The organism is Rhodococcus sp. MTM3W5.2, assembly GCF_001984015.1.
Taxonomy (GTDB): Bacteria; Actinomycetota; Actinomycetes; order Mycobacteriales; family Mycobacteriaceae; genus Rhodococcus_G; species Rhodococcus_G oryzae.
Map to the genome: position 1 here is coordinate 1,890,369 of NZ_CP019572.1, position 112,844 is coordinate 2,003,212.

Annotated in this window: 104 protein-coding genes, 1 tRNA gene, 1 other RNA gene, 15 pseudogenes and 1 riboswitch (2 of these 122 cut by a window edge); of the genes and pseudogenes, 72 read left to right on the forward strand and 49 right to left on the reverse strand. The window is 69.3% G+C overall.

What is annotated here, in order from left to right; all coding sequences use genetic code 11:
* Positions 1-646: the start of an acyl-CoA dehydrogenase family protein gene (locus BTZ20_RS08665; RefSeq protein ID WP_077041076.1), read on the reverse strand. The gene continues 767 nt to the left of window position 1, outside the view; only the first 646 of its 1,413 coding nucleotides appear in the window; the start codon lies at positions 644-646; the stop codon falls past the left edge of the window.
* A gap of 157 nt (positions 647-803) precedes the next feature.
* Here BTZ20_RS08665 and BTZ20_RS08670 point away from each other — a divergent pair, with 157 nt between their 5' ends.
* From BTZ20_RS08670 to BTZ20_RS08695, 6 genes are all read left to right on the forward strand, one after another.
* On the forward strand, positions 804-1,688 hold the full coding sequence (locus BTZ20_RS08670; protein WP_077041077.1) for an amidohydrolase family protein: 885 nt from the start codon (positions 804-806) through the stop codon (positions 1,686-1,688).
* Between the two features lie 269 nt (positions 1,689-1,957).
* Positions 1,958-2,902, forward strand: coding sequence for a sensor histidine kinase (locus tag BTZ20_RS08675; protein WP_317616083.1), 945 nt, complete (start codon positions 1,958-1,960; stop codon positions 2,900-2,902).
* Positions 2,899-3,531: a response regulator gene (locus BTZ20_RS08680; RefSeq protein WP_077041078.1), complete on the forward strand. Its 633-nt coding sequence runs from the start codon at positions 2,899-2,901 to the stop codon at positions 3,529-3,531. The genes BTZ20_RS08675 and BTZ20_RS08680 overlap by 4 nt, the downstream gene beginning before the upstream one ends.
* A gap of 77 nt (positions 3,532-3,608) precedes the next feature.
* Positions 3,609-4,286, forward strand: coding sequence for a response regulator transcription factor (locus BTZ20_RS08685; protein ID WP_077041079.1), 678 nt, complete (start codon positions 3,609-3,611; stop codon positions 4,284-4,286).
* Positions 4,283-5,272 carry a sensor histidine kinase gene (locus BTZ20_RS08690; protein WP_077041080.1) on the forward strand — a complete coding sequence of 330 codons (990 nt, stop codon included), beginning with the start codon at positions 4,283-4,285 and terminating at the stop codon, positions 5,270-5,272. Before BTZ20_RS08685 ends, BTZ20_RS08690 begins: the two co-directional genes overlap by 4 nt.
* Positions 5,273-5,443: 171 nt before the next feature.
* On the forward strand, positions 5,444-6,898 hold the full coding sequence (locus tag BTZ20_RS08695; RefSeq protein ID WP_317616084.1) for a DUF4153 domain-containing protein: 1,455 nt from the start codon (positions 5,444-5,446) through the stop codon (positions 6,896-6,898).
* Here BTZ20_RS08695 and BTZ20_RS08700 read toward each other — a convergent pair.
* The 3 genes and pseudogenes from BTZ20_RS08700 to BTZ20_RS08710 form a co-directional block, all read right to left on the reverse strand.
* On the reverse strand, positions 6,873-7,634 hold the full coding sequence (locus BTZ20_RS08700; protein WP_077041081.1) for a class I SAM-dependent methyltransferase: 762 nt from the start codon (positions 7,632-7,634) through the stop codon (positions 6,873-6,875). The two genes, BTZ20_RS08695 and BTZ20_RS08700, sit on opposite strands and share 26 nt — an antisense overlap.
* A 19-nt stretch (positions 7,635-7,653) precedes the next feature.
* A complete protein-coding gene (locus BTZ20_RS08705) occupies positions 7,654-7,980 on the reverse strand; it encodes a hypothetical protein (protein WP_077041082.1) in 327 nt (108 codons plus the stop codon).
* A gap of 16 nt (positions 7,981-7,996) precedes the next feature.
* A pseudogene (locus tag BTZ20_RS08710) lies at positions 7,997-9,540 on the reverse strand (multicopper oxidase family protein).
* 145 nt (positions 9,541-9,685) lie between these two features.
* On the opposite strand from BTZ20_RS08710, the gene BTZ20_RS08715 reads away from it, so the two are divergent.
* Positions 9,686-10,054 carry a DUF1304 domain-containing protein gene (locus BTZ20_RS08715; RefSeq protein ID WP_077041083.1) on the forward strand — a complete coding sequence of 123 codons (369 nt, stop codon included), beginning with the start codon at positions 9,686-9,688 and terminating at the stop codon, positions 10,052-10,054.
* On the opposite strand, the gene BTZ20_RS08720 is transcribed toward BTZ20_RS08715, so the two are convergent.
* The gene (locus BTZ20_RS08720; RefSeq protein WP_083742593.1) at positions 10,035-11,999 is read right to left on the reverse strand and encodes an HNH endonuclease signature motif containing protein; all 1,965 of its coding nucleotides are present in this window, start codon (positions 11,997-11,999) and stop codon (positions 10,035-10,037) included. The genes BTZ20_RS08715 and BTZ20_RS08720 overlap by 20 nt on opposite strands.
* A 61-nt stretch (positions 12,000-12,060) precedes the next feature.
* A complete protein-coding gene (locus tag BTZ20_RS08725) occupies positions 12,061-12,855 on the reverse strand; it encodes an LLM class flavin-dependent oxidoreductase (RefSeq protein ID WP_077041085.1) in 795 nt (264 codons plus the stop codon).
* 374 nt (positions 12,856-13,229) lie between these two features.
* Here BTZ20_RS08725 and BTZ20_RS08730 point away from each other — a divergent pair, with 374 nt between their 5' ends.
* On the forward strand, positions 13,230-13,556 hold the full coding sequence (locus BTZ20_RS08730; protein ID WP_223263684.1) for a hypothetical protein: 327 nt from the start codon (positions 13,230-13,232) through the stop codon (positions 13,554-13,556).
* Position 13,557: 1 nt separating this feature from the next.
* Here the strand turns inward: BTZ20_RS08730 and hisN are convergent, their stop codons facing one another.
* Positions 13,558-14,403: a histidinol-phosphatase gene (gene hisN / locus BTZ20_RS08735; protein ID WP_077041087.1), complete on the reverse strand. Its 846-nt coding sequence runs from the start codon at positions 14,401-14,403 to the stop codon at positions 13,558-13,560.
* Between the two features lie 52 nt (positions 14,404-14,455).
* On the opposite strand from hisN, the gene BTZ20_RS08740 reads away from it, so the two are divergent.
* The 7 genes from BTZ20_RS08740 (at position 14,456) to smpB (ending at position 20,226) form a co-directional block, all read left to right on the forward strand.
* On the forward strand, positions 14,456-15,484 hold the full coding sequence (locus BTZ20_RS08740; RefSeq protein ID WP_223263776.1) for a metallophosphoesterase family protein: 1,029 nt from the start codon (positions 14,456-14,458) through the stop codon (positions 15,482-15,484).
* 49 nt (positions 15,485-15,533) lie between these two features.
* The gene (prfB, locus tag BTZ20_RS08745; RefSeq protein ID WP_077041089.1) at positions 15,534-16,637 is read left to right on the forward strand and encodes a peptide chain release factor 2; all 1,104 of its coding nucleotides are present in this window, start codon (positions 15,534-15,536) and stop codon (positions 16,635-16,637) included.
* 3 nt (positions 16,638-16,640) lie between these two features.
* On the forward strand, positions 16,641-17,531 hold the full coding sequence (locus BTZ20_RS08750) for a mechanosensitive ion channel family protein (RefSeq protein ID WP_223263685.1): 891 nt from the start codon (positions 16,641-16,643) through the stop codon (positions 17,529-17,531).
* On the forward strand, positions 17,528-17,968 hold the full coding sequence (locus tag BTZ20_RS08755; protein WP_077041090.1) for a hypothetical protein: 441 nt from the start codon (positions 17,528-17,530) through the stop codon (positions 17,966-17,968). Before BTZ20_RS08750 ends, BTZ20_RS08755 begins: the two co-directional genes overlap by 4 nt.
* Before the next feature lie 65 nt (positions 17,969-18,033).
* On the forward strand, positions 18,034-18,723 hold the full coding sequence (gene ftsE / locus BTZ20_RS08760; protein ID WP_077041091.1) for a cell division ATP-binding protein FtsE: 690 nt from the start codon (positions 18,034-18,036) through the stop codon (positions 18,721-18,723).
* Positions 18,724-18,776: 53 nt separating this feature from the next.
* On the forward strand, positions 18,777-19,682 hold the full coding sequence (gene ftsX, locus BTZ20_RS08765; protein ID WP_077041092.1) for a permease-like cell division protein FtsX: 906 nt from the start codon (positions 18,777-18,779) through the stop codon (positions 19,680-19,682).
* Positions 19,683-19,749: 67 nt separating this feature from the next.
* Positions 19,750-20,226, forward strand: a complete 477-nt coding sequence (gene smpB / locus BTZ20_RS08770) for an SsrA-binding protein SmpB (protein WP_077041093.1) — start codon at positions 19,750-19,752, stop codon at positions 20,224-20,226.
* Here smpB and BTZ20_RS08775 read toward each other — a convergent pair.
* Positions 20,223-22,198 (reverse strand): annotated as a pseudogene (locus BTZ20_RS08775) (elongation factor G). The gene smpB and the pseudogene BTZ20_RS08775 overlap by 4 nt on opposite strands.
* On the opposite strand from BTZ20_RS08775, the gene BTZ20_RS27885 reads away from it, so the two are divergent.
* On the forward strand, positions 22,125-22,307 hold the full coding sequence (locus tag BTZ20_RS27885; protein ID WP_223263894.1) for a hypothetical protein: 183 nt from the start codon (positions 22,125-22,127) through the stop codon (positions 22,305-22,307). The pseudogene BTZ20_RS08775 and the gene BTZ20_RS27885 sit on opposite strands and share 74 nt — an antisense overlap.
* A 51-nt stretch (positions 22,308-22,358) precedes the next feature.
* Here BTZ20_RS27885 and BTZ20_RS08780 read toward each other — a convergent pair whose 3' ends face one another.
* Entirely contained in the window at positions 22,359-24,446 is a 2,088-nt protein-coding gene (locus tag BTZ20_RS08780; protein ID WP_077041094.1) for a membrane dipeptidase, read from the reverse strand.
* A 160-nt stretch (positions 24,447-24,606) separates the two neighbouring features.
* Here BTZ20_RS08780 and ssrA point away from each other — a divergent pair.
* Positions 24,607-24,977: a transfer-messenger RNA gene (gene ssrA, locus BTZ20_RS08785) on the forward strand.
* 250 nt (positions 24,978-25,227) lie between these two features.
* Here the strand turns inward: ssrA and BTZ20_RS26685 are convergent.
* The 3 genes and pseudogenes from BTZ20_RS26685 to BTZ20_RS08800 form a co-directional block, all read right to left on the reverse strand.
* On the reverse strand, positions 25,228-25,665 hold the full coding sequence (locus tag BTZ20_RS26685) for an alpha/beta hydrolase family protein (protein WP_077041095.1): 438 nt from the start codon (positions 25,663-25,665) through the stop codon (positions 25,228-25,230).
* Positions 25,626-26,462: a lipase family protein gene (locus BTZ20_RS26235; RefSeq protein WP_077041096.1), complete on the reverse strand. Its 837-nt coding sequence runs from the start codon at positions 26,460-26,462 to the stop codon at positions 25,626-25,628. The genes BTZ20_RS26685 and BTZ20_RS26235 overlap by 40 nt, the downstream gene beginning before the upstream one ends.
* 181 nt (positions 26,463-26,643) lie before the next feature.
* Positions 26,644-27,845 (reverse strand): annotated as a pseudogene (locus BTZ20_RS08800) (lipase family protein).
* 201 nt (positions 27,846-28,046) lie between these two features.
* Between BTZ20_RS08800 and BTZ20_RS08805 the strand changes: the two are divergent.
* The 6 genes and pseudogenes from BTZ20_RS08805 to BTZ20_RS08835 form a co-directional block, all read left to right on the forward strand.
* The gene (locus BTZ20_RS08805) at positions 28,047-28,682 is read left to right on the forward strand and encodes an LON peptidase substrate-binding domain-containing protein (RefSeq protein WP_145982258.1); all 636 of its coding nucleotides are present in this window, start codon (positions 28,047-28,049) and stop codon (positions 28,680-28,682) included.
* A gap of 9 nt (positions 28,683-28,691) precedes the next feature.
* Positions 28,692-29,435, forward strand: coding sequence for a fluoride efflux transporter CrcB (crcB, locus tag BTZ20_RS27890; protein WP_223263686.1), 744 nt, complete (start codon positions 28,692-28,694; stop codon positions 29,433-29,435).
* On the forward strand, positions 29,432-29,800 hold the full coding sequence (gene crcB / locus BTZ20_RS08820) for a fluoride efflux transporter CrcB (RefSeq protein ID WP_077041097.1): 369 nt from the start codon (positions 29,432-29,434) through the stop codon (positions 29,798-29,800). The genes crcB (BTZ20_RS27890) and crcB (BTZ20_RS08820) overlap by 4 nt, the downstream gene beginning before the upstream one ends.
* 98 nt (positions 29,801-29,898) lie before the next feature.
* A riboswitch (M-box (ykoK) riboswitch) is annotated at positions 29,899-30,069 on the forward strand.
* 352 nt (positions 30,070-30,421) lie between these two features.
* A complete protein-coding gene (mgtE, locus tag BTZ20_RS08825; RefSeq protein WP_077041098.1) occupies positions 30,422-31,798 on the forward strand; it encodes a magnesium transporter in 1,377 nt (458 codons plus the stop codon).
* Positions 31,799-31,911: 113 nt separating this feature from the next.
* On the forward strand, positions 31,912-33,555 hold the full coding sequence (gene pgm, locus BTZ20_RS08830) for a phosphoglucomutase (alpha-D-glucose-1,6-bisphosphate-dependent) (RefSeq protein WP_077043585.1): 1,644 nt from the start codon (positions 31,912-31,914) through the stop codon (positions 33,553-33,555).
* 34 nt (positions 33,556-33,589) lie between these two features.
* A pseudogene (locus tag BTZ20_RS08835) lies at positions 33,590-34,786 on the forward strand (MFS transporter); the annotation flags it as partial.
* Here the strand turns inward: BTZ20_RS08835 and BTZ20_RS27895 are convergent.
* Positions 34,772-35,515, reverse strand: coding sequence for a VIT1/CCC1 transporter family protein (locus tag BTZ20_RS27895; RefSeq protein ID WP_077041100.1), 744 nt, complete (start codon positions 35,513-35,515; stop codon positions 34,772-34,774). The pseudogene BTZ20_RS08835 and the gene BTZ20_RS27895 sit on opposite strands and share 15 nt — an antisense overlap.
* 36 nt (positions 35,516-35,551) lie before the next feature.
* Here BTZ20_RS27895 and BTZ20_RS08845 point away from each other — a divergent pair, with 36 nt between their 5' ends.
* From BTZ20_RS08845 to BTZ20_RS08860, 4 genes are all read left to right on the forward strand, one after another.
* Positions 35,552-36,040 (forward strand): MauE/DoxX family redox-associated membrane protein, encoded by a 489-nt coding sequence (locus tag BTZ20_RS08845; RefSeq protein ID WP_077043586.1) that lies wholly within the window; start codon positions 35,552-35,554, stop codon positions 36,038-36,040.
* A gap of 36 nt (positions 36,041-36,076) precedes the next feature.
* Positions 36,077-36,817, forward strand: coding sequence for a DsbA family protein (locus BTZ20_RS08850; RefSeq protein ID WP_077041101.1), 741 nt, complete (start codon positions 36,077-36,079; stop codon positions 36,815-36,817).
* 156 nt (positions 36,818-36,973) lie between these two features.
* Positions 36,974-37,046, forward strand: a tRNA-Ala gene (locus BTZ20_RS08855).
* Between the two features lie 158 nt (positions 37,047-37,204).
* On the forward strand, positions 37,205-38,035 hold the full coding sequence (locus BTZ20_RS08860) for a CPBP family intramembrane glutamic endopeptidase (protein ID WP_077041102.1): 831 nt from the start codon (positions 37,205-37,207) through the stop codon (positions 38,033-38,035).
* A gap of 63 nt (positions 38,036-38,098) precedes the next feature.
* Here BTZ20_RS08860 and murJ read toward each other — a convergent pair whose 3' ends face one another.
* Entirely contained in the window at positions 38,099-39,685 is a 1,587-nt protein-coding gene (gene murJ, locus BTZ20_RS08865) for a murein biosynthesis integral membrane protein MurJ (protein WP_223263687.1), read from the reverse strand.
* A gap of 205 nt (positions 39,686-39,890) precedes the next feature.
* On the opposite strand from murJ, the gene BTZ20_RS08870 reads away from it, so the two are divergent.
* Together BTZ20_RS08870 and BTZ20_RS08875 are read left to right on the forward strand one after the other, a co-directional pair.
* A complete protein-coding gene (locus BTZ20_RS08870) occupies positions 39,891-40,976 on the forward strand; it encodes an N-acetylmuramoyl-L-alanine amidase (RefSeq protein WP_077041104.1) in 1,086 nt (361 codons plus the stop codon).
* 117 nt (positions 40,977-41,093) lie between these two features.
* Positions 41,094-42,125: a CobW family GTP-binding protein gene (locus BTZ20_RS08875; protein ID WP_077041105.1), complete on the forward strand. Its 1,032-nt coding sequence runs from the start codon at positions 41,094-41,096 to the stop codon at positions 42,123-42,125.
* 3 nt (positions 42,126-42,128) lie between these two features.
* On the opposite strand, the pseudogene BTZ20_RS08880 reads toward BTZ20_RS08875, so the two are convergent.
* The 4 genes and pseudogenes from BTZ20_RS08880 to glp form a co-directional block, all read right to left on the reverse strand.
* Positions 42,129-43,672, reverse strand: a pseudogene (locus tag BTZ20_RS08880) (DEAD/DEAH box helicase).
* Between the two features lie 263 nt (positions 43,673-43,935).
* On the reverse strand, positions 43,936-44,349 hold the full coding sequence (locus BTZ20_RS08885; protein WP_077043588.1) for a molybdenum cofactor biosynthesis protein MoaE: 414 nt from the start codon (positions 44,347-44,349) through the stop codon (positions 43,936-43,938).
* A complete protein-coding gene (gene moaCB / locus BTZ20_RS08890; RefSeq protein WP_077043587.1) occupies positions 44,342-45,295 on the reverse strand; it encodes a bifunctional molybdenum cofactor biosynthesis protein MoaC/MoaB in 954 nt (317 codons plus the stop codon). The genes BTZ20_RS08885 and moaCB overlap by 8 nt, the downstream gene beginning before the upstream one ends.
* A gap of 71 nt (positions 45,296-45,366) precedes the next feature.
* Positions 45,367-46,551, reverse strand: coding sequence for a gephyrin-like molybdotransferase Glp (gene glp / locus BTZ20_RS08895; protein WP_077041106.1), 1,185 nt, complete (start codon positions 46,549-46,551; stop codon positions 45,367-45,369).
* 100 nt (positions 46,552-46,651) lie between these two features.
* Here glp and moaA point away from each other — a divergent pair, with 100 nt between their 5' ends.
* Both moaA and BTZ20_RS08905 read left to right on the forward strand, forming a co-directional pair.
* Entirely contained in the window at positions 46,652-47,725 is a 1,074-nt protein-coding gene (moaA, locus tag BTZ20_RS08900) for a GTP 3',8-cyclase MoaA (RefSeq protein WP_077041107.1), read from the forward strand.
* Positions 47,718-47,972 carry a MoaD/ThiS family protein gene (locus BTZ20_RS08905; protein WP_077041108.1) on the forward strand — a complete coding sequence of 85 codons (255 nt, stop codon included), beginning with the start codon at positions 47,718-47,720 and terminating at the stop codon, positions 47,970-47,972. Before moaA ends, BTZ20_RS08905 begins: the two co-directional genes overlap by 8 nt.
* A gap of 14 nt (positions 47,973-47,986) precedes the next feature.
* Here BTZ20_RS08905 and BTZ20_RS08910 read toward each other — a convergent pair whose 3' ends face one another.
* Both BTZ20_RS08910 and nadE read right to left on the reverse strand, forming a co-directional pair.
* Entirely contained in the window at positions 47,987-48,769 is a 783-nt protein-coding gene (locus BTZ20_RS08910) for an SDR family oxidoreductase (RefSeq protein WP_077041109.1), read from the reverse strand.
* A gap of 4 nt (positions 48,770-48,773) precedes the next feature.
* On the reverse strand, positions 48,774-49,613 hold the full coding sequence (gene nadE, locus BTZ20_RS08915) for an ammonia-dependent NAD(+) synthetase (protein WP_077041110.1): 840 nt from the start codon (positions 49,611-49,613) through the stop codon (positions 48,774-48,776).
* Between the two features lie 89 nt (positions 49,614-49,702).
* Between nadE and BTZ20_RS08920 the strand changes: the two genes are divergently transcribed.
* Positions 49,703-50,257, forward strand: a complete 555-nt coding sequence (locus BTZ20_RS08920) for a nucleosidase (RefSeq protein ID WP_077043589.1) — start codon at positions 49,703-49,705, stop codon at positions 50,255-50,257.
* A 10-nt stretch (positions 50,258-50,267) separates the two neighbouring features.
* On the opposite strand, the pseudogene BTZ20_RS08925 reads toward BTZ20_RS08920, so the two are convergent.
* Both BTZ20_RS08925 and BTZ20_RS08930 read right to left on the reverse strand, forming a co-directional pair.
* Positions 50,268-51,046 (reverse strand): annotated as a pseudogene (locus BTZ20_RS08925) (META domain-containing protein).
* A gap of 9 nt (positions 51,047-51,055) precedes the next feature.
* Positions 51,056-51,645 (reverse strand): annotated as a pseudogene (locus BTZ20_RS08930) (TetR/AcrR family transcriptional regulator).
* Between the two features lie 122 nt (positions 51,646-51,767).
* Between BTZ20_RS08930 and BTZ20_RS08935 the strand changes: the two are divergent.
* The gene (locus BTZ20_RS08935) at positions 51,768-52,331 is read left to right on the forward strand and encodes an NAD(P)H-dependent oxidoreductase (protein WP_077041111.1); all 564 of its coding nucleotides are present in this window, start codon (positions 51,768-51,770) and stop codon (positions 52,329-52,331) included.
* A gap of 61 nt (positions 52,332-52,392) precedes the next feature.
* Here BTZ20_RS08935 and BTZ20_RS08940 read toward each other — a convergent pair whose 3' ends face one another.
* Both BTZ20_RS08940 and BTZ20_RS08945 read right to left on the reverse strand, forming a co-directional pair.
* On the reverse strand, positions 52,393-52,680 hold the full coding sequence (locus BTZ20_RS08940; protein ID WP_077041112.1) for a hypothetical protein: 288 nt from the start codon (positions 52,678-52,680) through the stop codon (positions 52,393-52,395).
* Positions 52,681-52,718: 38 nt separating this feature from the next.
* Complete coding sequence (locus BTZ20_RS08945) at positions 52,719-53,540, reverse strand: siderophore-interacting protein (protein ID WP_077041113.1); 822 nt, start codon at positions 53,538-53,540, stop codon at positions 52,719-52,721.
* A gap of 328 nt (positions 53,541-53,868) precedes the next feature.
* On the opposite strand from BTZ20_RS08945, the gene nrdH reads away from it, so the two are divergent.
* The 5 genes from nrdH to BTZ20_RS08970 all read left to right on the forward strand — a co-directional run bounded on the left by nrdH (position 53,869) and on the right by BTZ20_RS08970 (position 58,244).
* Complete coding sequence (gene nrdH, locus BTZ20_RS08950) at positions 53,869-54,102, forward strand: glutaredoxin-like protein NrdH (RefSeq protein ID WP_077041114.1); 234 nt, start codon at positions 53,869-53,871, stop codon at positions 54,100-54,102.
* Positions 54,103-54,125: 23 nt separating this feature from the next.
* Positions 54,126-54,584, forward strand: a complete 459-nt coding sequence (nrdI, locus tag BTZ20_RS08955) for a class Ib ribonucleoside-diphosphate reductase assembly flavoprotein NrdI (RefSeq protein ID WP_077041115.1) — start codon at positions 54,126-54,128, stop codon at positions 54,582-54,584.
* Complete coding sequence (gene nrdE / locus BTZ20_RS08960) at positions 54,542-56,728, forward strand: class 1b ribonucleoside-diphosphate reductase subunit alpha (RefSeq protein ID WP_077041116.1); 2,187 nt, start codon at positions 54,542-54,544, stop codon at positions 56,726-56,728. The genes nrdI and nrdE overlap by 43 nt, the downstream gene beginning before the upstream one ends.
* A gap of 34 nt (positions 56,729-56,762) precedes the next feature.
* Complete coding sequence (nrdF, locus tag BTZ20_RS08965) at positions 56,763-57,737, forward strand: class 1b ribonucleoside-diphosphate reductase subunit beta (protein ID WP_145982259.1); 975 nt, start codon at positions 56,763-56,765, stop codon at positions 57,735-57,737.
* Positions 57,738-57,860: 123 nt separating this feature from the next.
* Complete coding sequence (locus tag BTZ20_RS08970) at positions 57,861-58,244, forward strand: VOC family protein (RefSeq protein ID WP_077041117.1); 384 nt, start codon at positions 57,861-57,863, stop codon at positions 58,242-58,244.
* On the opposite strand, the gene BTZ20_RS08975 is transcribed toward BTZ20_RS08970, so the two are convergent.
* The 5 genes from BTZ20_RS08975 to BTZ20_RS08990 are packed head-to-tail and all read right to left on the reverse strand — an operon-like array spanning position 58,216 to position 61,901.
* Positions 58,216-58,707, reverse strand: a complete 492-nt coding sequence (locus BTZ20_RS08975) for an NUDIX hydrolase (protein ID WP_077041118.1) — start codon at positions 58,705-58,707, stop codon at positions 58,216-58,218. The two genes, BTZ20_RS08970 and BTZ20_RS08975, sit on opposite strands and share 29 nt — an antisense overlap.
* Before the next feature lie 2 nt (positions 58,708-58,709).
* Complete coding sequence (locus BTZ20_RS27900) at positions 58,710-59,363, reverse strand: HtaA domain-containing protein (RefSeq protein WP_223263689.1); 654 nt, start codon at positions 59,361-59,363, stop codon at positions 58,710-58,712.
* A complete protein-coding gene (locus tag BTZ20_RS27905; RefSeq protein WP_223263690.1) occupies positions 59,315-59,803 on the reverse strand; it encodes a hypothetical protein in 489 nt (162 codons plus the stop codon). Before BTZ20_RS27905 ends, BTZ20_RS27900 begins: the two co-directional genes overlap by 49 nt.
* Entirely contained in the window at positions 59,787-60,863 is a 1,077-nt protein-coding gene (locus BTZ20_RS08985) for an ABC transporter substrate-binding protein (RefSeq protein ID WP_077041119.1), read from the reverse strand. Before BTZ20_RS08985 ends, BTZ20_RS27905 begins: the two co-directional genes overlap by 17 nt.
* Positions 60,864-60,899: 36 nt before the next feature.
* Positions 60,900-61,901, reverse strand: coding sequence for an ABC transporter substrate-binding protein (locus BTZ20_RS08990; RefSeq protein WP_077041120.1), 1,002 nt, complete (start codon positions 61,899-61,901; stop codon positions 60,900-60,902).
* A gap of 102 nt (positions 61,902-62,003) precedes the next feature.
* On the opposite strand from BTZ20_RS08990, the gene BTZ20_RS08995 reads away from it, so the two are divergent.
* The 4 genes and pseudogenes from BTZ20_RS08995 to BTZ20_RS09010 all read left to right on the forward strand — a co-directional run bounded on the left by BTZ20_RS08995 (position 62,004) and on the right by BTZ20_RS09010 (position 66,819).
* A complete protein-coding gene (locus tag BTZ20_RS08995; protein ID WP_077041121.1) occupies positions 62,004-62,837 on the forward strand; it encodes a DUF427 domain-containing protein in 834 nt (277 codons plus the stop codon).
* 171 nt (positions 62,838-63,008) lie between these two features.
* On the forward strand, positions 63,009-64,742 hold the full coding sequence (gene ctaD, locus BTZ20_RS09000) for a cytochrome c oxidase subunit I (protein ID WP_077041122.1): 1,734 nt from the start codon (positions 63,009-63,011) through the stop codon (positions 64,740-64,742).
* Positions 64,743-64,850: 108 nt separating this feature from the next.
* Positions 64,851-66,070 (forward strand): annotated as a pseudogene (gene serB, locus BTZ20_RS09005) (phosphoserine phosphatase SerB).
* Positions 66,070-66,819, forward strand: coding sequence for an aminoacyl-tRNA hydrolase (locus BTZ20_RS09010; RefSeq protein ID WP_077041123.1), 750 nt, complete (start codon positions 66,070-66,072; stop codon positions 66,817-66,819). The pseudogene serB and the gene BTZ20_RS09010 overlap by 1 nt, the downstream one beginning before the upstream one ends.
* A gap of 13 nt (positions 66,820-66,832) precedes the next feature.
* Here the strand turns inward: BTZ20_RS09010 and BTZ20_RS09015 are convergent, their stop codons facing one another.
* The 3 genes from BTZ20_RS09015 to BTZ20_RS09025 are packed head-to-tail and all read right to left on the reverse strand — an operon-like array spanning position 66,833 to position 69,462.
* Entirely contained in the window at positions 66,833-67,825 is a 993-nt protein-coding gene (locus BTZ20_RS09015) for an ABC transporter substrate-binding protein (protein ID WP_411269142.1), read from the reverse strand.
* A 60-nt stretch (positions 67,826-67,885) separates the two neighbouring features.
* Positions 67,886-68,614, reverse strand: a complete 729-nt coding sequence (locus BTZ20_RS09020; protein ID WP_077041125.1) for an ABC transporter ATP-binding protein — start codon at positions 68,612-68,614, stop codon at positions 67,886-67,888.
* 26 nt (positions 68,615-68,640) lie between these two features.
* Positions 68,641-69,462, reverse strand: a complete 822-nt coding sequence (locus BTZ20_RS09025) for an ABC transporter permease (protein WP_077043591.1) — start codon at positions 69,460-69,462, stop codon at positions 68,641-68,643.
* Positions 69,463-69,649: 187 nt separating this feature from the next.
* On the opposite strand from BTZ20_RS09025, the gene BTZ20_RS09030 reads away from it, so the two are divergent.
* From BTZ20_RS09030 to BTZ20_RS09065, 8 genes and pseudogenes are all read left to right on the forward strand, one after another.
* The gene (locus tag BTZ20_RS09030) at positions 69,650-70,462 is read left to right on the forward strand and encodes a MerR family transcriptional regulator (protein ID WP_077041126.1); all 813 of its coding nucleotides are present in this window, start codon (positions 69,650-69,652) and stop codon (positions 70,460-70,462) included.
* Positions 70,463-70,494: 32 nt separating this feature from the next.
* Entirely contained in the window at positions 70,495-71,001 is a 507-nt protein-coding gene (locus BTZ20_RS09035; protein WP_223263691.1) for a hypothetical protein, read from the forward strand.
* Positions 71,002-71,094: 93 nt separating this feature from the next.
* The gene (locus tag BTZ20_RS09040) at positions 71,095-71,757 is read left to right on the forward strand and encodes a YczE/YyaS/YitT family protein (protein ID WP_077041127.1); all 663 of its coding nucleotides are present in this window, start codon (positions 71,095-71,097) and stop codon (positions 71,755-71,757) included.
* Between the two features lie 71 nt (positions 71,758-71,828).
* Entirely contained in the window at positions 71,829-72,659 is an 831-nt protein-coding gene (locus tag BTZ20_RS09045) for an ABC transporter ATP-binding protein (protein ID WP_027499165.1), read from the forward strand.
* 72 nt (positions 72,660-72,731) lie between these two features.
* Positions 72,732-73,544 carry an NUDIX hydrolase gene (locus BTZ20_RS09050; protein WP_077041128.1) on the forward strand — a complete coding sequence of 271 codons (813 nt, stop codon included), beginning with the start codon at positions 72,732-72,734 and terminating at the stop codon, positions 73,542-73,544.
* A gap of 10 nt (positions 73,545-73,554) precedes the next feature.
* Positions 73,555-74,334 carry an enoyl-CoA hydratase/isomerase family protein gene (locus BTZ20_RS09055; protein ID WP_077041129.1) on the forward strand — a complete coding sequence of 260 codons (780 nt, stop codon included), beginning with the start codon at positions 73,555-73,557 and terminating at the stop codon, positions 74,332-74,334.
* A gap of 66 nt (positions 74,335-74,400) precedes the next feature.
* Positions 74,401-75,381 carry a class I SAM-dependent methyltransferase gene (locus tag BTZ20_RS09060; RefSeq protein WP_027499168.1) on the forward strand — a complete coding sequence of 327 codons (981 nt, stop codon included), beginning with the start codon at positions 74,401-74,403 and terminating at the stop codon, positions 75,379-75,381.
* Positions 75,381-76,538 (forward strand): annotated as a pseudogene (locus tag BTZ20_RS09065) (THUMP-like domain-containing protein). Before BTZ20_RS09060 ends, BTZ20_RS09065 begins: the two are co-directional and overlap by 1 nt.
* Here BTZ20_RS09065 and BTZ20_RS09070 read toward each other — a convergent pair.
* Positions 76,535-77,832 (reverse strand): annotated as a pseudogene (locus tag BTZ20_RS09070) (PQQ-binding-like beta-propeller repeat protein). The pseudogenes BTZ20_RS09065 and BTZ20_RS09070 sit on opposite strands and share 4 nt — an antisense overlap.
* Before the next feature lie 352 nt (positions 77,833-78,184).
* Here BTZ20_RS09070 and BTZ20_RS09075 point away from each other — a divergent pair.
* Together BTZ20_RS09075 and BTZ20_RS09080 are read left to right on the forward strand one after the other, a co-directional pair.
* Positions 78,185-78,436 carry a hypothetical protein gene (locus BTZ20_RS09075; protein ID WP_077041130.1) on the forward strand — a complete coding sequence of 84 codons (252 nt, stop codon included), beginning with the start codon at positions 78,185-78,187 and terminating at the stop codon, positions 78,434-78,436.
* A gap of 16 nt (positions 78,437-78,452) precedes the next feature.
* Entirely contained in the window at positions 78,453-79,196 is a 744-nt protein-coding gene (locus BTZ20_RS09080; RefSeq protein ID WP_077041131.1) for an acyltransferase, read from the forward strand.
* Positions 79,197-79,265: 69 nt separating this feature from the next.
* On the opposite strand, the gene BTZ20_RS09085 is transcribed toward BTZ20_RS09080, so the two are convergent.
* Genes BTZ20_RS09085 through BTZ20_RS09095 form a run of 3 tightly spaced genes read right to left on the reverse strand, consistent with a single transcriptional unit; the run spans position 79,266 to position 82,878 of the window.
* Positions 79,266-80,510 carry a glycosyltransferase family 4 protein gene (locus BTZ20_RS09085; RefSeq protein ID WP_077041132.1) on the reverse strand — a complete coding sequence of 415 codons (1,245 nt, stop codon included), beginning with the start codon at positions 80,508-80,510 and terminating at the stop codon, positions 79,266-79,268.
* On the reverse strand, positions 80,507-82,036 hold the full coding sequence (locus BTZ20_RS09090; RefSeq protein ID WP_077041133.1) for a glycoside hydrolase family 57 protein: 1,530 nt from the start codon (positions 82,034-82,036) through the stop codon (positions 80,507-80,509). Before BTZ20_RS09090 ends, BTZ20_RS09085 begins: the two co-directional genes overlap by 4 nt.
* A gap of 32 nt (positions 82,037-82,068) precedes the next feature.
* Entirely contained in the window at positions 82,069-82,878 is an 810-nt protein-coding gene (locus BTZ20_RS09095; protein ID WP_411269143.1) for a class I SAM-dependent methyltransferase, read from the reverse strand.
* A gap of 274 nt (positions 82,879-83,152) precedes the next feature.
* Between BTZ20_RS09095 and BTZ20_RS09100 the strand changes: the two are divergent.
* Together BTZ20_RS09100 and BTZ20_RS09105 are read left to right on the forward strand one after the other, a co-directional pair.
* Positions 83,153-83,952 (forward strand): annotated as a pseudogene (locus BTZ20_RS09100) (electron transfer flavoprotein subunit beta/FixA family protein).
* Between the two features lie 44 nt (positions 83,953-83,996).
* Entirely contained in the window at positions 83,997-84,953 is a 957-nt protein-coding gene (locus BTZ20_RS09105; protein WP_077041135.1) for an electron transfer flavoprotein subunit alpha/FixB family protein, read from the forward strand.
* A gap of 105 nt (positions 84,954-85,058) precedes the next feature.
* Here the strand turns inward: BTZ20_RS09105 and BTZ20_RS09110 are convergent, their stop codons facing one another.
* Positions 85,059-85,967 (reverse strand): TIGR03564 family F420-dependent LLM class oxidoreductase, encoded by a 909-nt coding sequence (locus BTZ20_RS09110; RefSeq protein WP_077041136.1) that lies wholly within the window; start codon positions 85,965-85,967, stop codon positions 85,059-85,061.
* Between the two features lie 125 nt (positions 85,968-86,092).
* On the opposite strand from BTZ20_RS09110, the gene BTZ20_RS09115 reads away from it, so the two are divergent.
* The 8 genes from BTZ20_RS09115 to BTZ20_RS09150 all read left to right on the forward strand — a co-directional run bounded on the left by BTZ20_RS09115 (position 86,093) and on the right by BTZ20_RS09150 (position 94,644).
* On the forward strand, positions 86,093-86,683 hold the full coding sequence (locus BTZ20_RS09115; protein ID WP_077041137.1) for a TetR/AcrR family transcriptional regulator: 591 nt from the start codon (positions 86,093-86,095) through the stop codon (positions 86,681-86,683).
* Positions 86,684-86,789: 106 nt separating this feature from the next.
* Positions 86,790-87,605, forward strand: coding sequence for a GNAT family N-acetyltransferase (locus BTZ20_RS09120; protein WP_077041138.1), 816 nt, complete (start codon positions 86,790-86,792; stop codon positions 87,603-87,605).
* Positions 87,602-88,465, forward strand: coding sequence for a lysophospholipid acyltransferase family protein (locus BTZ20_RS09125; protein WP_077041139.1), 864 nt, complete (start codon positions 87,602-87,604; stop codon positions 88,463-88,465). Before BTZ20_RS09120 ends, BTZ20_RS09125 begins: the two co-directional genes overlap by 4 nt.
* A 64-nt stretch (positions 88,466-88,529) precedes the next feature.
* The gene (locus BTZ20_RS09130; protein ID WP_077041140.1) at positions 88,530-89,789 is read left to right on the forward strand and encodes a cysteine desulfurase family protein; all 1,260 of its coding nucleotides are present in this window, start codon (positions 88,530-88,532) and stop codon (positions 89,787-89,789) included.
* A complete protein-coding gene (mnmA, locus tag BTZ20_RS09135) occupies positions 89,789-90,877 on the forward strand; it encodes a tRNA 2-thiouridine(34) synthase MnmA (RefSeq protein WP_077041141.1) in 1,089 nt (362 codons plus the stop codon). The genes BTZ20_RS09130 and mnmA overlap by 1 nt, the downstream gene beginning before the upstream one ends.
* Positions 90,874-91,896 carry a methionine synthase gene (locus BTZ20_RS09140; RefSeq protein WP_077041142.1) on the forward strand — a complete coding sequence of 341 codons (1,023 nt, stop codon included), beginning with the start codon at positions 90,874-90,876 and terminating at the stop codon, positions 91,894-91,896. Before mnmA ends, BTZ20_RS09140 begins: the two co-directional genes overlap by 4 nt.
* Before the next feature lie 69 nt (positions 91,897-91,965).
* On the forward strand, positions 91,966-94,068 hold the full coding sequence (ligA, locus tag BTZ20_RS09145; RefSeq protein ID WP_077041143.1) for an NAD-dependent DNA ligase LigA: 2,103 nt from the start codon (positions 91,966-91,968) through the stop codon (positions 94,066-94,068).
* A 21-nt stretch (positions 94,069-94,089) separates the two neighbouring features.
* The gene (locus BTZ20_RS09150) at positions 94,090-94,644 is read left to right on the forward strand and encodes a dihydrofolate reductase family protein (RefSeq protein WP_077041144.1); all 555 of its coding nucleotides are present in this window, start codon (positions 94,090-94,092) and stop codon (positions 94,642-94,644) included.
* 3 nt (positions 94,645-94,647) lie between these two features.
* Here BTZ20_RS09150 and BTZ20_RS09155 read toward each other — a convergent pair whose 3' ends face one another.
* Entirely contained in the window at positions 94,648-95,907 is a 1,260-nt protein-coding gene (locus BTZ20_RS09155; RefSeq protein WP_077041145.1) for a hypothetical protein, read from the reverse strand.
* 139 nt (positions 95,908-96,046) lie between these two features.
* Between BTZ20_RS09155 and BTZ20_RS29000 the strand changes: the two genes are divergently transcribed.
* Together BTZ20_RS29000 and BTZ20_RS09160 are read left to right on the forward strand one after the other, a co-directional pair.
* Entirely contained in the window at positions 96,047-96,139 is a 93-nt protein-coding gene (locus tag BTZ20_RS29000) for a MerR family DNA-binding transcriptional regulator (protein ID WP_262982561.1), read from the forward strand.
* Positions 96,139-96,987 (forward strand): MerR family transcriptional regulator, encoded by an 849-nt coding sequence (locus BTZ20_RS09160; RefSeq protein WP_262982562.1) that lies wholly within the window; start codon positions 96,139-96,141, stop codon positions 96,985-96,987. The genes BTZ20_RS29000 and BTZ20_RS09160 overlap by 1 nt, the downstream gene beginning before the upstream one ends.
* Before the next feature lie 22 nt (positions 96,988-97,009).
* On the opposite strand, the gene BTZ20_RS09165 is transcribed toward BTZ20_RS09160, so the two are convergent.
* From BTZ20_RS09165 to BTZ20_RS09175, 3 genes are all read right to left on the reverse strand, one after another.
* A complete protein-coding gene (locus BTZ20_RS09165) occupies positions 97,010-98,422 on the reverse strand; it encodes an acyl-CoA synthetase (RefSeq protein WP_077041146.1) in 1,413 nt (470 codons plus the stop codon).
* A 28-nt stretch (positions 98,423-98,450) separates the two neighbouring features.
* A complete protein-coding gene (locus BTZ20_RS09170; protein ID WP_262982563.1) occupies positions 98,451-99,098 on the reverse strand; it encodes an enoyl-CoA hydratase/isomerase family protein in 648 nt (215 codons plus the stop codon).
* Between the two features lie 139 nt (positions 99,099-99,237).
* Positions 99,238-100,626: an SLC13 family permease gene (locus tag BTZ20_RS09175; protein ID WP_077041147.1), complete on the reverse strand. Its 1,389-nt coding sequence runs from the start codon at positions 100,624-100,626 to the stop codon at positions 99,238-99,240.
* 136 nt (positions 100,627-100,762) lie between these two features.
* Here BTZ20_RS09175 and BTZ20_RS09180 point away from each other — a divergent pair, with 136 nt between their 5' ends.
* Positions 100,763-101,536: an IclR family transcriptional regulator gene (locus tag BTZ20_RS09180; RefSeq protein ID WP_077041148.1), complete on the forward strand. Its 774-nt coding sequence runs from the start codon at positions 100,763-100,765 to the stop codon at positions 101,534-101,536.
* Positions 101,537-101,548: 12 nt separating this feature from the next.
* Here BTZ20_RS09180 and soxR read toward each other — a convergent pair whose 3' ends face one another.
* The gene (soxR, locus tag BTZ20_RS09185; RefSeq protein ID WP_077041149.1) at positions 101,549-102,022 is read right to left on the reverse strand and encodes a redox-sensitive transcriptional activator SoxR; all 474 of its coding nucleotides are present in this window, start codon (positions 102,020-102,022) and stop codon (positions 101,549-101,551) included.
* An 87-nt stretch (positions 102,023-102,109) separates the two neighbouring features.
* On the opposite strand from soxR, the gene BTZ20_RS09190 reads away from it, so the two are divergent.
* From BTZ20_RS09190 to BTZ20_RS09200, 3 genes and pseudogenes are all read left to right on the forward strand, one after another.
* Positions 102,110-102,811, forward strand: coding sequence for an SDR family NAD(P)-dependent oxidoreductase (locus tag BTZ20_RS09190; protein ID WP_077041150.1), 702 nt, complete (start codon positions 102,110-102,112; stop codon positions 102,809-102,811).
* Between the two features lie 5 nt (positions 102,812-102,816).
* Positions 102,817-103,865, forward strand: a pseudogene (locus tag BTZ20_RS09195) (S-adenosylmethionine:tRNA ribosyltransferase-isomerase).
* Positions 103,866-103,970: 105 nt separating this feature from the next.
* Positions 103,971-104,459 (forward strand): GNAT family N-acetyltransferase, encoded by a 489-nt coding sequence (locus BTZ20_RS09200; protein WP_077041151.1) that lies wholly within the window; start codon positions 103,971-103,973, stop codon positions 104,457-104,459.
* A 15-nt stretch (positions 104,460-104,474) separates the two neighbouring features.
* Here BTZ20_RS09200 and BTZ20_RS09205 read toward each other — a convergent pair.
* Both BTZ20_RS09205 and BTZ20_RS27910 read right to left on the reverse strand, forming a co-directional pair.
* Positions 104,475-105,123 (reverse strand): annotated as a pseudogene (locus tag BTZ20_RS09205) (amino acid-binding protein).
* Positions 105,124-105,369: 246 nt separating this feature from the next.
* Positions 105,370-105,531, reverse strand: a complete 162-nt coding sequence (locus tag BTZ20_RS27910; protein WP_223263895.1) for a hypothetical protein — start codon at positions 105,529-105,531, stop codon at positions 105,370-105,372.
* On the opposite strand from BTZ20_RS27910, the pseudogene gatC reads away from it, so the two are divergent.
* Positions 105,460-105,716 (forward strand): annotated as a pseudogene (gatC, locus tag BTZ20_RS09210) (Asp-tRNA(Asn)/Glu-tRNA(Gln) amidotransferase subunit GatC). The gene BTZ20_RS27910 and the pseudogene gatC overlap by 72 nt on opposite strands.
* Positions 105,713-107,188, forward strand: coding sequence for an Asp-tRNA(Asn)/Glu-tRNA(Gln) amidotransferase subunit GatA (gene gatA / locus BTZ20_RS09215; RefSeq protein ID WP_077041152.1), 1,476 nt, complete (start codon positions 105,713-105,715; stop codon positions 107,186-107,188). The pseudogene gatC and the gene gatA overlap by 4 nt, the downstream one beginning before the upstream one ends.
* A gap of 90 nt (positions 107,189-107,278) precedes the next feature.
* Here the strand turns inward: gatA and BTZ20_RS27915 are convergent, their stop codons facing one another.
* Genes BTZ20_RS27915 through BTZ20_RS09225 form a run of 3 tightly spaced genes read right to left on the reverse strand, consistent with a single transcriptional unit; the run spans position 107,279 to position 109,334 of the window.
* Positions 107,279-107,461 (reverse strand): hypothetical protein, encoded by a 183-nt coding sequence (locus tag BTZ20_RS27915; RefSeq protein WP_223263693.1) that lies wholly within the window; start codon positions 107,459-107,461, stop codon positions 107,279-107,281.
* On the reverse strand, positions 107,458-108,417 hold the full coding sequence (locus BTZ20_RS09220) for an NAD(P)/FAD-dependent oxidoreductase (protein WP_223263694.1): 960 nt from the start codon (positions 108,415-108,417) through the stop codon (positions 107,458-107,460). The genes BTZ20_RS27915 and BTZ20_RS09220 overlap by 4 nt, the downstream gene beginning before the upstream one ends.
* A 47-nt stretch (positions 108,418-108,464) precedes the next feature.
* The gene (locus tag BTZ20_RS09225) at positions 108,465-109,334 is read right to left on the reverse strand and encodes an SDR family NAD(P)-dependent oxidoreductase (protein WP_077041153.1); all 870 of its coding nucleotides are present in this window, start codon (positions 109,332-109,334) and stop codon (positions 108,465-108,467) included.
* Between the two features lie 112 nt (positions 109,335-109,446).
* Here BTZ20_RS09225 and BTZ20_RS09230 point away from each other — a divergent pair, with 112 nt between their 5' ends.
* Together BTZ20_RS09230 and BTZ20_RS09235 are read left to right on the forward strand one after the other, a co-directional pair.
* Positions 109,447-110,043 (forward strand): TetR/AcrR family transcriptional regulator, encoded by a 597-nt coding sequence (locus BTZ20_RS09230; protein WP_077041154.1) that lies wholly within the window; start codon positions 109,447-109,449, stop codon positions 110,041-110,043.
* Positions 110,044-110,485: 442 nt separating this feature from the next.
* Positions 110,486-111,196 carry a histidine phosphatase family protein gene (locus BTZ20_RS09235; protein ID WP_223263695.1) on the forward strand — a complete coding sequence of 237 codons (711 nt, stop codon included), beginning with the start codon at positions 110,486-110,488 and terminating at the stop codon, positions 111,194-111,196.
* Between the two features lie 123 nt (positions 111,197-111,319).
* Here the strand turns inward: BTZ20_RS09235 and BTZ20_RS09240 are convergent.
* A pseudogene (locus BTZ20_RS09240) lies at positions 111,320-112,730 on the reverse strand (alpha/beta-hydrolase family protein).
* A protein-coding gene (locus BTZ20_RS09245) for a hypothetical protein (RefSeq protein WP_077041156.1) crosses the window boundary here: on the reverse strand, positions 112,727-112,844 show its 3' end. The gene runs 536 nt beyond the window's last position; 118 of the gene's 654 nt are visible here — the last part of the coding sequence; its start codon lies off the right edge, out of view — the gene reads right to left on this strand; its stop codon occupies positions 112,727-112,729. The pseudogene BTZ20_RS09240 and the gene BTZ20_RS09245 overlap by 4 nt, the downstream one beginning before the upstream one ends.

Sequence of the window (112,844 nt, forward strand, 5' to 3'; positions counted from 1 at the left end):
GGTAGGTCTGCTGCTGGCTGTCGGTGCCCCACTGGGTCAGGGCGACCGCGACGCCGCTCGGCGCGAGGATCGGCAACGCCAGGCCCATGTCGCCGTGTGCGAGCGCCTCGGCGACGAGGGAGTTGGTGACCGCGCCGCGCTCGCTGGCGGCGCCGTCGAGCTCCTCGGGCACGTTGATGAGGGTGATGCCGAGCTCCGCGGCGCGCCCGACCAGGTCGGCGGGCGAGGCGGCGGCCGCGTCCGCGTCGTGCGCGGCGGGGCGCAGGATCTCGCCCGCGAAATCGCGGACCGTCTCGACGATCATCTTCTGCTCGTCGTTCGGGGTGATGTCGAAGTAGTCGGCGTTCTTGGCCTCGGCAGTGGGCAGGCGCTTCGGCTGGCCGCCGCCCGAGACCTTCGTGAACGTCCTGGTCGCCGCTCCGAGCGTCTTGAAGCCGGTCTTGGTGCCCTCGTAGGTGACCCGGTCGATGGTCTGGCGGAGGTTGTACTTCTCGGCGAGCTCCGAGCCGGTGATCTTGGTGAGCACCCGCATGGCTGCTCCCATCGCGTCCCGCTTCACCGGGTTCAGGCCTACGGCGGAGGTGTCGCGGGGCTCACCCTTGGCGCCGTTAGCTCTCACAACGCTGTCTTGCTTACTCATGATCACCAGTTTCTCGGTGTTCGGTCGTGGACACCCGTTATCTTACTCCGGAGTAAGATAGGAAGTCGAGAATTTTGTCAGAGTGATCACGGTCACCCGCCCTGTCTCCCGGTCCGCGGTGACCGCGCTTGATCATCGACACCCCCGCCGCCAGGCTGGGGGTATGGCGGACAACCAGGCCATCGCGATCGTGGACCCGCACGTGCATCACTGGCTGCCGTCGAGACGGCCGTGGTACCCGCTGATGCAGGAGCGGAGCGACGCGAGGCCCTCCACGCTCGGTGACCTGCGCCGATTGGCACACGACTACACCGCGGCCGACTACCTCGTCGACACCGTCGGCTATGAGGTCCGCGCGATCGTACATGTCTCGGCCGTCAGCCGAACCGGAACACATCTCGACGAACTGGAGTGGATCGGGGAGCTCGCGCGCGTGGACGGTTGGCCCGCTGCGGCGATCGGCACCATCGACCCGGCCGCCTGCTGGCCCTCGATCCGGGCCGACCTCGACGCGCAACGGCGCAACCCGCTCTTCCGTGGGATCCGGGTGCTGCGTGGGCTCCGCCCGGATTCCGAGGTGACCGTGCCGCTGCTCGACTACCTGCGGCGGCACTCGCTGGTGTTCGACCTCGTAGCGCATCCTCGCTCCATGCCGGGCTGGTCCGAGGCGCTGCGCGGCCACGAGGATCTGGTCGTGGTGCTCGAGCACGCCGGATGGCCCATCGCCGCAGCGGATTTCGATGAGTGGTCGGACGCGCTCGGTTCGCTCGGTGAGCGCGCGAACGTGCAGTGCAAGATCTCCGGGTTGGGTATGGCGCTGCACACCCTTGACGGGGCCGTCCAGCGACCCTGGGTGCTTCGGTGCCTGGAGGTCTTCGGTCCGGGGCGGGCGATGTTCGCGAGCAACTTCCCTGTGGACCGCATGTACGGCGATTTCGACCGGCTGTACGACGGATACCAAGCGGCGGCGGCGCAATTCGATGCCGACGCCCGGTCCGCCCTGTTCGAGACGAACGCGCGACGCGTCTACGGCCTCCTCCCCAGGTAGGAGGTTTCCGGCCATCGGCTCACCTACCGTTGAGTCGTGATCGTGATCCGACCGCGTAGCGACCTGCGCCCGCTGGTGCGGTGTGCGCCCCTGGTTCTGGTGCCGCTGATGCTGCTCGCGAGCGACTTCCCTGGCGAGTATCAGGTGCCGGCCGGTTACTGGCTGCTGTCCGTGGCCGCGGCTGCGGTCTTCGTCGTGGGCGACCGGTGGCCGCTACCCGTCTCGGTCGTGCTGTCCGCGCTGGCGGTTCCGCTTTTCGCCGCGGACGCATGGGGCTGTCCGAGCTGGTCCCGTATCTGGGGGCGGTGTCGCTGGCCGAGGTCGCGATGCGCACACATCGGACCTGGCAAGTGGTCACGGCGACCGCGTGCTGGACCGGGGCGGTGCTCGCCGGGATCTGGGTCGACAGCCATACGGACTTCTGGCGCCCCGCGACCGCGGTCTCGACGGTGGCATATGTGGGCCTACCCCTGCTGCTCGGGCTGTACCTGCGTGCGCAACGGGACCTAGCGGTGACCTACCGGGCACAGGCCGCGGCCGCCGAATCACGCAGGGCCGACGCCGAACTCCACGCGAGGACCGCCGAACGCAGTGCGCTCGCGAGGGAACTGCACGACCTCGTCGCGCATCACATGGCATCGATCGTGCTGCGGATCGGGGTCGCGCGGCACGTGCTCGCAGATGCGGACCCGCGGGTACACGGGGTGCTCGACGACGTGCACGCGACGGCCTCCGATGCGCTCTCCGACATCCGCAGGCTATTGGTGGCGTTGCGGGATCCGGCCCTGGGCGAGGTCGCGCTGGTCGAGTCCGACGCGGTGCCGACCGAGATCGAGGCCGCGATCGAGCGCACCCGGGCGGCGGGATACGCGGTCACCTCGGAGGTGGACCCGGACCTCGGCGGGCTGGACGCGATCGGCAGGCTCACGTTGCTGCGGGTGGTGCAGGAATCGCTGACCAATGTCATGAAGCACGTGGACCCCGGCGGGGAGGTCGCGGTGACGGTGGCACGCCGAAGTGCGGGCATCGCAGTCCGTGTCACCGACTCCGGCCATGACGCCGGCGCCCCGAATCCGGCCGGGCACGGGATCATCGGGATGGGCGAGCGCGTCGAACTCGTCGGCGGCACCCTCGACGTCGGCCCCACCGAGCGGGGGTGGGAGGTCGATGCCTGGCTCCCCGTCGTTGTCACGGCAGAGGAGGGGGAGAAGTGATCCGGTTGCTGATCGTCGACGACCAGCGCCTGGTCCGCGCGGGGCTGCGGATGCTGTGCGAGTCGACGCAGGACCTCGAGGTGGTCGGCGAGGCGTCGAATGGCGTCGAGGCGGTCCGGCTGGCCGCCGAGTTGTCCCCGGACCTGATCCTGATGGACCTGCGGATGCCGGGACTGGACGGCATCGAGGCGACCCGGCAGATCGTGCGGTCGTGGCCGCAGGCGAAGGTGTTGGTGCTCACGACCTTCGACGACGACGATCACCTCTATCCCGCGCTGGCGGCTGGGGCGGCGGGATTCCTGGTCAAGGACACCGCGCCCACCGATCTGTTGAGCGCGATCCACCGCATCGTCGACGGTGACATGCTGTTCTCGCCCGCGTTGCTTCGGCGGCTGGTGGACCGTGCGCTCGACGGCGGCCCGCAGTCTGCCGGGGACGTGGAGGCCGCGCTGACGGCGCGCGAGCAGGAGGTGCTGGTTCTCGTCGGCGACGGGCTGAGCAACCAGGAGATCGCGGACCGGCTGCACCTGGGGGTGACGACCGTGAAGACGCACATCGCCAACCTGATGGACAAGACCGGTTGCGACAACCGGGTCCGGCTGGCGGTCTACTCGCACAAACGCGGCTGAGCCTCGGCCCGAAAACCTGCACACAACCTTCACAACTCCTGCCGGGCATCCCCACACACGGCCCATACAGTCGATGCATGACCCAGCGAAGAGTGCTCGTCGTCGACGACGAACGCACGATCTCCGAGTCGATTGCCGCGCGGTTGCGCGCGGAGGGGTACGAGGTCGAGACGGCGGCGGACGGGCCGGGCGCGGTGTCGGCGTGCGCGAGCTTCGACCCGGACGCGGTGGTGCTGGACGTCATGCTGCCGGGTTTCGACGGGCTCGAGGTGTGTAGGCGTATCCAGGCCTCCCGGCCGGTTCCGGTGCTGATGCTGACCGCCCGTGCCGACGAGACGGACATGGTGATCGGGCTCGGGGTTGGCGCGGACGACTACCTGAGCAAGCCGTTCAGCATGCGGATCCTTGTCGCTCGAGTGGCCGCGCTGCTGCGCCGTTCCGAGCGTGCCGTGCCGGAGCAGCCCGAGATCCTCGCCGTCGGCGCGGTGACCATCGACCTCACTGCTCGGCGGGTCCGGCTCGGGTCCGAGGAGGTCCACCTGACCCGAACCGAGTTCGACCTGCTGGCGCACCTTGCCCTGCGTCCGCGCGCGGCGATCGCCCGCGAAACGCTGCTCGAACAGGTCTGGGGCTGGGGCGAATCAGCCAGTAGCCGCACCGTGGACAGTCACGTGAAGGCGTTGCGCCGCAAGCTGGGCGGCGACATGATCCGCACCGTGCACGGGGTCGGTTACGCGCTGGAGGTGCCGAGGTGAACTGGCCCCGGCCGCTGGACCCGTTGCGTTCCTTCAAGGCCAAGACCGGCCTACTGGTGGTCGCCTCGTTGTTCCTCGCGTCGCTGACCTTCTGGATCACCGCTCAGTGGCAGTTCCGGTTCGCGTTGCTCGCGGCCCTCCTCGCCGCGCTCGCGGTGACCCAGGTGCTCGCGCACGGGATGACCTCGCCGCTGCGGGAGATGACCGCCGCGGCGCGGGCGATGGCGACGGGGGACTACTCGCGACGGGTGCGTTCGACGTCGCGGGACGAGATCGGCCAGCTGGCGACGGCGTTCAACCAGATGGCGGAGGACCTCGAGGCCGACGACCGGTACCGCCGTGAGCTGATCGGCAATGTCTCACACGAGCTGCGCACCCCCATCGCGGCTCTGCAGGCGGTGCTGGAGAACGTGGTCGACGGCGTCGAGACGCCGGATCAGCAGACGATGCGGTCGGCGCTCGCGCAGACCGAACGGCTGGGCAGCCTGGTGGCGGACCTGCTGGATCTGTCCCGGCTGGAGGGCGGCGCGGTGCCGTTGCAGCGCACAACCTTCGAGATCGAGCCGTTCCTGGACGAGGTGATCCGGCAGGCCGCAGGCCCCAGCGGTCCGTTGCCCGCCCGGGTGGAGGTGACGCCGACGGGGCTGCGCGCCGTCGCGGACACGGCCCGACTCCATCAGGTGATCGCCAACCTCCTCGACAACGCGGCGCGGCACGGTTCGCCGGATGCGCCCGTGCGGGTCCGGGTCCGGGTCGACCAGGACTCGGGCCACCTGATCCTGGACGTGCACGACGACGGCCCCGGCATCCCCGTGGCCGACCGGTCCCGGGTGTTCGAGCGCTTCACCCGCGGCGGCGCGCAGGACGGCGGGACAGGCCTCGGGCTCGCGATCGCACGCTGGGCGGTCGAGCTGCACAGCGGCCGGATCGAGGTCCTCGACACGGGTCCTGGCTGCTGCATCCGGGTATCGATTCCGCAGACCTGACCCGACAGACACAACGAATTCCCTTGGGGTCCGGCCTTCCCGGCCGGTCCCGTGATGACGCCTGCCCGCGTGCCGGGTGGGCGCAGATCAGGAGGACCAGATGAGCGCAGAGACGATGGACCTGGCGACGACGGCGGCCGCCCGACCCGGGGCCGTGCCTGCGATACGCCCATGGCGATGGCCGCGCGGGATGTGGCGGCGCGATCGGACGTCGATGGCCCCCGCGCGACCCTGGCCGCCGCGCTGGGTGCCGGCGCCATCGCCACCCTCACCCTGCAGGTGACGGTGGTGAGCATCGCCTATCTCCTGACCGGAGCGGCGGTGGCGGCGACCGCGTTCGCCACCGTTCGTCCGCGTCCGACGGGGCTGCAGGTCGGCGCGGCCCTCGGTGCCCTCGCCCTGCTCGCGGTGGCGGCGGTGCGCGGCGCCGAGTGGCTGATCACGCTGTGCGTCGTGGCGAGCTGGGTCGTCGGATCGGTCGCCCTTGTCGGCGGCTGGACGTGGACGGGCCTCGCACTGGCGTCGACCGCGGTCTGGCTCACCCCGGTGCGGGTGACCGGCTGGGTGCGGCGCGGCCGCGCCCGGCTCCGGACCGGGCGGGGCGTGAAACCGGGGCGGGTGGCCGCGGTGGCGGCGATCAGCGTCGTGCTGATCCTGGTGTTCGGTTCCCTCTTCGTCAGCGCGGACCCGGAGTTCGCCGAGCTGTTCGGCGCCGTGGTTCCCGACGTGCAGGTGACGAATCCGGTCGGCCGCCTGATGCTCGGCTTCCTCGTCATGGGCACGGCCCTCGCGGCGGCCTACCTGCGGCGGCGGACCCCGCGTTTCGATGCCATGGCGCCCCGGCGAGGGCGCCCGGTCGCGCGGTGGGAGTGGGCGGTGCCGCTGGCGCTGCTGGACCTGCTGTTCGCCGTCTTCGTCGCGGTGCAGGTGCGGGTCCTGTTCGGCGGGGACGACCACGTACAGGACACCGACAACCTGACCTACGCCGATTACGCGCGGCAGGGCTTCTGGCAGCTCACCGCGGTCACCGTCCTCACCCTGGCGGTCATCGCGATCGCCGTCAGGAAGGTGGATAGGCGGGACGCGGGGGACCGGTTGAGCGCCCGTCTGCTCCTCGGAGCGCTCTGCGCCCTCACCCTCGTGATCGTTGCGTCGGCGGTGCATCGGATGTCGCTGTACGAGAACGAGTTCGGCTTCACCCGGCTGCGCGTGAGCGTGATGGCGACGGAGCTGTGGCTGGGTGTGGTCTTCGTGTTGCTGATGGTGGCCGGGGTGCGGATGTCGGCGCGGTGGCTGCCGCGGGCGGTGCTGGCGTCGGTGGCGGTGGGGTTGCTCGGGTTCGCTGCGCTCAATCCGGACGGTTACATCGCTGAGATGAACGTGGAGCGGTACGCCGACACCGGGGACATCGACGTCGGGTACCTGCGCGGCCTGTCGGTCGATGCGGTGCCCGCCCTCGACCGGCTGCCCGAGCCCGCGCGCTCGTGCGCGTTGCTCGGGATGGACGTCGACGACACGGCGTGGTTCGAGTACAACAGCGCGCGGTCGAAGGCGCGCGAGATCCTGCGGACGAGGCCGGTCGGGCCGTGCGACAGCGGGGTCAGCCCGGCTTCCTGGCCTCGATGAGGTAGCGCGTCGTGTGCGCGAGGAACGGACCCTCCGCCTGGATCCGGTCGTGCAGGACCCGGAGCTCCGCGCGGTAGCGGTCGACGGTGAAACCCGGGACCATCCAGATCACCTTGCGCAGGAAGTAGATCACCGCGCCGATGTCGTGGAACTCCGTGCGCAGCGATTCGAATCGGAGGTCGACGACCTCCAACCCGGATTCCTCGGCCGCGGTCCTGGCGGCGTCGGGGTGGCGCCTGCGCCGCACCTCGGTTGGCTGCGGCCCGAGGAAGTACTCGACGAGTTCGAATACGCTGTGCGGGCCGACCTGCTGGGAGAAGTAGGTTCCACCGGGGCGCAGGACGCGAGCGATCTCCTCCCACCACACTGTCACCGGATGACGGCTGACCACTAGATCGAAGGCGCCGTCGGCGAACGGCAGTGGCGGCTCGTCCTCGTCGGCGACGACGGCGACGCCGAGGGGGTGCAGCAGCGCAGTGGCGTTCGCGATGTTCGGCGGCCAGGACTCGGTTGCCACAGTCAGGCGGGGAAGCGCCGGTACCCCGGCGAGCACCTCCCCGCCTCCGGTCTGGATATCCAGGGCCGCGGACGCGCGCCGCATCCGGTCGCCCATCGCCGCGGCATACCCCCACGAGGGGCGCTGCTCGCTCGCCCTCCCGTCGAGCCACGAAAAGTCCCAGCCGTCCACCGAGACCGAGTCGGCCTCTGCCACCAGGTCCTCGAAGGTGCGCGACATCGCTCAATCCTGGCAGAGGCTAGGTCCAGGGCGGGATGGGCCGCTTGACCCACATGATCTTCTCGTCGGCGTGCGCCGGGGTGGCCTGCGGATGGTCGGGGTTCGCCGTGGCCCACGCCGACTTCTGGTCGAGCAGCTCGGCGACCACGGTCCAGGTCTCCCTGGTGCTCGGCGGATTCGCGCCAGCCGCCCGCGCGAGCTTGCGCAACCGGTCGTCGGGCAGATCGAGGAGCTCGGCTCCGCTGATGGCCCGGTCCCACGCGAACCGGGCCAGCTCGGTGGCCTTCTCGCGCCGCTTCCGGTCGGCCGCGTCGGTGTGCGCGAAATCGACCTCGCTCGGTTCCATCAGGCCTCCCAAACTGCTAGCCGCCGTGACCTCCGCCGTGTCCGCCGGACGCGGGCGCAGGAGCTGCAGGCGTCTCCATCTTCATGTTCATGTCCATCGTCATCGGGGTGGGCCGCTGGCCGGGTTCGAGGACGAGGAACTGACCCATCATGCCCTGATCCTCGTGGAGCAGCAGATGGCAGTGGTACATGTACGGAAAGGTCGGGTCGGAGTATTCGGTGAAGCGCAGCGCCAGCCGGAACCGAATACCCGGCGGCGTATAGACGGTGTCCTTCCAGCCGGCCAGCGCCGGGGGCGGTGGGCTGCCGTCGATGTCGATGATCTGGAACTGCACGTCGTGCACGTGGAAGTTGTGCGGCCAGTCGTCGACGTTGCGCACCGTCCACACCTCGGTGGTGTCGACGGTGGGGAGAAGTCGATGCGGTTCATGTCCATCTGCGCGCCGTTGATCATGAACCACTGGAGCTCGAAGCTGCGCTCGGCGGCCGCGCCGGTCGGGTCGAGCCGTGCGATGGTCGCCAGCGTTGCGGGCAGTGCGGGTGAGGCGGTCGGGTTCTCGCTGGGTCGCAGCTCGAGGATGTCGAAGCTGTCCTGCACCCCGAACGCGGCCGCGTCGCCGCGGTCGAGTCCGGCGTGGTCCTCGTGGGGCAACGCGCGCAGCAGCGCGTTCGAGCCGCTCACGGCCACCACGATCTCGGCTCGCTCACCGGGGCTGAGCCGGACCCGGGTGAGCGGTACCGGCGCCGCCAGCAGCCCGCCGTCGCTCGCGACCAGATGGAACTCGCGATCATCGGCGAAGCCGAGGTTGTACATCCGTCCCGAGGAACCGTTGAGGATCCGCAGCCGGACCCTCTCGGTGCTGACCGGCAGGTGGGCGCCGGCGATCCCGTTGGTGACGATGGTGTCGCCGAGCAATCCGATGTCGGTGGGGTCGGACTCGTCGAGGGTTCCGTCGGCCGTGAAGCGCTTGTCCTGGATGATCAGTGGGATGTCGTCCACCCCATAGGTCTTGGGCAGGTCGACCGCGTCGGTGACCTCGTCGTCGACCAGGAACAGTCCGGCAAGGCCGCGGTAGACGTGCTTCTCGGTGGAGCCGTGCGGGTGCGGGTGGTACCAGAGGGTCGCGCCCGGCTGGTTCACCGTCCATGCCGGCTCCCAGCGGGCGCCGGGCTCGATGGTCTGGTGTGGCCCGCCGTCGAAGCGGGCGGGCACGTGCATCCCGTGCCAGTGCACCGTGGTGGCCTCGGGCAGGCCGTTGTCGATGGTGAACGCGATCGACTCGCCGCGGCGGGCGCGGATGGTCGGACCCAGCATCGAACCGTTGAACCCCCACGTCGCGGTCGACTTGCCTGCCAGGATCTCCGAGCTGCCCGCCCCCGCTGTAAGGGTGAAGTGCCGAGTGCCCGCCGCGTCGGTCGTGGCGGTGGCGAGCGGCGGGATGGGCAGAGGCCGGGAGGACGTGCCCGTCGGGCTCGGCTGGCCGGCGGCGCATCCGGCGGACAGGGCGATCGGGGTGGCGGCGAGCCCCATCAGGAAGGCGCGCCTGGAGACGACGTTCATGCCCTCGAGTCTTCGGGGCGGGGGACCGCGTGCCGCCCGTCCGGAGGCCGGTGTTCCGGCGATTCTGGTCCTCCCGTCGGCCCTTGTGCGGGCAGTCGTGCTGTGTTAACGCGCGGTCCCGGCGTGGGTGTGGCATCGTTCTGTCATGCCGGTCATCGCCCAGATATTCGCTGGTCTCGCTGCTGCGCTACACGTCGTGATCTTTGCCATGGAGAGCGTGTGGTGGACGCGCCCGGAGGTCTGGAAACGCTTCGGCCTGACCAGCCAGCAGGACGCGGATGTCGCCCGCCCGTTGGCCTACAACCAGGGCTTCTACAACCTCTTCCTGGCGATCGGAATCGTGGTCGGCCTGATCATCGGGGATTCCGCCGGGCACGCCATCGTCGTCTTCTGCTGCGTGAGCATCATCGGTGCCGCGGTGGTACTCGCTTCAACGGGCGCAAAGTACCTGCGGCCTGCGGTGGTTCAGGGGATCACCCCGCTGCTCGCGCTGATCACCGCGGCAGTGTTCTAGAACGGCGGGGGCTGGTGGCGGTGGCGTTCGCCCAGGATCGCGAGGTGTTCGGCGTGGTGGGCGCGGAGTTGTGCGCACCGGGCGAGGTGGCCGGGGTCGGTGATGGTGGCGAGCTCCGGGAGCGTCGGGGTAGGTCCGTGGGTTGCATGTGGGTTTCCCACCAGGTCGGTTCGTAGATCCCGAGGTCGGGTGGTGCGGGTGGCGGTGGTGCGGGTGTCGGCTTCTGGATCGGTCGGGGCCTTGGTGTTGTGGTGCGGGCGCTGGGTCGTTGTTCGACCGGGAGCGGCAGGGTGATGCCGATGGTGCCGTGTGCGCCGATCCAGGCGATGACGTCGCCGTCGAGGCGGACGACGCGGAAGAGGCGGTCTGTCTTGGCTTGGTGGTGGCGGGTGCAGGCGGGTTCGCCGTTGCTCTCGACGGTCCAGCCGCCGGCGTGGGGGTTGTTTGGGTCGAATTCGATGATGTGGTCGAACTGGCAGTCGCGGGCTTTGACGGTGCAGCCGGGGAAGGTGCAGGTGTCGTATTTGTCGAAGACCGCGGCGCGGACGGGGTTGCTGGGTCGGTAGGTCAGGGCTCCGCGGGGTGGGTGGTCGTATCCGCCGTGCCCGTCCGGGTATTGGCCGTCGAGCAGGGTCGGGTTGGCGGTGATCGCGTCGAGGATGTCGGTAATCCGCGGCTCTTGAGGGCTGGTGCCAGACCGTGGGCGCACGACAGTCGGTGGAGGTAGCTGTCCTGCAGGACTGCGGCGCAGGCGATATCGGGTGGGAACCCCGGGTATCGGGTCCGAGACAGGGCTGTCCCCTGAACCGTTAACTCCTAAACCAGTGTCGCCCTTCGTAGCTCGTGATGGTTCTTCATTCGCATTCTCGGGCGGCCCGCCATCCGCCGCGTTGACCACCTCGTCGTCAGGGTTGCCAACGTCGTTTCCGTCGCTGCTGGAGGTGGTGTCACTGTCGGTCCTTCGTTCGGCAACGATTCGCCTGGCGTCGGCGATCACGGCCTGCCACGTCGCATCGCCCGCGAGCAACCGCGCCAACTCCGGATCGATCGGCCCGTGACCCTCCAGATGCCCGGGATGGTCGGCCAACCGCAGCAGACTCTCCAGATCGATATGGATGTGCACCTCGGGCTTCGGCCGCTCGGGTCGCGGTAGGTGCGCGGTCGGGCATTCGATCCGCCCGCACTGGCAATGCAGATAGGTCTCGCCGTGCACCAGCGCCATGAACGCATCCGTCCGCAGGTTGTCGACCGTCCGCGGATCCTCCCGACAGACCGTGCCCGCCATCTCCTGAATGAGACTGTCGAGGGTGCGACCCTCCGCCGCGGTGAGGGTGGCGTAAACCTGGGCCATGCCGTGCAGGTCCGCGGTCACCGACACACGCCGACTGTGTCGCTCTTTTCGCTTGCGGAGCTCTTCCGCCTCGGACGGGTTGATGCGGATCAGCTCACGCATCACATCCGCCGCCAACTTCTTCGGCGTCAGATACAGGGCCGCGTCCGCGAGGTGGCCTTCCATCCTGGCGAGGGTGGCATCGGAAATCTCCGCCGTCGCGTCGACGATCGCGAACACCCTCGGAAAGTCCACCCGCCCCGACACGAACACCGCACGAATGAGCGGCAGCCGCAGATCCAACGCATTACCCACCGCCACATACCGTTCCGCGGTGAAGGCACTCACCCCCAACGCCAGCGAGGTCTCCATCTCCGCCGACCGCCCCGCTCGGTAGGCGAACTCCTCACCGAACAAATCCACCTCGTGCGCGAACTGCCGCCGCGCGAACGCCGCCGCCGTCAACACCTTGTGCGCCGCCGCGGCGTTCTCCGCCCGCCCGTACTCCCGCAACGCCGACAACGCCGCCGCACCATCATCGAAATCCACCGGGCGCGCGTCCGCGCGGGCACCCTCACCTGCGGCGCAACCTCGAAACCCCCCGGTATCGAACATGTGTACGAGTCTACGCTCGGCCACCGACAAGAGGGTTCCTAGTCAATTTCTGTGGGTGGGTTCAGCCGGGTGTGCCTCGATCTATCACTCGCAGTACTTGTTCCGGCGTATGTCCTGGCCAGAAGGCGTGCATCGCCCATGTGGCGCCCGCCTTGCTGAGCGCCTCGAGGTCGACGCCAGGACGAGCCACCACCGCGATATCGAACGTCCCAGACGAACCACGCACGGTCTCGATTCTCTCCACGATGCGCGCAACCCCTGCCGCATCTATTTCGAGTGGGAAGATTCCGTCGTATCGTGCGGCGCGCTCTATCGGGCGGCCCGAACTGCGCTCGGTACCGAACCACAGCGGAATCCGTGGCTGCTGGACCGGCCGAGGGCGGATTTGCACATTTTCGGCCACCAGGAGCCCACGGTGGGTGACGGTCTCGCCGGCCCACAATGCCGCCAGAACTTCGGCGCCTTCATCGAGCGCTCGGCCGCGCTGACGAGGATCAGCGACGTCACCGAAGGCCGAGTACTCCCGTCCGGCATCGCTGCCTGTGCCCAATCCCACGATCAGTCGACCATGACTCAGGTGGTCGAGGGTCACCGTCTCTCGTGCCAGTTTGATCACTCGCCGTCGTGGCAGTGGTGTCACCATCGGCCCCAACTTGATCCGGCGGGTCACCGCCGCCGCAGCGGCAAGTACCACCCAGGGATCCGCGATGTCCCACTCGCCCGAAATGGGACTCAGTACATGATCCCAAACGAAGAGCCCATCCCAGCCCGATTTCTCAGCGGCCTGTGCGATGTCGGTGATCGCGTGCGGGTCAGCCAGGGCGCCGAAGAGCGGTACGTAGATCGCATGACGCATCGTCGGACCATAGCGCCGCTGCGCCCGCAATTTGATGGTCTGCGCTGTTGTGAGTGACGAATTCTTCGTTCGCAGGGCGTGCCGACGATGGCCACCATGGAGGGTCATCCGCGGCTGCAACACGTCGAGCGCGTCGTTGGGCGAATGCGGTCCTCCGGGGATACCTCTTGGAGCTCTGTGGCTTCCTCCATGAACTGTGTGGAGAGCCTGCAGGAATTCCGAGTCATCGACCATGACGCGTCAGGTCGCCGTTGGGCGAGGACTACGTCGGGAATGTTGTCTCTGAACAGCTTTCAGCGACCATCAAGCCTGACCTACGGGTTGTACTGTGAGCCATGCCATTACCAGCTCGTCGAGTGCTCCGCGTAGGAGCGTTGACGCTCTCTGCGCTCTTCGTGGCGGGTCTGCTCTACACAATGCTTGTCCACCGCAGTGTCAACGTCTTCACCCCGCCGGAGAGAATCGAGTCACTCGGCAGGACCTACCTTCTGGGCAACGCCGAGTTCAGCCGAGAGGAACTGGATCAGCGATACGGGCCCAAGCACACCGGGACCTGGACGCTCGATCGAGTGGGCTTTCTGCCACCCATGCACGGCATCTATCAGTGGCAGAACGATGAAGTCCGTGGTGAGGCCACGACGAGCGCCTTCCTGAAGTGGGGCGAGCGATACATCGCCTACTCGCTCTCGGGCGGCCCCTGAGCTACGCAGTGCTCGACTGCCCCTGCCCCAGCTGCTCCAACACCGCGTCGTGCAGCAGGCCGTTGCTCGCCACCGCGCTGCCACCATGCGGGCCCGCGCTGCCGTCGAGCGCGGTGAAGCGTCCGCCCGCCTCGCGCACCAGGATGTCCAACGGCGCCAGGTCCCACAGTGAGACCTCGGGTTCGGCGGCGATCTCGAGCGCGCCCTCGGCCAGGAGGCAGTAGGAGTAGAAGTCGCCGTAGCCGCGGACCCGCCACACCTCGTCGGTGAGCGCGATGAACTGGTCGCGGATCCCGCGGTCACGCCAGCCGCTCAGGCTCGCGAAGCTCAGGCTCGCCGACTCCAATCGGTCCACCGCGGACACCGAGATCCGGGTGGGCTCGCCGCCGTCGAACGAGGCGAAGGCGCCAGCACCCTCGGACGCCCACCATCGCCGCTTCAATGCGGGCGCACTGATGACGCCGACCACAGGAACCCCGTCCTGCAGCAGCGCGATCAGGGTGGCCCACACCGGGACCCCGCGGACGAAGTTCTTGGTGCCGTCGATCGGGTCGACCACCCACTGCCTGCCCTCGAACGTCGCGTCGCCGCCGAACTCCTCGCCGAGGACCGCGTCGTCCGGCCGCTCCGCCGCGAGCACAGCCCGGACCGCCCGCTCGACCGCGAGGTCCGCGTCCGAGACCGGGGTGAGGTCGGGCTTGTCGTCGACCTTCAGATCGAGCGCGCCGAAGCGGGCCATGGTGATGGTGTCGGCCTCATCGGCGATGCGCAGTGCGAGTTCGAGATCGGTCACGGCCAAGACGGTACTCGACCCGGGTCCGGACTTCCTCGGCGATTCACCGCGCATTCAGCGCGAGTCGGGCGGCCGTTTCGCAGTGGCTGTGACGATCGGGATCGTGATGCTGACACGGCGCAGTGTTCTCCTCGGAGGTGGCGCGTTGGCGGGTCTGGCCGCGGCAGAATTCCTCGGTATGACCGCGCACACGCCGGGCTCGGCCACCCAGCCGAGGCCGAAGCCGTCGACGGCCGTCTGGTTCGACGTGATCTCCGACATCCAGGGCGACCTCACCGACCTCGACCGTGCGCTCGACGGACTCGCGGCGTTCGGCCGGGCGGACGCGCTACTCCTCAACGGGGATCTCACCCCGAACGGCCGCGAGCACGAGTACGAGGAACTGTTCGACCGGCTGCGCCGCAGCGAGCACCCGGACGCGCTGTACACGATCGGCAACCACGAGTTCTACAACGGTGAATCGAGCGAGGTGTCGGTCGAGCGGTTCCTGCGGTACTCGGCGATGCCGGGGCTGTTCTCCGCGCACGAGGTCGGCGGGGTGCCCGTGATCCGGCTCGGCACCACGGACGGCAGCGAGGCGAGCGGGCACTGTGTGATCCTCGGCCGCACCCAGCTGGACTGGCTGCGGGACACGCTCGAGGAGTGCCCGCGCGAGCGCCCGGTGCTGGTGATGAGCCATCACGCGCTGCCGGGCACGGTATCGGGGACGTTCACCGATCCGCTCACCCAGGCGCCGAAGATCTACAGCAGTGACTATGCGGAATCCGACGAGCTGCTGGCCCTGCTCGCAGGGTTCCCCAACGTGCTGCTGCTGAGCGGACACACCCATTGGAGCCTCTATCGCGAGGACTGGCTGACCCGGCGGACCGCGCCGGGCGGGCACCCGGACGGGTTCGCGGCGGTCAACACCGGCGCCGTGCAGACCGGCTTCGGCCCGGACGGCCGCGGCGGCGAGGAGCCCGTCGACAGGAACGAGAACCAGGGGCTGCGGATCGAGGCGGACGGGCCGACCGTCCGGGTACACGCGCTCGACTTCCGGCGTAACGCGGTGATCCGGACGGCGGAGTTCCGCGTCGACGGCCGGCCCGGCCCCGTGTCCGTCGCGTCGCCGGGCTGGCCCGGCGTGGTCACCTGAGGGCGACCGCGGCGGCATTCCCCTGCGGGCACCGGTAACCTTGATTCTTGTGCATCCCGACGTTTCCGCAGACCTGGCCGAGCTCAACACCACCCTCACCACCGTCGAGCGGGTGCTGGACGTCGAGGAGCTGCGCCGGCGCATCGACGAACTTGAGCACCAGGCGGCAGATCCGGAGTTGTGGAACAACCAGGAGCACGCCCAGCAGGTGACCAGCCAGCTCTCCCATGCGCAGTCCGAGCTGCGCCGGGTCGAGGGCCTGCGCGGTCGCCTCGACGACATGCCGGTGCTCTACGAGCTGGCCGAGGACGAGGGTGCCGACGCCGTCGCCGATGCGGACGTCGAGCGTGCATCGCTGCGCGACGATATCGCGGCGATGGAAGTCAAGACCATGCTCTCGGGTGAGTACGACGAGCGCGACGCGCTGGTCAACATCCGGTCCGGCGCGGGCGGCATCGACGCCGCGGACTGGGCCGAGATGCTGATGCGCATGTACATCCGCTGGGCCGAGAAGCACGGCTACGGCGTCGAGGTCTACGACGTCTCCTACGCAGAAGAGGCCGGCATCAAGAGCGCGACCTTCGCGGTCAAGGCGCCCTACACGTACGGAACCCTCTCCGTGGAGATGGGCACCCACCGCCTGGTGCGGATCAGCCCGTTCGACAACCAGGGCCGCAGGCAGACCTCCTTCGCCGAGGTCGAGGTGCTGCCGGTGGTCGAGACCACCGACCACATCGAGGTCAACGAGAACGACGTGCGCGTCGACGTCTACCGCTCGTCCGGCCCCGGCGGCCAGTCGGTCAACACCACCGACTCCGCGGTGCGGCTGACGCACATCCCCACCGGCATCGTGGTGACCTGTCAGAACGAGAAGTCGCAGCTGCAGAACAAGGTCTCGGCCATGCGGGTGCTGCAGGCCAAGCTGCTCGAGGTCAAGCGACGCGAGGAGCGGGCCGAGATGGACGCCCTCAAGGGCGACGGCGGCAGTTCCTGGGGCAACCAGATGCGTTCCTACGTGCTGCACCCGTATCAGATGGTCAAGGACCTGCGCACCGAGTACGAGGTGAACAACCCGTCCGCGGTGCTCGACGGCGACATCGACGGCTTCCTCGAGTCCGGCATCCGCTGGCGGATGAGCGCGGAGCAGGTCTAGCCGGTGTTCTCGGCGTTCAAGCTGGTCCCGGATACCGGATTCGAGGTTTGGCTGAAGTCCAGTGGCCTGGAGATCGTGCTCTACGTCATTGGCGGGCTGCTGGTCGGGCGGTTCCTCTCCTGGTTGGGGAACAAGGTCACCGACCGGATCGACCTGAACTACCACCAGGGCGACGCGCTGGTCCGTTCGGAGGCGACCAAGCACCGGCACGCCCTGGCCCAGGTGATCACCTGGGTGCTCATCATCATCGTGTACACCCTGGTGACGATCGAGGTGCTGCAACGGCTCGGCTTCTCGGTGGCGAGCCTGGTCGCGCCCGCGACCGTGCTCGGTGCCGCGCTCGGTTTCGGCGCGCAACGTGTGGTGCAGGACATCCTGGCCGGCTTCTTCATCATCGCCGAGCGGCAGTACGGCTTCGGCGACGTCGCGCGGATCGCCATCACCGGATCCTCTGAGGACGCCTACGGGACGGTCGAGGACGTGACCCTGCGGGTGACGCGGCTGCGGTCCTCCGACGGCGAGGTCATCACCGTGCCCAACGGACAGATCGTCAAAGCCGTCAACCTCTCCAAGGACTGGGCGCGGGCCGTGGTCGACGTCCCGATTCCCGCCACCGCGGACATCAACCACGTCAACGATGTGCTGCGCGGTGTCGGCCGGGAGGCGTTCGCGGATCTCGATCTCGAACCCCTGCTCCTGGACGAGCCGTCGGTGATGGGCGTGGAGAGCCTCGAGCTGGACACCGTCAACATCCGGATGGTCGCGCGCACCCTGCCCGGCAAGCAGTTCCAGGTGGGACGCGAGCTGCGGGTACGGGTCGCCGAGGCGCTGCGCCGGGAGGGCATCCTGGTGGGCCCGGACCTGGCGGCCGATCAGATCGGGGACAACGTATGACCGCCGAACGCGCGAAGAAGACGGAACCGGCCGACAAGCACGAGCGGCGCTGGTCGGTACCGAAGACACTCGGTCGCGCCAGGACCTCGACGGTCGCGCTCTCCGTGGCGTTCGTCGCCACGGCGATGCTGCACGGATACCTCAATCCGGAACCGCCCATAGACGAGGTGACCGGGCCTACGGCGCCGGTGCTTTCGGAGACCCCGTCGCCTGCCACGAAGCGTTCGGAGCCGAGCACGACCACCCCGCCGCCCAGCAGCAGCAGCGCCACCAGCGCGACGCCGACGAGCGCGCCGCAGGAGGCCGTCACGACCACCCCTCCGCCCGCCGTGGTGCTGCCGCCGTGGCTGCCCGTTCCGTCCGGGGTTGAGTTGCCGCAGGGGGTCGTGACGGCCACCCCTGAGACGTCGACCACACCTCCGACACCCACCCCGTAGGGCCTGGACCTGCGGGTCCGTCGAAACCCAAGGTCACCGTCGGATAACGGCTAAACTGGCTCCCCGTGATCAGCGTGGAGAATGTGTCCAAGTCCTACAAGACCTCGTCGAGGCCTGCACTGGACAAGGTGAATGTCTCGGTGGACAAGGGCGAGTTCGTCTTCCTGATCGGCCCGTCCGGGTCCGGGAAGTCCACCTTCATGCGGCTGCTGCTCAAGGAGGACACCCCCACCTCGGGCGACATCAGGGTCGGGGACTTCCACGTGAACCGGCTGTCCGCGCGCCGGGTACCGAAGCTGCGGCAGAGCATCGGCTGCGTGTTCCAGGACTTCCGGCTGCTGCAGCAGAAGACCGTGACCGAGAACGTGGCCTTCGCCCTCGAGGTGATCGGCAAGCCGCGCAACGTGATCGATCGCACCGTTCCTGAGGTGCTGGACCTGGTCGGCCTGTCCGGCAAGGCGGACCGACTGCCCACCGAACTCTCCGGCGGTGAGCAGCAGCGCGTCGCCATCGCGCGGGCGTTCGTGAACCGGCCGCTCGTCCTGCTCGCCGACGAGCCCACCGGCAACCTCGACCCCGACACCACCGGCGACATCATGTTGTTGCTCGAACGGATCAACCGCACCGGAACCACAGTGCTGATGGCCACCCACGACCACCACATCGTCGACTCGATGCGGCGCCGGGTGGTCGAACTCGACCTCGGACGCGTGGTGCGCGACGAGGCCCGCGGTGTCTACGGCGTGGGGCGTTAGGTACCCCCGACCCCTCGCCGTTCACCCCGACATACGAAGGACAAGACTTTCCGATGCGCGCCAGCTTCATCTTCAGCGAGGTTTTCACCGGCCTGCGCCGCAACATCACGATGACCATCGCGATGATCCTGACGACCGCGATCTCGCTCGCCCTTTTCGGCGGCGGACTGCTCGTCGTCCAGATGGCGGGCAAGACGCAGCAGATCTTCCTCGATCGGGTCGAGGTGCAGATCTTCCTCACCGACGACGTGTCCATCTCCGACCCCGACTGCAACCAGGACATCTGCTCGGCCCTGCGCAGCGATCTCGAGAGCACCCCGTCGGTGGTGTCCGTGCAGTACCTGAACCGGGCGGACGCGGTGGCGGACGCCAAGGAGCGGGTGTTCAAGGACCAGCCCGAGCTCGCCTCGATGGTGAGCGAGGACTCGCTGCCCGCCTCGTTCAAGATCAAGCTCAGTGACCCGGAGCGGTTCGGGGTGATCAACGATTCGTTCGGTGCCCGCCCGGGTGTGCAGAGCGTGCTCAACCAGCGTGATCTGGTCGAGCGGTTGTTCAGCGTGCTGAACGGAATCCGGAACGCGGCCTTCGCGATCGCCATCGTGCAGGCGATCGCCTCGATCCTGCTGATCGCGAACATGGTGCAGATCGCCGCGTTCACCCGCCGCACCGAGGTCGGGATCATGCGGCTCGTCGGCGCGACCCGCTGGTACACCCAGCTCCCGTTCCTCTTGGAGGCCGTGGTCGCCGCGCTGATCGGTGCCGTGCTGGCGATCGCCGGGCTGTTCACCGCGAAGAATCTGTTCATCGACGACGTGCTCACCGACGTCTACGACGCGAATATCGTCGCCCGGATCTCGAACAGCGACGTGCTGCTGGTGTCGCCGTTCCTGGTGCTCACCGGCGTCGGCATGGCCGCCATCACCGCCTACATCACGCTGCGGCTCTACGTCCGTGAGTAATCGGTTGCGCCCCGGGCATATCCTGGGGACAGAACTCGATCACTGCGCGGACTGAAGGGGCCCGAACGTGAAGGAAAAGGGCCGCAAGGTCATCGCGACCAACCGCAAGGCGCGACACAACTATTCGATCATCGACGTCTACGAGGCGGGCGTGGCGCTGGTCGGCACCGAGGTGAAGAGCCTGCGCGAGGGCAAGGCGTCGCTCGTCGACGCCTTCGCCACCGTCGACGACGGCGAGGTGTGGCTGCGCGGGCTGCACATCCCCGAGTACACCCAGGGCAGCTGGACCAACCATTCGCCGCGGCGGACCAGGAAGCTGTTGCTGCACAAGCGCGAGATCGAGCACCTGGTCGGCAAGACCAGGGAGGGGAACCAGACGCTGGTCCCACTCTCGATGTACTTCTCCGACGGCAAGGTCAAGGTGGAGCTCGCCCTCGCCAAGGGCAAGCAGGACTACGACAAGCGTCAGGACCTCGCGCGACGGACGGCCGAGCGGGAGGTCACCCGTGAGCTCGGGCGCCGCGTGAAGGGCATGAGCCGCTAGCGGGCGACCTGGGCGGCCAGCGCGTCGGGCATCAGCTCATAGCGCAGGTGGCAGCGGGAGAACTCGGCGTTGCCGTGCACGAGCGAATTGAGCTCGACCGGGTAGCGGGCGAGCTCGATCTCGGGTACCTCGGCGCGCAGCAGCGACAGCCCCGGACCCTTCACCTCGGTTCCGAGGACCCGGCCACGCCTGGCGGACAGGTCACTGAGAACGGCGCCGAGATAGTCGTCGGGGAGCGTCACGGCGACGGCGGCGACCGGTTCGAGTAGCCGGATCGAGGTGTGCCCCGCGGCGTCCCGGAGGGCGAGGCTCGCGGCGGTCTGGAAGGCGGCGTCGGAGGAGTCCACCGAGTGCGCCTTCCCGTCGACGAGGGTCACCCGCACGTCCACGAGCGGGTGACCGGTCGCAACGCCCTTCTCCAACTGGGCACGCACGCCCTTTTCGACCGACGGGATGAAGCCCTTCGGGACCGCGCCGCCCACCACGTGTTCGCGGAACTCGAATCCCGATCCGGTCGGTAGCGGTTCGACCTCGAGGTCGCAGATCGCGTACTGGCCGTGGCCGCCGGACTGCTTGACCAGCCGACCGTGCCCGGACGCGTTGCCTCCGAAGGTCTCCCGCAGTGCCACCTGGTACGGCACGGTGTCCACGTGGACGCCGTGCCGGTTGCGCAACCGGTCGAGAGCCACCTCGGCGTGCGCGTCGCCGGTGCACCACAGCACCAGTTGATGGGTGTCCGGATTCTGTTCCAGCCGCAGGGCAGGGTCCTCGGTGGTCAGTCGGGTCAGCGCCTGGGAGAGCTTGTCCTCGTCGGTCTTGGTGTGTGCCTCGACGCCGATCGGCAGCAGCGGCACCGGCAGCGCCCAGGCCTCGAGCGGGGCAAGCTCGTCGGTGTCGCCGATGGTGTCACCGATGTGCGCGGTGAGCTTGGGGAGGCAGACGATGTCGCCGGCGACCGCCTCGGGCACGGGCCGCTGCAGCTTGCCGAACGGGCCGGTGAGGGTGGTGACCTTTTCGTCGGTGCTCTCGCCGGAGGCGGCTGCGGCGAGAGCGACGTGGACGTGGGTGTCGGGGAGCAGCGTCCCGGAGAAGACGCGGACGAGGCTGATGCGGCCGACGTAGGCGTCGCCGGTGATCCGGATGACCTGAGCGGCGAGCGGAGCGTCCGGATCGGCCGCGGGCGCGGGCCCGCGCCGGTGGGTGGGATCCGGGAACGCGCCGGTGATGAGGTCGAGCAGTTCCGCCGCGCCGACGCCGTTGTCGGTGACGGCGAGGGCTGGGTGCAGGGCACAGTCGACGATCTCCCGGCGCAGGCCGTCGGTCAGTGCCTCCTCGTCGAGGGGTTCCCCCGCGAGGTAGCGCTCCATGAGGCCGTCGTCCTGGCCGGAGATGGCCTCGACGAGGCTCTCGCGCGCCGCGTCGGCATCGGGGCAGGCGCCGGGTTCGCCGTAGCTGCGCCCGGTGAGCAGGCCGAGCGACCCGCAGGGCCTGCCGTCGGCGAAGACCGGGAGGTAGACCGGCCGCAGCGTGTCGGTGCCGAGGCCGAACGCGTCGTGACAGGCGGTGAGGATCTCGTCGAAGCTGCTGCGGGCCACGTCGAGTTTGGCCACCACGATGGCCCGGGGAATGCCTGCCGCGGCACATTCGCGCCACAGGGCGCGGGTGGGGTGGTGACCGGGTCTGTCGCCGAGACCACGAAGACGGCGGCGTCGGCGGCGTGCAGACCGGCCCGCAACTCGGCGCCGAAGTCGGGATGGCCCGGCGGGTCGAGGAGATTGACCTTGCAGCCGTTCCACTCGAGCGGCAGGACCGCGAGCTGGACCGACCGTTGCTGTTGGTGCTCGATGTCCTCGTAATCGGAGACCGTGTTGCCGTCCGGGATCCGGCCGGCGCGGCCGATGGCCCCGGCGGCTAGCGCGAGCGACTCGGCCAGGGTGGTCTTGCCCGCGCCGCTGCACCCGATCAGGACCACGTTGCGCAGCTGCTCGGGACGCGAGGCGGGTGGGGCGTTGCCCGCGCGAACCGTCATCCGGTCGGCCATCTATGTCTCCTCCCGCAGCGACGGGCTGACCCGATTCTAGGCGGGTCGGCCCGTCGCGGCCGGAGGAATGACCTATCGAGGGTGCAACAACCTACTTCGCGACGCGCTCCCACATCTGCAGGTAGGCCTCGGCGCCGCGGCTCATGTCCTCGATGATCTGATCGCCGTCGTCCCCGGCGGCGATCCGCATGTCCGCGATCCAGTCGGGGATCAGCCCGTACTGCGCGACGCCGTCCTTGTTGAGGTCGAAGACGCGCTCGCCGGTGCGCTGGCGATCCATCGTCGTGCCGCCGTCGAAGGTCTTGTACGGATACTGCAGCGGGTTGGTGTCGGCGTCCTCACGCGGGCGCGCCTGCGGGCCGAAGCCGTTGGTGTCCGCGCCGTAGCCGAAGCCGTAGTAGTAGTCCTCGCTGCGGTCTGCGCGGGCCTTGCGCCAGGCGGTGACGAAGTTCTCCTTCTTCGGGTCGGAGTTGAGACCCGAGGCGTAGGCGGCCACGAAGCCACCGAGCGCGTAGATCCGCTCGTAGTTCAGCGGGTCGGTCCAGCTGTGGCTCGAGACCACACCGGAGTACTTGGCCTCCTCGAGGATCCGGAGGGTGTCCTCGGCGGTCTTGACGCTCATGTGGTCGACGTCGACGATCATGCCGCGATCCATCATGCCGCGGACCATGTGCTCGCCGAGCTTCGTCAGGCCTCGGGTATTGCACAGGGGGCCGGACGGGTACACCGGCGTGGTGACGCCGGGCGGGAGCGCGGACATCACCTCGGCGGGTGCGTCGCCGAAGGAGAGCAGGGGGTTGTCGTGCACCGGGCCCTTGCAGGGTTCGGCCTCCCAGAACTTGCCGGTGCTGAGGAAGTTGCCCGCGTTGACAGCGATGCCCTGGATGCCGCCGTCGAAGCGGACACCGCCGAAGGCGTTGTCGAACTTGTGCGTGACGATCATCTGCCGCACGCCCATCGCGTAGACCTCGTCGAGGCCACGGTCGACGTCCGCCTCGGTGCACTGGGGCACGTCGTTGCGCTGCGAGCACCCGAACGGTTCGGAGGTCTCGATGCCGATCGTCACCGCGAGCTTGCCCTCGCTCGCGACCTTGCGGACCTCATCGGGAGACCGGACGATCCGGAACCAGCCGCGGCCGGGGCCGCCGTACTGGGCGTCGATGTAGTCCTGCATCTGCCGGACCTGCTCGGCCTGCGCGCGGATGGTGTCCATGTCGTTGCAGGAGCGGTTCTTGAGCGGGTAGATGTCGCAGAGGACCCGGTTGTTCACCAGCAGGTTGGTGAAGATGCGCAGTCCGCCGCGCCAGGCCCGCTCCACCCACCGGTAGTAGGTCTGCTCGTGGGTCAGTGAGTCGGCGTCCGGCCAGTCTTTGAAGGTCGGCCAGCCGACGGTGTCGTGTTCCGCGACCGGGCTGCCGTGCGACAGGATGTTCTCGAGCAGCGCCGGCATGCCGTCTTGACCGTGGTCGGCGCAGTCGCGCAGCGCGACGGTGATGCCCTGCGGGTCGAAGGGGGTGCCGCAGTGCACCTGGCCACCGATGAACAGGTTGGCGTCGAGGTGGACGTGCGCGTCGATGAACCCGCGCACCTCGCCGTTGGGGCCGGTGCCGGAGAGCGGCTTACCGGTCGCGTTCACCTCGGAGTCGGGGAAGGTCGCGCAGCCCTCGGCCGGTGTGAGGACGAATCGTCCGCCCGCGGGATTGACGCCGGGGTCGGTGAGCTCCATCCCGCCGTTCGCGGAGGTGAGCTGGCTGCCGTTGTCCGTCGCGGTGACCGCGTAGGTGCCGTCGGTGTGCGTCAGCGTCCAGTCGGTGGTCGGCAGCGCGTCGCGGGTCGAGACCACCGCGCGCTTGCCGTCGTGGGCGAGCATGTCGCCGCCCTTGCCGTAGAACATGAACCGGCCCAGCTGCGCCGCGTGCGTGCGGAACGCCTCGGCACCGCCGACGGTGTCGGCATCGGCGCGGTAGCCGCCGTCGGCGCGGCGGACGAACTTCCCGCTCTGCTCCGACTTGAGGGCATAGCAGCCGTTGGCCAGCCCGAAGACGGGGTCGTCACCGGGGCCGATCGGGTCGGAGGAGGGCTGAGACGCCGCGATCCCACCGCCGGCCAGGACAAGTGCCAGCGTGGCGGCCAGTGCGTTTACCCATCGACGGCGTGAACGCCCTGGTTGATGTGTCATGTGGCTTCGACTTCCCCGATCAATCCGCTAACTGATTTTGCTGAGAAGAGTAGTTCATTTTGGACAGACGTCCAGATGAAACGCCGCAGAATTTAATGGGATGATTTCGCGGCGCCGGGGCGTTACAGTATGTGGTCCCAGCATGGTGCTGGGTACGTACGGGGCTGAACGGTTTCGACTTTGTACGTTGAGTTAGGGGAAGCGTGTCGGTGCAGGCAAGAGACCACCGTAAGCGTCGCTGCAAACCTATAAGCGCCGATTCCAATCAGCGCGACTACGCTCTCGCTGCCTAAGTAGCGAAGCGTGTCTGTCAGTCCGATCTCGCCCTCGGGTCGGGTACTGGCATCAGCTAGAGGGCTTTACCGGTCGGCTCGGTCACGGAGTCGTTCGGGACATCAAACAGTGACTGGGATCGTCATCACGGCTTGTTCGCGAGACCGGGAGATCCGAGTAGAGGCTTAGCGAACTGCACACGGAGAAGCCCTAGCGATTCGGCGGAGGACCCGGGTTCGATTCCCGGCAGCTCCACAAGGCCAGGCCGGAGAGTCATCACAGACTCTCCGGCCTGGCCCTTTTTGTGCCGGAGGCGTGGAGCTCGGAGCTCCGGTGTTGCCGATGCGTAACGTCGGGTTACGGAACCCTACCGCCAGGTTTCTTTCTTGTAATGCATTGCGCCCCAGGGTGTTCAGGGCTTGGTGATGTCGCTTTCGCTCGGCTACAAATGCAGCAGCGCCGAGGTGGCGTCACAGCGAAGCGAGGCTTCACGGTCGAGAAGGAGTGATCACATGGGATCGACAGCAGAGGATCTCACCATGGTCGCGGCAGGGGCGACCTTGGTGTCGGCGCTGGTTGCGGTGATCGCGGGCGTCGCAGGCGTCGCATCGCTTTCTGCGTGAGCGTGCCCACGCTCAACGCCAGCTGAGAGGGCCCCGCAGTCGAAGTCGGCTGCGGGGCCTCGCTGTGTTCGGTCCCGTGGGCCGAGCCCGGCCGGGTCAGCGCGGCGGGGGAGCAGGGCGGAGAGAAAGCCGCTCGTGTCCCGGTCCGAGGCGGGTACGACGCTCCGGTGGTCCGTGCCGGGATAGACCTTGAACTGGAAGTCGGCCCCGCCCGCTGCGAGTTGCAGTTGCAGGGCGACGCTCACCGGGATGGGGACCGTGAGGTCGTCGGTTCCGTGCACGATCATGATCGGCCGGTCCCAGCCGGCGGTGGGCACGGCCATGTAGTCCTGGAGTGCGGTGACGACGGCCGGATCGAGCAACGGCCTGGCGAACAGCTCACCCACCGACCTCCCCTCAGCATGGCGAGGTCGTCGCCGCACCCGAGCTCCGCCGATGCCAGCGCACGCGCCCCGAACTCGGTGAGGTAGCCGGCCAACCCGAGGTCCGGCCGGGCGGAATTCAGGCCCGCGAGGATGTACACGAGGTAGGTGCTCGCCCCTTGCAGAACGTCGAGTGCCGGTACATAGGGGCCGGCCACGGCCAGCAGGTTCTCCACGTTCGATTCGGGTGCGTAGGACAGGGTTCCGCGGAGATCGAGCTCAGGGGCGTACTCGGCGGCCATGTGTCCGGCGAAGAGCGCGGCCTGCCCTCCCTGGGAGTGTCCGACCGACACCCAGGACGTCGAGAGGTCGGGGCGGAGGTTGCGTCCGGCGCGAACGATGTCGATCGCTGCATGCCCCTCGGCGCGACCGGCCAGGTACTGATGAAGGCCGGGCGAGCCGAGGCCGATGTAGTCGGTGGCGACCACGGCGTATCCCCGGCGAAGGTAATCGAGCAGCAGCTGCGTCGTGGTGAGACTCCCGGTCACGCTCGGTGCGCACTGGTCGCCGATCCCGGTGGTGCCGTGCGACCAGGACACGACGGGCCAGCCGCCCGCAGGCGCGGTGCCGTCGGGAACGAAGACCTGCCCGGTGCTGACGGCGGGCCCGCCGTCCTGCCCGGTCGTGTTGTAGGTCACCAGGTACCCCTCGGCCGCGCCGTCGATCAGGTCGCCGCTCGGAAGGGCGGACGAGCTCACGATCGTTCCCGGGGCGGGCGGGGAGCCGTTGCGTGAGCGGTGGGAGCGAATGCGCCGACCGCGATGAGTCCGGACGCGATCACCGACATCGATCGACCGAAGTGCATTGAGCGGACGCTAGCAGCGCCGAGTCGCCAGTGGGGGAGCCACGAATCGCGCACCCGACGTCACGCTGCCGACCTCAGCAGTTGCTCGGCGCGGGCTGACCGGCGAACCTTCCGTCGAGCCAGCCGAGTACACCCGGTAGCCCCTCGATGCTGGTCGGGCCGTGGTCTCCGGGGAACACGCTGAACTGGACCGGAACACCGGCCGCGCAGTATCTGCCGACGGTCGCCGCGATCGAATCCAAGGGGGCAAGCTGATCGCCGTTGCCGTGCCAGACGTACACCGGTGCCCGGGGACTCCTGGGAACATCATCAGGCTGTTCTGGTCGAATATCGACCGCACGGCAGGCTCGTTGATCTTGGCTGGATCGGCGGATACCTCTGCCGCGCTGTGATTTGCCCCGGCGTCGATGATCTCCTGGGAGCAGGCGTTGGCGATCCGGTCGCGTAGGGCCAGGCCCGCGCCGGTGAGGCCGCTGGCCAACGGGATCGAGGACGGGTACTCGCGTTCGAGTCCCAGCGTGGCGGCGAAGCCGAGGCCGAACAGAGGGTGCGGCGCGGTCCCGAGCCCGTTCGCGAGCTCGCTGAGGTTCGCGGGGACGCCACCAGCCGCGACGCCGACGATGGGGAGTTCAGGGGCGTAGGTCGGCGCCAGGGCGCCCGCCCAGCCGCTGGTCATCCCGCCGCCCGAGTAGCCCGCGAGCCCGACGGGGCTGTGCCCGAGCCTCGCCTCGGGCAGATGTTGCACCGCACGTATTCCGTCGAGGACGATCTGACCACCCAGCCTGGCGGCGCCATAGGCGCTGGTCGGGCCGAGGTGATCGGGAAGGGCGATCGCCCAGCCCCGCATCAGCGCGAGGTTCACGACCGGGGCCTCTTGGAGCTGTCCGTTGAACAGGGTGTGCGACGGTCCGCATCGGGTCCCGAGTGCGTTGATGATGGCTTGGTACGACAGCAGCGGCCGGTCCACGCCGCCGCGCGGGACGAGGACGGTCGTCACGGCAGCCACCGGGTGGCCCGACGAGTTCGTGGAGCGGTAGGCGACCTGCCAGCCGTCCGCGTTCCCGAATCGGGAGACGTCGACCGGTCTGCTGCGGAGGATCTCGCCGTTCGCCCTTGCGGCGAGATCCGGTGGCGCCCAGTAGAACGGGTCGGGGTCGGGCGCGGGCATCAGCGGCTGGGCCTGTGCGGCCGCGGTCGGCGCGGTGATCGCAGGCGAGAAGGCCAGCGCGAGTGCCGCAAGGATGGCCGTAGCGGAATCTCTGAGTGTGACTCTCATCGAATCCTCCGATGAAGGGTGGGGGATACCGAACTCGCGCCCCAGGGCGCGGCCTCGTGCCGGAGTGACGCACTCCGCACCATGTGGCTCACCGCCGTTCGTCAAGTACTTCCGCACCATGACGTAGCTCACACTAGCGAAGATCGGCGCGGTCTTTCGCGGTTATCGGCGCGACACCCGGATCGAGGGCATGCTGTGACCGTGGATGCTCTGCCGATGTTCCCGCTCGGGTCCGTGCTGCTGCCCGGTGAACTGCTGCCGTTACAGGTGTTCGAGCCGCGCTACCTGGAGATGGTCGAAGACCTGACCTCGTCCCCGGACCTGCGGCGATTCGGCGTGGTCCTCATCACCCGCGGCCACGAGGTGGGTGGTGGCGACGAGCGAACCGACATCGGGACCGTGGCGCGGATCGTCGATTACGAGCGGGTGCCGGGCGGGCGACTGCTGCTCGGCTGCGTGGGCGAGGGCCGGATCCGGGTGCGGCGCTGGCTGCCGGACAACCCCTACCCGCGGGCGGACGTGGAACCGTGGCCCGACGAGGGCACGGACTACAGGTCGGACTCGATCGACGAGGTCGGCGCGCTGGTGGACGAACTCGGTGGGCTGCTGAGCCGGTCCGCCGCGGTCCGCGGCATCCCCGTGCCGGGGTTTCCCAGGTTGGACGAGTTGCCGGGTGAGATGGGCGACCGCGTCTACGCCCTCGCGGCAACCCTCCCGCTCGTCGCGGTGGATCGGCTGAGGTTGCTGTCGGCGCCCGGGCCGCGCGAACGTCTGACGGTCCTGGCCGAGGCCCTCGGCGACGTGATCGCCGCGGTGCGGTTCAGGCTGTCGGAGTAGGTGATCGACATGCGCGGGGAGGGATCGCTACTCGCGGTGGTCGCGCTCGGCGGCGGGATCGGTGCGCTGGCGAGATATGGCATCGCGCACGCGATGCCGACCAGGGAGATCCCGTGGGCGACGCTGATCACCAACGTGATCGGTTGCCTGCTGATCGGCATCCTCATGGTGCTCATCACCGAGGTCTGGACGGCGCACCGGTTGCTCCGGCCGTTCCTCGGGGTCGGGGTGCTCGGCGGCTTCACCACGTTCTCGACCTATGCGGTCGAGGTCCGGGGGCTGCTCGCGTCCGGCAACTATCCGATCGCGTTCGGCTATCTCTTCGGGACGGTGATCGCGGCGCTCGCCGCCGTTCTTGTGGGGTGTGGGGCGCACGGCTCGTCACCGGTGCCGTCGCCGGGAAAGGAATCTGACATGTCTTACTCACGCACGGAGATGCGGCTGTCGATCATCCTCGGGCAGGACGACCTCTGGCATCACAAGCCGAAGTACCAGGAGATCGTCAAGCGCGCCCGTGCCGCCGGGCTGAGTGGGGCCAGTGTGTGGCGGGGTGTCGAGGGGTATGGCGCGTCCGCGCACATCCACACCACCCGGCTCCTCGACCTGGCCGACGGGTTGCCGCTGCTGGTGGTCGCGGTGGACACCGAGGAGCGGATCCGCGGGTTCCTGGACGGCATCGGTGAACTGCTCACCGAGGCCACCGTGACCCTGGAGGGCGTCGAGCGGGTGCACTTCACCGAGGACCGGCCGTGACGGTGGTGCTGGTCGTCCTCGGCGGAATGGTCGGCGCGCCAACGCGATTCCTGCTCGACCGCGCCGTCGGCTCCCGCACGGACAGCGAGTTCCCGTGGGGGACCCTCACCGTGAACGTGATCGGATCGCTGATCCTCGGTGCGCTTGTCGGCGCCGCGACAGGTTCGGGCAGTCACGTGATGGCCCTGGTTGGCACCGGATTCTGTGGTGCGCTGACCACGTACAGCACCTTCGGCTACGAGACGGTCCGGCTCGTCGAGGACGGGGTGCGTTTGTACGCGCTGGCCAACGTCGTGATCAGCGTCGCGGCCGGGATCGCCGCCGCTGCCCTGGGGTTCGCCGTCGCCCACGCCTTGTTCGTGTGATCGAAACCGCGCGGAATGCATTGTGGCGTAGACGTATTCATGGCTCCATGGAGGGGGAGGTTTGCGTCGCCGGCGAATGTCTGTTTAGCTGTTCGCCGCATGCACCTCGCTAGGTGAGGCGTCTGCACGGACACAGGCCACTGACCCCAAACGTCGAGAGACGCCCCGGGTCAGGACAGCTCCTCCCGGACGAAGGGTTGAGCCCAAGTGGCTCCCGCATCGCGGGTTACGCCGTGCAGTGCCAAAGCTCTGTCGAGAAGGGGTGCTGAGCCGCGACCTCTGTCGTCCGGCCCTTCTCCCGCGCTTGCATCGTTCGGCGCCCGCGTGCGCCTCGACCGCCGGGAGGTGATGGCATGAGTCCGAGTCCGAGTAGTTCCGGGGCTTGCGATCACCCTCCGTCGTCTACTCCCACGCCGTCTCAGCGGCGCTGAGTTCACGGCCGCCCATGCTGGGCGGCTGACGCGGGTTCCCGTTCTTTCGCCCCGACGCTGTCCGTGCGTCGGCGGTCACCCTCTGTGTGCCGATCGGCGGTCCTTTTGGGCTTCCGTCTGCCGAAACCCGGTTGCGGCATGCGGTTTTCGCGGCTGTTGAGACCCAGCAGCCGATTCGAGTGAGGTCATCATGAACCGTGAAGAAATCATCGTGTCCGTCCGGATGCTGCTACAGAATCCGGACCCGGACGCCTTCCGTCGGTTGGTCCGGGAGTATCCACCGGCCGACATCGCGGAAGTCCTGCGTCATGCCGCTCCCCAGCAGGTGTCGGCACTTCTGCTCACACTGCCGTCCCGGGAGCAGGCGCGCCTGTTCGTCGAGCTACTCGATGCCGAGCAGGATGCCGTTCTGGCCGCCACGCCGTCGGGACCTGCTGCGACGTTGATCGGGGACCTACCCCCGGATGAGCGCGCCGACCTGTACAACCGGCTGAGTTCGGATGGCCGTGAGCGACTGATACCACTGCTGGCCCAGGCCGAGCGGGAGGACGTGCTGAGGCTGGCGGCCTACCCCGAGGGCACGGCGGGATCGGTGACCACCTCGGCCTATGCGACGGTGAGCGCGGGAATGACCGTCGGCGACTCGCTGCAGGAGTTGCGAACGAGCGCGCCGGACAAGGAAACGATCAATGTCGTGTACGTGATCGACGGCGACGGTCGCCTCCGTGGCACGATCCCGCTGCGCGAGCTGGTGCTCAACCGCGCGGACACCAAGGTCGAGGAGCTGATGCAGACCGACCCCGTTCTCGTGCGTAGCGATGATCCGGATGACAAAGCCACCGAATACATCCGGCGTTACAACATGCTCGCTGTACCGGTTGTCGATGGCGAAGAACGCATGATCGGCATCGTGACCGTCGATGATGCGATGGACATCGATCGCGAACAGGATGCGACCCAGCTGGCCCGCTACGGCGGAACGTCCGCGATCGGAGGTCCGGATCTCGATCTGAAGGACTCCTCGTTCTTCCGCATCTACGGAACGCGGGTCTTCTGGCTCGGGCTGTTGACCGTGTTCGGTCTGATCACCAGCAATTTCGTTGCGGCGCAAGAAGACATTCTCGCGGAGGTCATCATCCTGGCCGCCTTCCTCGCTCCGATCATCGATATGGGCGGCAATACCGGCAGTCAGTCGGCGACCCTTGTCCTTCGGTCGATGGCGTTGGGGCAGATGCAGTTGCGGTGGCGCGATATCGGATTCGTCATCCGTCGCGAGCTAGGCGTAGCGCTCGCGCTCGGCGCCTCCATCGCCGTCCTCGAGGTCGTTCTCACCTACTTCACCAAGGGTGACATCGGTGGTGAGGTCCTGGCCATCGTCGGCCTGAGCATGCTCACCTGCACCGTGGTCGGCGGTGTGCTCGGCTCGCTGCTGCCCTTCCTCGCCCGCAAGATCGGCACCGATCCCGCGACACTGAGCGCACCGCTCATCACCTCGATCATGGACCTCGTCGGCGTGTTCATCTACTTCGGTTTCGCCTACTGGTTCCTCGCCGATCTGATCGCCTGACGCACGACACGGGGATGGAACCGCCCTCACTGCGGTTCCATCCCCCGTCGCATACAACGTGCTCGCGTGATCGAATGGTGCTGACCGACAATCACCGACCGAGGAGGCGCGTCGTGGCGCACGATCGAGCAGGAACGCTCGCCCAGCCGCAGGATCTCGAGGACCTCGCGCAGTTGGTGACGGCCTATTACAGCCGCATCCCGGACCAGGAGAACCCGGACGAACGGGTCGCGTTCGGCACGTCAGGGCACCGCGGATCCAGCCTGGACGGCGCCTTCAACGAGGCGCACATCCTCGCCACCACGCAGGCCATCGCCGAGTATCGGGCACGTCGGTCGATCACAGGTCCGCTGTTCCTCGGCCGCGACACCCATGCGCTCTCCGAGCCCGCCTGGACCAGCGCGCTCGAAGTCCTCGCGGCCAATGACGTTGTGGTGATGATCGATTCCGGGGGCCGCTACACCCCGACCCCGGCGGTCAGTCATGCGATTCTGCGGCACAACGCCTCTGGCACGGCCGCACCGGCAGACGGCATCGTGGTGACGCCCTCACACAACCCGCCACGCGACGGCGGATTCAAGTACAACCCGCCACACGGTGGCCCCGCCGACAGCACCGCTACCGCAGCCATCGAGGCCCGCGCGAACGAGCTGATCGCGGCCGGACTGGTCGGGGTCAAGCGGGTCCCGCTCGCCGCGGCACTGGCGAGCGCGGCCCGTCCCTACGACTTCCTCGCCACGTACCTCGACGACCTGCCGAACGTGGTCGACCTCGACGCGGTCCGCGATGCCGGCATCCGGATCGGCGCCGACCCGCTCGGCGGTGCCAGCGTCGATTACTGGGGTGCGATCGCCGAGCGCCACCGCCTCGATCTGACGGTGGTCAACCCGCTGGTGGATGCGACGTGGCGGTTCATGACCCTCGACACCGACGGCAAGATCAGGATGGACTGTTCGTCCCCGGACGCGATGGCCTCGCTGATCGGCGCGCGGAACCGGTTCGACATCGCCACCGGCAACGACGCGGACGCCGATCGACACGGCATCGTCACCCCGGACGGCGGGTTGATGAACCCGAATCACTATCTCGCTGTGGCCATCGACTACCTCTACGCGAACCGGCCCGGCTGGGCGCCGGGCACCAAGGTCGGCAAGACCTTGGTGAGCTCGTCGATGATCGATCGGGTTGTGGCGGGTCTCGGCCGGGAGTTGGTGGAGGTACCCGTCGGGTTCAAGTGGTTCGTGCCGGGCCTGCTGACGGGTGAGCTCGGCTTCGGCGGCGAGGAGAGTGCGGGGGCGTCGTTCCTGCGCACCGACGGCCGGGTGTGGACGACGGACAAGGACGGCATCATCATGGCGCTGCTGGCGTCCGAGATCACCGCCGTCACCGGTCGCTCGCCCGCCGCCCGGTATGCCGAGCTGGCGCAGCGGTACGGCAACCCCGAGTACGCACGGGTCGACGCGCCCGCCACCCGCGAGCAGAAGGCCGCCCTGGCGGCGCTGTCGTCGGAGCAGGTCACCGCGACCGAGCTGGCGGGCGAGCCGATCACCGCCACGTTCACCTCGGCGCCCGGCAACGGTGCGGCGCTCGGCGGGCTCAAGGTCAGCACGGAGAGCGCGTGGTTCGCCGCTCGGCCGTCGGGTACCGAGGACAAGTACAAGATCTACGCCGAATCGTTCAGGGGCAGGGAGCATCTCGCGCAGGTGCAGGACGAGGCGCGGGAGCTGGTGTCCCGGGCGCTGGGAGCAGGCGCCTGAGCGATTTCGCTGCTGGCTAGGATCGGTGGCAATCATGCACACCACCGCAAATAAGCTGCCACGCGAGATCTGGGTCCTGGTCTCGGCCAGTTTCGTCATCGCTCTCGGGTTCGGCATCGTCGCTCCTGCGCTGCCCCAGTTCGCCCGCAGCTTCGACGTCGGAGTCACCGCAGCGACCGCCGTCATCAGCGTGTTCGCCCTGATGCGACTGCTGTTCGCGCCGCTCAGCGGGGCGCTGGTGCAGCGGCTGGGGGAGCGCCCGACGTATCTCACCGGGCTGTTGATCGTCGCGGTCTCCTCCGGTGCGGTGGCCTTCGCGCAGGGCTACTGGCAGCTGCTGCTGTTCCGGGCGATCGGCGGCATCGGGTCGACCATGTTCACCGTGTCCGCGCTGGGTCTGCTGATCCGGATCACACCGCCGGGCATCCGCGGACGGGTATCGGGGCTGTATGCGACGTCCTTCCTGTTCGGCACCATCGGCGGGCCGCTCGTCGGCGGCGCGCTCGCCGGCTTCGGGCTGCGTGCTCCGTTGCTGATCTACGCCGTTGCACTGCTGATCGCGGCGGCGGTGGTGTACCTGAGCCTGCGTGAGTCCGCGCTGGCCGCACCGGATTCGGGCGACCACGTCGTCACGATGACGCTGCGCGAGGCGCTGGCGTCGGCGACCTATCGCGCATCACTGGTGTCGAACTTCGCCAACGGCTGGGTGTCGTTCGGCGTTCGGGTCGCGATGGTGCCCCTGTTCGTGGTCGAGGCGCTTGGCGAGGGCACCGCGCTGGCAGGTGTGGCACTGACCGTGTACGCGATCGGCAACGCGCTGGTGCAGATCCCGGCGGGACGCCTGTCGGACCTGCGCGGCAGGCGGCCGTTCGTGCTGGCAGGCCTGGCGATTGCGGGCACGGCGACGATGTTCCTCGGGTACAGCGAGAATCTGCTGGTGTTCCTCGCGCTGTCGCTGGTCGCGGGCGTGGGGTCCGGGCTGATGAACCCGGCCCAGCAGGCCGCGGTCGCGGACGTGATCGGCTCCAAGGCCAGGGGCGGTCCGGTACTGGCCACCTTCCAGATGGCCTCCGACGTCGGGGTGGTGGCAGGTCCGCTGGTAGCCGGGGTGTTGGCCCAGTACCTGTCCTACGGGGTGGCCTTCGCGGTCACCGGCGCGCTGATGCTGCTCCCGATCGCGTTCTGGCTCGTCGCGCCGCGGACCATCCCGCAGGCGTCAACCGGGGATGCCGACCCCGATCAGCGCGCCGACCAGGTAGGTGGCGGCGACGGCGATGACGCCGAAGGCGAGCTGCCGGAGCGCACCGCGGACCTTCGACTTCGCAGTGAAGCTCGCCGCGATCGCGCCGACGATCAGTAGGCCGATCCCGCCAACGGTCAGCCCGGCGACGAGCGACTCGAACCCGAGCAGGTACGGGATCAGGGGGATGATCGCGCCGACACAGAACATCAGGAACGAGGAACCGGCCGCCACCACCGGTGAGGGCTTCTCGCTTGGGTTGACGCCGAGCTCGTGGGTGAGGTGGATGTTCACCGCGCGTGCGGAGTCGTTGTGTACCTCGGCGGCCGCGGCCTCCGCGGTCGCCTCGCTCATCCCCATCGCGGTGAAGGTCTCGACCAGTTCGGCCTGTTCGGCCTCGGGGTAGCGGGCCTGCGAACGCGTCTCGACCTTCACCTCCGCCTCGATCTGTTCGTTCGCGGTGGATACCGAGGCGAACTCGCCGAGGGCCATGGAGAAGGCGCCTGCCACCAGGCCGGCGACGCCGCTGAGGATGACGGTGTGCGCGTCGACTCCCGCGCCGCCGACGCCCGCGATCAGCGACGTGTTGGTGACCAGGCCGTCCATCGCACCGAACGTCGCCGCCCGGAGCCAGCCGCCGGACACATTCGAATGGGTGTGATCGAACTCATGGGGGAGCGCGTCCTCGATGGCGTCGGGGCCGGGCTGCGGCTCGCTCATACCGGTGAATCTACGCCGATCGGTACCGTGGGCCAGGTGTGGATTCGTATCGTCAGCCTGCTCGCCAGGATCGGGCTTGCCGCTGTCTGGTTGATCTCGGGAGTGCTCAAGGCCGCGGACCCGGCGGGAACGGTGATCGCCGTGCGCGCCTACCAGTTGCTGCCGGAGTCGTTGGTGCGGCCGGTCGCGAACACTCTGCCGTTCCTCGAGATAGCGCTCGGACTGCTGCTGTTGATCGGCCTGGGGGTCCGGATCGCGGCGATCGCGTCGGCGCTGCTGCTCCTGGTGCTGATCGGGGTGATCATCTCGGTGTGGGCCCGCGGGCTGTCCATCGACTGCGGTTGTTTCGGTGGCGGTGGGGCCGCGGATGTCGACGGCTGGGACTACGCCCGCGAGATCGCCCGCGACGTCGGGTTCCTTGCCATGGCCGCGTGGCTGACCGTGTTCCCCCGCAGCCCGTTCGCGCTTGGGCCCGGATCGAGGCCCGCACTCTCAGTGCCCGCTCAGCATGAGATGGCAGAGTAAAGCCACATTTGACTCTCGGAGCGAAGGACTGCATCTGTGAATGCGAAGAACAAGCCCGTCACCTCTCTGCAGCCGACGTCGAGTCGGTCGACGTACATCCTCGGTGGGTTGGCGGTCCTGGTGATCGCCGCTGTCGTGATCGGCGGGGTGATCTGGCAGAGCAACCGCAGCAAGCCGCGCAACGAGGGCTATGGGGCCGTGTCGAACTCGGCGGTCCAGGTGGCAGTGCAGCAGGACGGCGTGGTGCGGATCGGTCAGCAGGATGCGGCCACCACGATCGACGTCTTCGAGGATCCGATGTGCCCGTACTGCGCCGAGTTGGAGAACACGAACGGCCAGGAGATCGCGCAGAAGGTCGACGAGGGCAAGGTCGCGGTGCAGTACCACATCCTCGACTTCCTCAACCGGCTCTCGGCCAGCGGTGACTACTCGACCCGCGCGGTAGCCGCGTCGATGTGCGTGGCGGAGAGCGGCGACGCGATCGCGTACTCGAAGTTCCACGCTGCGCTGTTCTCGCCCGAGAACCAGCCCGCGGAGAACGGCTCCTCGGATCACTCCAACGCCGAGCTGGCCCAGATGGCGAAGGACTCCGGCGCCAACGACGCCGCGGTGGCGTGCATCTCGGACGGCGCCAAGGTGAACGACGCCGCGGCGGCGGCGCAGAAGGGCCGTGAGGCGCTCGCGGCCAGCGGTGCGGCAGGGACGCCCACCGTCGTCGTGAACGGCACCATGATCGATGCCCTCGGCAATCCGAACTGGGTCGCCGAGCTGAACTGACACGGGTCTCGGGGGCGGGCGGCGAGAGCGAGCCGCCCGCCCCCGCTCCATTCGAGTAGGCTTTGACCAGGCAATTTGTTGGCCGGAGTGGCAATGGTGTAACTTTCTTCGAGCACGGAGGAGCACGCACTCCAGTGCGGAGAAACAACCAAATACGGGGCTATGGCGCAGCTGGTAGCGCACCACACTGGCAGTGTGGGGGTCAGGGGTTCGAGTCCCCTTAGCTCCACTCAAAAGAGCAGATCAGACGAATGTCTGATCTGCTCTTTTTGTCGCCGCACGATATCTCGTGAACAAACCCTCATCTCGCGATCTGGGAGTTGAGGGTTTTGTCGCATTCGTCGGGCTCGGTGAACCGGCCGCGGACGCGGACCCTACGATCAACCGGTGACGCATGAACGTGGTGAACTGGCTGCCTGGCGACGCCCCAGCGTACGGATGGCTCTCGGCCTCATCGTCGCCTACCTGGCGTTCTACCTCCTGGTGGGGAGGCTGGTTTCCTCGATCTTCGCCGGCCAGATCGACAAGGACAACATCGTCGGCTCCGCGCCCAGCATCCTGTTCGGTATGGCCCTGCCGATTGCGATCGGCGCGATCGCTCTGCTGATCGTGACCGTCCGGCTCGGCATGATCGGAAAGATCTTCGGGCCCCAACCCATTCGGGGACGCGGCTGGATGTGGATCGGCCCGGTGCTGGTTCTGGCCGCGATCATCGCGCACCTGTCCGGGACGGACTGGAGTTCGTGGACCGGCGGGCGGATCGCGGCGATGTTCGTATTGGGTGCCTGCGTCGGTTTTACCGAGGAGCTGGCCACCCGTGGACTGGTGGTCCAGATCCTGCGCGACGCCCGCCACAGCGAGCGGTTCGTCGCGGTGGTCTCGTCGCTGGTGTTCGCGTTGATGCACTCCGTGAATCTGTTCTCGGGCATGGAACTGTCCACCGTGGCCGTCACCATCGTCTACACCTTCGGCTTCGGCATGTGCATGTACCTCGCGATGCGCGTGACCGGAACCATCTGGGCCGCGATCGTTCTGCACGCCCTCACCGACCCGACGACCGTCCTCTCTTCCGGTGGAATCGACTCCGCCGTCGGCACTTCCAGCAGCGGCGGTGCGATCGCTGCGCTGGTGACGATCCTGCTCGTCGTGTTCGGAATCATCGCGGCCTTCTTCGTCCGGGGCAAGGTCCGAGCAACCGAGCTCTCGCCCGCTGCTTGACCGCAACTCCACCCAGGGACAAACCCTCACCTCGCAATCGTGCAAGTGAGGGTTTTGTCGTTGTCAGCCGAGCAGAAGAACTCTGGCGTTGCGCACCTCGGGTACGCCGATCGTCTTGACGGCGAGCAGGAACGCCGGCACGGCGAAGGCAGTGGCGGCCAGCAGCGTGATCGCCGCGGCCTCGCGGGGGTTGTCGATGAACCGATGAGACAGCCCGACGGACGCGACGCAGATCAGGCCCGCGACGACCGATGCCCACAGCACGCGTGTGAACGTCTCGAGTACGGCGTGGAAGCCGAGCAGCCCGTAGCGGCGTCGCAGTGCCCAGTGTCCGCACACGGCGCCGACGAGGTATGACAGGGAACTCGCGACCGGCAGCGTCACCACGACGACCTGACTCGGGAGGGTGGCCGCGCTCAGCGCGACCACGGCGATCTTCGTCGTCACCATCGCGACGTTGATCAGCGCCGGTGTTCGCATGTCGTTGCCCGCGTAGAAGACACGGAGCTGAAGCATGACCAGTGCGAACGGCGCGAGTCCGAACGCCGACAGCGCCAGCGAGATGCCGATGAGCCGCGCGGCGTCGACGTCGACGCGACCGATGAACATCACCGTGGTCAGCATCGGCCCGAGCAGGGTCATCGCGACGGCGGCCGGGACCAGCGCGACCACCGAGTAACGGGCGGCCCGGCCCATGTCTGCGATGAGGGCCCCGCGGTCGCCGTCGGCGACGGCCTTGGCTATGCGCGGGGTGAGCACGGTCAGCAGGGACACCCCGAGGATTCCGTACGGGACCTGGAACAACAGGTCCGCGTGGGTGTAGGTCGAGACGCCGCCGCGGTCGAAGGCCACCACCAGCACGAACGTCACACCGACCTGGCTGATCGCGACGTAGGCCACGACCCAACCGAGCAGGCCGACCCCGACCCGCACCGGACGCCACGTGTACGGCACGGGCCGCACCCGCCAGCTCCACCGGAATCCGGTCCGGCGCAGTGCCACGACCGTCCACGAGGCCTGCCCGACGATTCCGGCTGTGGTGCCGATGCCGAGGACGAGAACCTGGGCGGTGGTCATCGCGGACGGCGTCAGCGTCACAGGGCCGGGCACCAGCACGAAGACGCCGACCGTGGCGAGGACCATCACGTTGTTGAGGACCGGCGCCCAGGCCGCGGGCGTATAGCTGTCGCGGACGTTCAGGACGGCGGTCACCGTGGCCGCGAGCGCGTAGAAGAAGATCTCCGGGAACAGCAGGTACGCCAGCACGGTCGTCAACTGTGCTTGGTCCGAATCCGATACCAGCACCGCGACCAGCAGGGGGCCGCACAGCACCGCGACAACCGTCGCCGCGGCGGCGCCGATGACGGTGGCCAGCAGCAGGCGCTGGGTGAACACGCGCGAATGGGCGCGTCCACGCAACCGGGCCCGGGCCAGCGCCGGCACGAACACGCTGCTCATCACCCCGCCGAGCAGCAACTCGTAGACCATGTTCGGCAGGCTGTTCGCCCCGCTGTACGCATCGCCGACCGCCGCGGTGCCCAGCACGGCTGCCAGCGCGAGCGTGCGGATGAAACCTGTCGCCCGGCTCGCCACGGTCGCGGCGGCGACCGCGCCGGTCGAGCGCGCCAGCGTGCCCTGAATGTCCCCCACGCGACCATGGTGCCCTACCGCCCGCCCCGGACCCGGTGATCCCGGGCGCCAGGTCACGGAAACCCAACGGTTGCCGCGGATCCTCGCCTGTCGGCGAAACATCTGTTTCACTTGGTGCCGAATGTGACCTGTGTGACTGGTGTTACCTGTGTGGAAGGAGAGCGGCGCCCGCGGACCAACCCCGCGCCCGGCGCCCATCCCGAAGATGAAGATGACCACGATGATGGCCGGGCTGGCAGCCGCGACCCTGACCGCGATGGTGCTGCCCGCGGCGGCGCTGGCCGAACCCGTAGCCGACACTGCCGCCGAGACGCCGCTGACGGGCAGGACGGTCTTCCTCGACCCGGGGCACCAGGGCACGGCCCACAGCGAGAACCTCTCCAGGCAGGTAGACGACGGCCGCGGGGGCAAGAAGGACTGCCAGACCACCGGCATGACCAGCCAGGGTGGTCTCGCCGAGCACACGATCAACTGGGACGTCTCGCAGCTGGTGAAGACCAGCCTGGAGACCCTGGGCGCCAAGGTCGTGCTCAGCCGTCAGGACGACTCCGGCTGGGGCGGCTGCGTGGACGAGCGCGCCAAGGCGGCGAACGACTCGGGCGCGGACCTGGCCATCAGCATCCACGCCGACTCCACCACCGCGGAGGCGGACGCGAGCAGGCGCGGGTTCCACATGATCATCCCGGAGCTGCCGGTGCCCGACCAGGCCGTCGACAAGGCGCAGTCCGGCAAGGGCCTCGAGGCCTCACGGGCGATGCGCGACGTCTACGTCAAGAACGGCTTCACGCCCGCGAACTACGCAGGCGTCGTCGAGGGATTGCAGACCCGCGGCGATGTGGCCGGTCCGGCGCTCACCACCGTCCCGCTGGTCTTTGTCGAGATGGGCAACGGGTCCAACCCGGAGGACTCGGCCGTCCTCGACAGCCTCGACGGCCGACTCAAGCACGCGATCGCGATCACCACCGGCGCGGTCAACTTCCTGATGGAGGGCGGAACGGTCGCCTCGACGCCCGCAACGGGAACCAACGCGACCACGACCACCACCACCACGACTGCTGCGCCCACGACGACCGCGACGCCTGCGGCGGCCGATGAGCAGGCCACGCCGTCCACGAAAACCACCACGAAGCCCGCACCCCGAGCGCGACGACCACCGAGAAGGCCGCCCCGGCGGACGCAGGGCTCAGCCAGGTGCTCGTGCTGCTGCAGCCGCTGCTCGAACAGCTGGGCCTCGGCGGCTTCACCGGGCTGGCCACCGGTGAGAACCTGGGACTGGTCTCGAATCTGCTGAGCGGGCTGCTCGAGGCGTTGACGGCGCAGGGCGCCAAGAACTGATTGCCCGACAGGGGCGCACTCGACCCCGTTTCGACCGACCTAAGATGGGTGGCCGGTCGAGACGGGAGGTCGTGTGGCAAAGCGATTGATACCGGTGGTCCTGGTCGCGGGATTCCTCGGTGCGGGCAAGACCACCATGCTCAACCACCTGTTGCGCAACAACCGCGGCGTGCGGATCGGTGTCATTGTCAACGACTTCGGCGCCGTCAACATCGACTCGATGATGGTGGCGGGCCAGGTCGATTCGATGGTCTCGCTGAGCAACGGCTGCCTGTGCTGCGCGGTGGACGTGAGCGAGATGGACTCGATGCTCGACCGGCTGGCCCACCCCCGCTCGGACATCGACGTGATCGTCGTCGAGGCCAGCGGGCTGGCGGAGCCGCGGAACATGGTCCGCCTCGTGCTCGGCAGTGAGAATCCGCGCATCGTCTACGGCGGGCTGGTGGTGCTGGTCGACGCCGTGGAGTTCGAGGACACCAGGGTGGCCAACCCCGAACTGGATCTGCACGTGCGGATGGCGGACCTGTTGGTGCTCAACAAGACCGACCGGATCTCCGAGCACGACCTGCACTCGGTGCTGGCCCGCGTCGAGGAGCTGGGCGGCCGGTCGCCGGTGCTGCCCACCGCGCACGGCCGCATCGACCCGAGGTTGCTCTTCGACGAGGTGACCCGGGTCGACGACGGCCCGCGTCAGCTCAGTCTCGACGAACTGTTCGCCGATCCGCACGACCACGACTGCGACGGTCACGATCATCTGCACGACCGCTACGAGGCCGTGACGTTCACCAGTGACCGGCCGATGGACCCACGGGCCCTGACCCGGCTGCTCGAGGATCCGCCACCCGGCCTGTATCGCGTCAAAGGCTTTGTGTACTTCGGCATTCCGGGACACACCCAGCGGTACACGCTGCAGACCGTCGGCAGGCACATCCGGTTCGAGACGGGCCCGTGGGGCAGGGGAGCGGCCCGCGCCACCGAACTGGTGCTGATCGGTTCCGGCATCGACGCGGACGCGCTTCGGAGTCGCCTGGACGACTGCCTCCGGGTACACGAAAGCGGTGCAGAGGCCATGACCGGCGTGCACCGCTACGTGGTGGAGAACTAGAACCTAGGGACGCGTGGCGCGCCTGCGACGCTGATTGCTGCCGCCGCCCTGCGAGCCACCGGATCCCGGCGTCTCGCTGCTGTACATCACGGTGGGCTGCCCGGAACCCTGGCCGCGCCCGCGGCCACCCGAGCCCCGACCGCCGCCGGTGGCGGCACCCTCGCCGCCGCGGCCCGTCCCGGAACCGGACTGCCCGCGGCCACGGCCGCCGCCCTGAGCGCCGCCGCCACGGGTGCCGCCCTGGCCGCCGCCGCTGCGAGCGCCACCCTGAGCGCCGCCGCCACGACGCTGACCGGCACCGGCTGCGCCGCCACGGCGACCGCCGCCGCCCTGGCCCTGCGGCTGGGTGGCGGGCTTGGGCGCCGGGATGACGTGCGGCGCGATCTCGCCGACCAGCGCGTTGACCGGATCGGAGTCCGCCGTCACCTGCTGCGGGGTCACCTTGATGGCCGCCTTGCGCATGAGGATGGCGAGGTCCTTGCGCTGCTCGGGCAGCACGACCGTCACGACGTCGCCTGCGCTGCCCGCGCGCGCGGTGCGGCCGGAGCGGTGCAGGTACGCCTTGTGCTCGGCGGGCGGGTCCACGTGCACGACCAGCTCCACGTCGTCGACGTGCACGCCGCGGGCCGCGACGTCGGTCGCGACAAGGACGCGGGCCTCGCCTGCGGAGAACGCGGCCAGGTTGCGGTCACGCGCGGCCTGCGACAGGTTGCCGTGCAGGTCCACCGAGGGATACCGGCCTCGGTGAGCTGGCGGGCCAGCTTGCGGGCCTGGTGCTTGGTGCGCATGAACAGGATCCGGCGGCCGGTGCCCGACGCGAGCTTGTGTACGAGGTCCTTCTTGGCCTCGACGCCGTGCACGTCGAACACGTGGTGCGTCATCGCCGCGACGGGCGAGTTGGCCTCGTCAACCGAGTGCAGCACCTCGTTGTGCAGGAAGCGCTTGACCAGCTTGTCCACGCCGTTGTCGAGGGTCGCGGAGAACAGCAGCCGCTGTCCCTGTGTCGGGGTGGCCGCGAGGATCCGCGTCACGACGGGCAGGAAGCCCAGGTCGGCCATGTGGTCGGCCTCGTCGAGGACGGTGATCTCCACGGCGTCGAGGGAGACGAACTTCTGCTTCATCAGGTCCTCGAGGCGACCGGGGCAGGCCACGACGATGTCGACGCCCGCCTTGAGGGCCTGCACCTGACGGTGCTGCGAGACGCCGCCGAAGATGGTGGTGACGCGCAGGTCGTAGGCGCTGGCGAGGGGCTCGAGCGTCGCGGTGATCTGGGTGGCGAGCTCGCGGGTCGGGGCCAGGACGAGGCCGAGCGGGCGGCCGGGGCGACGCTTGCCGCCCGCCAGGTCACCGGCAAGGCGGGCGACCATCGGGATGGAGAACGCGAGCGTCTTACCGCTGCCGGTCTTGCCTCGTCCGAGCACGTCGCGGCCGGCAAGGGTGTCCGGGAGGGTGTCGACCTGGATCGGGAAGGGAGAGGTGATGCCGCCGTCGGCGAGCGCCCTCACGAGGGGTTCGCGCACGCCTAGGTCAGCAAAGGATTTCGTCATGTGGGTCGAGTGCCTTTCAGGCATCGGGTTGCACTGTTCGACGCACGGGGAATCGAAAGGATCCACACGCCTGTCAGCACAAGATGGCGAGATTGCCGGTGGGCAAAATCGATCGCCGTAAGAAGAGCTCGTGCTGGTTGCACCGATCAACGAGTTCGTTGAGGAAGCGTTCCACGACGGTTGGCGCGCATACAGCCGCGCCAGGTGTCACCCAGGATAGCCGACGATCGGACCACTCCGACCGTCGGCTGCGTCACACCCCCCTATAGCCCAACCCATTCTGTGACGCCGTCGGCGAAGTGCTGCCGCTTCCAGATCGGCACCTCGGCCTTGATGCGTTCGACCAGCGCCGAGCAGGCCGCGAAGGCCTCCGCGCGGTGCGGCGCCGCGACCGCGGCGACCAGCGCCAGGTCCCCGACGACCAGCGGGCCCACCCGGTGCACGGCCGCAACCGGGAGCCCGGTCTCGGCGGACACCTGCTCGCAGCACTCGCGCAGGAAGCGCTGTGCGTCCGGGTGTGCCTGATACTCCAGTGCCGAGACCGACTGTCCGCCATCGTGGTTGCGCACCACGCCGCTGAACAGCACCACCGCGCCGTGCTCGGGGCCCGCGACCGCCGCGTCCACCGCGGCCTGGTCGATGGGTTCGGACGAGATCAGTGCGAGAAGCTCACGCATCGTGCATACCTCCGCCCGCAACCTGCGCCAGCAGGTGCTCCAGGATCGGTTCGAGTACCGACATGCCGTCGCGGACACCGCCAGGTGATCCCGGCAGGTTGACCACCACGGTGCGGCCGGACAAACCGGCCAGCCCGCGGCTGAGCGAGGCGTAGGGGGTCTTCTCGGACCCCTTGCGGCGCATGGCCTCCGCGAGTCCCGGCAGCTCCCGGTCCAGCACGGCGCGAGTGGCCTCCGGGGTCTGGTCGGTGGGGGACGTGCCTGTTCCGCCGGTGGTCACGACGAGCGCCGGTGCGCCGGCGAGCGCGTCGGCCAGGCCGGCGGCGATGTCGGCGTCGGCGTACACCAGGGGACCGCGCACCGAGAGGCCCTGCGCGGTCAGCCATTCCGCGAGAACCGGTCCGGTGGTGTCCTCCCGGGTGCCGCGGGCGCCCCCGGTGGAGGCGACCAGGACCACGGCGGATCGAGGTCCGGCCGTGGCGATTTCGGTCTGGGCCTCGGCCTCGGCCTCGGCGGCATCGGGGCGAACCCAGTGCCCGCGCTTGCCGCCCTCCTTGGTCAGCAACCGCACACCGTTCATGGTGGCGGCGGGATCGACGGCCTTGACCATGTCGTGCAGCGTCAGCCCGGCCACGGCGACCGCGGTCAGCGCCTCCATCTCGACACCGGTCTGCCCGGTGGTCTTGGCGGTGGCCTCGACCGTGATGGTGGTCTCGGTGAACCCGAACTCGATCTTCACCGAGGACAGCGACAGCTGGTGGCACAGGGGGATCAGCTCGGAGGTGCGCTTGGCGCCCGCGATGCCCGCGATCCGGGCGGTCGAGAGCACGTCCGCCTTGGGCATGCCGTCGGCGCGGACCAGGGCGATCACCTCGGCGGTCGTCTGCAGTTCGCCGCCAGCCACCGCGATCCGGGTGGTGGTGGCCTTCGCGCTCACGTCGACCATGCGCGCGCGGCCCTCGCCGTCGAGATGAGTCAGCTCGTTCGCCGTCGGGCCGTTTGTCGTCGGTTCGTCGATCACAGTGGCCACACCCGCACGTTGTCTCCCGCCTTCATTGTCGTCACATTCTCGGGGATGTCGATCAGGACGTCCGCGCGGGCCAGCGCCCCGACCAGGTGTGAGCCAGGCCCGGACTCGAGGGCGACGCCCCCGTCGACCCGTCGGCCGCGCAGAAACTGGCGTCTGCCCTCGATCGAGGTGATCGGCTCGGTCAGCGCGAGTTCCTCCAGGGGGACGGCGGGCAGGCCAGCGGCCCGGCGCAGCAGCGGCTTCACGAACACCTCGAAGGAGACCATCGTGCTCACCGGGTTCCCCGGGAAGTTCAGCACAGGGACGCCGTCGATCTCGGCCAGGCCCTGTGGCCCGCCCGGCTGCATGGTGGTGTGCCCGAACCAGCCGCCCAGCGGCGTCAGCACCTCGCGCACCACCTCGAAGTCGCCCATCGACACCCCGCCGGAGGTGATCACCAGATCCGCGGAAGCGGTTGCGCGGCGAAGGATCTCACCGAACACGGCGAGGTCGTCGTCGCTGCGTTCCACGAACACCACGTCCGCGCCGTTCGCCGTCAGGCTCGCGGCCAGTGCCACCGAGTTGGACTCGTAGATCTGTCCGGGCCGCAGCGGCTGGCCGGCACGGACCAATTCCGCGCCGGTCGCGATGACCGCCGCCCGCGGGCGGCGCAGGACCGGGACGGTGGCGAGGCCGACCGCCGCGAACAGCGACAGGTGCCGTGCACCGAGCGCGATGCCCGCCGCCAACAGCAGGTCGCCCGTCCGGACGTCGGTGCCCGCCTCCCGGACGTACTCGCCTGCCCGGCGCGGCACCCGGATCGTCACCGCGTCCTCGGTGGCGTCGGTGTCCTCGACGGGGACGACGGCGTCCGCGCCCGCCGGGATCACGGCCCCTGTCATGATCCGGACCGCGCTCCCTGGGGCGAGCGGGGCAGGCTCGGCGGGACCCGCCGCGATCGTCCCGGTGACCGGCAGGGTCACCGGGACCCCGGTCAGCGACGCGGCGGCGACCGCGAACCCGTCCATCTGGGAGTTGCGGAAGAGCGGGAGATCCAGCGGCGAGCGCACGTCGGCTCCCAGCACCCGTCCGAGTGCCTCGGTGACGGCGACGTCCTCGACGGTCGGCGCCAGTAGCGGTGCGAGGAGGCGCTGCACCTCGGCGGAGTGCTCCTCGACAGATCTGCTGGTCATGGCGTTTCCTGCGGCATGGGGCCAATCCTAGGCAGGCGCTCGGCGCGACGAGCAACCCGTGTTGGCCGCATACTGGTGGGGTGGCAGAGCTGATGACGCGATGACTGCGACCGTCAGGCCGGTCCAGATGGGGCTGCCGCGCGTCCGCAACAGCCACCCGTCGATTGCCGATCGCCCGGACGTCCCCGAGTTGGTCGACCGGTTCGGCCGGGTGGCCAGGGACCTGCGCGTGTCGATCACCGAGAAGTGCTCGCTGCGCTGCACCTACTGCATGCCCGCCGAGGGCCTGCCCGCGATCCCGCGCGAGCGGTTGCTGACCGCGGCGGAGATCGTCCGGCTGGTCCGGATCGCCGTCGAGGAGCTCGGTGTCCGGGAGGTCCGGTTCACCGGCGGCGAGCCGCTGATGCGTCCCGACCTCGAGGAGATGATCGCCGGCTGCGCCGCGGCGGTGCCGGGCATCCCGTTGTCGATGACCACCAACGCGGTCGGCCTCGAGCATCGCGCCGCGGCGCTCGCCGCCGCCGGACTGACCCGCGTGAACGTGTCCCTCGACTCGATCGACCGGGCACACTTCGCCGAACTCACCCGTCGCGACCGCCTGCCCTCGGTGCTGGCGGGTATCCGTGCGGCGGCCGCGGCGGGCCTGGCGCCGATGAAGATCAATGCCGTGCTGATGCCGGAGACCCTCGGCGGCGCAGCCGATCTGCTGGAGTGGTGCCTCTCGGAGGGCTGTCAGCTCCGGTTCATCGAGGAGATGCCGCTCGACGCCGACCATGCCTGGGCCCGCGACTCCATGATCGCCGCGACCCGGCTGCTGGAGGTACTGGGCGAGCGTTTCGAGCTGTCCGCGGTGGGACGCCCGGACGACCCGTCCTCCCCGGCGGAGGAATGGCTGGTGGACGGCGGCCCGGCCACGGTCGGCATCATCGCCTCGGTCACCAGGAACTTCTGCGGCGACTGCGACAGGACCAGGCTCACCGCGGAGGGGACCGTTCGCTCCTGCCTGTTCAGCGACGACGAGATCGACCTCCGCGCGGGGTTGCGCTCGGGCGCGAGCGACGACGATCTCGCGCAGCTGTGGCGGGGCGCGATGTGGAACAAGTGGGCGGGCCACGGGATCAACGCGGAGGGTTTCGAACCGCCGCAACGCAGTATGGGGGCGATCGGTGGCTGAACAGGCGATTCTCGTGCGCTACTTCGCCGCGGCGGCGGAAGCGGCAGGCTGCACCGAGGAATCCGTGCGGATCGGCGAGGGTGCCGACCTCGGGGCGCTGAGGTCCGTGCTCGTCGAGCGGCACGGGCCCAAGATGGAGCGGGTGCTGACGGTCGCCGCGTTCCTGCAGGACGACGAGTTGACCCGCGACCTCGGCCTGGTGGCCGCGTCGCGGGTCGACGTGCTGCCCCCGTTCGCAGGCGGCTGATCAGTCCTCGCCGGTCATCCACTCGTCGAAGGTGCCTCGGTGGCCAGCCACTCGTCGAATGTGACTGTGCCGTAGCGGTTCTCCGGGGTCAGGTTCAGCCCAGCGCGCAGGAACCGGCCGGGCGCACCGGGGATCGGGACCGGGAGCACCAGGGCCCGGCTGCCGGTCGCGCGCTTCCAGGACTCGGCCAGCTCACGCATCGTCAGTACCTCCGGACCGCCGACCTCGATCCTGCCGTCGGCGGTGGACTCGGTCAGCGCGGCGTCCGCGAGGGCGCGGGCCAGGTCCGTCGGGTCGATCGGTTGGAAGCGGGCGCCGCGGACCGCCGGGATCACCCCGAACCGCGCGGACGTGGCGAAGATGGACCGCAGCAGCTGGTGGAACTGGGTGGATCGCACGATCCGGACGTCCAGGCCGGAGGCGGAGTAGATGCCCTCCTGCTCGGTGAGCGCCTCGTAGTAGGAGAACCGCACCCGATCGACGCCGACGATCGACAGCAGGACGGCTCGCCGTACCCCCGCCGCCTCGGCGGCGCGCACCAGGTTCCTGGCGCCGTCGGTGAACACGGGCCTGGTCTGTCGGGTCTGGCCGTTCACCGCGGAGATCACCGCGTCGACGCCGTCGAGCGCCGCGGCCAGGCCCTCGCCGGTGAGCAGGTCCGCTGTGACGTGGTCGGCGGCGGGACCCTCGGGGGAGTGCCTGCTCAGGGTCAGCACCCGATGCCCGCGCGAGCGGAGTTCGGCTACCGCCGCCGCGCCGGCGGTGCCGGTGCCGCCCGCGATCAGGACGGTGCTCATCGCGTCACTTCCACCAGTCGTCGAGCGGAGACACCGGCACCGCCCGCTTGTGCCGGGTGCCCAGGTACATGGACTCGAGTTTCTCGGCCACCGCCGCGGTCACGTCCTTGCCCTCGAGGTAGTCGTCGATCTCGCTGTAGCGCAGGCCGAGTGCCTCCTCGTCGGGCAGCGCGGGCCTGTTGTCCTCGAGGTCGGCGGTCGGGACCTTGGCCCAGGTGCTGGCGGGGGCACCCAGATGCTGCAGCAGCGCGGCGCCCTGTCGCTTGCTCAGACCGGTCAGCGGTGTGAGGTCCACGCCGCCGTCGCCGTACTTGGTGAAGAAGCCGGTGATCGCCTCCGCGGCATGGTCGGTGCCGATGACCAGGTGGCCGAGCTGACCGGCGATGGCGTACTGGATCACCATCCGCTCGCGGGCCTTGATGTTGCCGCGCACGAAGTCCCGCAGCTCGCCGTCGTGCCCGATGATCTCGGCGAGACCCCCGGCGCTCTCGGCGGCCGCGGCGTCGGTGCTCGGCTTGATGTTCACGGTCACCGAGCGGTCCGGCTTGATGAACTCGAGCGAGGTCTGGGCGTCGTGTTCGTCGGCCTGCACGCCGTACGGCAATCGGACCGCGACGAATTCGGCGTCGTGGCCCTCCTCGCGCAGCTCGGCGGCCGCCAGTTGCGCCAGCCGGCCCGCCAGGGTGCTGTCCTGGCCGCCGCTGATCCCGAGCACGAATCCCTTGGCGGGAGTGGAGCGCAGGTAGCCCTTGAGGAAGTCGACGCGCGCGCGCACCTCACCCTCGGCGTCGATGGTCGGCTTCGCGCCGAGTTCTTGCAGGATTTCCGCCCGGAGATTCGCCATGCGCGTCACTCTAGCGACGGTCGGCGGTCCCCGCGCGGGTGCGCGCGGGGACCCGGACGGCGGCCGATACAGTGCCACGCGTGCCCAACGTGACCGCGCCCAGGTTCCTCGTCGTGTCCGCCACCGAGGGGGAGGCCGCATACGTGCCTGACGGATTCGAGGTGGTCGTCACCGGGATCGGGAAGGTCGCCGCGGCGGTCGCGGTCACGGAGGCGCTCGCGCGGTACCGGCCCGACGAACGCCCGTCGGTGGTCAACATCGGCACCGCGGGGGCGCTGCACGAACACCATGCCGGTCTGTTCGTACCGTCGGCGGTGCTCAATCACGACATCAGCGCGGAGGTGCTGCGCTCGCTCGGGCACCCGGTGACGGACCGGATCACGCTCCCCGACGGCGACGACTCGGTGCTCGCGACCGGCGACGTGTTCATCTCCGACGCGGTGGTGCGGGATGCGCTCGCGACCAGGGCCGACCTCGTCGACATGGAGGGTTTCGCGGTGGCGGCATCCTGCGCGCGGATGGGCGTCGGATGCCGAATCGTCAAGCACGTCAGCGATCGTGCCGACGAGTCGGCCATGGACTGGCCGGCCCAGGTGGACGCCAGCGCCCGGATCCTCGGCAACTGGTTGACCGAGAACCTGTAGCGCCGTCCCGCTATTGGGCGCGCAGGCCCAGCCCGTCGCCGTCCGCCTGCATCACGCGGGCCCGGTCGGCGTCGACGGTGAAGGTCGTCTCGCCGCTGAGCACGTTCAGCACCGCCCGCTCGACCTCGGCGATGTCGGGCTCGCACGCCATTGTGGTGGTCGCGAGCGGGCCGAAGGTGACCTTGTCTCCCGCGACCTGGGCGGTGCCGGTCATCCGGTTGCACCCGGTGGATCCGCTGACCGAGCCGTCCTCGCCGATCAGCAGGGTGGGGCGGAGGTCTCGAGCGCTACCGATGTGGTGACCGCGCTCGGGCTGATCAGCTGGTCGACGACCCAGGTGGTCCCGGTGATCGGGCGGTCCGGGGTGGCGACCTTCTTGTCCAGGAGGGTGACCGAGGTGTCGCTCGTGGTCAGCGTGAGGGTCTCGCCGTCGAGCGTCCAGGCCGGATCTGCTTCGAACAGCGAGGTCATCCATTCGTCGGCGCCTGCGGTGTCGCCGACGCAGGCCATCATGGTGGTCGCGATCGGTCCGGTGGCCACCTTGCCGTCGGACAGGTCGACGGTGCTGTTGCCGCGGTTGCAGCCGGCGGTCATGGAGATCCTGTCCGGTTCCACGAACTCGACGGTGAGCGGCCCGCCGCCGGGGATCGGGGTGCCCGTGACCTCGGTGGAGATGAAGGTGCGTCCCTGCAGGTCCTCACCGTTCGGCGTCGAGGCGCTCTCCGCACTGCAGGCGGTGAGGACGGCGGCGGCGAGCAGGGCGAGTCCGGCTACACGGCGAAGGCGCATGCCAGGAGCCTAGTGACCCGCCGGGCACGCCGTGACGCGTCGGACCAGATCCTCCCAGGCGTCGGCGATCCGCTCGATCGGCATGTGCATGGTGCGGATCTGGTACATGACCAGCGAGGCCTCGAGGGGCGCCAGCAGGCTGTGAGCGAGCAGTGGGATGTCACCCTCGGTGCCCGCCGCGCGCAGCAACATCGCCACGTGGGTGAGGCTGACCTGGCGGGGGCGCTGCCGAAGCGGAGCTCGGGGGAGTCCTCCACCGCGCGGAGTGTGTCGCCGCTGAGGTCCACGAGCGAGATGCGGGCCCGGCCGAAGGCGACGAGGCGGTCGATGGGCTCGGCGCCGGGACCAAGGGGCGGTGGTCCGTACATGAAGGCGTGCTGCAGTTCCTGCTCGGTGTGGTCGAGGAGGGCCTGCATCAGACCGGACCGGCTGCCGAACCGCCGAAACACTGTGCCCTTGCCCACACCGGCCTTGGCGGCGACCGCGTCCATCGTCACTGCGTCCGCGCCCCGCTCCGCGACCAGCGCGGCGGCGGCGTTCAGCAGTAACGCGCGGTTGCGCACGGCGTCGCACCGTTCGGCCTCGGGCTGGTCGGCCATCTGGATCGGAGTGGTCTGCACGAGGCCGATCGTACCCTCCCAGGAATATAAGTGGACCACGGTCCGCTTAGCTGATATACCTAGATCGGCAAGCGCCCCCGGATCATCGAAGGAAGTCTCCAATGTCTGAAGCCAACGTTCTCGTCCTGGTCGGCAGCCTGCGCGCCGCCTCCGTCAACCGTCAGCTCGCCGAGACCGCCGTCGGCGTCGCGCCCGAGGGCGCGAACGTCACGGTGTACGAGGGCCTCGCCGACGTGCCCTTCTACAACGAGGACATCGACGTCGCCGGCACCATCGACAGCGTGGAGGCGCTGCGCGCGGCGGCCGCCGACGCCGACGCCCTCCTGCTGGTGACGCCCGAGTACAACGGGACCATTCCCGCCGTGCTCAAGAACGCCATCGACTGGATCTCCCGTCCCTACGGCGTCGGTGCCATCTCCGGTAAGCCGGTCGCAGTGATCAGCGCCTCCCCGAGCCCCAACGGCGCGAAGTGGGCCCACGAGGACACCACCAAGGCCGTCGGGATCGCAGGCGGCAAGGTGGTCGAGGACACTGCGCTCGTCATCGGCGGAGCCTTCGAGAAGTTCGGCGACAAGCACGCCAGCGAGAACGCCGAGGTCTCGGCGCAGCTCGCCAAGGTCGTCGCCGACCTGGTGAACGCGACGAAGGTGCTCGTCGACGCCTGACACATCTTTTCCATTCGGGCCCGGGCGGTGCATCACGCATCGCCCGGGCCCGGGTTCATGGTCAACCGAGTGTGACCCGCATCAACTCGGTGCGTTCGACAACCCGGTCGCGTTCGTCGGCGAAAGCGAGCCTGCGCTCGTCCTGCATGTACCCGTCCAAAGCCGACTGCGATTCGAACGTGAACAGCTGGATCTCCAGGGGCTGATCCCCGGTGCCGTCGGTGCGGGCCCGCTGCAGCACCCGGCCGCCGTGCTCGGTGACGAGCTCCAGGACCCGATCCTCGTATCTGACGAGACCTTCCTCTTCGCCAGGGCGGGCCCACAGCAGGACGCATAGCGAAATGTTCACAGCGGCAGCCTAACCGGGATCCTGCGTGGGTTGGAGGGCTACAGCCCGGCCTGCTCGAGGGCGTCGTCGACGGCGTCCCGGACCTCGTCGATACTGCGGCCTGCCGACAGCTCGCTCATGGTGAGCGCCTCGATCTGCGGCTCGACCTCCGCGTACCTGGCCAGCCAGCGTTCCTTGTCCGCCTGCCAGTAGCCCATGATGTCGAATCGATCCGCCGCCCAGCCCAGCTCGCGGCGGACGTGCCTGCGGATCTGCCGCGAGGCGCCCGTCTCGCCCGCCGACCAGACGTAGCCGGGGCCGTCCTGGAGCCGGTGTGCGCGCAGCCACTCGGGAAGCGCGCTCGGGGTGCGGCCGTTGCCGGTGTCGTGCAGCCAGGTCACCGTCAGCTCCGCGTCGGTGGCCCAGTCCTGCTCGTCGGCCGGCTCCGGGATCTCGGCGACCAGGTGGGCGCCGGTGCCGGGCGGCAGGTTCTCGATGATGCGAGCGGCGGCGGGCAGCGCGCTGAGGTCCGCGAGCAGCAGCTGCCAGCGCGCGTCCTGCGGTGGCCGGTACCAGCCCTTCGGGTGGGACAGTCGGACCGGCTCGCCCGGCTCGGCCGCCCGCGCCCACTCGGCGGCCCGCCCGCCCGCATGCACCGCGAAATCGATGTCGACGTTGCCGGTGTCCGCGTCCCAGCGGCGCACGGTGTAACTGCGCCGGTGGTCCTCGCCGAACTCGACGAGCAGTCGCTCGTCGGGATCGCCGCTGGAGGCGAACGCGGCGGGGTCCGCGAGCGCGAATCGGATCCGGCGCAGGCTGGGGGACAGGTGGGTGGTCGACACCACCGCGGCGTGGAACTGGGGATCCTCGGCGGTCGGCACCGCCCCACCCTAGGCCGGTCGGCGGTGACCGCATGCACAGAGGGGAAGCGCCGCGCACGGCAAGGCGAAAATGTGACCTGCGACACGCCGAGAGGGGGTGTTCGAGTCGGGTCCGGATGCCTTACGACCTGGGAATTCCATGGTTGTGGTTCACAACATCTCGCGTTCTATGGATATGTCGGACACTAGGTGTAGTGTCTAGAACACCGAGAGGGCATAGCCGGAACGGTCGAGAAAACAGGCCGGAGCGCTGTCCAGTAGGTGGGATCCACATGATCTTCCGCGTCACTGACCATCAGTTCCGTAAGCCAGAGAAAGAGGGACTTACATGAGCATCACCGTCTACACCAAGCCGGCGTGCGTTCAGTGCAATGCGACCTACCGGGCGTTCGACAAGGCCGGTATCGAGTACTCCGTCATCGACATCACCGAGGACTCGGAGGCCCGCGATTACGTGATGGCCCTGGGTTACCTGCAGGCTCCCGTCGTGGTGGCGGGCGAGGATCACTGGTCGGGTTTCCGTCCGGACCGCATCAAGTCGCTCGTCGCGGCCGCCGCCTGAAGATCACACGGAGATGATCGGCTGTGACATCGCTGGTCTACTTCTCCAGCGCGTCGGAGAACACCCACCGCTTCGTGCAGAAGCTGGGTGTCCCGGCAGCGCGCATTCCGCTGCATGACCGCGAAGGCGCATTCGAGGTCGATGAGCCGTACGTCCTGATCCTGCCGACCTATGGGGGCGGGATCACCGCGACCGGTCGCGACACGAGTTACGTGCCCAAGCAGGTCATCAGATTCCTCAACAACGAGCGCAATCGCTCCCTCATTCGCGGGGTGATCGCTGCGGGCAATACGAACTTCGGCGAGTCGTATTGCTATGCCGGAAACGTGATTTCGCAGAAGTGCAAGGTTCCGTACCTGTACCGCTTCGAGCTCATGGGTACCGCCGAAGACGTAGTAGCAGTCCGGGACGGGCTCGAACAATTCATGGAGAGTGAACAGTGGCACCGACAATCACAGACGCAGCCCCGGCAGCGAGTGTAGAGCGCGCTGCGGCACGACCCGACGCATCCGCGGGGGAGCTCGACTACCACGCGCTCAACGCGATGCTGAACCTGTACGGCCCGAACGGCGAGATCCAGTTCGACAAGGACCGCGAGGCCGCGAACCAGTACTTCCTCCAGCACGTCAACCAGAACACCGTCTTCTTCCACAACCTGGACGAGAAGCTGGACTACCTGGTCAAGGAGAACTACTACGAGCCCGAGGTCCTCGACCAGTACAGCCGTGAGTTCGTCAAGTCGCTGATCGACCACGCCTACTCGAAGAAGTTCCGCTTCCCGACGTTCCTCGGCGCCTTCAAGTACTACACCTCCTACACGCTCAAGACCTTCGACGGTAAGCGGTACCTGGAGCGGTTCGAGGACCGCGTCTGCATGGTCGCGCTCACCCTCGCCGCCGGTGACGAGCACCTGGCGACCCAGTTGGTCGACGAGATCATCGCAGGCCGGTTCCAGCCGGCCACCCCGACGTTCCTCAACTCAGGCAAGAAGCAGCGCGGCGAGCCCGTGTCCTGCTTCCTGCTCCGCATCGAGGACAACATGGAGTCGATCGGTCGCTCCATCAACTCCGCCCTGCAGCTGTCCAAGCGCGGCGGCGGAGTCGCGTTGCTGCTCAGCAACGTTCGCGAGCACGGCGCCCCGATCAAGAAGATCGAGAACCAGAGCTCCGGCGTCATCCCGATCATGAAGCTGCTCGAGGACTCGTTCTCGTACGCCAACCAGCTCGGCGCGCGTCAGGGCGCAGGCGCGGTGTACCTGCACGCGCACCACCCGGACATCTACCGCTTCCTCGACACCAAGCGGGAGAACGCGGACGAGAAGATCCGCATCAAGACGCTGTCCCTCGGCGTTGTCATCCCCGACATCACCTTCGAGCTGGCGAAGAAGAACGAGGACATGTACCTCTTCTCGCCGTACGACGTGGAGCGGATCTACGGGAAGCCGTTCGCGGACATCAACGTCACCGAGAAGTACTACGAGATGGTCGACGACAAGCGCATCCGCAAGTCGAAGATCAAGGCGCGCGAGTTCTTCCAGACCGTTGCCGAGCTGCAGTTCGAGTCCGGGTACCCGTACATCATGTACGAGGACACGGTGAACCGCGCGAACCCGATCGCGGGCAAGGTCACCCACTCGAACCTGTGCTCGGAGATCCTGCAGGTCTCCACGCCGTCGACGTTCAACGACGACCTGTCCTACAGCCACATCGGCAAGGACATCTCCTGCAACCTCGGTTCGCTGAACATCGCCAAGACGATGGACTCGCCGGACTTCGCGCAGACCATCGAGACGTCGATCCGCGCGCTGACCGCCGTCGCCGATCAGACCTCCATCGACTCCGTCCCGTCGATCCGGAAGGCGAACGACGACGGCCACGCCATCGGTCTCGGACAGATGAACCTGCACGGATACCTGGCGCGCGAGCGGATCCACTACGGCTCCGACGAGGGCATCGATTTCACGAACATCTACTTCTACACCGTGGTGTTCCACGCGATCCGGGCGTCCAACGAGATCGCCAAGGAGCGCGGCACGTACTTCGCGGGCTTCCCGGAGTCCAAGTACGCGTCCGGTGAGTTCTTCGACAAGTACACCGACCGGGTGTGGGAGCCTGCGACCGAGCGGGTGCGGCAGCTGTTCGCCGATGCGGGCCTGCACATCCCGACCCAGGACGACTGGCGTGAGTTGAAGGCGTCCGTGCAGCAGCACGGCATCTACAACCAGAACCTGCAGGCGGTCCCGCCGACCGGATCGATCTCCTACATCAACAACTCCACCAGCTCCATCCACCCGGTGGCGTCGAAGATCGAGATCCGCAAGGAAGGCAAGATCGGTCGCGTCTACTACCCGGCGCCCTACCTGACGAACGACAACCTGGAGTACTACCAGGATGCCTACGAGATCGGGTACGAGAAGATCATCGACACCTACGCCGCGGCCACCCAGCACGTGGACCAGGGCCTGTCGCTGACGTTGTTCTTCAAGGACACCGCCACCACCCGGGACATCAACAAGGCCCAGATCTACGCGTGGCGCAAGGGCATCAAGACGCTGTACTACATCCGGTTGCGTCAGATGGCCCTGGAGGGCACCGAGGTCGAGGGTTGCGTCTCGTGCATGCTGTGACCGTGGCGTACGGCTCGAATGGAGTGAGGGAATCGTGAGCGAGAAGATCAAGCTGGTCGACCGGGTGTCGGCGATCAACTGGAACCGCGTCCCCGACGAGAAGGACGCCGAGGTGTGGGATCGCCTCACTGGCAACTTCTGGCTGCCGGAGAAGGTCCCGGTGTCCAACGACATCCCGTCGTGGAACACCCTGACTCCGAACGAGAAGCAGCTGACAATGCGGGTCTTCACCGGCCTGACGCTGCTGGACACGATCCAGGGCACCGTCGGTGCCGTCAGCCTGATCCCGGACGCGATCACCCCGCACGAGGAGGCGGTGTACACCAACATCGCGTTCATGGAGTCGGTGCACGCGAAGAGCTACAGCTCGATCTTCTCGACGCTGTGCTCGACCCGCGACATCGACGACGCATTCCGCTGGTCGGAGGAGAACCCGAACCTGCAGCGCAAGGCGCAGATCGTCATGGACTACTACCGTGGCGACGATCCGCTCAAGCGCAAGGTCGCCTCGACGCTGCTCGAGTCGTTCCTGTTCTACTCGGGCTTCTACCTGCCGATGTACTGGTCCTCGCGGGCCAAGCTCACCAACACCGCCGACCTGATCCGGCTGATCATCCGCGACGAGGCCGTGCACGGGTACTACATCGGCTACAAGTACCAGAAGGGCCTCGAGCAGCTCGGCCAGGCCGAGCGCGACGACCTGAAGGACTACACCTTCGAGTTGCTCTTCGAGCTCTACGACAACGAGGTCGAGTACACCCAGGATCTCTACGACGAGGTCGGTCTCACCGAGGACGTCAAGAAGTTCCTGCGGTACAACGCCAACAAGGCGCTGATGAACCTCGGCTACGAGGGACTGTTCCCGAAGGACGAGACCGACGTGAACCCGGCGATCCTGTCTGCGCTGTCCCCGAACGCGGACGAGAACCACGACTTCTTCTCCGGGTCGGGCAGCTCCTACGTGATCGGCAAGGCCGTGAACACCGAAGACGAGGACTGGGACTTCTAGTCCGTCTCCCGTCAGAACAACGCCGATGAAGGGCCCCTGCACGCGTGCAGGGGCCCTTCACGTGTGCGGGGGATCGGGCTAGCGTCGGCATCGTCGGATGTTCACTTCAGGTGAGGAGAGACGATGAGCGGCAAGGTTGTGCACTTCGAGGTCCCGTTCGACGACGGGGACCGGGCGAGGAAGTTCTATCAGCAGGCGTTCGGATGGAACACCGTCGAGATGCCCGAGATGAGCTACACGATCGTCTCGACCGGGCCCGCCGCGGAGTCGGGGATGCCCGCCGAACCCGGCTACATCGGCGGCGGCATGTTCGAGCGCGTCCCGGAGTATCCGAAGGGGCCGGTGATCACCATCGACGTGCCGAGTATCGACGCCGCCCTTGCCAAGATCGGCGAGCTGGGCGGAACCACGGTCGGGGAGAAGCAGCCGGTCGGAGAGATGGGGTTCGCGGCCTACTTCAAGGACACCGAGGGCAACATCATGGGTCTGTGGGAGAACGCCGGCTGAACCATGCCTCGGGCACGTCGCGGAGGGCCCTCTCGATGCGCCGCGTCGAGCTCTCGGTGAGGTCCGCGGGCAGCGCGTCCGGCGGGAACCAGGCGACCTCGAGGTTCTCCTCGTCGGCCGCGCGCGCCTCGCCCGCGGTGTGCCGTGCCAGGAAGCAGACGTCGAGATAGCTGGCGACGTCCCCATTCGGGTAGGTGATCGGACCGGCGGTGTCGACGCTGGTGATGCGCACGAGCTCCGCCTCGACCCCGGTCTCCTCGAGGATCTCGCGGATCGCCGCCGGGCCGGGTTCCTCGCCGGGTTCGAGGATGCCGGAGACCACCGCCCACAACCCGTTGTCGGCCCTGCGCGTCAACAGGATTCGGCTCGCATCGTCGACGACGACCGCGCTCACGCCGGACAGCCACAAGGGGGCGTGTCCGACGTGAGCGCGGAGGTCGCTGACGAACCGGGGGATCGGCACGGCTAGTACCGGAAGGTGACCGGGGCGGCCTGCCCGCCGGAGTACGGCAGCAGGATGCTCGGCTGCAGCGGCGCCGCGAACCGGGCTGGGACATCGGCGAACTCGGACACGCCCGCGTTCGCCGGAACGTCCAACTGCGCGAACCGGATCCGGCTCATGGCGTCGGTGCCGACCATGTTGCCCTCGGAGGTCTCCGCGGACAGGAACGTGCCCTCGGGCGTGAACTCGATCCACGGATCGGCCAGGGCGATCTCGGCGAGGCGGAAGCGGGTGAAGGAGACCACGGTGCCCCGATAGCGGACGGTGCCGAGACCGGTCGACGGATCGACGTCGGCGGAGTCGAGCTCGAACGCGAGGCGGCCGTCCTTGCGGACCGTCCCGCCGTCACTGCCGACGACCGAACCCTGGGTGCCGCGCTGCACCAGCTCGGTGTACCCGGGCGCGAGGGCCCACAGCAGGTCCTGGGCGGGCGGCGTTGGTGCGTTCGGCCCGGGAGTCGGGTCGAAGTTCACCGGGACGGACAGCTCCTCCGCGGCGTTGACGGCGTCCGCGGCGGCGTAGGTGTACACCCCGTAGACCGCGTCGGGGGCTGCGGTCGCCGGCTTCTTCACCGTGAGTGTGGCGGTGAAGGAACCGTCGCCCGCGAGGGGACCCACTGCTGACGGATGGTGCGACGAAAATCGAAGGGTGCGTCCGGAACCCGGTTCAGCGCGTCCTCGGACATCACCCACGCGGTGGCCGAGCGCTGCTGCCCGACCCGGGCCTGAGCCGGTGCGTCCTCGGACGGACGCCACTGCGGGGCGAACGCACCGAACGCGACGAACGTGCCGTGCGGGACGCCCGGCGGCACCGGCACCGGCAGTCCACCGGTATTGGCCTGCGGATCGAACCCGGTGCCGCGCACCACGATCCGGTCACCCTCGTGCACGGCGGTGTCGCCGAGCGCGGTGGTGCCGTCGGCGGCGAACAGCTCGATCCTGGCGTGCCCTGTCGGTTCGGCAGGCGCGGCAGCGGCAGGCGCCGCCCACGCCAGCGAACCGATCAGCGCGGCCGTGAGCGAGGCGATGGCACCGCGGCGCCTAGTTGACGTAGCCATTGAGTGAGGCCTCCAGGTCGGTGAGGATGCCGCGGGCGGCGATGACGCCGATGCCGGTCATCCAGATCTCGTCGTCCACCGTGAACACGCGCTTGTCCTTGACGGCGCCAAGGCCCTGCCACAGGCCGCCGTTCATGACCTCGACGCCCTGACCCCTTGCCTCGTCGCCGTAGAAGCTGACGTAGATGACATCGCCCTCGGCATTGCTCAGCTGTTCCTCGCTGAGCTCCGCAAACCGCTTGTCCTTGGCGTCCTCGAGGCGCTGGAAGGTCGGGCGCTGGACGCCCGCGTCGGTGAGGACCTGGCCGGCGAAGCTGTCCGGCCCGTAGATCCGGATGGCACCGGGCATGAAGCGGACCACGGAGGCCTGCGTCTGGGAGGAGTCGAGGGTGTCGCCGGTCGCGGTGGCGGCGCCCTGGTAGTCGTCGAGGGCCTGGCGTGCGGCAGCGCCGCGGCCGAGTGCGGCGCCGTCTAGGAGCAGGTTGTCCTTCCACGTGGTGCCGACCTTCTCGGTGAACGTGGTGGGGGCGACCGCGCTGAGCTGCTGGTAGAGCTCCGGGGTGCGGAACTTCGAGCCGAGGATGAGGTCCGGCTTGAGGGTGGCGATCTTCTCGATGTCCGGTTCCTGCACCGTCCCGACCGGTTCGACACCCGCGATCGTCGGCCCGAGGTACTCGGGCTGGGACCCGACCGCCCCGGTCACCGCGGCGCCGACGAGCCGGTCCTGCAGGCCCAGCGCGCAGACGGTGTCGAGCTTGTCCGTGTCGAGCACCACGATCCGCTGCGGATCCGCCGGTACCTCGGTCTCGCCCGCCGCGTGCACGACCTTGCGGGTGGTGCCCGTCACGCCCGCGGGGTCCACGGGAGCGGTTGGGCCGCAGACGTTCTCGGTGTCGCGGTCGTTGCCGAGCACGCCCGCGCCCGCGACCGTGGTGGTGCTGCGCACGATGCCGTCGGCGGCGTCGTCGGTGCCGGCCCCGCCGCATGCGGCGAGCAGCACGGCCGACGCCGTGAGCAGGGCCGCGGGCACGACGCGGCGGACGAGATGAGGCTTACGCATGTGGGGGTCCTCCTGAGCTGACGGGCGGTGTCGAGACTAGCCGCGGCGCGGGTCGACGTCGTAGGCCGCGGCCAGGTCGTCGAGGATGCCGCCCGCGCCCTGCACGCTGACCGCGGACATCCAGACCGTGTCGTCGACGTCGATCTTGCGGCCGCGCAGGCCGGCCCAGAGCGGGTTGGTGAGGAACGGCTTGGCGTGGTCGGCCACCGCGGTGCTGCCGTCGGGGGCGTGGTAGGTCGAGACCAGGATCAGGTCGGCCTCGGCCTCGGTGATCAGCTCGGGGCTGATGTCGTTGGCGATGCTCGAGGGCTTCGCCGGGTCCGGAGCCGCGCTGGCGGGCCTGGCCAGTCCGGCGTCGTCGAGCACGATGCCACTGAACGAGGTGCTGCGGTAGATCCGGGCGGTCGGCTCGCCAGCGAAGCGGACCACCGAGACGGTCGGATTGTTCGCCTTGGCGTTGATCTCGGCGCCGACGGCCGCCGCGCGGTCCTCGTAGGCGCCGATCTTCTGCTCGGCGAGGTCCTCCTTGCCGAGGGCCTTGCCGAGCAGGCGGATGTTGTCCTTCCATGTCGGCCCTGTGGTCTCGGACATCACCGTCGGCGCGATCTTGGACAGCTGCTCGTAGATGTCGCCGTGCCGGACCTTCGCGGACACGATCAGGTCGGGCTGTAGTTCGGCGATCTTCTCCATGCTGGGCGTGGCCAGCGGGCCGACCGCGACGGCATCCTTCGCGTACTCGTCGCGGGCGTCGCCGAGGTAGTCCGGCAGGGTGTCGGTGCGATAGGTGACGTACCCGACCAGGTCGGTCTCGAGCAGCAGGACGGCGTCGGAATAGCTGGTGTCGAGGGCGACGACCCGCTTCGGGGCTGCGGGGATCTCGGTCGATCCCAGCGCGTGCTCGACGGTGCGGGGGAACGGCGCCTGCGCGGTCGGCTCCGGGGCCGCCTCGGTGTTCTCGGTCGAACAGCCGGTCAGACCGATGACTGCGGCTGCGGCTCCCGCGACGAGCGTGAGCAGCGGATTCTTGCGGGCCTTCACAGAGAACTCCTGTCAGATCATTAGGTAAGCGAAACCTTAGCAAGGCTGACCTTTGTCGTGGGAAGCCCCGTCCGCGCGGTCGAGCGGGGGCACAATGGTGCGATGGCCGTTTCGGTGAGCCAGATGTTGATGCAGGGCCTTGACGAGCTGAGATTTCAGCCGACCGCCAAGCGGATCCGGGCGCTGCGGGGCGACGTGGTCGTGGCCGACTCCACCCGTGCCGCGCTGGTGTGGGAGCCGCGGCGCGTGGTCCCCGTCTATGCGCTCCCCGTCGCGGACGTCGCGGCACCGATGACCACCTCGTCGGCCGCTGCTGCGCCGGAGGTCCCCGTTCCGCTCGGTGACGGCGATCCGGTCCTCGATCCGCGGACCGGATTCGGCTTCCACAGCTGCCCGGGTTCCGCGCTGACCGTCGAGGTCGGCGGCGACGCTCTCGACGGCGTCGCGTTCCGTCCCGACGATCCAGAACTGGCCGACCTGGTGCTGCTGGACTTCGCGGCTTTCGACTGGCTCGAGGAGGACGAACCGATCAGGGGGCATCCGCGCGACCCGTTCCATCGGGTCGACGTCCGCCGCAGCTCCCGGCGCGTCCGGATGGAGCTCGACGGCGTTCTGATCGCCGAGTCCGATCGGTCGATGATGGTCTTCGAGACCAGCCTGCCACTGACCCGCTTCTACCTCCCGCGCGAGGACGTCCGCGTCGCCTTGAAGTCGACGGCGACCAGGACGTGGTGCGCCTACAAGGGGGAGGCGTCGTACTTCACCGTGGAGCAGGCGGGCGAGTCAGGAGTCGACGTCGCGTGGAGCTACGAACGGCCGCTGCCTGACTGTCCGCAGATCGCCGGACTGGTGGCCTTCTTTCAGGAGCGGCTCGACGTTATCGTCGATGGAGCGCCGATGGTTCGGCCGCGTACTCCCTGGTCGGAGCCTGCGTGACGGCTGTACGCGACACGAAGTACGACGATGGGTAGGACCGGCTCCGCGGATCGTGGAGGGACGGTCTACGATTCGTCAGAGCGCAAGCAAGAGGACGTTCGCCTCGCAGCCCGGGGCCGGACGTCCTGAGCGGAGCCTGCGGAGCGACCAAGGGCACATTCAGGAGGATCAGTGACTGCCGTAGCGCCCCAGCCAGTCCCCGAGATAAACGCCGCCAGGCCCTACCCGGCGCGATTGGGACCCAAGGGCTCGTACATCTACAAGATGATCACCACCACTGACCCCAAGGTTCTTGGGATCATGTACATGGTGACGTCGTTCGCGTTCTTCCTCGTCGGCGGCCTCATGGCCCTGCTGATGCGAACAGAACTCGCGGTTCCGGGGATGCAGTTCCTGTCGAACGAGCAGTTCAACCAGCTCTTCACCATGCACGGCACCATCATGCTGCTGCTGTACGCGACCCCGATCGTGTTCGGATTCGCGAACTACATCCTGCCGCTGCAGATCGGCGCCCCCGACGTGGCGTTCCCGCGCCTGAACGCGTTCAGCTACTGGCTGTACCTGTTCGGCGCGCTCATCGCCACCGCAGGCTTCATCACCCCCGGTGGTGCCGCCGACTTCGGTTGGACCGCCTACAGCCCGCTGACCAGCGCCCTGCATTCGCCCGGCGTCGGCGCGGACCTGTGGATCCTGGGCCTCGCGGTCGGTGGTCTCGGCACCATCCTCGGTGGCGTCAACATGATCACCACGGTGATCTGTCTGCGCGCCCCCGGCATGACCATGTTCCGCATGCCGATCTTCACCTGGAACATCCTGGTGACGAGCGTCCTGATCCTCCTGGCCTTCCCGCTGCTGACCGCGGCGCTGCTGGGTGTGTTCGTGGACCGGCACTTCGGGGCACACATCTTCGACCCGGCCAACGGCGGCGTCCTGCTCTGGCAGCACCTGTTCTGGTTCTTCGGTCACCCCGAGGTCTACATCATCGCGCTGCCGTTCTTCGGCATCGTCTCGGAGATCTTCCCGGTGTTCAGCCGTAAGCCGCTCTTCGGCTACAGCGGCCTGGTCTACGCCACGCTGGGTATCGCGGCCCTCTCCATCGCGGTGTGGGCGCACCACATGTACGCCACCGGCGCCGTGCTGCTGCCGTTCTTCTCCTTCATGACGTTCCTGATCGCGGTTCCGACCGGCGTGAAGTTCTTCAACTGGATCGGCACGATGTGGAAGGGCCAGGTGACCTTCGAGTCGCCGATGCTGTTCTCGGTCGGCTTCCTTGTGACGTTCCTCTTCGGTGGTCTGTCCGGCGTGCTGCTCGCCAGCCCGCCGCTCGACTTCCACGTCACCGACTCGTACTTCGTGGTCGCGCACTTCCACTACGTGCTCTTCGGCACCATCGTGTTCGCCACCTACGCGGGCATCTACTTCTGGTTCCCCAAGATGACGGGTCGCCTGCTCGACGAGCGCCTCGGCAAGTGGCACTTCTGGACGACCTTCATCGGCTTCCACACCACGTTCCTGGTGCAGCACTGGCTGGGCAACGAGGGCATGCCCCGTCGTTACGCGGACTACCTGCCCAGCGACGGATTCACCACGCTGAACACGATCTCCACGATCGGCGCGTTCGTCCTCGGTGCCTCCACGCTGCCGTTCATCTGGAACGTCTTCAAGAGCTACCGCTACGGCGAGATCGTCACGGTCGACGACCCGTGGGGCTACGGCAACTCCCTGGAGTGGGCGACGTCCTGCCCGCCGCCGCGGCACAACTTCACCGAGCTGCCCCGGATCCGTTCGGAGCGTCCGGCGTTCGAGTTGCACTACCCGCACATGGTCGAGCGGATGCGTGCCGAGGCGCACGTCGGGCCCGGCCACGGCAGCAAGGCCACCGCGGTCCTCGAGGACGCGCACTAGCCGCAATGAACAACTCTCAAGGCCCCGCCCGAGCTTCGGGCGGGGCCTTGTGATTGGCACAATGGGTTCGAATCCGCGGTCTGTACCGCGGGATGGAGGGAGTTCTCGGTGGGTTCAGACACCACGGTGTTGGTCACGGTCACCGGACCGGACCGCCCCGGCGTCACGTCCGTGCTGCTCGCGGCGCTCTCGCGTCACCGCGTGAGCCTGCTGGACGTGGAGCAGGTGGTCATCCGGGGCGCCTGACGCTGGGCGTCCTGGTGTCCTACCCGAACGACGCCGACGCCCTCCAGGACGAACTCGAGGGGGCGATGGCCACCGTCGGCATGCAGGTCGACGTCGAGTCCGGCTCGTTCGCCGCGGCCCGCCCCGCGCCGTCCACCCACGCGGTGGTGGTGCTCGGCAGCCCGGTCACTGCCCGCTCGTTCAGCACGATCGCCCGTGAGCTCGCGAAGCAGGGCGCGAACATCGACTCCATCCGCGGTATCGCGGACTACCCGGTGACCGGTCTCGAGCTGATGGTGACCGCCGCCAACACCGGCGCCGAGGCGGACGCCGCCCTGCGCACCGGACTGGCCGAGGTGGCCGTCGGGGAGGCCGTGGATGTCGCCGTGGAGCGGGCCGGGCTGGCCCGACGCGCGAAGCGGCTCATCGTCTTCGACGTGGACTCCACCCTGGTGCAGGGCGAGGTCATCGAGATGCTCGCCGCCCGCGCAGGCAAGGAGGAGGAGGTCCGCGCCGTCACCGAGGCCGCGATGCGCGGCGAGATCGACTTCACCGAGTCGCTGCACCAGCGGGTCGCGGTGCTGGCCGGGCTCGACGCCTCGGTCATCGACGAGGTGGGCGAGTCGCTCGAGTTGACCCCCGGCGCCCGCACCACCATCCGGACGCTGCGCAGGCTCGGGTTCCACTGCGGCGTGGTCTCCGGCGGCTTCCGCCAGGTGATCGAGGGCCTCGCGCACGAGCTGGAGCTGGACTTCGTCGAGGCGAACACCCTCGAGATCGTCGACGGCAAGCTGACCGGCCGGGTGATCGGCGATGTCGTCGACCGGGCCGCGAAGGCCGTCGCGCTGCGCAAGTTCGCCGCCCAGTCCGGCGTCGCGATGGAGCAGACCGTCGCCGTCGGGGACGGCGCCAACGACATCGACATGCTCAACGCCGCGGGCCTCGGGGTCGCGTTCAACGCCAAGCCGGCACTGCGGGAGGTGGCGGACGCGGCGCTCTCGCATCCGTTCCTCGATGCGGTGCTGTTCATCCTCGGTGTGACCCGACACGAGGTGGAGGCGGCCGACGCCGAGGACGGGCTGGTGCGCCGGGTGCCGCTCTGATGGACGAGCGCCTCCCCGCCGCCTTCATCGACCGGCACGCGGTGCTCGCGGCCGGCTACGGCGGCCGCGCGGACCCGGAAGACCCGGCACAGGTGTTGGCGATGCCGATGGTCCTGCACATCACCAAGGTGCACCCGCCTGCGCGCAGCGCACTGCTGGCGGCCGCGGCCGCGGCAACCGTCGCGCTGTGCCTCGACGAGCGGGCAGGCACGACCGACGACGGTGAACCGGGCCCGTGGCGGCAGCCCCTGCTCGACTGGACGGGCTCGCGGATCCGGAAGGTCGCGCGCCGGGCCAGGGGATCGCAGTGGCTCGCCGCGCAGCAGGTGGACGGCGTCACGGTCGAGATCGACGGGGCGCAGGCCCGGGCCATCGTGCCCGGCCCGGTCGGTGAGGTCGATCAGCGTGTCCGCAAACTCCAGATCGGCGGCACCGACCTCGAGCACGACGCGCCGGGCGAACCGGTGTCGGGCCTGCCGGTGCTGTGGGTCAACCGTTCGCTGGAGATGACCGTCGGCAAGGCAGCGGCCCAGGTCGGGCACGCCTCGATGCTGTTGGCGGGTGCGATGGACGCCGAGCGGGCCTTGGCGTGGTCGCTCGACGGCTACCGCTGCAGTGTGCGGGATGCCGATCCGGCGCACTGGGCGGCCCTCGGCGAGCTGGTGGCGCAGCGGCGGGCGATCGCCGTGCGCGACGCCGGGTACACCGAAGTGGCCCCTGGCTCGATGACGGTGATCGCCCACCCCTGACCCCGCCGGTTGGTCAGTCGAACCGGTTGTCCACCGCCGCGGCGAAATCCACCGTGCCGGGTATGTCGCCCGCCGCGGTGAAGGCGTCGGCGATCTCCTGTTCGGACGCGATCACCTTGTCGGTCAAGGGGATCGGCTGCTTGATCGACCGTGTCCAGGTGGTACGGGAGGCTTCCGGGCTGATCGACGTGAGCTCCGCGTACCTCGTCGACCATTCGTCGAGGTTGGCCTGTGACCAGGTCGTCGCCGCCGCGTAGCGGGTGAAGAAGTCCTCGATGGCGGCGGCCTTGCCGGGGTCCGCGATCGCGTCGGCGGATGCCGCCCAGAAGTTGTACCCGTTGGCGGCCTGATCGGCGGTCGCGATCACCCTTGCGCCCGAGTCCTTCTCGGCGATCGCGGTGTACGGATCCCAGGTTGCCCAGGCGTCCACGTCGCCCTTGGTCAGTGAGGCATATCCGTCCGCGGGCGTGAGGAAGACGACCTCGATGTCCCGTGTGGTCAGGCCCGATTTCTGCAGTTGCAGCAGCAGGTTCGCGTGCGCGGAACTGCCCTTGAAGACTGCGACCTTCCTGCCCTTGAGGTCGGCGACCGAGCGCGCCGCGGAGTCCTTGCCGACCAGGATGGCGTCGCCCCTGCCGGTTGCCTCGAGCGCGCCGACGATCTTGATGTTCGCCTTCGAGGCGGCGCCGAAGATCACCGGGGTGTTGCCGGTCTGGGCGAGGTCGATGCCGCCCGCGCTCGCGGCCTCCACGAGCGGGAGACCAGCGGTGAAGGTGGAGAACTCGAGCTTGTAGGGCAGGTTCTCCAGCTGGCCCGCAGCCCGGAGCAGCACCTCGATGGAGATGGCCTTCTGGTCACCGACCTTCAGCGTCACCGCCGACAGGTCAACGGGACCGGTCGGCGCGGCGTCCGCAGTCGTGTCGCCGCCGCTGCTGCAGGCGCCGAGCAGCAGGGAGGTCGCGGCGATCAGGGCGACGCCGGTGAGGCGCAGGCGGGGGAGCGGAATTTCACTGTGCTGCTTTCTTCTTCGTATCGGTTCGGGTCGGTGGGCGAATGCGGTGGGATGTCAGGCCTCGACCCCCAGGAGGGTGAGCAGGCGTCCCGCGTACACGGCGGCCTCCGGGGCGGCGTGCGGTCGCGGGCGGGGCAGGTCGATCGTGACCTCGTGCGCGATGCGTCCGCCGTCGAGTACCAGCACACGGTCGGCCAGGGCCACCGCCTCCGTCACATCGTGGGTGACGAGCAGCACGCCGAGGTCGTGCTCGTCGAACAGTCGCAGCAGCAGTCCGTGCATGGACAACTTGGTGAGTGCGTCGAGGGCACCGAACGGCTCGTCGAGCAGCAGCAGGGTCGGCTCGGCGACGAGGGCCCGCGCCAGTGCGGCCCGCTGAGCCTCGCCGCCGGACAACGTGAGCGGCCACGCGTCGAGCCGATGGCCGAGACCGACCTCCTCGAGCACCCGCCGGGCCTTCGCGAGACGGGCGGGTGTGCGGCGCCGGTCGCGCAGTCCGAGCTCGACGTTCCTGCTCACCTTGAGCCAGGGCACCAGCCTCGGTTCCTGGAAGGCGACGGCGGGTCGGCCGTCGACCGCCACGGTTCCCTCGTGGCCGTCGGACAGGCCTGCGATCGCCCGGAGCAGTGTCGACTTGCCGGAGCCGCTCGTGCCGAGCAGCGCGACGATCTCGCCCCGTGCTACGTCGAGGTCGACGCCGTCGAGGACCGCCCGGCCGTCGAAACTCTTGTGGAGGTCCGACACGTGCGCCGCCGCGGCGGCGGGACTGAGGACGTCGGTCATGGAATCTGCTCCTTGTCGGTGCTGAGTCAGCGGGGTGTGTGCGGCTGCCAGCGCAAGGCCCGTAGCTCGAGAGAGCGCACGATCGAGTCGGTGATCAGCCCGAGCACGCCGTAGACGATCAACCCGAAGATGACGATGTCGGTGCGGAGGAACTCTCTGGCGTTGTTGACGATGTAGCCGAGGCCCTCACTCGCGTTGATCTGCTCCGCGACGATGAGCGAGAGCCAGGCGATGCCGAGGCTCTGCCGCAGACCGACGAGGATCTGGGGGAGCGCGCCGGGGATGACGAGGGTGCGCAGCCGCTCTCCGGTGCTGAGCCCGAGTACCCGGCTCAGCTCGAGGAGCTTCGGGTCCAGGTGGCGGATACCGGAAAAGGTGTTGAGGTACAGCGGGAACGCGACGCCGAGGGCGATGAGGTACACCTTCGGTTCCTCCCCGATGCCGAACCAGATGATGAACAGCGGGATCAGGCCGAAGAGGGGCACCGTGCGGAGCATCTGCAGCGGTGGATCGATCACGTACTCGCCGAGCCGGCCGAGCCCCGCGACGATCCCGAGGCCGACCCCGAGGACCGCCCCGAGGACGAAGCCCAGCAGCACACGCTGCCCGGAGACGAGCAGCGCGTCACCGAGGGCGCCGGACCGGTACACCTCGAGTCCAGCCGCGACGACCACGGAGGGTGCCGGCAGCGTGCGCTCGGAGAGCAGGCCGCTCTTGCTGCCGATCTGCCAGGCGATCAGCAACGCAAGTGGGGCAAGCGCACGCAGGAATCCGGGCCTGCCCCATACCGGGGTCCGGGCAGGTTCCGGTGCGGTGGGTGCCGGGTCCCTGCCGGTCTCGACGAGCATCGCACCTCCAGCAGTCGCGGTGGCCATCGCGGTGATGGGCCGGTGACGAATCATGGGCGAACGCCTCGGCCCCGGGAAGGGTTGAAATCAGTGAGACGGAATCTGTATGGGGACGGGCCCGGCGCGCGTAGGGGGATGCAACCGCCGAGCTTGACCATGACGCAGCGTCATGGTTGATGCTGGGTTCATGCGAATCGGCGACCTGGCCCAGACGGCAGGAATCACCCCAAGGACGATCCGGCACTACCACCGCCTCGGGCTTCTCGAGGAGCCGAGACGGCTCTCCAACGGCTATCGCGCCTACGAGTTGCCGGATCTGATCAGGTTGCTCCGCATTCGATGGCTGGCCGCCGCGGGGATCCCACTCGGCTCGATCGCCACGATCATGGAATCGGCCCGTGCGGAGGGTGACGCGGACGACCTCGGCGATGACCTGACGGTGCTCATCGGCGGTATCGATGCCGAACTCGATCGCCTGGGCGGCCAGCGGCGGCGGTTGCAGGAGATGCTCGACGCACACCGTGAGGGGCGACCCGTCTCCCCACTGCCCGCCGAACTGGCCGTGGCTTTCGCCGAATTGATCTCGGCGGAAGGCGATCCCGCTACCCGCCGTGAGTTCGAACGCGAGAGGGACGCGTGGGAACTGCTCGCCGTTTCCGGCACGGGGCCCTCCGCGCTGTTCGACGCCGCGACGCGGGTGCTCTCGGATCCGGGCTCGCGGGCGGTGATGATCGGACTGTACCGGCGGTTCGCGGCATTGGTCGGCGCCGATCCCGCCGCGGCGAAGCAGGAGATCGACTCTCTCGCTGGGGCACTCGCGTCGGTGATCGCTCGCGAGTACGGCGATGTGGGCCTGATCGTCGAGGACGCGGAGTCCGCGGCACCGAGGGTGCCTCCGATGATGACCGTCGCCGAGTTGGTGCCCGACCGGGCGCAGTGCGAGGTCCTCATGGGGGTCCTCACACGGCTCGGGATGTCGCAGGCCGAGGCCACCCCGTGATCGCCGCGTTGTGGATGTGGGTCCGAGGTGAGGTGGACGATCGACACGGCCAGGCGGCCGCGTTCGGGTACAGCAAGGGCACCGTCGTGCTCCCGCTCGCGTTCATGGTCGCCGGGCTGATCGAGGCGGTGGCCATCCACCTGCTGGTGCCGTGGCAGTGGCTGCGCGTGACGCTGCTGATCGCGACGGTCGGCTCCCTCGTCGCGGTCGTCGGCTGGCTCGCCGGGCGAGCGGTGCATCCGCACCTGGTCACCGCGGACGAGCTCGTCCTGCGATCGGGGTCGGCGGTCGTGGCGACCGTCGATCTGGCCGAGATCGGCTCAACGCGGCTGATCAGGCGGTTCGACCGCACCGACGAAGAAGTACGCGACGGCCGCCTGTATCTACCCGGCCCCGACGGCACGGTTCTCGACATCGACTTTCGAAGCGGTGTCCCGGTCACCTTCCGCCGCGACGAACCGACGGTGATCACGGGAGTGAGCCTGCATGTCGACGATCCGCGGGCAATGCTCGAGCGGCTCGGCGCCGTGACGACCTGACCGGTTGGCGTAGCAAGGAATACCACTCGTGCAGTCCAGCGATGGTGAAGTGGCTCTTTATTGCCGGTCCAGTTGTTGGGGAGACTGGCCACCATGCTCACCCGCCTGCCCTCCCGTCTCGCCGCACTCTTCGTCGGCCTCTGGCTATACGGTTTCTCGATGGCGCTGATGGTCGTCGCCGGGCTCGGGCTCGACCCCTGGGACGTGTTTCACCAGGGTGTGGCGCAGCGGACGTCGCTGAGCTTCGGCACGGTCACCGCTCTGACCGGTGCCGCGGTGCTGCTGCTCTGGATCCCGATCCGCCAGCGCCCCGGCTTCGGCACGGTCGCGAACGTCGTGGTGATCGCGGTGTCGGTGGATACCTCGCTGGCCCTGCTCCCCGAGCTGGACGCGATGGCCACCCGGATTCCGGTGATGCTGTTCGCGGTCGTCCTCAATGCGTTCGCGGCGGCGCTCTACATCGGTGCCGGGCTCGGCCCCGGGCCGCGGGACGGGTTGATGACCGGGCTGGTCGCGCGCACCGGGCTGTCGGTGCGGTTGGTCCGCACCGGACTCGAGGTGGCCGTGCTGGCGAGCGGCTGGATGCTCGGCGGCACCGTCGGGGTGGGCACCGTCGTCTACGCGCTCGGCATCGGGCCCCTGATCCAGCTGATGATGGGCCTTCTGAACCGGCTCGGTCCGATCCGGGGCGGCGGCGGTGCGGCACCGGCGATGTCGGTGCCCTCCGTCGCGCGCGAGGATTGCCCGGCCCGTTGACCTGCGCGGCAACCGGGACCGGCGACACGCAACCCGGTCCTGACGCGTGCGCCGCGAGCGGGTAGGTCAAGATGGGCGTCGTGTCCGAACTTGATCCCGATCTGCTCATCGATTTCGACGACGTGCTCATCCGCCGTGGCGGTGTGACCCTGGTCGGCCCCGTGACGTGGAAGGTGGAGCTCGACGAGAAGTGGGTTGTGCTCGGGCCCAACGGCGCGGGCAAGACCTCGCTGCTGCGGATCGCGGCCGCCGAGGTGCACCCGACGTCGGGCAAGGCCCACCTGCTCGGGGAGGTCCTCGGCCGCGTCGACGTCACCGAGCTGCGACCGCGGATCGGGCTCTCGTCCTCCTCGCTCGCGCACCGGGTGCCCGCCGACGAGGTGGTGCGCGACCTGGTGGTCTCGGCCGGCTACGCCGTGCTGGGCCGGTGGCGGGAACGCTACGAGGAGATGGACACCACCCGCGCGGTGGAGATGCTCGAGAGCCTGGGCGCCGAGCACCTGGCGAACCGCACCTACGGCACGCTGTCGGAGGGGGAGCGCAAGCGCGTGCTGATCGCGCGGGCCCTGATGACCGATCCGGAGCTGCTGCTGCTCGACGAGCCGGCGGCCGGGCTGGACCTGGGTGGGCGCGAGGAGCTCGTCGCGCGGCTCTCGGACCTGGCCGCCGACCCGGACGCGCCCGCGACCGTGCTCATCACCCACCACGTCGAGGAGATCCCGCCGGGCTTCACGCACGCCCTGCTGCTCAAGGAGGGCGAGGTCGTCTCGCAGGGTCTGATCGACGACGTGATCACGGCGGAGAACCTGACCCACGCGTTCAGTCAGGCGATCAGCCTGGACAAGGTCGACGGCCGGTTCTTCGCCAGGCGCACCCGGCTGCCTGGCCAGCATCGCCGCTGAGGCACCCCGCGGGAGGCCACTTTCTTGAGCCGCGCGAACTAACGGGTGCGGTGGCGTTGTAACGTCCGACACATGGCCACTTTTGAAGCACACCCCGAAGTTCCCCCGAAGGACGCCTCCACCGTCATCCTGGTGCGCGACTCCGAGTCCGGGCCCGAGGTGTTCCTGCTCCGGCGCGTGGGTGGGATGGCCTTCGCGGGTGGCATGACCGTGTTCCCCGGCGGCGGCGTCGACCCGCAGGACGCCGACGCGGACGTGGCCTGGACCGGACCGCCGGTCTCCTGGTGGGCCGAGCGGTTCGGCGTCGACGAGGGCAGGGCGAAGGCGCTGGTCTGTGCGGCGGTGCGGGAGACCTTCGAGGAGTGCGGCGTGCTGCTCGCCGGGCCGACCGCGGACACCGTCGTCGCGGACACCGCAGGCTACGCGCAGGCACGGAAGCAGTTGGAGGCCCGTGAGTTCTCGTTCAGCGAGTTCCTCGCCCGCGAGAACCTGGTACTGCGCGCGGATCTGCTTCGGCCGTGGGCGAATTGGATCACCCCGGTCGGCGAGGGCAGGCGCTACGACACCCGCTTCTTCGTGGCCGCGGCCCCGGCCGGTCAGATCGCGGACGGCGAGACGTCGGAGGCCGCCGAGGTCACCTGGCAGACCCCGGCGCAGGCCATCACGGACTGGATCGAGGGCCGCACCATGCTGCTCCCGCCGACCTGGAGCCAGCTGAGCGCGATCGGCGAATTTGCCACCGTCGCAGACGTTCTCGCCGCCGAGCCGGAGATCCCGGCGATCCTGCCGACGCTGTACCAGGAGGAGGACGGCTCGTGGCGGGTCCGATTCCCCGGTCAGGAGCCGTACTACGCCGCCGGGGCGCACCCGTGGGGCGAAAGGTAGCCTTCGCTTCATGGCTGAGTTTGTGACTCTCGAGGTATCCGACGGCATCGGCACCATCCGGCTCGCGCGCCCCCCGATGAACGCGCTGAACCGTCAGTTGCAGGAGGAGCTCCGGGCCGCGGCCCGCGAGGCCACCGTCAACGCCGACGTCAAGGCGGTCATCGTGTACGGCGGCGAGAAGGTGTTCGCGGCGGGCGCGGACATCAAGGAGATGGCGGAGATGTCCTTCGCCGAGATGAGCCCGGTCGCGGGAGACCTGCAGTCGGCGCTCGGCTGCATCTCCGAGATCCCGAAGCCGACCGTCGCCGCGATCACCGGCTACGCCCTCGGCGGCGGCCTGGAGATCGCGCTCGGCGCGGATCGCCGGATCGCGGGCGACAACGCCAAGGTCGGCGTCCCCGAGGTGCTGCTCGGCGTGATCCCCGGTGGCGGCGGCACCCAGCGCCTTGCCCGCCTCATCGGCCCCAGTAAGGCCAAGGACCTGGTGTTCACCGGACGCTTCGTCGGCGCCGAGGAGGCCCTCGCGATCGGCCTCATCGACGAGATGGTCGCCCCCGACGAGGTCTACAACGCGGCCCGCAAGTGGGCCTCGCAGTTCGTGGGCGCCGCGAGCCGCGCCCTTGCCGCGGCCAAGGCGTCCATCGATCAGGGCCTCGACACGGACCTGAACACCGGGCTCAAGATCGAGGCACAGCAGTTCGCGCAGCTCTTCGCGACCGAGGACCGGACGATCGGCATGGAGTCCTTCGTGGCGAACGGCCCGGGTAAGGCGCAGTTCACGGGCAAGTAGTGGCCCGGATTTCACCGCAAAACTAGAACCTGTTCACACTCCTTACTACCCGGTAGGCTCTCACCCATGACTGCAAGCCCGAAGGACGGGATGGATCCCGCGCCGAACCCGCACGCCACGGCCGAAGAGGTCGAAGCCGCGCTCAAGGACACCAAGCTCGCCCAGGTCCTGTACCACGACTGGGAGGCCGAGACGTACGACGACAAGTGGTCGATCTCGTACGACGAGCGCTGCATCGACTACGCGCGCGGCCGGTTCGACGCGGTTGCAGGCGACCAGCCCCTGCCGTACGAGCGTGCGCTCGAACTCGGCTGTGGCACCGGCTTCTTCCTGCTCAACCTGATGCAGGGCGGGGTCGCCAAGACCGGATCGGTGACCGACCTGTCGCCTGGCATGGTGAAGGTGGCGCTGCGCAATGCCGAGGGCCTCGGCCTGCCGGTCGACGGCCGTGTCGCCGACGCCGAGACCATCCCGTACGAGGACAACACCTTCGACCTCGTCGTCGGTCACGCCGTGCTGCACCACATCCCCGATGTGGAGCAGTCGCTGCGCGAGGTGCTGCGGGTGCTCAAGCCGGGCGGCCGCTTCGTCTTCGCGGGCGAGCCGACCACCATCGGCAACTTCTACGCCCGCTGGCTCGGCCGCGCGACGTGGGAGGCCACCACCAGGGTCACCAAGCTGCCGTTCCTGGCCGACTGGCGTCGCCCGCAGGCCGAGCTCGACGAGTCCTCCCGCGCCGCGGCGCTCGAGGCCGTCGTCGACCTGCACACCTTCGATCCCACCGATCTGGAGAACATGGCCAAGTCGGCGGGCGCCACCCAGGTGCACGCCGCGACCGAGGAGTTCGCCGCGGCGCTGCTCGGCTGGCCGGTCCGGACCTTCGAGGCCGCCGTGCCGCCGGAGAAGCTGGGCTGGGGCTGGGGACGGTTCGCCTTCGGTGGCTGGAAGACGCTCAGCTGGGTGGACGAGAAGGTCCTCAAGCACGTCGTGCCGCGGGGCTTCTTCTACAACGTGATGATCACCGGCGTGAAGCCCGAACCGAAGTAGTGGGATACGAGTTCACCCGGGAGGACGTGCGGTACCTGACGTCCGAGGACGGCATCGCCGCCCTCACCGAGGTGGATCGGCTCGAACTCTCGACGCGCACGCACCTGGCCGACATCGGCCGGGTGCGTGCGCGTTTTGCCGACCGGTCCGCTGTCCTGGTCGAGACGGTGCTGTTGCGGCGCAGGGCCGTCGGCAAGATCGACGGTGGCCGGGACTGGCTGTTCACCGACGACGCGCTGCAACAGACGACGCCCTCGGTGGTCGCGCGCAGGCGGGCCCACCGGGTGGCGGGCCGGGCCGTGCACGACGTCACCTGCTCGGTGGGTGCGGAACTGTCCGCCCTCGTCGGCATCGCGAGCGCGGTGATCGGCAGCGATCTCGACCCGGTGCGACTGGCGATGGCGCAACACAACGTGCCCGGCGCGACGGTCGTCCGCGCGGACGCGTTGGTGCCGTGCACCCGCGACACCGTCGTCCTCGCCGATCCGGCCAGGCGGGCGGGTGGCAGACGCAGGCACGACCCGGCCGCCCTGCAGCCACCGCTGCCGGACCTCCTGGAGGCGTACCGCGGCCGCGACCTGTCGGTGAAATGCGCCCCGGACTGGACTACGACGCGCTGGAGTGGCCAGGCGAGGTGGAGATCGTCTCGCTCGACGGGGGCGTGCGCGAGGCCTGCCTGTGGTCGCCCGGGCTCGCGGGGCGGGGGTTCGCCGTCGCGCGACCGTGCTGACCGCGGACACCGCATGGGAGCTCACCGACGCCGAACCGGACGAGATCCCCGAGCGCGGACCGGGGGAGTGGATCGTCGACCCGGACGGGGCGGTGGTGCGTGCGGGCCTGGTGCGGCACTACGCGGCCCGGCACGGGCTCTGGCAGCTCGACCCGCGGATCGCGTACCTCACCGGCGACGTGGTGCCCCCGGTGTGCGCGGGTTCCGGATCATCGAGCAGCTCAAGTACTCCGAGAAGGCGCTGCGTCAGGAGCTCGCCCGCCTCGACTGCGGGGTGGCCGAGATCCTGGTGCGCGGGGTCGACGTGGACCCTGCGGTGCTGCGCCCGAGGCTGAAGCTGCGCGGCTCGGTGTCGCTGAGTGTCGTGCTGACCCGGATCGGCCGCACCCCCGTCGCGTTCGTCTGCGCCGCGGGCGTCCGGGTCTAGCGGAGGACGAACACCTCGCCGATCAGGGTGGGGTGACGACCTCGCCGCCGGGGCCGATCGACGTGCCGACGGTGAAGCCCTCGGCACCCGGCAGGGTGTCCTGGTCGAGCGTCTCGCCGGTATCGGTGTCGAAGGTGAGCACCGCCAGACCGGTGTCGCCCTCGCGCACGACGGTGTAGCCGGTCGAGCCGCCGGTCTGCGCGGGGACGCCGAGCTGGACGATGTCCTTTCGCTCCCACAGCAACTCGGCGTGGTCGCCCTTGTCCTCGAGGGCGAGCAGGCGGCCCTTGTCAGAGCCGGACGGGATGATCAGGCCGTCCGCGGCGACGGTGGGGCTGCCCGCGGCGGCGAACCCGAGGTCGTGGCTCCAGCGGGGCTCACCGGTCTCGGCATCGAGCGCCCACAGCGTGCCCGCGCTGTCGTTCGCGTACAGCGTCGTCCCGTCGGCGGAGATCACCGGGCTGGACGTCACGCCGCCGGGCAGCGCGTCGGAGGACCAGTCCTCGCTGATGCGGCCGTCGGCGTAGCGCAGGCCGACCAGTTCGGTGTGCGGGCGGCCCGGTCGCCAGACGGTGACGAAGAACCTGCCGGTGGCGAGGTCGATAGCCGGGGCCGTCGAGACGGGGCACTCGGGGGCGCCGAAGAAGCACTGCTCGAGTCCCTGCGCGGCCGGCGGCAGCGGGACGTTCTGGGCGACGTCGTAGGTCGGGGTCGGGATCAGCTGGTACGACGGCACGATCTCCTTGCCGGTCTGGGTGCTGAGCACCGAGACGACGCCGAAATGCGTGACGAACAGTAGGTTTCCGTCGGCGGTGAACTGGGCGGACAGCGGCGTCCCGCTCACGACGGTGCGCCAGCGCAGCTGACCGTGCTCGTTGAAGGAGTTCATGGCGCCGTCCTCGCCGACGTACACGTTCGTGACGCGGTCGACGAGCGGGGTCGAGACCGCGACGCCGGGGCCGAGCCGGTTGCACCAGCGCTTGCGGCCGGTCTCGATCTCGAACGAGAAGAGGTTGCAGCCGTTCTCGCTGCGCGAGGTGACGAAGATCTGGCCGTTCGACGCGACCGAGGCGGCCGTCGCGGTCGGTGCGCCGATCGGGCGCGACCAGTCGAAGGAGATCGACCGGGCCCCCTCGACGGGGCTGGTGCCGCTGTTGCGGGCGTCCGCGTGCATGGCGGGCCATCCGCTCGGTGCGTAGGCGTCGTCGAGCGGTGGTGCGCTGCTGCAGCCGCCGATGATCAGCGCCGAAACTGCCGTCAGCGACACCGCTGCCGACCGGAGAACACGCCGCATTCAACACTCCTCGTGTGGATTTCGCTCGGTGCAGACTATCCGGCCGAGTACCGCGGGGTGTGAACCCGCCCCGTCGCAGAATGCGGATCGACTATCCGTTGAACGCAGGACAATGGGTGTTCCGATCGCCGGTCGCGGTCCGCGGGCGAAATGTGAGTCGTTCAGAATTCAATGGGCGGCCTGATCACAAGCGTCCAATTGTGCCGCGATGAAGCAGGTCGAGGGCCTCCTGTGATTGGACCGTTATTTCGGTACGTTCCGTATCGAATTGCGATAATTAGCCGACGGAACCGCACAATTCCGGTCGCAATTGTGTTTGAATGGCGACATGGACGGGCCAGGGGGTGGAGATTTGAGTGCGCCGCGGCGATCGCCGCGCGTCGACGCGAACGACAATCACCTGCTCGGCACGCCTCAGGCGGGGGTGGTGATCGTCGTCGGCCTGATCGTCGGCGCCGCGACGCTGATCGGCGTGATGACGAACTCCCTGCTCGCGGTCATCGTGGTCGCGGTGACGGCGGCGCTGGTCGCGGCGCTGCTGGGAGGCGGCGGATGGCTCGGTGGGGGCGGCGGAGTGGGCCGTCGCGGAGCTCACATTCGCTGACCGTAGGCTGCATGGCATGACCAGCATGTGGGGCGCACCGTTGCGCACGAGGTGGCGGGGATCACGTCGGACCGACAGCGAGCAGGCGAAGTTCCTGACCCGTGATTCCCTGCGATGGGTGCTCGAGAACAAGGCGTACACGCCCTGGTACCTGGTGCGCTACTACCGGCTGGCCAAGTTCAAGCTCGCGAACCCGCACGTGATCCTGCGCGGCATGGTCTTCCTCGGCAAGAACGTGGAGATCCACTCGACGCCCGAGCTGTCGCGGCTCGAGATCGGCCGCTGGGTGCACATCGGCGACGGCAACGCGATCCGCTGCCACGAGGGTTCCCTGCGCATCGGCGACAAGGTGGTCTTCGGCAAGGACAACGTCGTCAACACCTACCTCGACATCGAGATCGGCGCCTCCACCCTCGTCGCCGACTGGTGCTACATCTGCGATTTCGACCATCGGATGGACGACGTCAACGTCCCGATCAAGGACCAGGGCATCGTGAAGGGTCCGGTTCGGATCGGTCCGGACACCTGGATCGCCGCCAAGGTGACCGTGCTGCGGAACACGATCGTCGGGCGCGGCTGCGTGCTCGGCGCGCACGCGGTGGTCAAGGGCCAGATCCCGGACTACAGCATCGCGGTCGGCGCGCCCGTCAAGGTCGTCAAGAACCGCAAGGAGGCGTGGGAGGCCGGCGCGGCCGAGCGGGCCAAGTACATCGCCGCCCTCGAGGACATCGAGCGCAAGAAGGCCGCAGCAGCACGCTGAGGCGCTGCGCGCCTGTGCGCGGTTGAGGAGTCCCTGGACTCGTCAACCGCGCACAGGCGGCGGAGCCGCCTACCGGCCGGGGAGTGGCCGCTGGGGGATGTCGGGGCGTGCCAACGGGTGTCGCACCCGTCGCTTGGCGCTCAGGTAGACCTGCGCGGTGTCGAGCGCGACGCTGTGCCAGTCGAAGTCGGCGGTGAGCCGTTCGCGGGCCGCCTCGGCCCGGCGCTGCGCGGCCGCGGGGTCGTCGAGCACCTCGCGCACAGCCGACGTCAGTCCCTCGACGTCGCCGGGCAGGAACGACATGCCGGTGACGCCGTCCACCACTGCCTCGCCGAGCCCGCCTGCGGTGGAGGTGACCAGCGGGGTGCCCGCCGCCGCCGCCTCGAGCGCGATGATGCCGAACGGCTCGTACCGGCTGGGCAGCACGATCGCGTCCGCCGCGTGCAGCCAGCCCAGCAGCTCGGTGTGGTCGAGACTGCCGAGGAAGGCGACCGAGCGCAGGACCCGGTTGGAGCGGGCCTCCTGCTGCAGCCACTCGAACTGGGTGCCCTCGCCCGCGACGGCCAGCGTGGTGCCCGGGTGGCTGCGACGGATCCGGGGCAGCGCGGCGATGATGTCCTGCACGCCCTTCTCGTACTCGAGCCTGCCGACGAACAGCAGCCGCGGCGGGCCGGACCGCGGCGCGCGCTGCCGGTAGTTCCAGGTGGTGACGTCGATCCCGTTGCGGATCACCGTGATCGGCGGCAACTGCGGACCGTAGAGCTCGGTGACCTCATCCTCCATCGAAGCGGAGCAGGTGATGATCGCGTCCGACTCGTTGGCCAGCCACCACTCCACGGAGTGCACCTGACGGTTGATGGTCCCGGAGATCCAGCCGCTGTGCCTGCCTGCCTCGGTGGCGTGCAGCGTGGACACCAGCGGCACGTCGAAGTACTCGGCCAGCGCGATCGCGGGGTGCGCGACCAGCCAGTCGTGCGCGTGCACGACGTCGGGCTGCCAGCCGTCGCCTAGCCCTGGCTTGCCGAGCGCGACGCCCGCGCGCACCATGGCGTGCCCCATCGCGAGGGTCCACGCCAGCATGTCCTCGCCGAACACGAAGTGCGCCGGGTCCTCGGCGACCGCCACAACCAGCACGCCCTCCGAGATGTGGGTGATGGTCGGGTGGGTGGACGCGTCGGTGCCGGTGGGGCGCCGCGAGAGCACGACCACCTCGTGGCCTGCCTGCACCAGCTCGGTGGCCAGGTGGTGCACGTGCCTGCCGAGCCCGCCGACCACCACCGGCGGGTACTCCCAGGAGACCATCAGGACCTTCATGCGGGACCACCGATCGCGTCGTCGGGGAGTCGCCGGGCGTCCAGCGAGGGGAACAGCCCGTCGGCGTGGTTCCAGCCGTCGGCCAGCTGCCGCGCCCGGTCCAGGTGTCCCGCGGCGACGGCGCCCGCGATCTCCCTGGTGGCGTGGGCGTGCAGGTGCGCACGGTCACGGGCGTACCCTGCGGCGGAGTCCTTGCTGACCATGAACGCCCAGTCGCTCTGCACGGTCATGATGGCCTCGCGCAGGATCTGGTCGTTGACCCGATCGCGCAGCTCCGGCCGACCGGGCGCGCGCTGCGCCCCTCGGGCCTTGTCCACCGCGTCCAGCGCGGTCTGCACGACCTCGGTGTTCAGCTGGACCAGATCGGAGACCTGATCGCCGGCCCAGACCCGCCAGTCCTTGCCGCTGCCCCAGGAGGAGTCGGCGAGCTGGACGGGTTCGCCGACGAAGCCTGCCGCCCTGGCATCGGAGAGGGTGCCGACCGGGATGCCCGCCTCCGGCAGCGCGCGAAGGACCTTCTCCAGCCACTGCGGACCCTCGAACCACCAGTGTCCGAACAGTTCGGTGTCGAAGGCGGCCACCACGAGCGCGGGCCTGCCGATGCGTTCGCTCTCCGAGCGCATCCGGGACCTCACGGTGTCGACGAAGTCCGCGACGTGCCGGTCGATGGCGGCGGCCGCGAGCTCGGGGTCGTACGGCGCCTTGTCCTTCGAGTCGACGGTGCGGCCGGTGACCCGTGCGGGCTTGAGTCCCGTGTCGTGGTCGTATGTGTGGAAGTCGCGGTAGGCGCCGTCGCCCGGGTAGCCCGACTTCGGCGACCACACCCGGTACGAGACCTGCAGGTCGCGGCCGAAGGCCACCACCTCGGATTCGCGGACCGGGCGGCCGAGGGAGGTGTCCCCGCGCAGCGACGGGCCGTCCACCATGAAGTGCTGCACGCCCGCGGCGTCGTACTCCCGTTCCATCCCGGGCGTGTAGCCGCATTCGGGTGCCCAGATCCCGGAGGGCGTTGTGCCCCAACGCGCCTTGGCGTCGGCGAGGCCCTCGCTGAGCTGGAACGAACGCAGCCGCGGATGGAGCAGCGGCTGGAACGGATGGGCCAGCGGTCCGCCGAGGAGCTCGATGGCATCGGCATCGACGAGCCCGCGCAGCACCGGCGAGCCGCCGTGCGCCCAGCGCTCCTCGAAGTCGGTCAGTGCCTCCGCGGCGAGTCGGTGCTCGCGGGCGCCGAGATCGCGGTGCGCCTGGTCGCGCATGCCAGCGGCCTCGTGGGCGCGCAGCTGCCAGTTGCCCAGCCAGTGGTGCATCCCGGCCAGGCAGTGCGGGTCGTCGAGCTGGGCCGCCAGCACCGGGGTGATGCCGAGGCTGAGCAGCCGGGTGCGGCCCTCCGCGGCGAGCGTGCGCAGCACGCGGGCCACGGGCAGGTAGGTGGCCGCCCAGGACTGGTAGAGCCATTCCTCGCCGACGGGCCACCTGCCGTGGTTTGCCAACCACGGCAGGTGTGAGTGCAGAACCAGGCAGAACATGCCCGGTTCCTGCGCAACTCCGGTCGGTTGGCTCACCCTGACACCGCTGGCTTCCGTGCGATGGCGACCAGGTCCAGGCTGGCGTCGATGTCGGGCTCGGTGAGCGCGAAGTCGTCCACGGTGATGGCCTCGACGTCTGCGACGAGGTCCGCAGGCCACGGCTCGCCCGCCAGCGCGCGATCGATCTGGGCGTCGATGAACGAGCCGCCGTGCTTCGCGTCGAGCTCGCGCAGACGGGGGCCGTGGTGCACGCCGGTCATCAGGTCGACGACGAAGCCGGCCTCCTCGAGGAGCTCGGTCATCTCGGCGGCGTTGAGCTCGCGGGTGTGGAACGGGTTGAGCGGGGTGTCCCGGCCGGGGGAGAAGGTGATCCGGTTCGGCGTGCTGATCAGCAGCTCGCCGCCGGGGGTGAGCACGCGGAAGCACTCGGCCAGGAACTGGGCCTGGTCCCACAGGTGCTCGATCACCTGGAAGTTGACCACGATCCCGACGCTGGCGTCCGGCAGCGGGAGGTCTGCGAGGTTGCCCTGGCGCATGTCGATGCGCGGGTAGCGGGCCCGCACGTGCTCGACGGCGGAGGTGTCGTAGTCGAGCCCGATGACCTTCTCGGCGACATCGGCAATCATGTTGGCGCCGTAGCCTTCTCCGGACCCGGCCTCGAGGACGACGCGGCCGGCGCAGCGCTCGAGCAGCTGTCGGTACACCACCTCGTGACGGCGGAACCAGTAGTTCTCCTCGGGCACGCCGGGGACGGTGCGCTCGCCGGTCAGCGGCAGGGTCGCTTCGCTCGGCTGCGGGGTCGCCTCGGCAGCCGTCGGGTTGTGTTCGGCGTCGACGGACATGGCCGGGGTCGAGACAGATGAATCGCTCACCGTTGGGAGGTTAGTGCCCTCGGTGTCAGAACTGGTCGGGGTGGTCCACATCACAGGCATGAATGATCCTCCTGGCCGTTATGGTGGACGAGGTTTCCCACCCAAGTTACTAGCGGGTAACTTAACATGGGGTAATCTGACGCACACCCGACGTGCGAACGAGACGGTTACGCGAGCGCTCCTCCTCGACGTGGAGCTGCTCTCGATCATCAGGCAGAAATACACAGGAGGTCGACGAAGACCCATGACGAACATCGTCGTTTTGATCAAGCAGGTTCCTGACACCTGGTCCGAGCGCAAGCTCACCGATGGTGACTTCACGCTGGACCGCGAGGCCGCGGACGCCGTGCTCGACGAGATCAACGAGCGCGCGGTCGAGGAGGCCCTGCTCATCAAGGAGGCGCAGGGGGCGAGGTGACCGTGCTGTCCGCCGGCCCGGACCGCGCCACCGATGCCATCCGCAAGGCGCTGTCCATGGGTGCCGACAAGGCCGTTCACATCAACGACCCGGCTCTGCACGGCTCCGACGCCATCCAGACCGGCTGGACCCTGGCCGCCGCGCTTGGCCAGATCGGCTTCGAGAACGATGAGCCGGCCGACCTGATCATCGCAGGCAACGAGGCCACCGACGGCCGCGTCGGCGCCGTTCCGGCCATCATCGCCGAGTACCTCGGCATCCCGCAGCTCACCCAGCTGCGCAAGCTCACCGTCGCCGACGGCAAGGTCACCGGCGAGCGCGAGACCGACGAGGGCATCTTCGGCCTCGAGGCCTCGCTGCCCGCCATCGTCTCGGTCACCGAGAAGATCAACGAGCCGCGCTTCCCGTCCTTCAAGGGCATCATGGCCGCGAAGAAGAAGGAAGTCTCGGTCCTCACCCTCGCCGACCTCGGCGTCGACCCGGAGACCGTTGGCGTCGCGAACGCGGGCACCACCGTCACCGCGTCCACCCCCAAGCCCCCGCGTACCGCTGGTGAGCGCGTCACCGACGAGGGCGATGGCGGCAGCAAGATCGCCGCTTACCTCGTCGGCCAGAAGATCATCTGATCGCGCCCCTCAACCAGCAGACCCACACGTAGGAGAAGACAGCAATGGCAGAAGTACTTGTGCTCGTCGAGCACGCCGAGGGTGCGCTCAAGAAGGTCAGCACCGAGCTCATCACCGCAGCGCGCGCGCTCGGTGAGCCGGCCGCGGTCGTCGCGGGCCCGGCCGGAACCGCGGCCAAGCTCGCCGAGGCGCTGGCTGCCGCGGGCGCCGCGAAGATCTACGTCGCCGAGTCCGATGACATCGACGGCTACCTGATCACCCCGAAGGTCGACGTCCTCGCCGCCCTGGTCGAGACCGCAGGACCGGCCGCCGTGATCACCGCCGCCACCACCGAGGGCAAAGAGGTCTCCGGACGTCTGGCCGCTCGGATCGGTTCCGGCCTGCTCAGCGACGTCATCGAGGTCAAGGCCGACGGCAGCGCCGTGCACTCGATCTTCGGTGGCGCGTTCACCGTCGAGGCCAAGGCCAACGGCGAGGTCCCGGTCATCTCGGTTCGCCCGGGTGCCGTCGAGGCCCAGCCGCAGGCCGGTGCCGCCGAGCAGGTCACCGTCGAGGTGCCGGCTCAGGACGAGAGCGCCGTCAAGGTGACCTCGCGCAACCCGATCGTCGGCGGCGACCGCCCCGAGCTCACCGAGGCGTCGGTCGTCGTCTCCGGTGGCCGTGGCGTCGGCAGCGCCGACAAGTTCAGCGTGGTCGAGGAGCTCGCCGACTCGCTCGGCGCCGCGGTCGGTGCCTCGCGTGCCGCCGTGGACTCGGGCTACTACCCGGGCCAGTTCCAGGTCGGTCAGACCGGTAAGACGGTCTCCCCGCAGCTGTACATCGCGCTCGGCATCTCCGGCGCCATCCAGCACCGCGCAGGCATGCAGACGTCGAAGACCATCGTCGCAGTGAACAAGGACGAAGAGGCCCCGATCTTCGAGATCGCGGACTACGGCGTCGTCGGCGACCTGTTCAATGTCGCACCGCAGCTCACCGAGGCGGTCAAGGCTCACAAGGGCTGATTTCGCTTCACTGTCGGCGGCCCCGTTCCCTGTTGGGAGCGGGGCCGCCGTCGTTCGTCCAGCTCGCCCGCCCGGATTACGGCGCGGCCAGTGCGGGCTCCTGAATCATGGCTGCGACCCGGCCAGGAGGTCGATGGTTCGCTGCTGCTCCTGGCTCGTCCCGAAGGGGGCGGCCATGAACTCGGTGACACCGGCGTCGGCGAGGCGCTGGACTTCGCGGAGAACGGTGCCCTCGTCTCCGACGATGGCGACGTCTTGCGGCCCCGCGACGCCTTCGCGATCGAGGACCGCGCGGTATTCGGGAACCTGGCCGGCCAGGCCGAACGCCGCCGCGATGCGCGCACGCACGGCGGACTCGTCATTGGTCACGCACACCGGCAGGCCGGCGACCACCCGCGGAGCCGATCGGCCCGCGGTCCGCGCGGCGGCGCTGACCGTGGGGACGATGTGATCGCACAGTGTGTTGGGGCCGGTCATCCAGGTCACGGTGCCGTCGGTGAGCTCGCCCGCCAGCCGCAGCATCGCCGGGCCCATCGCGGCGAGGAGGACGGTGGGCGGCTGCGCGCCCGGCACGGTCACGGCGCCGACGGCGCGCGTCGTCTCGCCCTGATAGCTCACGGTCTCGCCGTGCAGGAGGGGGTCGAGCGCGGAGAGGTACTCGCGCATTCGATGGACGGGGCGGTCGTGGGGCAGCCCGAACATTCCGTCAACCATGGTGGCAATGCCTGCGCCGATTCCCAGCGTCAGCCTGTTGTCGGTGGCGGCTTGAACGGTCAGTGCGTGGCTGGCCAACACCAGCGGGTGTCGCTGGGGCGTGGGGACGACGGCGGTCCCCAGCCCGATCCCCGGAACCGAGCCGCCCGCGACTGCGAGGGTGGTCAGCGCGTCCATGCCGAATGCCTGCGCGGCCCACGCTGTGGTGAAGCCTGCGTCGGCGGCTGTGCTCACCTGGCCGACGACCTCGGCCAGCGGCGCCGTGCCCCGGATGTCTCCGATCGCGATTCCGATTTTCATCCGAACTGGCCTCTCGCTCGTACTCGGGTCCCGGTCGATCGACCGACGCCCCGCTTTATCGGAGAGGTTCTCCGCTTGGGGTCTGTGTAGGATATGGAGAACTTCTCCGATTAGGCAAGTGCGGTATGACCTCGACGCAGACAGACCCGACAAGCCAGCCGCAGCGGCGGATGCGCTCCGACGCCCGCGACAACCGCGAACGCATTCTGAAGGCCGCGAAGGCAGTCTTCGCCGAACGCGGGACGGCCTCGTCTCTCAACGAGATCGCCCGACGCGCCAATGTCGGGCCGGGCACGCTCTACCGTCACTTTCCGACCCTGCAGGATCTTCTCGTCGCGATCATCGGCGACGACGTCGACGTGCTCTGCGCCACCGGCCGCGACCTCCTGACCCACCGCTCGCCGGATGAGGCGCTCCGCATCTGGCTGCGGGCCGTCGCGCTGCACGCCACCGCCATGAACGGACTCGTGGCAACCCAGATGGCCGCTGACCTCGGGACCGGGCACGGCACCGCTCTGGCCGGCTGTCACGACGCGATCACCGCCGTCGGGTCGGAGCTGCTCACAAGGGCCAAAGAGCACGGCGGCATTGCCGAGCAGACCGATGTCGTCGACCTGTTGAAACTTGCCACGGCGATCGCCTGGGCCAGCGAGCAGGCGCCCGAGGACGTCGGGCTCCTGGACCGGCTCCTCGCACTTGCCATCACCCGCTCCTGACGCAGAGTGCCTGCCGCGGTGGGCCCGGGACCGTGTTCACCGAAGCTGCATCGACACGACACCGACCTGATGCCGGGAGGCCGCCCGGCTCGGTGACCCTTCGGGCATGACGACAACGCCGGTCCTCATCAACGATTTCCCGAGCGTCACCACCGTCCCCAGATACACCCTGCTGCTGTCCTCGGACCGCGAGCACCGGATCGCAGCGCAGCGGCTGCGATACCGGGTGTTCGCGGCCGAACCGGGCTTCGAAGGCGCGGTCCGCGGCATCTCCGACGGTCTCGACGCCGACCACTTCGACGAGTATTGCGATCACCTGCTGGTGCGCGACGAGCTGGCCGACGAGGTCGTCGGCTGCTACCGGATGCTGACCCCGGACGCCGCGATCGCCGCGGGCGGGCTCTACACCGCCACCGAGTTCGACCTCTCCGCGCTCGACCCGCTCCGCCCACAGCTCGTCGAGATGGGCCGAGCCTGCGTGCACCCCGATCACCGCTCCGGTTCGGTGCTGGGCCTGATGTGGGCGGGCATCCTCAACTACCTGGAGCTCACCGGCTACCGCTGGGCCATGGGATGCGTGTCGGTGCCGATGCAGGCGCGGCCGAGTGACCTGCCTGGCGCGAACGTGCGCGGGGTCCGCGACCGACTGCTCGACGCCCACGCCACCGCCAAGGACCTCCGCGTGCACCCGCTGCGGCCGGTGCCCGGCCTGGACGAGATCACGGCCCCCGCTCGCACGGTGCTGCCCCCGCTGCTGCGCGGGTACCTGCGCCTTGGCGCCTCGATCTGCGGCGAGCCCGCCCACGACCCCGACTTCGGTGTCGCCGACTTCGTGGCCCTGCTAGGCATGGCAGAGGCCGACGAGCGCTACCTGAGCCGGCTGCGGTCGGCCGCCGCCGCCGTCCCGATGATCGTCCGATGACGCACGACTGGATGCCCTCGAGCCCCTGCGGCGACGGCTGCCTGCCCACCGCGGCGGAGCGGGCCAGCCTGGCCCGGGTGGCCGCGCGCTGCGCGATGCTCGCGGCGATGCTGCTCTCGCTTCCCGTCCTGCTGGCGGGTGGGGTCCTGCCGGGATCCTGGCGCCGCTCGCTGCAGCGCGGCTATTCGCGGGCCGCGCTGCGCGGGCTGGGAGTGCGGCTGCGCGTCCGCGATGAGCGCGGCCTCGACCTCGATCCGGGGGAACGGGGCGTGCTGGTGGTGGCCGGGCACGTCTCCTGGGCCGATGTGCTCGTGCTCTGCGCGCTCGGGCCCGCCGACTTCGTGGCCAGGGCGGACCTGCTGGACTGGCCGCTGCTCGGGACCCTGGCGCGGCGGATGCGGATTATCCCGATCGACCGGGCGCGGCTGTCCGAGCTGCCCGGCGCGGTCGACGAGGCGGCGGAGCGGCTGCGGGCAGGTGGGCGGGTGGTGGCCTTCCCGGAGGGCACCACCTGGTGCGGGCGGGCCTACGGCAGCTTCCGTCCAGCCCTGTTCCAGTCCGCGGTCCAGGCAGGCGCGCTGGTGCAGCCCGTCGGGATCAGGTACTGCACGCCGGACGGACGGCTGGACACCACGGCCTGCTTCGTCGGGGACCAGACGCTGGCCGCGTCGCTGCGACGGACGGTCGGGCTGCGCAGGCTCGACGTGGAGGTGCTGCTCGCGCCCCTGGAGGAGCCGGGCGCCGACCGCAGGGAGCTGGCGCGGCGCTGCGAGCGGGCGGCTCGCGAGATCCTCGGCGCGGACCTGACCGTGCAGGACATCCTCGACGGCATGGAGGAGCGTCAGACCACAGCGGCGTGAGCGCGCCTACCAGCACAGTCGCGGTCGCAGCGGCCCCAGGGGGACGGGCTATCCTGGTCAGGTCATGACAACGCCCCACCCGAGCGCCTCCAACCGCAGTGATGCCACCCTGCGGTCCAGCGCGCCATCCCAGGTCTACCTCGATCACGCCGCGACGACACCGATGCTGCCCGAGGCCATCGAGTCGATGACCGCGGTGCTCGCCACGGTCGGCAACGCGTCCTCGCTGCACGGCTCGGGCCGCGCGGCCCGCCGCCGGGTGGAGGAGGCGCGGGAGTCCATCGCGGCCGACCTGGGCGCGCGGCCGTCGGAGGTCATCTTCACCTCCGGGGGAACCGAGAGCGACAACCTGGCAGTCAAGGGCATCTACTGGGCCCGCCGCGACGCCGACCCGAGCCGCCGCAGGATCATCGCCGGCGCCGTCGAGCACCACGCCGTGCTCGACGCGGTCGAGTGGCTGGTGGAACACGAGGGCGCCGAGGTGACGTGGCTGCCGGTGGACCGGCATGGCCGCATCGACCCCGATGCGTTGCGCGTCGAGCTGGCCGCCGTCGCCGACGAGGTCGCGCTCGTCACCGTCATGTGGGCGAACAACGAGGTCGGTTCGATCATGTCGATCGCCGCACTCGCCGCCGTCGCCACCGAGTTCGGGGTCCCGATCCACAGCGACGCGGTGCAGGCCGTGGCGCAGCTGCCGGTGGACTTCGCGGCCAGCGGGCTCTCCGCCCTGAGCATCGCCGCACACAAGTTCGGCGGGCCGCAGGGCGCAGGAGCGCTGCTGCTCGGCCGCCAGGTGCCGTGCGTGCCGCTGCTGCACGGCGGCGGCCACGAGCGCGACCTTCGGGCGGGCACCCTGGACACCGCCGCGGTGGTGTCGATGGCCACCGCCCTGCGGAAGACCGTGTCGGACATGGATTCCCGCTCCGCCGAGCTGGTCAGGCTGCGCGAGCGGCTGATCGCCGGGGTGAGCGCGGCTGTGCCATCCGCGGTGCTGAACGGGCCGGTGGGCGATCAGCGACTGCCCGGCAACGCGCACTTCACCTTTCCCGGCTGCGAGGGTGATTCGCTGCTGATGCTGCTCGACGCGGCGGGGATCGAGTGCTCGACCGGGTCGGCGTGCACTGCCGGGGTCGCCAGCGCCAGTCACGTGCTCATCGCGATGGGCGTCGACCCGACCATCGCGCGCGGGTCACTGCGGTTCTCGTTGGGACACACCTCGACCGATTCCGATGTCGATGCGTTGATCGCGGCGCTGCCGCAGGTGGTCGAGCGGGCCAGGATGGCAGGCCTTGCGGGCGCCGGGGCCAGGGGAGGGGCACGCTGATGCGGGTACTGGCGGCGATGAGCGGCGGAGTGGACTCCGCGGTGGCGGCGGCGCGTGCGGTGGCCGCAGGACACGAGGTGGTGGGCGTGCACCTGGCGCTGTCCACCGCGCCGGGGACCCTGCGCACCGGTTCGCGTGGCTGCTGCTCCAAGGAGGACGCCGGGGACGCGCGCCGCGCCGCCGACATCCTCGGGATCCCCTTCTATGTCTGGGATTTCGCGGACCGCTTCAAGGAAGACGTGATCGAGGACTTCATCGAGTCCTATGCCGCAGGGGAGACGCCGAACCCCTGCCTGCGTTGCAACGAGAAGATCAAGTTCGCCGCCCTCGCGGACCGCGCGATCGCGCTCGGTTTCGATGCGGTCGCGACGGGTCACTATGCGCGCCTGGAGGACGGCGTGCTGCGACGGGCGGTCGACGCGGACAAGGACCAGTCCTATGTCCTCGGCGTACTCACCGCCGAGCAGCTCTCCCGGGCGATGTTCCCCGTCGGCGACACCCCGAAGCCGCAGATCCGGGCCGAGGCCGCCGAGCGCGGGCTCGCGGTCGCGGACAAGCCCGACAGCCACGACATCTGCTTCATCCCGTCCGGGGACACCCGGGCCTTCCTCGGTGCCAAGATCGGGGTCCGGCCCGGCAAGGTCGTCGACGCGGACTCCGGTGAGGTGCTCGCCGATCACGAGGGCGTGCACGGCTTCACCATCGGCCAGCGCAAGGGACTGGGCGTGCAGGGCCCGGCTGCCGACGGCAAGCCGCGCTACGTCACCGCCATCGAACCCGAGACCGGCACCGTCACCGTCGGCTCGGCCGAGCGCCTGCAGGTCTGGTCGATCGCGGCGGAGCGCGCGATCTGGACCTCCGGCGCGGCGCCGCAGGGAGCGATCGAGTGCGTGGTGCAGGTCAGGGCGCACGGCGGACTGGCCGAGGCCGTGGTCGTGCCCGTCGACGGCGGTCTGGACGTGCAGCTGCGCGAGCCGCTGACCGGCGTGGCAAGGGGACAGGCCGTCGTGCTGTACCGGCCGGACCCCGCGGGCGACGAGGTCCTCGGTAGCGGCACCATCGTCGGCACCGGCGCGGACCGTCGGTGACGGCACCGTCCATCCCGGTCGGTGTCGCGACCGGCGTCGGTTCCTGGCCCGGTATCGATCCGCGGGAGGCCGCCGCCATCGTGGTTGGCGAGCTGCCCGCGCTGCCGCACCTGGTCGAACTGCCCGACCGCGGCGTCGGCGCAGACATGATCGGCCGCGCTGCCGCGCTGCTGATCGACCTGCCGCTGGACACCTCCACCACCGCCTACCGGCTCGCGCAGCGTCCGGGTGCGGTCACACGCCGGGCCCGCGACCTGCTCCGGCGTGACCTGGACGCGCTCGAGGAGGCCTGGGAGGTCGTCGGGCGCAGGGGCACCGATCAGCCGGTGAAGATCCAGTCCGTCGGGCCGCTGACGCTGGCCGCGCAGGTCGAGCTCTCCGGCGGGCACCGCGTGCTCACCGACGCGGGCGCGCTGCGCGACCTCGCGGAATCACTGGCCGAGGGGCTGCGCGTGCACGTCGCCGAGGTGGCTCGCAGGCTCGGCTCGCCTGTCGTGGTGCAGCTCGACGAGCCCGGACTGCCCGCGGTGCTGGCCGGTTCGCTGGCAGGCGTCTCGATCCTGCAGACCCCCCGCGCGATGCCCGAACCGGAGGCGCTCGCCGTCCTGTCGTCGGTGATCGGCCGGCTGGAGTCGCCGGTGCTGGTGCACTCCTGCGCCGCCGGTCTGCCGCTGGGGCTGCTGCGTCGCAGCGGCGCCGCGATGATCGGACTGGACCTGAGCGAGCTGACGGTCGCGGACCTCGACGGTGTCGGCGAACTGCTCGAGGACGGCATCGCGCTGGCCCTGGGGCTGGTGCCGACCCTTGGCGCCGAGCCGGCGCCGGGCTGGCGCGAGCTCGCCCTGCCCGCGGTGACACTCGTCGACCGGCTGGGGTTCCCGCGGTCTGTGCTCGCCTCGCAGGTGACGGTGACGCCTCGATGCGGTCTCGCGGGCGCGAGCCCGGAGTGGGCGCGGACCGCGCTGCGTCGCGCCGCCGAGGTGACGAGGGCGTTCGCGGACGGCGCCGAGTTCGACTAGCCCGCAATTCGATCGGACCTGAGTTTCGGGTCGGCGGACGCGTCGGGGTCCTGCGATAGCCTTTCTGGCGTGACCGAGAACGTGGCAGCGACCTCCGACGAACGCGAAGAATGGCAGCGGCTCGCGGAGGAGGTGCGCGAGCATCAGTTCCGCTACTACGTGCGGGACTCGCCGATCATCTCCGACGGTGAGTTCGACGCCCTGCTGAACCGGCTGATCGCGCTCGAGGAGGCGCGCCCCGACCTGCGCACCCCGGACTCGCCCACCCAGCTCGTCGGCGGCGGGTTCGCCACCGAGTTCACCGCGGTGGACCACCTCGAGCGAATGCTGAGTCTGGACAACGTCTTCGACGAGGAGGAACTGCGCACCTGGGTGCGACGGGTGGAAGCCGATGCGGGCTCCGACCTGCACTACCTGTGCGAGGTGAAGATCGACGGTGTCGCGCTGAACCTGGTCTACGAGAACGGAAGGCTGGTGCGCGGCGCCACCCGCGGAGACGGCCGCACCGGCGAGGACGTCACGCTCAACGCGCGCACGATCGAGGAGATCCCGCACGTGTTGACGCCGAGCGACGAGTTCCCGATCCCGTCGCTGCTCGAGGTCCGCGGCGAGGTGTTCTTCCGGCTCGAGGATTTCGAGGCCCTCAACGCGTCCCTGGTCGCGGAGGGCAAGGCGCCGTTCGCCAATCCCCGCAACTCGGCGGCCGGGTCGCTGCGGCAGAAGAACCCGGCGGTCACGGCCAAGCGGCGGCTCGGCATGATCTGCCACGGGCTCGGCCGGATCGAGGGCTTCGCACCTGCGTCCCAGCACGACGCCTACACCGCGCTGGCGGCCTGGGGGCTGCCCGTCTCCACGCACACCGCGCGCGTCCGCGGCGTCGACGAGGTCGTGGCGAGGGTCGCGTACTGGGACGAGCACCGCCACGACGTGGAACACGAGATCGACGGCCTGGTGGTCAAGGTCGACGAGATGGCGCTGCACCGGCGGCTCGGTTCCACCTCCAGGGCCCCGCGCTGGGCCATCGCGTACAAGTACCCGCCGGAGGAGGCCACCACCCGGTTGCTCGACATCCGCGTCAGCGTCGGCCGCACCGGCCGGGTCACCCCGTTCGCCTACATGGAGCCGGTGACGGTGGCCGGATCGACCGTCTCGCTCGCGACGCTGCACAACGGGTCGGAGGTCAAGCGCAAGGGCGTGCTGATCGGCGACATGGTGGTCATCCGGAAGGCGGGCGAGGTGATCCCGGAGGTGCTCGGCCCCGTGGTCGACGTGCGCACCGGGGACGAGAGTGAGTTCGTGATGCCGACACACTGCCCCGAGTGCGGCACCGAGCTGGCGCCCGCGAAGGAGGGCGACGCGGACATCCGGTGCCCGAACCAGCGGTCCTGCCCGGCGCAGTTGCGGGAGAGGGTTTTTCACGTGTCGGGGCGTGGCGCCTTCGATATCGAGGTGCTCGGGTACGAGGCGGCGACCGAGCTGCTCAAGTCGGGAGTGATCGTCGACGAGGGCGACCTGTTCTCGCTCACCGCCGAGGACCTGATGAAGACCTCGCTGTTCACCACCAAGGCGGGCGCGCTGTCGGCGAATGGGCGCAGGCTCCTCGACAACCTGCACTCGGCCAAGGACAAGCCGCTGTGGCGGGTGCTGGTTGCGCTGTCCATCCGGCATGTCGGGCCCACCGCGGCGCGTGCGCTGGCCTCCGAATTCGGCAGCCTCGAGCGGATCGAGAACGCCTCGGTGGAGGAACTGGCTGCCGTGGACGGCGTCGGCGGCACCATCGCCGCAGCGGTCGTCGAATGGTTCGCGGTGGACTGGCATCGCGAGATCGTCGCGAAGTGGCGCGCGGCCGGGGTGTCGATGGAGGACGCCCGCGACGAGTCGATCGAGCGCAACCTCGAGGGCCTGTCGATCGTGGTCACCGGCTCGCTCGTCGGGTTCACCCGTGACGGCGCCAAGGAGGCGATCCTGATCCGCGGCGGCAAGGCCGCCGGTTCGGTGTCGAAGAAGACCGCGTTCGTGGTGGTGGGCGAGGCGCCGGGTTCCAAGCACGACAAGGCGATCGAGCTCGGGGTGCCGGTGCTCGACGAGGACGGGTTCCGGCTGCTGCTCGAGGGCGGCCCGGACGCGGTGACGCCGGCAGGTGGGGAAGGCGACGCCGACACCGCCGGATAGCAGGCACAGCGGGAGGACGACATGGGCGCGTTGATCTACTCGTCGATCTGTTCGCTCGACGGATACGTCGCGGACCGCGACGGCAATTTCGACTGGGCCATGCCGGACGACGAGGTGCACGGTTTCGTCAACGACCGCGAGCGACCGATCGGCAGCTACCTCTACGGGCGTCGTATGTACGAGGTCATGGCCGGCTGGGAGTCGGTTGCCGGCGACGCGGGCCCGGCTGCAGCGGATGACTTCGCCGAGCTGTGGCGGGCCGCCGAGAAGATCGTGTACTCGACGACCCTGCAGGCGGTGTCGACCTCCCGCACCCGGCTCGAGCGGGAGTTCGATCCCGCGGCGATCCGAGCATTGAAGGCGTCCTCGCCGCGCGACCTCTCGATCGGCGGCCCCGGACTCGCTGCCTGCGCGATCCGGGCCGGACTCGTCGACGAGTGGCAGCTGTATCTCGTCCCCGCCGTGGTGGGCGGCGGCACCCCGGCGCTGCCCGCGGACGTTCGGCTGGACCTGCGGCTCGTCGACGAGCGTCGGTTCGAGGGCGGGACGGTGTTCCTGCACTACCGAACGCGGTAGCGATCACCCCCGACAGGCGGGGCTTCCGGGAAATGCAGGCACGCCGAACCGGCAACCGACTTCGGTGACGGCGTCCATCCGCTCGACCGGATACCTGACCTCAAGCGCAGGCAGCAGCCCGCCCTGCAGGAGCGCGCTCTTGGTCGTAGGCATGGTGGCCTGGGCATCGAGCGTTCCGCGGATTCGTGCGAATTCGACGAGCTCGTCGTAGACCATCGACAGCGCCGCTTCCGTGGTCTGGTCCTCCGACTCGAGCCCGGCGAAATCCACCCCGGTCTCGTACTCGTGGCGGACCGCGTGCGGGCCCTGGTCACAGGTGGGTTTGTTCAGGTCGATGCGGAACTCCTGCCGGTCCGGCGACGGCGAGCTGATCGTGCCGGCATCGGTGCAGGCATGGTGCGAGATGCGATCACCGAGGGCGTGGATGTAGATGCCGATCCTCGCATTCCACGAGTCGCCGCCGATCCAGGAGTCGAACTGCGACGATGGCACCCCGTCGGAGATGACCTGCTCACCGGTGACATTGGTGAACGGGATCGCGACCGGGGTCTCCACGCTGTACACGCCGTTGATCTGCGCAGGCTCCGGGTCCGCGTAACAGGCTGCGCCCGTGGCATAGTCGCCGTCGGCTGAGCGATCGGTGAAGCCTCCCGTGCACAGCGGGGCGCTGCCGCCCGGCCCGGCCATGGCCCACCCTCGCACGTGCGTGAGCATGACCTCGTGTGCGGGATCGTCGACGTCGGGTCGCATCCCGTCGGGCTCGGGATCGAGCGGTCCCCGCATCGTCGGCAGGAAATGGAAGAGGAAGCCGCCGGTGGCGAAATGCGTCCGCACGAGACCGCCGATGTCCTTGGTGGTCAAGGCCGCGGCGTCGGGGACGAGTTGGCCGTTCACGTCTCGTGGCGCGAAGGTGCCCAGGTCTGTGGCCTCGTCGTACGCCGCGATCCAAAACGCATCCCGCTCCGAGAAACCGACGGTGCGGGCGATGATGTAGGTCGAGTCGGCGTGGACGAGGCTGCGCCCGCCGAGTGGCTGACGCAACGTGTACCCGTAGCGCGCGAACGCCTCGAGTCCGCAGATCGGCCCATTTGGATCGTCCAGCGGACACGACTGCGGCAAGGGTGCGCAGTTGTGCGGCGGGGCGCCGCCCTCGGAGTAGCAGATGTCCTCGGCGAAGCCGTGTGCCTGCGGGGGCGCGACAACAAACGCTGCGGCGGCCAGCGCCAGCGCCACCGTGGCCGATCTCCGAATGTGTCCATTCATCGACAAGCGCCTTTCCGGTCGCCGCGTTCATCCAGGCTAGCATCGACGCAACGGTTTCGGAGCTCGTTTCCGCAGGTCGGAGCGCTGACCGCGTCACGGGACTTGAGTCTCCCGCAGGGGGAGACGCGAGAGTGGGGACATGGACGACGACGCGCTCTACTCGATCGGTGACCTGGCCAGGCGAACCGGACTGACGGTCAAGGTCATTCGGTTCTATGCGGATCGGGGATAGTGCCCGCGACCGGCCGAAGCCCGGCCGGCTACCGGCTCTATGACGTCGACTCGGTCGCGCGGCTGGACCTCGTGCGGACGCTGCGCGAGCTGGGACTGGACCTGGCCACGATCAAGGGCGTCGTGGACCGCCAGACCTCCCTGCCCGAGGTCGCGGCGGCGCACGCGGAGGCACTGGCGGCGCAGATCCGGACACTGCGCCTGCGGCGGACGGTGTTGTCGGTGGTGGCCAAGCGCGGCTCCGGCCCGGAGGAGATGAGGCTCGTGCACAAGCTGGCCAAGCTGTCCGAGACCGAACGGCGAAGCCTGATAGGCGATTTCCTCGACCACGCCTTCGGTGGGCTGGACGGTGATCCCGCGTTCGAGGGGATGATGCGCTCGATGACCCCCGAACTGCCCGACGATCCCGAGGCCGAACAGGTCGAGGCGTGGGTGGAACTGGCCGAGCTGTCATGGGATCCGGACTTTCGCGACGTCATGCGGGAGGTGGCGAGCGGCCATGCAGACGACCGCGCGAACGACGGCTGCGCGGGCGTGCGCCGCGAGATCGTCGCGGTCGTCCGTGACCACGCCGAGCCGATGCTGGCCACCGGCATCGACCCGGACTCGCCCGCGGCCGACCGGGTGGTGGCGGAGGTGACAGCGGAATACGCCCGGCTGCGCGGCAGTTCCGACGACGACGTCGCGCTTCGGCGGCGGCTGCTGTCGCGGCTGGAGGCCGCGAACGACCCGCGCCGGGAGCGCTACCTGCGACTGCTCGCCGTGGTCAACGGATGGGCGGCGCCGGACAGTTCGGCGGCCGCGCTCGACTGGTTCGTGCGGGCCCTGCGCGCCCGGCTGCCGGGGTAGGGAGCCGGGCGCATCGACACCGCTACCGGGCGAGCGCCGCCTTCTGCACCTTTCCCATCGCGTTCCGCGGCAGGGCGTCGACGAAGCGCACCTCGCGTGGCCGCTTGTGCCGGGAGAGGTCGCCCGCCACATAGTCGATCAGGCGCTCACCCAGCGAGGACCCGGCGCTCGTCTCGGAGGTGACCACGAACGCGACCACCCGCTGACCGAGATCGCTGTCGGGCACCCCGACCACCGCGACCTCCGCGACCGAGGGGTGCGCGAGCAGCGCCGCCTCGACCTCGCCCGCACCGATGCGATATCCGCCCGACTTGATCAGATCCGTCGACTCGCGGCCGACGATCCGATGGAATCCGGCCGGATCGCAGGTGGCGACGTCACCGGTGACGAACCAGCCGTCGTCCGTCCACGAGGCGGCCGTGGCCTCGGGCCGGTTCAGATAGCCGTCGAACAGCATCGGTCCCCGGACCTCGAGTCGTCCGATGCTCGATCCGTCGTGCTCCACGATCCGGCCGTCCTCGGTGCGCAGGCGGGTCTCGACACCGCGAACCGGTTGCCCCACCCAGCCCGGCCTGCGTTCGCCGTCCGGTCGGGTGCTCAGGGTGATCATGGTCTCGCTCATCCCGTACCGCTCGATCGGTGCGAGGCCGGTGAGCTGGGTGATTCGTTCGAAAACCGGGACCGCGAGCGCGGCGCTTCCCGACACCAGGAGTCGGGCCCCGCGCAGCGCCCGCGCGGACTGTTCGTCCTCGGTGATCCGCGACCACACCGTGGGCACACCGAAGTACATGGTCCCCGGCGCGGCCGCGTAGGCGGCCGGTTTCGGCCGCACCGTGTGGTTGACGCGCGAACCGATCCGCAGGGACGCGAGCACGCCGAGCACGAGGCCGTGCATGTGGAACAGGGGTAGTCCGTGCACCACGGTGTCGTCGGCGGTCCACTGCCATGCGTCGGCGAGGGCATCGATGCCGGCGGCGAGGGCGCGGTGGGTCAACAGGACGCCCTTCGGCGCACCGGTGGTCCCGGAGGTGTAGAGGATCATGGCCAGCTCGTCCATCGACGGCCGCCCGAGTGGTCTGCTCGCACGAATCCTGCTGTCCACCGGGATGGTCGGGAGTCCGCTGTCGATCTGCGTGGGCCCGATCCATTGCGTGGCACCGGAATCCGCGATGATGTGCCGGAGTTCCGCCGGACCCGAGTCGGGCGGGACGGGCACCACGGGCACGCCGGCCAGCAGGCACCCCGTCACGGCGATGATCGTCTCGAGGGTGGGTTCCGCGCAGACGGCCACCGGACCGGCGTCGGGGAGCGCCGCCGCCAGGCCGCTTGCGGCGGAGAACAGTTCGGACCGCGACATGCTCGTGTCCCCGAGCGTGATCGCATCGGCGAGGTCCACCGCCTGGTGGCCAGACGGATCCAAAGACGAGAGAAGCACTGGTGAGTCCTTTCGGTGGGGTGGTTCTTCAGACCCGACGCGAGTCGGGTGCCGACGGCGCTGCGCCCGGGCCGGCGAAGTCGGGTGTTCGTCGATCGGCGAAGGCGGCGAGACCGATGGCGAGGTCCGGATTCGGGCGGGTCGTCCACCGGCAGGACAGCTCGTCGGAAACACCTCCCCGGGTGGCGGTGTCGTCGACCATCTGCTTCGCGGCCGCCACGGTGGCGGGCGCCCTGGACGCGATCGTCGCCGCGATGCGCCGGATCGCGGCATCGAAGTCCGTGGCCGCCACGACATCGGTGACGAGGCCGAAGCGCAGTGCGGTGGCCGTGTCGATGGTGTCGGAGGTGAGCAGGAGTCGCTTCGTCGCGGCCGGTCCGACGGTCCGCACGAGGCGTTCGACGGACGGGGCGGGATAGATCAGTCCGAGTTTCGCCGGGGTGATCGCGAATTGCGCTCCCTCCGCTGCGATCCGCAGGTCACATGCGATCGCAAGCTGAGCGCCGCCGCCGATGCAGTGTCCTCGAATGGCGGCGACGGTCGGCTTGGGACATCGCGCCAGTGCTTCCTCGACCCGGACGAATTCGTCGAGCACGTGCGGAGAGGTCTCGGTGGTCATCTCCGAAACATCCAGCCCGGCAGAGAAATTGTCACCGGCGCCCGTGAGGACGACCACGGCGACGCCGTCGTGTCTGCCGATCGCGTCGATCCGGCGTCCGAGGGCGTCGAGCAGGGGCGTGTCAGGGCGTTCATCCTGGATGCGTTGTCCATCGTGATGGTGGCGACGCGGGCGTCCACCACGACGGTCACCTCGGTCACAGCACCATCGCAGGCAGGACCAGGGTGCCGACGAGCGCAACCGGGCCGATGACGACCATCGACATCCCCCATCGGGTCAGCAGGCTGGTCATTCGGGCCCGCTGGTCCTCGGCGACGGAGGCGACGAGGGTCGCTCCCACGGTCGAGAACGGCGAGACGTCGACGATGGAGGAGCAGACGGCAAGCGCGCAGATCAGTGCCCAGCCCGGGATGTCACCCGTCGCGACCAGCGGCAGCGCCAGCGGTACGAGGGCGGCAAGCATGCCCGTGGTCGACGCGAAGGCTGAGATGAGGCCACCGAGGAGGCAGATGATCAGTGCCGCGACGATCGGGACGCCCACCTTGCCCGCCGTTTCCCCGAGCAGGTCGACGGCGCCCATGTGCTGCAGGACACCGACATAGGTGATGATGCCGCCCACCAGCAGGACCGTCGACCAGTCGATCTTCGCGACGGCGCTGTTGCCGGATTTCGGGTCGATCAGCGTCAGCACCGCCCCGAAGGCGAAACCCAGCACCCCGATGTCCGGGTCCTGGCCGGCGAGAGAGATCCCGATGACGGCGAGGACCAACCCGGCCATGCAGATCACCGTGGCGATCTGGATACCCGTGAACGGCTCCCGTTCGGCGAGCGTTTCGTGCTGGTGCCCCGGTCCGTCGTCCCGACGGCTGCCGGCGATGCGGTGCGTGACGTCGCCCTCGTACTGGGCCGTTCCCGCGCCTGCGGCGATGCTGGTGACGAAAGACGGTGTTCTCGAACCGATCTCGGTGGCAAATGCGAGGTGACGTTGCCGCAACCTGGACCCGCCGAACATGACGAACGCGGCCATCAGCAACACCAGGTTGACCACGAGGGCAACCGCGAACAGGGTGAGCGGGCTCAGTTCGATCCCGGCCTCGTGTGCCGTGCCGTAGCTGACGATCCCGAAGAGGCTGGTCGGGGCGAAGGCGCCCGCGCTCAGGCCGGTCCCGATCGCCAGTCCCATGAGCATCGGGTCCATGCCGTACTTCCTGGCGATCGGCATGCCGATCGGGGCCATCACCAGGCCGCCCAGCGGTGAGCCCATCGCGGAGATCCCTGCCGTCAGTGCAAAGAAGACGAAGGGGAGCACGGCTGCGTTGTCGCCGACCTTGGCGAGCGCGACCTCGATGATGCGGTCGATGGTGCCGTTGGCCTGAGCGATCGCGAAGAAGTAGGTCACGCCCACGAGCAGCACCAGGATGCTCAGCGGGAACCCCTCGATGATGTCGTCGATGGGCATGTCGGCCAACCAGAGTCCGACGCCGCACGCGGCGGCGAACATGAGCACCCCGATGTGGACCTTGCGGAGGGTGGATACCAAGAAGACGCCGACAAAGATGACGAGCGCCGTGAGCTGTAGGGCCATGCGGTTGCCTTTCCCAGGAGTGTGGGGGCGGGTGTTCCCATTCGGTCCACTGTGTGGCACACTGGTCTATCTAGCGAACCAATGCCGTGTAAGCTAGCTCACACCGGGCCGCAGCGTCAACAAACTCGGAGGTCACATGCCCACCAACAGCGTCGTTTCGGCCTTTCGTGTGCTGGAGACGGTGGCCGAACAGCAGCCCGTCGGGCTGTCGGAGCTCAGCAGGATGGTGGATCTGCCCAAGAGCACCGTGCAGAGGTGCCTGCTGACGCTGCACGAACTCGGTTGGCTCCGGCCGAGTTCCGCCGCACCAACGCGGTGGAGCCTGACGTACCGGGCCTTCTCGGTGGGCAGCAAGGCCCGCGACCATCAGCAGATCCGGGAAACGGCGCTGCCCACACTGAACGAGCTTCAGTTGGCGACAACGGAGACCATCCACCTCTGCGCTCCTGACGGGCGCGAGATGGTGCTCATCGAACGGCTCGACACCGCGCATGCCCTGCGCGCGTTCATGCCACTGGGGCAACGAATCCCGATGCACGCCTCCGCGACCGGGCAGGCCTTTCTCGCGGCGCAGCCGGACGATGCGGTCCGGTCCTATGTGGCCGACGGGCTCGCCCCGCGAACGCCGAGCACCATCACCGACGCGGACGTGCTCTGGGAGACCATCGAGCAGATCCGGGGCCGCGGGTACTCGATCAACGATCAGGGTCTGAGCACCGGGATCACGGCGATCGGTGCGGCGATCCTCGACGCCCAGGAACAACCGTTGGCATCGGTGTCGGTGTCCGGTCCGACGAGCCGGATCACGGCCGAGAAGTTCGAAACATACGGTCTCGCAGTGCATGCCGCGACCGAGAAGATCCGGGACGCACTGCTGCGCTTCGACCTCGAGTCGGTGCGCGGGGTCTGAGCGGCGGGGTGATCAGGCGGAGCGGTCCGCGTCGTCGGGGTGCAGAGCCTTGGGTAGGTAGGCCGCGCCCGGTCCGTAGCTCGCGGCAGCGTCGCCCGGGTTCGACAGCGCGCAGGTCTTGAGGGACAGGCATCCGCAGCCGATGCAGGAGTCGAGCCCGTCGCGCAGCGCGATGAGGGCGTCGATCTGCTCGTTGAGCCTGCCACGCCAACTCTGCGAGAGTCTCGTCCAGTCGGCCCGGGTCGGGGCGCGCCCGTCCGGCAGCTGAGCGAGCGCCTCGGACACCTCGTCCAGGCTGAGCCCGATGCTCCTGGCGGCGCGGACGAAGGCGATCCTGCGCAGCACGCTGCGCTGGTAGCGCCGCTGGTTGCCCGACGTCCTGCTCGATGCGATCAGGCCCTGGTCCTCGTAGTACCTCAGTGCGGACGGGGCAAGGCCGCTGCGCCGCGCCACCTCGCCGACGGTCAGCAGATCCGTGGTGCGCATGGGGAGCTCCTCACCTGCGGTCCTTGACATCAAGTGAACTTGAGCTTTCAGGATGGTCTCAGAAGTCACCGGACGCAAGGAGCTCTGATGAACGACACCAACACGGCGTTGATCACCGGCGGATCGGCCGGCCTCGGGAGGGCGGTGGCGCTCGCGCTCGCCGAACGGGGCTGGCAGGTGATCATCACCGGCCGCCACGCGGCGCCACTCGAACGGGTCGCGGCGCAGGCCAACGGGATCACCACGTGCCAGGGCGATGTCACCGATGCCGCGCACCGAGGACGGCTCCGCATGGAGATCGCCGCCCGCGGGAGGCTGGACCTGCTGCTCAACAATGCCAGCGCGCTCGGGCCCAGCCCGATGCCAGCGCTCGCGCGGTACCCGGAGGCCGAGCTGACGAAAGTGTTCGCGACGAACGTGCTCGCGCCGTTGGCGTTGATCTCCGCGCTGCTCGAACCGGTGACCCGTGTGGGCGGTGCGATCGTGAACGTGTCGTCGGACGCGGCGGTCGAGGCCTACGAGGGGTGGGGCGGATACGGCGCGGCGAAGGCCGCCCTCGACCAGGCGACGGCGGTGCTCGCGGTGGAGCATCCGCGGCTCTCGGTGTACGCGTTCGACCCGGGCGACATGCGCACCGCGATGCACCAGGCGGCGTTCCCGGGCGAGGACATCTCCGACCGGCCCGAACCCGAGACGGTGGTGCCCGCGCTGATGCGGCTGCTCGACACCCGCCCGGCGAGCGGCCGGTATCGCGCGGCAGACCTGCTGACCGGGGCGGCGGCGTCGTGACCGAGGTGAGGGTCGAGGCAGCCGTCGGGCCCGACTTCGTGCTACCGGACCGGCTGGAGGCGAGCGGTCCGCCGGAGAGCCGCGGGCAGCTGCGGGACACCGTGCGCCTGTTGGTGGCCGAGGGGGAGCGGGTGGAACACGCCCGATTCCACGAGCTGCCGAGGTATCTGCGCGCAGGCGACGTAGTGATCGTGAACACGTCGGCCACCCTCGCCGCCGCGGTCGACGGCACCGTCGACGGTGTGGGCCGGGTGGTCGTGCATTTCTCCACGCCCCTCGACGACGGCGCCTGGGTGGTGGAGGTGCGCGCGCCGGGTCCGGTCACCGGGCCGCTCGGTGCAGCCGCGGCGGGCATGCGCATTCGCCTTCCGCTCGGCGCGCAGGCAACGCTGCGGGAACCGTGGCCGCCGACGTCGATCAGGCTGTGGCGCGCGGAGATCGACGGCGTCCCGGACGTCGCGCAGGATCTGCTCGCGGTCGCAGGCCGGCCGATCACCTACGCGTACGTCCGGGAACGGTGGCCGCTGCCGTACTACCAGACCATCTTCGGGAAGGATCGGGGGAGCGCGGAGATGGCCAGCGCGGCAAGGCCGTTCACGCACGCGATGCTCACCGAGCTGGCCGTGTCGGGGGTGGTGGTCGCGCCGATCCTGTTGCACACCTCGGTCTCGTCGGCCGAGCCAGGAGAGCCGCCGATCCCCGAACGGTATGAGCTCCCGAGTGGACCGCCCGGTTGATCAACGACCGGCGCGCGGCGGGCGGCCGGGTCATCGCGGTCGGCACCACGGTCACCCGTGCGCTCGAAACCGGGGCGACCGAAGGCGGAACGGCGGTGGCCGGGGCGGGCTGGACGGACCTGGTGCTGAGTGCGCGGCGGCCGGCCCGGGTGGTGGACGGACTGATTACGGGCTGGCATGCCCCCGGCGCGTCGCACCTGATGCTGCTCGAGTCGGTGGTGGGCCCAGCGGCGGTGCGCATGGCCTACGAGGCCGCGCTCGCGGAGGGATACCTGTGGCACGAGTTCGGGGACAGTGCGTTGCTGCTGCGGGCATAAGGCCTGCTCGCGCCCCTCACGACGACGGCGGCCCGCGGGTGAGGTTGTTCACAATCGGCCCGCACGCGTGACGGGAACCAATGGGACTCCTGCGATAGTGACCGCATGATCGAGATTCGCCCCGCAACGCCCGCCGACTACGACACCATCGGCGAGTTGACCGTCGACGTCTACGTCGACGGTGGATTCGTGTCGGACACGAGCACGTATGTGGACCGACTGCGCGATACCGCGACCCGCGCGGAGCACGCCGAGGTCGTGGTGGCCGTCGCAGGCGACGAGATCGTCGGTTCGCTGACGATCGCCGAGCCCGGCACCCCCTTCGCCGACGTCGCGGAGCCGGGCGAACTGGAGTTCCGGATGCTCGCGGTCGCGCCAACCGCCCGCGGCAAGGGCGTGGGCTCGGCGCTGGTGAAGCACGTCCTGGACGAGGCCTACGACCGCGGGCTCGCACGCGTGGTGATCTCGACGGAGGCCGACATGGTCGACGCCCGCCGCATATATGACCGCAACGATTTCGTCCCCGCGCCCCAGCGCGACTGGGAGCCGATGCCGGGCGTCGAGCTCACCGTGCTGGTGCGCGAGTTCGTCTGAGCCGGCAGGGCCGGACTAGCTGAGCACGGTCGCCACGATGCCGGCCAGGTAGCCGAGCCGCGCGATCTCGGATGGCCGGAACTCCGGTCCGCCCGGGCGGCCGAGCAGCAGTGCCTGGCCGGAATGCCCAAGGGGGCCGCCGCGAGCGTGGTGTTCATGTCCCTCCACACCGTCGGCACCCAGTCGTCCTCGCCGTCGAGGACCGTCGGCTTGGCCAGCGGCATCCACGGCGCCTCGCCCGCATGGGTTTCGGGGGCTCCCGAGCTGCCCACCACCCGATACGTCCCGCGTGAGCCGATGCCGATCACCGTCGCCCAGCCGACCCTCAGCACTCGGGGGCGCCGTCGACGAGGACCTGGAGCCGGTCGTCCGTGGCCGTGGCGACCTGATCGATCAGCTCCAGTTCGCGGTGGGTGTCGAGGATTCCTGTGTATGGCCGGATCGAGTCGACGCGCACGCCCGCGAGCTGTTCCGCGGCGGTCAGCAGGGTGTCCGGCAACGAGCCGTGCGCCACGTCGACGACGAGATCGTCGACCGCGTATCCGGCGCCCCGCTCGACCACGTCGAGGGAGAGGATGTCGGCCCCGACCGAGCCGAGCGCGACGGCCAGCGAGCCCAGGCTTCCGGGACGATCGGGGAGCTGGACACGCAGGAGATACGACACGGGGCGTTCCTTCTATGGCGGTTGTCGGGGAACGGTGGGTTCTCCGTGACCCCATCCTTGCACCGTTGCCGGTCCGCGTGCCGCCCGGACGTGTCCGCGAATTCGCCGCTGCCCGTCGGACTCCCAGCTCGCCGCGGTTCGGTGACACGGGCGACATGTGATCGTTCCGTCGCGGAAATGAAGTCGCGCCGCGCGCCGGGGCGCGTCCGGCCCCGGCTCTGGCTGTGGCGGCCGGGCGGCGACGCTCTAGGCTAGGGGCCGATCGCTGTCTCCGACCTGAAAGGGGCCCACGCGGTGCCTGCCATCTCCCGTGACGAGGTCGCCCACCTCGCCCGGCTGTCCCGGCTCGCGCTGTCCGATGCCGAACTCGACGAGTTCGCCGGTCAGCTCGATTCGATCCTCAGCCATGTCAAGACGGTGGCCGAGGTCGCCACGGACGATGTGCCGCCCTCCGCGAACCCCAACGCGATCACCAATGTGACCCGCCCCGATGTCATCGTTCCCGGACTCACCCCGAGCAGGCGCTCTCCGGCGCGCCCGCCGTCGAGCAGGACCGTTTCGCCGTGCCGCAGATCCTGGGGGAAGAGCAGTGACCACCGACCTGACCGCGTTGGACGCCTCCGTCCTCGCTTCGAAGATCCATGCCCGCGAGGTGTCCTCCGTCGAGGTCACCCAGGCGCACCTGGACCGCATCGCCGCGGTCGACGGCGAGATCAATGCCTTCCTGCACGTGGCGGGGGAGCAGGCGCTGAGCGCCGCCAAGTCCGTGGACGACGCCCTCGGCTCCGGCCAGGCGCCCGCCTCCGCCCTTGCCGGTGTCCCGCTCGCGCTCAAGGACGTGTTCACCACCACGGACATGCCAACCACCTGTGGATCGAAGATCCTCGAGGGCTGGGTGTCGCCGTACGACGCGACGCTGACGACCAAGCTGCGCGAGGCCGGCATCCCGGTGCTGGGCAAGACCAACATGGACGAGTTCGCGATGGGATCGTCCACCGAGAACTCGGCATACGGGCCCACCCGCAACCCGTGGGACACCACCCGGATCCCGGGTGGCTCCGGCGGCGGCTCGGCCGCCGCGCTCGCCTCCAACCAGGCGCCGCTGGCCATCGGCACGGACACCGGCGGATCGATCCGTCAGCCCGCGGCTGTGACGGCCACCGTCGGCACCAAGCCCACCTACGGCACGGTGTCCCGGTTCGGTCTGGTCGCGTGCGCGTCCTCGCTGGACCAGGGCGGCCCGTGTGGCCGCAGCGTCCTCGACACCGCGCTCCTGCACGAGGTGATCGCCGGCCACGACCCGCGCGACTCCACCTCGGTGAACGCGCCGGTCCGTCCCGTGGTCGAGGCCGCCCGTCAGGGTGCGAGCGGCGACCTCAAGGGCGTGCGCGTCGGCGTCGTCAAGGAATTGCACTCGGAGAGCTACCAGCCCGGCGTCATCGCCTCCTTCGACGCGGCCGTCGCGCAGCTCACCGAGCTCGGTGCCGAGGTTGTCGAGGTCTCCTGCCCGAACTTCCTGCACGCGCTCGCGGCCTACTACCTGATCCTGCCGAGCGAGGTCTCCTCGAACCTGGCGCGCTTCGACGCGATGCGGTACGGCATGCGGGTCGACGACGGCAACATGAGCGCCGACCAGGTGATGGCCGCGACCAGGGCCGCCGGATTCGGCAAGGAGGTCAAGCGCCGCATCATGATCGGCACCTACGCGCTGTCCTCCGGCTACTACGACGCCTACTACGGCTCGGCGCTGAAGGTCCGCACGCTCATCGCGCGCGACTTCGACAAGGCCTACGAGTCGGTCGATGTGCTGGTCTCGCCGACGAGCCCCTTCACCCCGTGGAAGCTGGGGGAGAAGGTCAACGATCCGCTCGCGATGTACCTCTCCGACCTGTGCACCCTGCCGACCAACCTGGCCGGACACTGCGCGATGTCGGTGCCCTCGGGCCTGTCCGCGGACGACGGGCTGCCCGTCGGCCTGCAGATCATGGCCCCGGCGATGGCCGACGAGCGGCTGTACCGGGTGGGCGCGGCCTACGAGGCTGCGCGCGGACCTATCGTGCGCTGACGTTCGTCACGCCCTCACGAGCGGGCGGTTATCGGTTCGGTCACTTGACCGTTGTCCCGATAACCGCCCGTTCGGCGCTTCCCGGCCGGGTCAGCCGGAGAACCACCGGCGACGCCTTGCCGTCGCGAATTCCGCCTTCTCCCTGGCCAACTCGGCCGATGGCGCGACGAACGGCGCGACGGGCGCCGGACCGGACAGGAAGTCCGCGTCCACCTTGCCGACCAGGCCGCCGCCGAACTCGATGTGGCAGGCGCCTCTGCCTCGGTACTTCACCTCGGGCTGCGGAGCCGATCGCACCCTCGCGGCGATGACCGTCGCGACCGTGCGGGCGGCGTCCTCGGCGAACACCCCGGCCCGGGGACGGGTGCGTCCGCGCAGTCTCCTATGGCGTAGACGCCGGGGAATGGCGTGGCGAGCGTGCGCTGGTCGACGGCGACCCAGCCGTCCGTTCCGCCGTCCGTCAGGCGGGAGGCCGCGACCACGGCAGGCACCCGGTGTGCCGGGATCCCGATGAACAGGTCGTAGTCGAGGTCGCCGGCACGCGTGCGGGCGCGGTGCGCCGACGGGTCGAGCGCGTGGACCAGGCGCCCCGGCGAGTAGTCGATGCCGCGTTCCGCGAGCGCCTCGACGAGGGCGGTCGAGGTTCCCGCCGACACCGGGATCGGCGAGTCCATCGGGCTGAGCACGTGGATGCTCGTCCGGTCGCGCAGTCCGCGCCGGACCAGTTCGTCGTGCAGGAGCAGGGCGCCCTCGTAGGGCGCGGGCGGGCACTTGAACGGGACGCTCAGGATGCCGAGCAACACCCGGCCGCCGGTGAACTCGTCGAGCCGCGCACGCAGCCGGCCGACGCCGTCGACCGAGTAGAACTCGTGCCCGTCCTCCGCGAAGCCCGGGGTCGCGCCGGGCTCGTAGTCGGCGCCGAGCGCGACCACCAGGGTGTCCGGCTCGTACTCGGACCTGTCGGTGATCACCCGGCGGGTCTGTGGATCGATCGAGGTCACCGTCTCCCGCCGGAACTCGACGCCCGGCCGGGTGAGGTCGCGGTACGGAATCCGGATCGATTCTTCGGTCGCGCCCTTGAAGAGGAGGTCCATCTTCGCGAACCCGAACATGAACGAGTCGCTCTGGTCGACGAGCACGATGCGGGCCTGGTCGGCAATCGATTCGGACAGACACGCGGCCAGTTCGAGTCCTCCGAACCCGGCGCCGAGGATCAGCACGGTGTGCATCCATCAAGGCTCCTCCCGCCGGGGGTGACGAGGCAAGGGTGCGAGCGCTACGGCCAGACGAACTCGGCGTCCGCCTCGTAGTCCGCTCGGCGGGCGGCAAGGGCCATGTTCACCATCTGATGGGCGCCGGTGCCGATGATCTGGCGCACCGGCGGATGCGGGTTGTCCACCAGCGCCAGGAGGGCGGCGGCCGCCTCCGCGGGCGGGGCGTCGACCCACTCGGGGTCGGTGTCCTCCGGCTCCGCCTGCGGCGGGGCGCTCGGGTCCGGGTACTCCGCGGTCCCGAGGATGGCGAGACGGGTCTCGTCGTAGGCGGGGTTCGCGGTCGCGAACCTCATGCTCGAGCGCGCCCAGTCGGTGTCGAAACCGCCGAGTTGCGCCATCGTCACCGAGATCCCGAACGGGCGGAGCTCCTCGGCGGCGGACGCGCTGAACCCCTCGAGGGCCCACTTGCTCGCGTTGTAGAGGCCGAAGGTCGGCATCGCGCCCACCGCGCCGACGCTGGAGATCTGGATGATGTGTCCCGATCCCTGCGCTCGCAGCTGCGGTATCACGGCCTGGGTAACCCACAGGGCGCCATAGAAATTCGTCTCCATCTGGGCCCTGGCCTGGTCCTCGGTGATCTCCTCGACGGCGCCCATCAGTCCGTACCCGGCGTTGTTGACGACGACGTCGATCCTGCCGAACCGGTCGACGGCCTGTGCGACGGCAAGGGCGGTGGCGTCGCGATCGGTCACGTCCAGTCGCAGCGCGGCGACGCGCCCCGGATGGGCGGCCTCCAGGTCCAGGAGGGTCGTCGCGTCGCGGGCGGTGGCGACCACCCGATCGCCTGCGTCGAGCGCGGCGGAGGCGAAGGCGCGTCCGAGTCCGCGTCCGGCGCCGGTGATGAACCAGGTGCGGGGTTCGGTGGTGGGAATCGTGGCCTCCTCGGGTGCGGTTCACGAGACGGTGCGTCTCGTGAAACCACTGTGGCATCGCAACGAGGGTGTGTCAAGACGCAACGTCTCGTCTCGCTGATATGGTGGGCGAATGACACCCGAGCCCAAGGTCCCGCCGACGCGGCGCAGCGAGCGCGCCCGGTCGGCGATCCTCGCCGCCACTTCGGAGCTGGTCTTCGAGGTGCCCTACAGCCGGCTGACGATCGAGGCGATCGCGGCGCGCGCGGGTGTGGGCAAGCAGACGATCTACCGCTGGTGGCCGACAAAGGGAGCGGTGCTGTTCGACGCGCTGCTGGAGCTGTCCGGCGGACCGGACGGGGTCGCCCTGCCCGACACCGGTGACCTGCGAGCGGATCTCGGGCTGTTCCTGCGCGCCACAGTGGCGGAGATGACCGAACCGCGCTTCGACGCCTTCCTCCGCGCGGTCATGATCGAGATCCAGTCGGATCCGGACCTCGCCGAGATCTACCGCGATCGGCTGCTTGCGCCGCAGCGCGAGGCGATCCGCGAGCGGCTCCGTGTCGCGGCCCTGTCCGGCGCGATCCGGCGGGACGCCGACCTGGAGGTCGCGGTCGACCTGCTGGTCGGGCCCGTCCAGACCCGCTGGGCACTCGGTCTGGGAGGCCTGACCGAGCGGTACGCGGACTCCCTGCTCGAGCTGGTCCTGGCGGCGGTGCGCCCGAGCTGATTGCCCGCAGGCGGATCCGTCGATCTGGAACATCGAGAAAGCCGAGCAGGTCCGCAAGCGGATCAGCCCGGAATCGAACTCGGCGAACGTCGTGCCGAGCATCTCGAACACCCTCCGCCCGATCGGATCCGCGGCGTCGTACGTCTCGCCGTCGAACGACGGCTTCACGCCCCGGGTCTCGAGCTCGGTGACCGTGTGGCCCAGATTGGCCACTGACTATGCCGCTCGCACGTCCGCTGTCGGTGGTTTCGCCTGCGCGCGGTCCTGTGCGCGAGGGATCCCGATGGATGGGACACCCCGTAGTCGATTCGGGCAAATAGCTGCTTCTGTGAGATGCGACACCCCAAACTTCGGTTCTTCGGCACACCTGAAGTGGCATTCCCCACGATGAAAGGCGTTCCCACCCATGCGAATCCGATCTCTTCGACTGCCCATTGCGGTGATGGCGACCGCGGTCGCGGCCACAACCGCTACCGCCGGCGTCGCGTCCGCCGATATCGACTTCGGAAGCTCCGGGGGCAGCTTCGGTAGCAGCGACGGCGAAATGGTCATCACCCTGGTGCGCCATACCGAGTCGGCCGGTAACGCCTCCGGCCTGGTCGACACCAAGGTGCCCGGACCCGACCTGACCCCACGCGGCCGGACACAGGCAGACAATCTGGCCATCCAGCTGGCCGACCAGAATTATGACTGCGCCTTCGCGTCCAACATGGTGCGTACCGAGCAGACTGCGGCACCGACCGTCGCCGAGCAAAACCTGAGACTCAATATTCAGCCCGGTTTCCGGGAGATCGAGGCAGGCCAGTACGAGGGCTCTCCGGAGGCTGCGGCGCTGTCCGGGTACCTACAGGCGCCGATCAAGTGGCTCTCCGGCGACCTGAACGCACGGATTCCGGGCTCCATCGACGGCAACGAGTTCGACGGCCGCGTCGATGAGGCACTGCTCGAGGTGCAGCGCCGCGGCTGCACCGAGCCGGTGATCTTCTCGCACGGCGGCACCGTCATGTTCTGGTCCATGATGAACGCCAGCAACGCCGACAAGAGCAAACTCGGCACCGATCCGATGCGCAACGGCGGCCACGTCACCCTCAAGGGCAGCCCGCAGAAGGGCTGGACGATTGTCGAGTGGGTCGGCCACCCGGACCTTGGCTGATTCACCCTTCCGCGCCCCGGACGTCACCGACACAGTCGATGGCGCCGGGGCGCAGTCGTATCTCAGCCCAGGGCAGCCGATACGACATCCGTCCTCGAGAAGGACGAGGCCGGGCGATGGACGTCATGCATGGGCCGCGGCGGAGGAGCAGCCGCCGGCTGGCAGTGCCGTGCCCTGGTCGGTGCCGTACCGATGGCCGTGGCCGGCCGGTGCGTCGAGGGCGGAGAGCAGGTCCACGCTGGTCTGCACGAAACTGACGATCGGCAGCCAGGCCGGAAGCGGGGCGTCGGTCCGGGTCCGGTCCAGGGCAGGCGGGTGCAGCAACAGCCGAGGCGACCATCGCACCACCGGATCGGACGAGTTGGCCAGCACCACCGCCCCCGCAGTGCGGGCGGAGCCTGCGGGTGGGCCCGCGTAGAGGGCGCCGCAGGCACGCTCGCCCAGTCCCTCGTCTCGGAAGATCGAGCTCGCGCCTACCGCGCCGAGGCTCTGCCCGTAGACGTACAGCCGGGGGCGTTCCCCGTGGGCAGCAGCGAGATCCGGTCCGAGACCGCGGTGAACAGCGCCCGCGCGGACTGTTCGGCCGCATCGCGATCGAACAGGAAGGTCACCCAGCTCGGGGCGCTCGAGTACTGCACCCCACGAGGGCGACGTCGTCTCCGAAGCGCTGTTCGAGACCCTGCGCGGCGTTGCCGTCGATCCAGCCGGATCCGGTGGGTACGGCCACCACGATGGTGGACTTGGCCAGGCCGCCTGCGCGTTCCAGTTCGCGGACGGCCAGGCGAACCCGGCCGTCCTGGTCCGGGGCGCTGTCGATGCCGGCGTAGGTGCGCACCGCACCGGAGGCCGCCCCGGCCGAGACGAACTTGCGTCCCTGGGCGCCGAGCGAGTCCCAGGACGTCAGCGAGTCGGGGCTTCCGGAGATCGACGGCGAAACCGGTTGCCGCAGTGAGGTGTCGACGGTCGCATTCGCCGCGTGGTACGCCTGCGCGCGCGATTGCCAGAGCGCGGGCCCGGCCCAGAACTGTGTCGCGACCGCGAGCGCGGCGACGATCGCGGCCGAGCGCGCCGCGCCGAGTCGACGGACACCGGCCGCCACGGCCCTCGTCCCGGCCGCCAGGATCAGCGCGATGGCGGCGGCGCCCACGACCACCTGTGCCCAGTGTCCGCCGCCGACCGTCGGCACGCCCATCGCGACGCGCAGCGAGTCCTGCCAGTGATCGGCGAGCAGCATCGTCGCGGCCACGGTCACCGCGCCCGCCAGTAGCACCGGCAGCCGTGCGGACTCCCGCGACGGCGCGGGATCACCTGCCCTTTGCCTTCGGGGCCGGTGATGCCACGCGCTCGCGAACCCCCAGCCGAGCGCCGCGAGCAGTCCGGTGAGGATCGCCTGGACCACCGCGCTGCGGGGCAGCAGGGAGGGCGCGAGCGAGACCGCGACCATCGAGCTGACGGCGACGCTGGTGAGGACCCGGGGCAGCGCGACGGCGGCGACGTCGACGTTCGCGGTGGGCCGATCGATCACGGCGGTCATGCGAGCGCCGATCCGGTCGGCGCGACGGCGGCGGCGGTGGTGATGCGCCCGCGCCGACTGGTCGCGGCGATCGCACCGACGATCAGCGCGGCCCCCACCCCACCCGCGATGGCG

Coding starts and splice junctions, on each gene's coding strand:
- BTZ20_RS08995 (WP_077041121.1), top strand. CDS start 62,004: ATGGCCGTTTCGGTGAGCCAGATGTTGATGCAGGGCCTTGACGAGCTG.
- BTZ20_RS08885 (WP_077043588.1), bottom strand. CDS start 44,349: ATGCGTGAGCTTCTCGCACTGATCTCGTCCGAACCCATCGACCAGGCC.
- BTZ20_RS09190 (WP_077041150.1), top strand. CDS start 102,110: ATGAACGACACCAACACGGCGTTGATCACCGGCGGATCGGCCGGCCTC.
- BTZ20_RS09060 (WP_027499168.1), top strand. CDS start 74,401: ATGACTGCAAGCCCGAAGGACGGGATGGATCCCGCGCCGAACCCGCAC.
- hisN (WP_077041087.1), bottom strand. CDS start 14,403: ATGCGCGGTGAATCGCCGAGGAAGTCCGGACCCGGGTCGAGTACCGTC.
- BTZ20_RS08910 (WP_077041109.1), bottom strand. CDS start 48,769: ATGAGCACCGTCCTGATCGCGGGCGGCACCGGCACCGCCGGCGCGGCG.
- BTZ20_RS08780 (WP_077041094.1), bottom strand. CDS start 24,446: ATGACACATCAACCAGGGCGTTCACGCCGTCGATGGGTAAACGCACTG.
- BTZ20_RS09030 (WP_077041126.1), top strand. CDS start 69,650: ATGCGAATCGGCGACCTGGCCCAGACGGCAGGAATCACCCCAAGGACG.
- mnmA (WP_077041141.1), top strand. CDS start 89,789: ATGCGGGTACTGGCGGCGATGAGCGGCGGAGTGGACTCCGCGGTGGCG.
- BTZ20_RS09010 (WP_077041123.1), top strand. CDS start 66,070: ATGGACGAGCGCCTCCCCGCCGCCTTCATCGACCGGCACGCGGTGCTC.
- BTZ20_RS09180 (WP_077041148.1), top strand. CDS start 100,763: ATGCCCACCAACAGCGTCGTTTCGGCCTTTCGTGTGCTGGAGACGGTG.
- BTZ20_RS08685 (WP_077041079.1), top strand. CDS start 3,609: ATGACCCAGCGAAGAGTGCTCGTCGTCGACGACGAACGCACGATCTCC.
- BTZ20_RS08715 (WP_077041083.1), top strand. CDS start 9,686: ATGCCGGTCATCGCCCAGATATTCGCTGGTCTCGCTGCTGCGCTACAC.
- BTZ20_RS08720 (WP_083742593.1), bottom strand. CDS start 11,999: ATGTTCGATACCGGGGGGTTTCGAGGTTGCGCCGCAGGTGAGGGTGCC.
- BTZ20_RS27895 (WP_077041100.1), bottom strand. CDS start 35,515: ATGAGCGAGCCGCAGCCCGGCCCCGACGCCATCGAGGACGCGCTCCCC.
- BTZ20_RS27885 (WP_223263894.1), top strand. CDS start 22,125: ATGGCCCCGGCGGCTAGCGCGAGCGACTCGGCCAGGGTGGTCTTGCCC.
- BTZ20_RS08725 (WP_077041085.1), bottom strand. CDS start 12,855: ATGCGTCATGCGATCTACGTACCGCTCTTCGGCGCCCTGGCTGACCCG.
- BTZ20_RS09230 (WP_077041154.1), top strand. CDS start 109,447: ATGACACCCGAGCCCAAGGTCCCGCCGACGCGGCGCAGCGAGCGCGCC.
- BTZ20_RS09220 (WP_223263694.1), bottom strand. CDS start 108,417: ATGCACACCGTGCTGATCCTCGGCGCCGGGTTCGGAGGACTCGAACTG.
- BTZ20_RS08670 (WP_077041077.1), top strand. CDS start 804: ATGGCGGACAACCAGGCCATCGCGATCGTGGACCCGCACGTGCATCAC.
- BTZ20_RS08985 (WP_077041119.1), bottom strand. CDS start 60,863: ATGCGTAAGCCTCATCTCGTCCGCCGCGTCGTGCCCGCGGCCCTGCTC.
- BTZ20_RS09235 (WP_223263695.1), top strand. CDS start 110,486: ATGGCGACCGCGGTCGCGGCCACAACCGCTACCGCCGGCGTCGCGTCC.
- BTZ20_RS09090 (WP_077041133.1), bottom strand. CDS start 82,036: ATGTTCTGCCTGGTTCTGCACTCACACCTGCCGTGGTTGGCAAACCAC.
- BTZ20_RS08700 (WP_077041081.1), bottom strand. CDS start 7,634: ATGTCGCGCACCTTCGAGGACCTGGTGGCAGAGGCCGACTCGGTCTCG.
- BTZ20_RS09150 (WP_077041144.1), top strand. CDS start 94,090: ATGGGCGCGTTGATCTACTCGTCGATCTGTTCGCTCGACGGATACGTC.
- BTZ20_RS09120 (WP_077041138.1), top strand. CDS start 86,790: ATGACGACAACGCCGGTCCTCATCAACGATTTCCCGAGCGTCACCACC.
- BTZ20_RS09085 (WP_077041132.1), bottom strand. CDS start 80,510: ATGAAGGTCCTGATGGTCTCCTGGGAGTACCCGCCGGTGGTGGTCGGC.
- BTZ20_RS09155 (WP_077041145.1), bottom strand. CDS start 95,907: ATGAATGGACACATTCGGAGATCGGCCACGGTGGCGCTGGCGCTGGCC.
- BTZ20_RS09025 (WP_077043591.1), bottom strand. CDS start 69,462: ATGCTCGTCGAGACCGGCAGGGACCCGGCACCCACCGCACCGGAACCT.
- BTZ20_RS09020 (WP_077041125.1), bottom strand. CDS start 68,614: ATGACCGACGTCCTCAGTCCCGCCGCCGCGGCGGCGCACGTGTCGGAC.
- BTZ20_RS08695 (WP_317616084.1), top strand. CDS start 5,444: ATGGCGATGGCCGCGCGGGATGTGGCGGCGCGATCGGACGTCGATGGC.
- BTZ20_RS09080 (WP_077041131.1), top strand. CDS start 78,453: ATGACCAGCATGTGGGGCGCACCGTTGCGCACGAGGTGGCGGGGATCA.
- BTZ20_RS08755 (WP_077041090.1), top strand. CDS start 17,528: ATGACCGCCGAACGCGCGAAGAAGACGGAACCGGCCGACAAGCACGAG.
- BTZ20_RS27905 (WP_223263690.1), bottom strand. CDS start 59,803: ATGGCTACGTCAACTAGGCGCCGCGGTGCCATCGCCTCGCTCACGGCC.
- BTZ20_RS09125 (WP_077041139.1), top strand. CDS start 87,602: ATGACGCACGACTGGATGCCCTCGAGCCCCTGCGGCGACGGCTGCCTG.
- soxR (WP_077041149.1), bottom strand. CDS start 102,022: ATGCGCACCACGGATCTGCTGACCGTCGGCGAGGTGGCGCGGCGCAGC.
- BTZ20_RS08870 (WP_077041104.1), top strand. CDS start 39,891: ATGAAGATGACCACGATGATGGCCGGGCTGGCAGCCGCGACCCTGACC.
- BTZ20_RS29000 (WP_262982561.1), top strand. CDS start 96,047: ATGGACGACGACGCGCTCTACTCGATCGGTGACCTGGCCAGGCGAACC.
- BTZ20_RS08675 (WP_317616083.1), top strand. CDS start 1,958: ATGGGGCTGTCCGAGCTGGTCCCGTATCTGGGGGCGGTGTCGCTGGCC.
- nrdH (WP_077041114.1), top strand. CDS start 53,869: ATGAGCATCACCGTCTACACCAAGCCGGCGTGCGTTCAGTGCAATGCG.
- BTZ20_RS09045 (WP_027499165.1), top strand. CDS start 71,829: ATGGGCGTCGTGTCCGAACTTGATCCCGATCTGCTCATCGATTTCGAC.
- ftsX (WP_077041092.1), top strand. CDS start 18,777: ATGCGCGCCAGCTTCATCTTCAGCGAGGTTTTCACCGGCCTGCGCCGC.
- nadE (WP_077041110.1), bottom strand. CDS start 49,613: ATGGCGAATCTCCGGGCGGAAATCCTGCAAGAACTCGGCGCGAAGCCG.
- BTZ20_RS09050 (WP_077041128.1), top strand. CDS start 72,732: ATGGCCACTTTTGAAGCACACCCCGAAGTTCCCCCGAAGGACGCCTCC.
- BTZ20_RS08970 (WP_077041117.1), top strand. CDS start 57,861: ATGAGCGGCAAGGTTGTGCACTTCGAGGTCCCGTTCGACGACGGGGAC.
- crcB (WP_223263686.1), top strand. CDS start 28,692: ATGCGCGGGGAGGGATCGCTACTCGCGGTGGTCGCGCTCGGCGGCGGG.
- BTZ20_RS08705 (WP_077041082.1), bottom strand. CDS start 7,980: ATGGAACCGAGCGAGGTCGATTTCGCGCACACCGACGCGGCCGACCGG.
- BTZ20_RS09105 (WP_077041135.1), top strand. CDS start 83,997: ATGGCAGAAGTACTTGTGCTCGTCGAGCACGCCGAGGGTGCGCTCAAG.
- BTZ20_RS09175 (WP_077041147.1), bottom strand. CDS start 100,626: ATGGCCCTACAGCTCACGGCGCTCGTCATCTTTGTCGGCGTCTTCTTG.
- BTZ20_RS08935 (WP_077041111.1), top strand. CDS start 51,768: ATGTCTGAAGCCAACGTTCTCGTCCTGGTCGGCAGCCTGCGCGCCGCC.
- mgtE (WP_077041098.1), top strand. CDS start 30,422: ATGAACCGTGAAGAAATCATCGTGTCCGTCCGGATGCTGCTACAGAAT.
- BTZ20_RS09130 (WP_077041140.1), top strand. CDS start 88,530: ATGACAACGCCCCACCCGAGCGCCTCCAACCGCAGTGATGCCACCCTG.
- BTZ20_RS26685 (WP_077041095.1), bottom strand. CDS start 25,665: ATGGCCGTGCCCACCGCCGGCTGGGACCGGCCGATCATGATCGTGCAC.
- glp (WP_077041106.1), bottom strand. CDS start 46,551: ATGACCAGCAGATCTGTCGAGGAGCACTCCGCCGAGGTGCAGCGCCTC.
- BTZ20_RS09040 (WP_077041127.1), top strand. CDS start 71,095: ATGCTCACCCGCCTGCCCTCCCGTCTCGCCGCACTCTTCGTCGGCCTC.
- BTZ20_RS27910 (WP_223263895.1), bottom strand. CDS start 105,531: ATGGCTGAGGATCGAATCGAGCTGACCGGCGAACTCGTCGAGTTCGGC.
- BTZ20_RS09110 (WP_077041136.1), bottom strand. CDS start 85,967: ATGAAAATCGGAATCGCGATCGGAGACATCCGGGGCACGGCGCCGCTG.
- BTZ20_RS09200 (WP_077041151.1), top strand. CDS start 103,971: ATGATCGAGATTCGCCCCGCAACGCCCGCCGACTACGACACCATCGGC.
- BTZ20_RS09055 (WP_077041129.1), top strand. CDS start 73,555: ATGGCTGAGTTTGTGACTCTCGAGGTATCCGACGGCATCGGCACCATC.
- BTZ20_RS08740 (WP_223263776.1), top strand. CDS start 14,456: ATGCTGACACGGCGCAGTGTTCTCCTCGGAGGTGGCGCGTTGGCGGGT.
- moaA (WP_077041107.1), top strand. CDS start 46,652: ATGACTGCGACCGTCAGGCCGGTCCAGATGGGGCTGCCGCGCGTCCGC.
- BTZ20_RS09095 (WP_411269143.1), bottom strand. CDS start 82,878: ATGTCCGTCGACGCCGAACACAACCCGACGGCTGCCGAGGCGACCCCG.
- moaCB (WP_077043587.1), bottom strand. CDS start 45,295: ATGGTCGACGTGAGCGCGAAGGCCACCACCACCCGGATCGCGGTGGCT.
- BTZ20_RS09115 (WP_077041137.1), top strand. CDS start 86,093: ATGACCTCGACGCAGACAGACCCGACAAGCCAGCCGCAGCGGCGGATG.